Below are 115,343 nucleotides of genomic sequence, written 5' to 3'. Positions count from 1 at the left end.
AATTACAGAAACAGCGGCCAATGTAACCGTCATCACGCAAGAGCAAATCGAACAGGGTAACTTTAGCACAGTGCCAGATATTTTACGAAAAAATAATATAAATATCGAAGAAGACAGCTCCGGTTCTCAACCAATCAGGCGATTCGCGCGTTTTAGTTTTAGTCAATGGGCGCAGAATGAACTGGGATCAGATTGTGAAAAGCGGCAGTAAAGGCGTAAATTTAAACAATTTAAACGTTGAAAATATTGAGCGTATTGAAGTCGTACGCGGACCTTCCTCTTCTCTCTACGGCAGTGATGCAGCCGGGGGTGTAATCAATATCATCACACGCAAAGCTACCAAAGCTTCTACCTCTGTAAAGACCGAATTCGGCAGTTGGGGCACACAACGTTATAGCATCACAACAGGAGATAAAACGGATAATGGCTTCAGTTATTTTGTTACTGCTGGAAAAGAGAAACGTGGCAATTATCGTTATAAAGATGCCAAAACGAACAGCAACAGAACCTTTACCCAGACCAGTTATGACGAAAATTCTTTAACTATGCGACTTGATCAAGACTTAGATAACGATCGTTCAATTTCTTTTTATTTTGATCATAATGACCGTGACGGAGACTTTACTTTTGCAGCACCTGGCTATACGTCTTATTACCCAAATGGTCACACCAAGTCCAATAATGATAATATTGCATTGACTTACAATTACGGTAAAAATAATCTTGTGCAAATTTATCAAAATCATGCCTCAAACGATACCTATCGTGATGAAACGTCTAACTATTCCATCGACCGAAAAGAGCAAGGTTTTAACTGGCAGAACAGCTTTAAACTCAACGAACGTCATACCCTAACGACAGGAACAGATTATCGCAAAGATAAATTCGATTACCCTTCGCAAGGAATCCAAAAAACCTACAATTCTAAAGCAATTTTTATTGAGGATTTATGGAAATTATCAGATGACTGGAATATGACACTAGGCACTCGCTATGACAATCATAGTTTTATCGGCGGACACCAAACTTCACGTGTGACAGTCAACCATCAATTGGATCAAAAATCAAATGTTTATCTCTCTTGGGGGCAATTTATCAAAGCACCGTTAATTGAAGATTTATACAGCGACACCGAATTTATGATTGGTAATCCTAACCTAAAGCCAGAATCGGGAGATACCGTTACTTTAGGATTAAATACGACCTTAGGAAATGGAACAAAACTACAGACAAGCATTTTTAGCAGTCGTCTTGAAAATGCCATTGCTTATGATACGCAAGGTCCACGCACAAAATCACTCAATATCGATCAGCAAAAACGCAAAGGTGCCGGTCTTACTTTATCGCACCAGCTTTCACCTAAATGGAATGTTTCGGGAGGTTATTCCTATGTAAGCATTAAAAATAAAACTGCCGATTCCACCGACTATAGCAATGATAAAAATAATAACCAACCAAATTTCTATCATCTTGGCCTACAATATACACAAGATAAATTTAGTTCTGACATCACACTGCGTCATATCAGCGGACGCAACACACAAACCTTCTCCTCCTCAGCATATACAACATTAGATCTAAATTTAAATTATCAAATGACACCGGATAGTCGTTTATTTATGAAAGGGTATAACTTAACCAACGAAAGCTATGAAATAAGAAGTGGAGGCAAATTCAAAAATATTGGAGCCTATCCAATGCCTGGACGGAGCTTCTATGTCGGCTTAGAGCAAAAACTTTAATCTAAAGGCATCCATATCCTCTATTTAGACGAATACGATTCCATGAGAAAGCGTTGCTCTCTCATGGAATCTCTAAGGATCTCTACAATTTATTCTTTCTTGACAATAAATTCTTTTTTCTCTAGAATATGTACTGATATCAGTCAATTTCATAAATGAGGTGTTCATCATTTCTAGAATTTCAAAAGATCCTTTAATTCGGCAAGCAGAGCTTATGGATGCGGCACAAGGATTATTTCTTTCCATTGGTTATCTACAAACAACCGTACAAGATATCGTACGTAAAGTGAATGTAGCACAAGGAACCTTTTACTATTACTATAATTCAAAAGAATCTATTCTCGAAGCAATCACAATACGTCACATTAATAAAACGATTGAAAAAATGCAGTCTACAGAACTGATAAATGCAACTGCCTTAGATAAACTGACTTTATTTATAAATCTCTTTTACTACCTATGTCATAAAGATATCGTCGGACAAATCAGCGATGTATTGTACAAAGAAAAGCAAGGTATCCTGATCAATAAGCTCTGGAGGTTGACACTCACCGCGACTAGCCCAATCTTAATTTCTATTCTTGAACAATGCAATCAGGAAGGCGTTTCCAAGGTGACAAGAATGGAAGAAAGCCTAGCTTTTTTCAATGGAATCATGGCCGCCTTATTAGAATCCAGTTCACCCACGACTTACGGGCATGAAACAGATATACAAATTATAAAGAGCAAAGTACATATCGCAGAAAGATTATTTGAAAATTTATTTCAGCTGCCGGAAGGAAGCCTTCGGTTAAAGGCCTTCTGGTCCGAAGAAGAATAACTTATTTTTATTTAAATCACATATCAAACTAGGGGAGCCGCATTCTTTATGCGGCTCCCCTAGCATTTTTCTCCTGATCTTTTCTGGATACACTTTATAATACTTTTACCGAACTTATCGCGTTTCATGACGTTTATGCATAATAAACTATAAAATTACGCTATTTTTATTTAAAATGTATAATTCATTCCAACACGCCAGAAACGTCCTTCCAAGGTAAGATCATTAATTTCCTTGCCCAATATATTATCAACCCCAACATAGGTACTATAATGCTCATCCCATTTTTTATTCAATGTAAAATTCAACGTACCATAATTATAATCTTTTTCTTCATAGTGGTAATCACGCACCCAATTATACCAAAGCATACTGCTGATACCGCTACTTTGAACATCATCATAATGTACCTGGATAGAATAATTATGTTTGCCCCGATCCTCTAAAACTTCACCAGTTATTGAATTTTTTGCATCTAAATAAGTATATGAGGTCTTTACTGTAAATTTGTCCGAAAGATGCCGTCCTGCTTCTAGTTCAACCCCTTTAATTCTCGCTTTTTCAATATTAAAATACTTTGCTGTGGAAACAGTGCCAGTAGTTGAACTTTTCGTATCAATTAAATCATTAACATCATTATCAAAATATGTTAACTTACCAAAACTTGCTCCTTTCTCGCCTTCTAAACTGATATCAAAACTTGTTGATTTTTCTGGTTTTAAATCAGGATTTCCTATAACGATAACTGTTTTATTTGCTCGAGGATGACGCGTCATTTTCATATACAATTCACTTATGCTAGGTGCTTTAAAGCCTTTTCCATAATTTGTTTTCAATCGAAATTCATCTGTGAATCGATACGTTATTCCAAGTTTTGGACTAAGGCTATCTTCAAATTTATTACTCGTATCATAACGAAGGGAAGGAATGATCAGCAATTTATCATCCGGTTTCCATTCATCCTGAATATATGCTGCTTTATATGTGATCTCTTTCTCCGAGATTGATTTGCTAATTCCATGCTCAATGACAGTCGAAACATTTTTTCCATTATCCTCTAAACGAGTTCCACGATACTTCGTTGTTCGATATTCACCACCAAACGTCAATACATGATTGTCCATTACTTTCATCGTATTTTTTCCATCAATTGCCCAAGTTTTATAATTTGCTCTATCAAAATCTTTATAACTACCCGTTGTTAGCAAAGTATCATTATTTTTTTCTAATTCGTTATAATAGGTACGTAATTCATAATTTCCTAAAGTACTCTGCCCACGATAAGTAGCTCCATAAGAATCTCTTGTATTCGTATAATATTCTCGACTTTTACCAATATAATCTGCTTTTTGTAAATGCTCACCTAGACGTTCATAGTAAACATCCAAATTCTTTCCTTCAGCAATGTCATAAGTACCACTAAAATTATAAAACTGGCGTGGTCCATATAGATTTGATTCATCTTGCTTTTCGGCTTCGTTCAGGCGCCGTCTTTCTTTTGTATCAGTAAATGAAGCATCCATCGTCCATGCCCATTTTCCCTGTTTGCCCAAGTCAACATGATACGATGCATTTTGTTGATAGTTGCCTGTAGACATCCCAATCGTGGTCTGCGGCTTTTCGGACTTCCTCGTAATGATATTAATTACACCGCCCAAAGCTTCAGATCCATAAAGCGAACTGACCGGGCCTCGAATAATTTCAATTCGTTCTACATTATTAATGTTAATGCGATCAAGCTCGTATACATTCGTAGTAGAGCCGGCATCTTCTCCGGCCATCCTACGCCCATCAATTAAAATCAATGTTTGATCTGTGTTCATTCCTCGCAAGCTAACTTGATTGCCAGTCATACTAGCCTCGGAAAGATTTAGATTCAAAGCAAGTTTCAATGCCGCCGTTAACCTATCAGCGCCCATGTTTTCAATATCTTTGCGTGTAATGACTTCAGCGGCTGCTGGAGTTTCCCTAATCGTCTGCTCTGTCCGAGTCGCTGTCACCACCATTTCATCGAATTGAAAAATCTCCTCGGCCTGTGCTGGCATACTCAATGTCATCATAATTCCGCAGCTCATTAATACAATCTTTCCTGTTCTTTGATACTTCCGTCTTTTCAACTCATAATCTCCTCTCACCGTGTAATAAATTATTTAGGTCTATTAAAATTTACATGGGCTATTTCTATAAAAACTTTTATATCTCTTATCGAAATGTGTCTTAAATACTTTCACACCCTACAGTTTCTTCTGCTCACTCCAAGACCAGCCATTATGCAATACGGCGTTTAAACATTCTAATATTGACTGCGTCATATTTACATACCAGAACTGCCCTGCAATGGTTAATCGAATTAGATCCGCGCTTCGAACCAAAAGCCCCTGCTTTTCCCATAGGTTAAGCAACACATTAAGTTCAAAAATTCGAGCATCAAAGGTACTGGCAAGTTGTCCAATGTCTAAATAACCAAGCTTCAGCTGATATTTAACTTCATCATATAAATCCGCTGATGCATGTGCCTTCAGCATTGTTACAATCGGCTTTTCTCCGGCATCAATACGCTTAATATAACGCTTTACATCTCGATCCTGCATTAGTGCTATACCACTTATTCGCCCTCCGGCGCCTGCACCAAAAGGGAATCTGGTATGCCCCTGCCGTGCTGCTGAATTATATAGATTGCGCTCTCGATTACTTTTTGCCCAATGACAAACACTGATTTGATTCACAGGCCATTGCTGCAAGATCTGATGCGCCATTGCAAACATCTCTGCCTGTTCCCGAAGTACAGCTCCAGCGGGCAATCGCCCTGTTTCTATTGCTTTTTTTAGCATACTATTTTCGTAAACATTCAATTGATATAAATCCCAGCCATCTACTGCAGCAGCTTTCAATGTCATGACATCCTCAAGCCAAACATCTTTTGTCTGATATGGCAATCCATAAAGCAAATCAATAATAACGCTTGCTTGACTATACGCAGATAAAGCAGTCAAACGTTCTAAAACCGTCTCTCGATCATCAAGCCGACCAACCGCTCTCCGTACTTTTGTCTGAAAGGACTGCACCCCAAGAGATATCCGATTCACACCATTTTCAAACCAGCAATCCATTTTTTCTGAAACCAGATCACGAATTCTCCCCTCAAGTGTCAACTCATAATCATTCGCTAACGGTAAATAGGTATGAATCGCTCTCAGTAATCGCCCAATATTAAATGGCGATAAACAGCTTGGCGTCCCCCCACCAATAAATACAGCATGAATAGGCGCTGTAAAACAAGGGCTGCCTGCATACATCTGTAACTCAACAATCAAACGATCAATATAGGCAGTTTCAAGCTCTTCCTGACAAAAATTTTGAAAAAAACCGCAGTACAAGCATTTATGCCGACAAAAAGGAATATGGATATACGCTGAACGCTTCTCTCCTCTTCCCGTTTCTTTTAAAGCCGCTTGCCACATATCTGCCCATTTGGTCTCCTGCAAAGGCTGTCCCTTAAAATCGCTGTGCAACACTCGTTTACCAGAAAATGACTCCTGCAAGGGCTGCTCGGTTTCACAACCAACGACCAACGAATAGAGCTCTGGCCCCATCGATGCAAAAATTTCTTCTAATCCGCCGGTTGGTCGAATGTTCTCTGCAGCATTTAACTTTGTCATAAAACATCCTCATAGACTTTTTCACGAATCACTGAGAAAATTGCTTTCGCTTTTGTCAAATCCGCTTCATCTGGATGTTTAGCTGCTTCACGATGCCGAGCAATGCGTTCTGGAGTCATCGCATGCGGATGCCCCTGTGGCAGATCTTTAAACTTCTCCACTAGATTTCCATTCACTTTTCCTTGGCAAATAAAGTCGCCCATCAGTTGATTACTTGCATCTAACAATGCGCCTGCGTTTTGCATACTTTTTCGTGCATGTTCTGAATCCGGATATGCGCCTAACGTCGCAAAAAGTGCCACTTTCTTTTCCCGTAATTCCGTAATATACGCTTGCGCTTTTTTATCGGCTGTTCCCCGATCCACCCAAAATCCGACAGCAATCAAATCATACGCCTTTGCGTCCGGCTTTTCTTCCACCGGAAAAAGATCCGCTTCATCACCAAAAACTTCTTTTATTGCTTCTGCAACTTTTTTCGTATTTCCCGTTAAACTTGAATAAACAATAAGTGTCTTCATTGCACACTCTCCCTTTTCAATCTATTGTTAAATTACTGATCACTCATTGTAAGCAGCCAATTTTCTCACACTTAACCACAGCATCAAGCAAGTAAAGAACAATAAAATACCCGCTTTCATCGCAGCAGTTTCTCCCCACATCGGCAGACGCAATAAACTATTTACAAGACTAAGCGGCAGCATCGCAACAATTTCCCGTACCAAAGCAGGAAAATGCCCTTCTGGGAAAAACGAACCGCCAAAGAAAATCATCGGCGTCATAAAAAAATTATTAATTAGCGAGAGATCATCGGGGTCAACAATCCATAAACCAACGACCAACCCAAATGCGGCAAAAAAAAATGCGGATAAAATCACCCCACAAACTGCCACAGAACTCAATCCTGGAGCATCAAAGAACATCCAAGCTGTTCCATAAACCAGACCACCAAACAATAATCCCCGCGTTGTACCTGCTAACGCCAGCCCAAATGCTACCTGGGTAAGAGAAATCGGACTTACAAGTAAGGTCTGAAATGTTTTAAAATAAATACGCCCTACACTGGCTGAAAGAGAAGTTTGCTGAAACGAATTCAACATAACCGTTATCCCGAGAATTCCTTTTGCCAAAAACGGAATATATCCCCCGCTTACTTCCAGCCGAGCACCTAACCCCCAGCTAAAAGCAAACAAATAAATTACAGGAAACATCAATGACGAAAAAACACGACCGAGCTTCCCCATTTTTTTCTTCATCAAAATCATTTCTCGGCAGTACACAACAAGACAACCCATTACTGCACCCCTTTTCGAATCAATCGCAAAAAGGCTTTTTCCAAGGTAAACGTCGGATCATTTTTTCCTTCTGCCATATCTTTAATTTTTTCCGGTGTTCCCGTTAGTAAAAGCTTACCTGATTTTAAAAGCGCCAACCGATTACAAAGCTGTTCTGCCTCATCCATATAATGCGTTGTCATAAATATCGTTTTGCCTTTACTCGCTAAATCACGGATCATCTCCCAAATATCTTGACGAACATCTGGATCAAGGCCTACTGTCGGTTCATCTAAAAGCAATATTTGAGGTTCAGGTAATACGGCTCTGGCGATCAGCACCCGCCTTGCCATCCCACCAGACAGCGTATCCGTCTTTTTATCACACATATCTTCCAGATTAAATTCTGCCATGATTTGCTTTACTCTACACTTTACATCGGAAACACCAAAAAGCCAGGCATATAGTGTCAAGGCTTCCTGCACAGTCAATTCTCGTTCTAGATTATTTTCTTGCGGTACCCAGCCAATCTTCTGCTTAATCGCAGCCCTTTCTTTAACGCCATCTAAACCTAAAATATATAAACTTCCACTGTGAGGACGGCTCAGCCCGGCAATCATTTTCATTAACGTCGTTTTACCAGCGCCATTCGGACCTAATAAGCCAAATACCTCTCCAGCTTCCACTCTTAAGGACACATCATTTAAAACAGGCTTTCCCTGATAAAATTTTGAAACATGTTCTATCCTGAGCATTGCATCATGCTCCTTAACTGTTTTACTCGTCATATGGAAGGCAACCAACCACTTCACATCTCCTTGTGCAACACATCGTACTTTTAATTCTCTCTATGTAAATTGAGGAGCGTGTTGATTGTTAGCCAAATTTTTGTCGCATCCTGCTATCTTTTAACATACGCTATCTATCACTCCTTTATTTCCAAAGTTATGTTATACATCTTTTACCACTCTCAGCTTCATGCACGCACTCTATATAGCAAAATGCTTACATAATCTTTCTAAAATGAAACTATAATCTATAGATGTATACATTCTCTCCCCATCATTTTAATGAAAATGATTATCATTGTCAATTAAAATCCGACTCATTTCGACTAAATATGACTAATAATAACCAAACAAACAGTTATATTTTGTTTATTTTATCTATAAAAAAACCCCTATAGTGTGGATTTTTTATCCATACTATAGGGGTTTTTCTATTAAATAGCTTTCTCTTTATACATTAAAGCGGAAGTACGTAACATCGCCATCTTTCATGATATATTCTTTCCCTTCAAGTCGAACCTGTCCTTTTTCTTTGGCTGCATTTTGACTGCCAGCAGCGATTAACTCATCATAAGATACGATTTCAGCGCGGATAAAGCCACGTTCAATATCGCTATGAATCTTCCCACCTGCCGCTGGAGCCTTTGTTCCTTCTGTAATCGTCCATGCGCGAACTTCCTGAACACCAGCTGTCAAAAACGTTATTAACCCTAGCAATGTAAAAGACGCCTTAATCAATTTATCCAAGCCTGATTGCTCTAATCCTAACTCCGCTAAAAATTCTTTTGCATCCTCATCACTGAGCTCTGCAATTTCAGATTCTACTTTTGCAGAAACAACAATAACTTCAGCACCTTCTTGTTTTGCATATTCTTTAACTTTCTGCACATAATCATTTTCTGTTTCCGCAGTTGCTACTTCATCTTCCGCAACATTTGCAACGAAAAGAATCGGCTTTAGTGTAAGCAGATTCAGATCACGAATCAGCAATTGTTCATCCTCGTTCATCTCTACACGGCGAGCTGGAAGCGCTTCTCCCAGCGTATCCTTTATCTTCGTCAATAAATCCAATTCTACTTTCGCCTTTTTATCGCCGCTTTTCACCATTTTTTGTGTCCGTTCCATACGTTTTTCAACAGACTCTAAATCAGCTAAGCACAATTCTGTATTGATGATTTCAATATCGCGTAAAGGATCGATATTGCCCTCCACATGCGTAATATTTTCATCGGTAAAACAGCGAATAACCTGTGCAACAGCATCAACTTGACGAATGTGCGACAAAAATTTATTTCCTAGACCTTCTCCTTGTGCAGCACCTTTTACCAGTCCGGCAATATCGACAAAACGGATCGATGCAGGCACTACTTTTTTCGCTTGATTCATATCCCGCAATACGGCTAAACGAGGATCTGGTACATCGACAACACCAACATTCGGCTCAATTGTGCAAAATGGATAATTTGCAGCTTCCGCACCGGCTTTTGTAATAGCATTAAACAAGGTACTCTTTCCCACATTCGGCAATCCAACAATCCCTACTTCTAAATTACTCATAAATTACAATTCCACCTTATTATTTTATTTAATCAGACATCAAGTGTCCTTTTCATTGCTCTTTTAAGAAAAACCAAGTCTTTATCATTGTAGATTATCTAAGATTTAAATGCAATAGCCCGCATTATTTTACAACTGATATCAAGCCGTCCACTAAAAAAATCGGACACGCTATGCGGCGCATCCGATTTTTACAGCACATATTTCAGTACCTTCCAATCAATATGAATCACTTGAAAATTAATGTTTTATTTATATTGCATCTCAATTCCTGCTGCTTCTAACTGCGCGCAAACTTTTTGCACATCTGTTTTTGTCGCAGGCTTCACATCGATAAGTTTATATTCCATATCAAGTGCTTTCCATTTATACATCCCCATCGTATGATATCCTAGCAATTCTACCTTTACTTCGCCGCCGATTTTATGAATCAGCGCAGTCAATGCCTCTATTTCCTCTGGTTTATCATTGATGCCCGGAACAACAACATAACGGAGTGAAATCGGCTTACGCTTCGCAATATAAGCTAGATTTTCAAGTATTTTTTGATTATCTGCTGTGGTTAAATATCGATGCGTTTTTACGTCAACCGCTTTTAAAGAGAATAACACTTGATCGGTATTTTCCAAAACTTTGTCGATAAGAGACTGTTGATAGAAACCAGCAGTATCTATTGTGGTATGAATGTTGCTTTCATGACAAGCCGCAAATAAGGCGGCAACAAAATCCGCTTGTAAAAACGGCTCCCCGCCACTTACTGTAATACCGCCACCTGAAGATTCATAAAAATGACGATACTGCGAAAAATCTGTCATCACTTCTTCAATCGTAATCGTTTTATTGCCGCGCGCCCAGCTATCCGGATTATGGCAAAAAGCACAGCCTAAACTGCACCCAGCCAAAAATAAAACATACCGGATCCCCTTGCCGTCTACTGTTCCAAAAGTTTCTTTTGAATGATAGTAAGCACTTATCTCAGACTGCTTCATAAAATGTACGACGAATCACTTCTAATTGATGGGCCTTACTAAGTTTTACAAAGTTGACGGCATAGCCGGATACACGAATTGTAAGCTGCGGATAGTTTTCCGGTTCCTTCATTGCAGTTTCTAATAGCGCACGGTCAAACACATTAATATTAATATGGTGCCCTTTGCAAGCAGAATATCCATCTAATAATGCGACCAAATTGCGGCTTCGATCCTCAGACGTTTTGCCAAGAGCTGCCGGCACAATGGAAAATGTATACGAAATTCCATCGCGACAATCCTCATACGAGATATTTGTTACAGACTTCATCGCAGCCAATGCGCCTTGTTTATCACGCCCATGCATTGGATTTGCACCAGGTGCAAAAGCTTCACCAGCTTTACGCCCATCCGGTGTCGCACCCGTTTTCTTGCCATACATTACATTAGAAGTAATCGTAAGCACTGACAAAGTGTGTTCTGCCTCACGATACGTTGGATGCTTTCTAAGCTCACTGATAAATTCATGCGTAATTTCTTCTACCAGGCAATCTACCCGTGGATCATTGTTTCCATACATAGGGAATTCACCCGTAATTTCGAAATCTTTTGCAATACCATTTTCATCACGAATTGCCTTTACCTTCGCATAACGGATCGCACTCAATGAATCCACTGCCACAGAGAGACCGGCAACCCCAAACGCCATCAAACGCTTTACTTCACTATCATGCAATGCCATTTGTCCGGCTTCATATGCATGCTTATCATGCATAAAATGGATAAGATTCATCGTATTGACATAAAGACCAGCTAACCAAGCCAAAACTTTAGAATAATTTTTACGTACAACTTCATACTCTAAATATTCACCATCGACAATCGGCATTGCAGGTGCCAATTGCTGCGCCGTATTTTCATCCAATCCACCATTAATCGAAAGCAATAAAGATTTTGCAAGGTTTGCACGTGCCCCAAAGAACTGCATTTGTTTCCCCAACTGCATTGCCGATACACAGCAGGCAATTCCATAATCATCACCATATACCGGGCGCATTACTTCATCATTTTCATATTGGATTGCGCTTGTAGCAATCGATACCTGCGCACAGAAATTTTTAAATGTATGCGGTAATTTATCTGACCAAAGCACCGTTAAATTTGGTTCTGGTGCAGGTCCTAAATTATATAAAGAATGTAAAATCCGATAAGAATTTTTCGTCACCAACGAACGTCCATCCTCACCAATTCCGCCAATTGCTTCCGTCACCCAAAGCGGATCTCCAGCAAACAATTCATTATATTCCGGTGTTCTCAGCATACGTGCAAGGCGAAGCTTAATTACAAATTGATCCATCAATTCCTGTGCTCCGCTTTCCGTAAGTATTCCATTTTCAAGATCACGGGAAATGTAAATATCCAAGAAAGTCGAAACACGCCCGATTGACATTGCTGCACCGTTTTGATCTTTAATCGCTGCTAAATACCCAAAATACACCCATTGTACGGCTTCTTTTGCATCTTTAGCCGGAACACGAATATCAAAACCATATTCCTCAGCCATAGCAATCATGCTTTTCAAAGCTGCAATCTGTTTTGCAATTTCATCACGATGCTGCAGGACTTCTTCTGTCATTACATTACTAAACATTTCATTCAAATCTTTTTCTTTTTCCGTAATTAAATGCTTCACCCCGTAAAGAGCAATTCGACGATAATCGCCAATGATACGCCCCCGACCATAAGCATCAGGCAGCCCTGTAATAATCCCCAACTTACGCGCTTTGCGCATTTCCGGTGTATAGACGCTAAATACCGCACTATTATGTGTAGTCACTAGATCTGTGTAGACATCCTTAATCGCTGGATTTAATTTATATCCATATTCCTCACAAGCCTGCTCAGCCATACGGACACCACCATTGACAATAACACCACGTTTTAATGGCGCATCTGTTTGCAGACCAAAAATAACTTCATTTTCCTGATCAATATAACCAGCTTTATGAGATGTAATCGTTGAAACAATTTCTGTATCAACATCCAATACACCCTTTTTATTTTCTTCTTCCAATAGTTTTTTACATCTATCCCAAACCCTTTTAGTCTTATCCGTTGCAGCCGCTAAAAAAGTATCTTCACCTTCATACGGTTTATAGTTCACCTGTATAAAATCTCTCACATCTATATGCTCTTGCCATTTTCCTTTGTTAAAACCTTGCCAAACATTCATTTCATTTTCCTCGCTTTCATTTTAAAATACAATCTTAATATAGAAATTGCCTCTTCTTTATCTCTGGCAGAACTACGTTACTTAAATAAGGTTTGTATTACTTTATATTCTTAATGTGCTTATTATATTCGAGCCAGCAAGTATATGTCAAGGTAATATGATCAACTTTTAATACCTAGTACTAATTTACCTCCTTTTACCGTTTTGCTTCAGAAGATTTTAGTCCTATAAAAAATGACAAAAACCGCCTGAGCATAGAAAACCAATGCCCAGGCGGTCGACTTTTATACAATACAGTCCCTCGTGGTAAACCACTTGATCCGCCAGTTCTGTATCGCAAATATTTTGTTTTATGGGGCTATTATATTCGAAGACAACAGAATCTGTCAATACTATTTTCACCAATTGTTCGTACTTCAGGTTTCCTATGTTTTGCCTTAACCTTGCTGATTTTTCTTTTCGACAATTTCCCTTACGGCTTTTTCAAATTTAACTCTTGGTATCATAACAAAATGCCCACAGCCCTTGCACTTCATACCAAAATCAATACCAGTACGTGTAATTTCCCACAAATTACTTCCGCAAGGATGCGATTTTTTCATTTTCACAATATCGCCAATATCGTAACGAATCCTTTCCAAAATACACACCTACCTTATTTATAGCCTTTTTATATACGTTTTAATATAATTATAATTCTCTATTCTTTTACGCAATCCTGCCTCACTAAACCATGCTCTATTGCATACTATGGTGTAGTAAATAGAGAGAGGTGATTTTATGGCTACACCAATCTTAACCACCATTATTGCTGACGTGAATGCTTTAGTTCCAAATCTAGCCTCCCTCGCCAGTACTTTTCGCTTACTTGTTGGTTCAGCCGAAGAAATCAGCCGTATTCCTGGCGTACCTATTGAAGTATATGAACGATCTATCATCCGCTTTGATCGCTGTGGCTCTTTAATTGATATCCTTTTAGAATTGCTTTGCTGTAAAATCAAATTTATGTCCGAATTTTTAAGCACCACTTGTGCACCGATTGATCTCATTGCACTAGCACAAAATCCAGTCGATGACAGTACAATTGAAATCATTATTGAAATTGAAGTTCTACGTCGTATTTTAAAATGTTATTGTGAGGAAAACAGCTGTTTCTCCACCCCCGATTCATTCAACTTTGATTGCAGTTATCCATGTAATCCGCCAAAAACAAACAATCCAACCGATAAAACAGACTCCGAATAGTATAAAACAGATTGTTGTCTTTATACTATTTTAATAATCAAGCAAATTTAAGTTACATCAGTAACATTACCTCTTCAATAAATTCAACGATGCAAGAGAAAGGATTTAGATGGAACTTAACGAAATAAAGCAAACATGAAGTCAAATTATATTGTGAGGTCAAAGTACGATGAAACTTTCATTACTCCAAATAAATATTACTTTAGGTGATTTTGAAAAGAACAAAGCGTCCGTGCAAAAGGCCGTTGAGAAAGCCATGCAAGCAAAACCAGACATACTCGCGTTGTCTGAGATGTGGAACGTCGGCTTTTTCCCAAATCCAATCATAGAGTTTGCCGATCCCAATGGTCAACAAACGCGTAATTTTTTAAGTGCATTGGCAAAAAAGCATCAGGTAAACATCGTTGGCGGCTCTATTGCCAACCGCGTTGAGGAGACTCTGTATAATACGAATTATACTTTTAATCGACACGGTGAAGAAGTTTCTACCTATCATAAAATCCATCTTTTTTCTCCTTCTAAAGAAGATAAACGCTTCACTGCCGGGGACAAAATTCATATCTTTACGCTCGATCAAATAAAATGCGCAGTTATTATTTGTTATGATATACGTTTTTGTGAACTCGTCCGTATGGTTGCTTTAGAAGGGATTGATGTCTTATTTGTACCAGCCGCTTGGCCAGTAGATCGTCTTACGCATTGGCAAATTTTAAATCAGGCCCGCGCTATTGAAAATCAGATCTTTATTGCTGCTATCAATGGGTCCGGCTCATTTAAAAATTTTCATCTGGCTGGACATTCTATGATCATTGATCCATGGGGGAATATCCTTGCTGAAGCAGATGCAGCACCGTCCATCGTCACCGCAACGATAAATTTAGGTGCACTAAGGCAAATTCGCAGTACCATGCATGTGTTTAAAGACCGGAAACCCAACCTATATACATATTAAGATTATTCCCGGGAAATTTTCTGATGACTTACAGGAAAACTCCAAATGAGCATGTTGCACTAAAATATCAACATCCTCATTTGGAGTTTTTCATACGTTTTTTTCCACAATTATGATCTATTTTCGCCTCGTACAACCGGTGACTTAGACGAGTTCGGCATGATGATCAGAAGGTTCCGCATGAATAACAACATCACACATACCAAGTGCTTCCTTTAATTGATGTTCTAACTGATCACAAATATCATGTACTTTATCCAAATGCATATTTTTATCTAAAATAATATGCACATCTAACAACCGATAGGCGCCAGACCGACGCGTTCTTAATTGGTGGAACCCAATTACATCTTGATGGGCATTAAAAATATCCTCAATAATTTTTTCATCCTCTGGCGGCAAACTCATATCCGTCAACTCTTTAGCACTCGCGATTGTCATATCATAGCCAGTTTTAAAAATAATTCCAGCAACAACAATTGCAATCGCAGAATCAATCCATAACCACCCTGTTATTTTAATTGCAATTAAACCAACTAAAACACCGATCGACGTCCATATATCAGCCCGAAGATGCAAACCATCCGCCTCTAATGCCTGAGAATGTGTTTGCTTCGCAACTTTCATCAATCGCCCAGATACCAGATAATTTACAACAATTGAGACTAACATAATCACAATCCCATATTCTAAATACTCAGGTTCAGTCAAATGGCTTAATTTTCGCACCGACTCATATACAATCCATATTGCAGCAAACACAATTAGTAACGCTTCTACTGCACTAGATAAATTTTCAAATTTCCCATGTCCATATTCATGGTTTTCATCGGGTGGAATGACCGATGTTTTTACAGCATAAAAAGCAATGACTGATGCAATTAAATCAACCCCGGAATGTGCAGCCTCTGATACTAAACTGACTGCTCCCGTAACCAATCCAACAATTAATTTTATAATGACCAAAAGCGTGTTGGACATAATAGAAAGCCATGCCGTTCTCTGCTTTAAAATGTTATGTTTTTCTTCTACTCCCATGAATGCACCTCCACAAATTACCGCAAACTTACTCTCACGATCAAACATAGCGAATTCTTGCAATGCAAAGCAAGCCTCCCTATATATAATGAACTTCCGGCTCCAAAAGTACACACTTTATAATAAATTTTTATTATCATTACAAAAAAATACCCGCAGAACCATTTTGACGGTCCCACAGGTATAACACTGCTGCTTGATGCCCGGCCGCCTATAAACTAAGCGCCTGTTCCTTGCAAATATAGTATCATACACAAGCAAAGATTGTAAATACTTTTCAAGCAAACATATAAATTTTATTTATAATTGATAACGATAGTCATTTTATCCGATCTTTATGATACTCGTTACTTGATATCCATTTTCCGCTAACTTTTGTTTTAATACATCTACATCGTCAATCGGCGCACGCACGATCAAATCGTACTTGCCAGCTTCATTTGCCTTTTTCGCACTCACTAAACTGATGATATTAATTCCCATCTCAGCAAAGATACGAGTTACACCATGAATAACACCAATTGTATCTTCTCCGCTGATCGTAATACGCGTGGATGGCTCAGTAAGAACCATAATATCAACAAAAGCCTTAAAGATATCTGTTTCCGTAATAATTCCTACAAGTGTATTGGTACTGCTAATTACTGGCATACCGCCAATTTTTTGGTGATACATAATGAGGGCAGCTTCTTCAATCGTTGCATCAGCATGAATTGTAATCACTTTTTTTGTCATAATTTCTTTTACTGTCATTTTTGCCAATAAGGAGTTTACTTCATATTTTGATAAAGTCGTCGCAGGTGAAGGTGCAGCTTTCATCAAATCTCGGTCACTAAAAAAACCAACGACCTGACCTTCTTCAACAACAGGTAACCGACGAAACCCATGTTTTTTCATAATATCAGCCGCTTCGTCGACCTTATCATTTGGGGCAACTACAATTGGATTTTTTGTCATTCTATTCGCCACGAACACAATAGAACACTCCTCTCAACTTGTATCATTCTATATATAATTATATACCGCATTGTAAAAATTTGTACAGTTCAATCAGCCGCCCAAATAAGCTTTGCGCACTTCCTCACTCGCCGCCAGTTTTTTTGCATCACCGGACAATGTAATTCTTCCGGTCTCAAGCACATAGGCCTGATGGGCAATTGATAAGGCCATATTCGCATTTTGTTCCACTAATAAAACCGTTGTGCCGGTTCTATTGATCTCCTGTACAATCGAAAAAATTTCCTTCACAAGTAATGGTGCCAATCCCATGGAGGGTTCATCTAGCAATAATAATCGTGGACGACTCATCAGCGCACGTCCCATAGCAAGCATTTGCTGCTCACCACCACTAAGCGTACCTGCCAATTGTAATTTACGCTCAAGTAAACGAGGAAACCGGTCAAATACAGCATCCATATCTTTCTGAATGCCGTCTTTATCTTTTCTGATATAAGCTCCAAGTTCAAGATTTTCTAATACCGTCATATTCGCAAATACACGACGACCCTCTGGTACCTGTGAAATCCCTCGTTTTACAATTTCTTGTGCCGCCAATCCCGCTATATTTTTACCTTCAAAATCAATTTTTCCTGTTTTGGGTTTAAGCAGTCCAGAAATCGTACGCAATGTTGTACTTTTACCAGCACCATTCGCTCCAATTAACGTTACAATTTGACCTTCTGTTACATTGATACTAATATCTTTAATTGCATGAATTGCGCCATAGTATACGTTTATATTTTCAATATGAAGCATTATTCCACCTCTTCCCCAAGATAAGCTTTTATAACCTGCGGATTATTTTTAATCTCATTTGGAGTACCATGCGCAATAATACTACCGTATTCTAATACATAAATACGCTCACAGATCCCCATTACCAAGCTCATATCATGTTCGATTAAAAGAATTGTCAAACCAAACTCTTTACGTATCCAACTGATCATTTCCATCAAGTCTTGGGTTTCTTGCGGATTCATCCCTGCCGCTGGTTCATCTAACAACAATAACTTGGGTTTTGCAGCTAATGCTCGGGCAATCTCCAAACGACGTTGTTCACCATATGGTAGATTCTTTGCAATTTCATCTTTTTTATGTCCCAATTTAAATATTTCTAAAAACTCAATTGCCTTTTGTTCAATTTCTTCTTCTTCTTTGAAATATCGCCCAACACGAAAAACAGATTCTAGTAAGCTGTATTTTACATGCGAATGATACGCTATCTTTACATTGTCCAGCACACTAAGTTCAGAGAACAAGCGAATATTTTGAAATGTGCGCGCTATACCGCCTTGTGTAATTTGGAAAGGTTTAAGACCTACTACGCTCTTACCGGCAAATTCAATTACACCAGTCGTAGGTTGATAAACCCCAGTCAACAGGTTGAATGCTGTCGTCTTTCCTGCACCATTTGGGCCAATCAAACCAATAAGTTCGCCTTGCTCAATATGCATTTCGAAATTGGAAACTGCTTTTAACCCGCCAAATACCTTTGAAACTTTTTCGGCTTTAAGTAAATTCATTACTTGCTACCTCCCTTGAAGCGTTTAAAAACGCTGAGACTTGTTAATTCCACATTTCCAAATAACCCTTGTGGGCGATACAACATCAATAAAATCAATACGATGGAGTAAATAATCATGCGCCATTCCGGCCAGCTTGCCAATGCCGCGGAAACAAACGTCAAGATAACGGCTCCGGCTACGGATCCCGTAATAGATCCCAGTCCTCCCATAACAACCATAGTTAAATAATTAAAGGACATCATAAACGTAAACGATGCCGGATGGGCAATATAAAAGTAATGCGCAAATAAAGCACCTGCGACACCTGCAAATGCTGCCCCGATCGTAAATGCAATCACTTTATATTTCGTCGTATCAATTCCCATTGCCTCCGCTGCAATTTCATTTTCTCGAATCGAAATACAGGCACGCCCATGCGAGGAATTGACCAAGTTTTTAATAAAAAACAATGTAAACAGACAAACAAAGAACGCCCAAGCAAAATTTGTGTACCGTGGGATTCCCATGAATCCGGAAGCACCACCAACATAAGGAATATTCAAAATCGTAATACGAATAATTTCTCCAAGCCCAAGTGTTGCAATTGCCAAGTAATCTCCACTTAACCGCAAAGTCGGCAAACCAATGAGAAAACCAAGTAAACCGGCCCCTGCTGCGCCAACGATAATTGCCAAGATAAACGGTAGCTGGAACTTGACTGTAATGATTGCACTCATATATGCGCCAACCGCCATAAAACCTGCATGACCAAGCGAAAATTGCCCTGTATATCCATTGATTAAATTCAGGCTGGCTGCCATGATAATATTAATTGCAATTAATATTAAGTTTAACTCCCAAAAAGAACCAATCATATTCATTTGTAAAAGCGCCTCAATAATTGCATAAACAACAACACAGGCACCCAGTATTTTTATATCTTTTTTTGTTACTGCTCTCATTTCTATCACCTACACCTTCTCACGCGTATTCTTGCCGAATAAACCCGATGGTTTAAATAAAAGAATAATGATTAAAATAGCAAACGCCGCCGCATCACGAAATGTAGAAGAGATGAACCCGCTCACCAATGCCTCTATGACCCCGAGAATAACGCCACCAGCCATTGCGCCTGGGATGATTCCGATACCGCCCAGTACAGCCGCAACAAAGGCTTTTAAACCTGGCATAATCCCCATTAATGGATCAATTGAATTGTAATAGACACCAACAAGTACCCCCGCAGCGGCTGCAAGTGCAGAACCAATTCCAAACGTAGCAGAAATAATACGGTTTACATCAATCCCCATTAACTGTGCTGCTTCTGTATCAAAAGAAACAGCGCGCATTGCTTTGCCAATAATCGTCTTTTGAACTACATACGTTAAAATTACCATCAACAATACTGAAACAGCTAAAATAAGAATCTGTTGACTATTCACTACAAACGGACCGATATGATACGTTGTAGCTTCAAACACATTCGGGAAAGTTCTAGGTTGTGGTGTAAAAACCAGCATTCCGCCATACTCCAATAAGAGTGAAATACCGATTGCCGTGATTAAAACTGCAATTTTTGGTGCATGCCGAAGCGGACGATACGCCATTCGCTCTATCAGCATTCCCAATAAACCTGAAACTATCATAGATACAATAAGTGCTGGTACAAATGATAAGCCAAGAGTCGCTGTTGCAAAAAATCCAGCATACGCGCCGATCATATAAATGTCGCCATGAGCAAAGTTAATTAATTTGATAATGCCATAAACCATGGTATAACCGAGTGCAATCAAGGCATAAATACTGCCTAAAGAAACACCGTTAATTAACTGTTGAACGAACTGTTCCATAAATTCCATATTGTCTCCTCCATTCATATAATAACCGACATTTGACGAGGAACCCTTAAACTGAGATTTCCGTGCTTTGGCACAGACGCTTGTCAAAAATCAAGAAAAGACCCCTAGCCACACTATTGGCTAAAGGTCTTTTTCACCTCTGCATTCGCCACCCTAGTAGATAAACTCACCCTTGAGCAAAACCATTCTCATACTGACAGTTTAAACGTTCACGATTAAATTTGTTACTATCCTTATTATAATGTTACAAGTATACACTGTCAATAATACGTTTAACATATTCCGGGCGTTAACCCTATTTTCGCTATATTTATATTAAAATATACCGTATTTTGTATCCAATGCCGCTCCTTTTTGTCTACTATAAAAAAACACACTATAGATCTATACTATATTATCAGTACAACTATAGTGTGCTCGTATATCGTTTATGGATTTATTTTTTCCCTAAAAGTCTTCTGCCCATTTTTCATTTCAATTACAACTGCACTCTTAATCGCATCATGCGTTTCATTTAACGTAATAACGCCCGAAACAGCTGCAAAATCTTTCGTCTTAGCTAGCTCATCCTTAATCTTCACCGTATCCTCACTACCTGCACGCTTTATTGCTTCAATGATCATCATTGTCGCATCATAAGCAAGTGCGGCAAACGCATCCGGTGTTTGTTTATATTCTGCTTGATATGCCTCTACAAAAGTTTTGATCGCTGGACTATCATCATCAGGAGAATAATGATTCGCAAAGAACGTGTTGTTCAGCGCTTCTGCACCAGCAATTTCAGGAAGTTTCGCACTATCCCAGCCGTCACCGCCTAAGATAGCAGCTTGAATACCCATTTCACGTCCTTGTTTGATAATCATCCCAACTTCTTGATAATACCCAGGTACAAATACAATGTCAGGATTTGTAGCTTTAATTTTTGTTAACGTTGATTTAAAATCGGTATCCTTCGCCAAATACGCTTCTTCGGCTACAATTGTTCCGCCATTCTTTATGAATGTTTCCTTAAAAAACTGCCCTAAACCTTTCGCATAATCGCTGGAATTATCAATATATAAGGCTGCCGTTTTTCCTTGCAAAGATTTTGCAGCAAAATTTGCCATTACAGAGCCTTGAAATGGATCAATAAATGCTGCTCTAAACAGAAAATCACGCGTTTTGCCTGTATCGGGATCCACCGTCACTTTTGGATTAGATGCGGTTGGACTAATCGCTAGAACTTTGCCATCTGTATTTACCTGTGCTCCTGCAATCACACTGGAAGAAGCGATTGGCGCAATAACGCCGACAACTTTATCCTGTGAAATTAACTTCTGCATTGCATTTGCAGCTTCAGCAGCTTCGGATTTGTTATCTGCTACCACCAAACTGATTTTTTTACCAAGTACACCGCCTTTTTCATTCACTTCTTTGATTGCAAGCTTCGCACCATTTGTTGCCGATTGTCCAAATGTAGCATTTGTTCCTGTCATTTCCAAATTAGCACCGATTTTAATTGTATCAGAATTTGCATCCCCACACCCCGCAGCTGTAAGTGCAAAAAAACTCATTGCAGCTACTGCGCATACCATCTGTTTTCCTTTTTTAAAAATCATAATAACCTCCCTCAGCGATTTTGCCCATCCAAAGTCATGTTTAATAAATCTCCATCACTTCTTCAACAGTCCTTAGTCGAAACAAATTAAAAAGATGCTCTCTTTTGATTCATTCCCAATGCCTTTAATTGTAAAGTTACTCATTTTTATTGTCAATACTATAAATGTAATACATTATCCAATTTTGTTCTTTCTGAAAGTACATTAGATTATTCAACGAGTATTCATCCATGAATTTATATGCTTTGTTTCTTGTTTGTAAACTATTGTTCTTGCATGCAAATTAAAAATATAATTTATATTTTTAATGGCTAAAACAAATACAGGAGCAAAGCGTATTCTCGCTTCACTCCTGTATTTAAGGTCAAAACAGATTTTGTATAATAACCATCATTTTTCCGGATTAATTTTTTGCTTGAACATTTTTTGACCGTCTTTCATCTCAAGTACAACGGCCGATTTAATTGGATCATGATTTTTATCAATTGTAATAATCCCTGTTCCCACTTGCAAATCTTTTGTTTCTTCTAAGGCTTGGCGGATTTTCTCTGGATCATCTGAGCCTGCCCGTTTGATCGCATCAATCAGCATAATGCCAGCATCATAACCTAACGCTGCAAATACACTTGGTTCCTGATTATATTCGGCTTTATACGCTTCAATGAATTTTTTTACATTCTCATCACTATCTTGTACAGAATAGTGTGAGCTAAAGAATGTATTATTGAGTGGAGCTGTTCCAGCGATCTCCGTCAACTTTGCATCATCCCAGCCATCTGTGCCTAACAGAGGAATTGTAATACCAAGTTCACGTGCTTGCTTTACAATCTTTCCAACTTCTTCATAGTAAGCAGGAATAAATATAATTTCTGGATTTGCAGCTTTGATTTTTGTAAGTGTTGATTTAAAATCTTGATCTTTTTGTAAAAATGCTTCTTGAACTAGAACTTTTCCGCCATTTGCCTCGAATTGTTTAGTAAATACCTCTGCTAAACTCTTAGAGTAGTCAGAACTTGAATCTACATAAATGGCTGCTGTTTTAGCCTGTAAAGTCTTTGCCGCGAAGTTTGCCATAACTTCACCTTGTAACGGATCAATGAAACAACTGCGGAAAATAAATGGTTTCACTTGACCATTATCTACCGTAATTTTAGGATTGGTTCCAGTTGGAGCGATCACCGGTATCTTATTGTCCGTTGCAATTTGCGTTGTCGCTAACATATTAGAAGTTGTTGCCGGCCCAAGAATAACCTTAACCTTATCATTAGAGATTAGCTTTGTCGTTGCATTTGCCGCTTCAGATGCTTCAGACTTATTGTCTGCAACAATGAGATTTATTTTCTTGCCATTAATACCACCAGCATCGTTGACTTGTTTAATTGCTAATTTGATACCATTTAACGCTTGCGTACCATAATTGGCAACACCGCCGGTCAACTCAAAATTTGCACCAATTTTGATCTCATTACTATTTGCTGCATCATTACCGCCACAACCAGCAAATACTGCTCCCATCATCGTCATGCCTATAGCCATACTCGCTACAGTCATCACCTTTTTTTTCATATTCATTTTTATCCCTCCAGTTATTAACCAGTATACGAGTTACGTCCTCATTCATAAGCCATAAATGTATTATAGTTTACATTGTTTACATCGTCAATAACTTTTTATTTATTATGTGTTCTACACCTAGATACATTTGTTTTTTTATTTTATGTTTTCCTCTATTTATTTTACCCCATTTTCTCTTTATTAATAAAAAGAAAACATCGAATTTCATCTCATGCCTTTGACGAAATTCGATGTTTTCTTATCGCTTTTCTGAATAAAATTAATTTTTATTGTACGTTCTATACATATTGATTTTCTCCGAATTCGCGCTCATCGTCCATATTCCACATGGACAAACACCTGCACAGATACCACAACCGATACATTTCTCACTATTAGATTCATATTCAAATGTACCCTCTTCTGAATAAACTCTTGTAATTGCCTTCTCCGGGCAGGATTTTAGGCACATTTGACAATCACGACATGTACCGCAGCTAATACAGCGATTATGATCCTTATTTGCCGCTGGCAGATCACAACTATGGCATTTCGAAAAATAAGCTTTACTTATTTGCTTTGACGGAATCATTGTTTTCTCAGCCATCGATTCATACGGCAGATTACGCACATACAAATCCACTGCATGGGCAGCCTTCGTTCCGGCACCAATTGCATCAACAAGACGCCCTGGTTTTATTACATCACCTGCTGCAAACACCCCCTGCATGATGCTTTTATCCGCTTTCGCCACCAGCCATGCACGAAATTTTTCTATACCCTCCGGTAAATACTCGAGTTCGGGTGTTTCACCAACTGTAATAATTACCATATCTCCAGGGATAAGCTGCCCGTCGCTGGTGATAAGCCCGTCGTCAGTTACTTCTTTCGTCATAACAGGCCAAACTAATTTTCCGCCTAACGCTTTCACATGTGCAATCTCTTTAGCAAAAGCAGCAGGTTTTTGTACATCAATACAAGTTACTGTTTCAGCACCCATTTGATACGCTCCCAATGCTGCATCCATCCCTGAATTACCACAGCCAATTACAATAACATGTTTGCCGACTTTAGGATTTTGCCCTTTGTTGATCGCCTTTAAAAAATGCAAGCCCTTTACAATTTTTTCTTTTCCCGGCCATGGAAATACAGTTGGATTATGACCGCCGGTAGCTACAATCACCGCATCATAAGAAGCCTTTATCTGCACAAATTTCTCTGCAGTAACTTTATAGTTATTGATAAACTGAACGCCGATATCCTCTATGCGCTTTAATTCTTTCTGCAAAATTTCTTGTGGCAGACGAGAACGAGGAATTACTTGCTCCAACTTTCCACCCATTTTTGCATCTTCTTCATAAACCGTTACATCATGACCCCTTCTTGCCAACTGCCACGCTGCGTTAAGTCCTGCGACGCCCCCGCCAAGCACAGCGACTTTCTTACCTGTTTTAAAACTCGGCATTTCCACTGTCGTATCAACAGAATAAAGTCCTAACTTTCCGATCTGCGCAGATTCATCAATTGTTCCGCGCGTACAATCTTCCATACAAAGATTTGGACAAACACTGCCGCACACTGAGCCCGGAAACGGTGTATAGTCAAGGACTAGCTCATACGCTTCTTTAAATTTTCCTTCACGCAATAAATTGTACCGCCTTTGTGTCGGAATAGATGCGGGACAATTAAATTCACAAGGCGCTGCATATTTTGCATTTTCCCAAGCTGGGACACGCTGACGATAAAGTCCAGTCATAACCGTGCTGTTTACCACAAAATCATCCATACAAACATCACTGAAAATGCCGCCCTCGATCCATTCTTTCGTACGAAAATCTTTTATATTACTTGCAGCATTTGGCACCCGTTCTTCAAACGTAAGCGGTCTTAATTTATGCCAATCACTCCAATTTGTAAGCGCATCATAAAGTTCCGGTTTATCAATTGACTGCAAAAAATCGTCCATATTTCCCGCTAAATAAGCAATATCTTCCGCTTCAAGCGCAGTGATTTTAAGCTCCGTTGTAGAAAATCCTGCTGCTTTGCCTCGAAAATAAAGCACACCGCCTACCATTCCTACACAAGCCCGGTCTCCCAATACCGATTCAAACGCCTCACTGTCATATCCACAAACCACAGCCTTACCGCCACCCATAAATTCAAAGGAGAAACTGCCGACATTTTTTAGAATCCACATTTCAGGCGCATCATACAGCGGATCATGTTTCATTAATGAGCCTGAACGCGTTCCCGCACGGCCGCCAATGTAAATTTTCCCGGCTGCGGCACAATGCCCTGCTGTATCGCCGGCATCTCCCTTTACAACAATTTTACCACCGGCATTCAGCCATCCCACATCAGCAGAGGCTGACCCATCAACAATAATTTCTGTATTTTCAAGACACATAGAACCAACGCGCTGTCCAGCATTAGTTACACGGAAGGTTAATTTTTTTCCTTCTGGGTGCCATAATGGTCCACCAATATCATGTTGTCCAGAAGCCATGATATCAAACTCTGTTTCCCCATTGGCCAACGCTTCACTAATCGTCATAAGCAGATCTTGCGTTGACATTCGATTATGTCCTTCTAATGTATTAATCTTAAACACACAGCTTCCCTCCTAACATACATATTGTATTCCAAGTTTATCGGCAATTGCCTTATCTGTCGTCACTAGAGCATCAGAACGTCCTACCGGAAGCGAACTATTTCCAATTGGTGCCATCAATTTTCGCATTTCATTATCTAATGCCAATACATAGTCAACAATATTTTGCGCACCTCTATCAATATCCAACCGCTTTACTAAACGAGGATCCTGCGTGCAAATCCCCGTTGGACATTTTCCTGTAGAACAAGCATTACAACGCCCATTCTCATTCCCAACACAGCCAAGTAATTGTATTAAAATTTTTCCTACAAAAACACCATTTGCTCCTAAACAAATCATTTTAAATGCATCCGCTGCTGCATTTCCAGTTAAGCCAATACCGCCGCCCGCCCAAAGTGGAATCTGACCTTGCAAACCTTGCTTTACAGCTGCTAAATAACATTCACGTAATTTAGATACGACCGGATGTCCTGTATGATCCAAAGAAACTTCATTCGCAGCACCAGTTCCACCTTGAATACCATCAATAAAGAATCCGCCGCAAATTTTATATGGATCACGAAGCAAATTATTATATACGGATACCGAAGTGGCCGAGGCCGCGCATTTAATCGCTACAGGAACTCTAAAACCAAATGCGGCATTTAAAGATAAATGCATTTTTTGTACGGATTCCTCAATAGAATATAAACCTTGATGATTCGGCGGTGAGCTTAAAGTCGCTTTTGGGACACCGCGAATTGCCTGCACATGTTCCGCAACTTTTGCCGCTGGTAAAAGTCCGCCGTCACCAGGTTTTGCCCCTTGCCCGATTTTAATTAAAATACCAGCCGGATCTACTTTCATTCTTGGCATAGCCTTGATAATGCGATTCCAGCCGAAATGTCCCGAAGCAATTTGCAAAATCATATATTTTAATTTTTCTGATTCCAGTAATTTTACCGGCATCCCACCTTCACCGGAACTCATACGAATCGGCAAATGATGTTTTTCATTCAGATAGGCTGTCGCTAAAGAAACCGCTTCCCATGCTCTTGTTGATAAAGCCCCTATAGACATATCACTAAAAATCAACGGATATATCCAATTCACAGGTGGTGTTTTTTCAGTTAATCTTAATTCACCATTTTCTGATACCAATGGCAATTCACCAGGCAATAGTACTCTTCCGAATGGAGCCCGGATATCAAAAGTATGACGTTCCGAATCAAGCGCTGGATCTGTCATTTGCGATATTCTTCCAACAATAATATGGTCTAGCGTACGTTGTGCATTTAAGTTCGTACGTCCGCCGCGTTTTATCGGCCCATGATCGCGTGCCAGCAAATTTACACGATTATCAGGATTGCGAACCGGTTTTATTGCCCGATTAGGACAAACCTTTTCACACATCCCACAGCCAATACAGGCACTATCTATACTCGCCACTTGACGTATCACAGGGACCGCTTTATGCTCTTTCAAAGGTTCTGGCTGATGTGCAGTAGAAACAGTAATAGAACGTCGTGCCATACAAGCTTCAATTGCATTCTTCGTACAAGCTGCAATACAACTCCCGCACATCGTGCAGCGCTCGGCGTAATATTCTATTTTCCATTTCAAGTCATTTACACCAACATCCTGCGTTCTTACTGCTTCCATCTTTGCACCTCCAATTCATTATTAATCAAAACGACCTCACGTTCATTTGGATAAATGTCTTTTGCCATATCACGATTTGGTAAAATTGCATTTAAACCACAAACTTCAGATGCAATTGCAATTGTTGTATCATCTCCGCCAACAACAACCGGACGAAGTTTCTTCGAATCACAGCAGGTCATCATATCACCACTCGGCAATAATGCAATGATTGTATTCGGCCCGTTGATTTCTAAATGACCTAAAGATTGTCGAATGACACTCAGTACTTTCTTATCCTGCCGCTCCTCAGCTTCAGCAAATGTCAGTGGCGTAATCACATGCTTATAATATTGAATCGGCCATTTTAATTGGCGAAGTACATAATGCAATGTATAAATGAAATTCTGTGAATCCGACTCAAAACCAATATACCCACGATGCAAAGATTTCTGATATTCCATATTCTTTGTATAGAATGTATTTTCACCATTCGCACATAATGTATAGCCTTGAATAAAAAACGGATGTGCGGCGTAACGTACAATATCATAGTTTGTATTTTGACGACATTGCGTGATGATACTTTTGGCCATCAACATTCCACTGTCATCCCATAATCTAAAATAAGTGGCAATATCCCGTGGATCACCAATTTCTTTTAAGGTCAAAACATCTGGCCAGAAAGAATATACATACCCTTCTGCCTCTTCCTCTAATATACTGCGAAGCGCGAGCCGCGTATCCAGCATAAGTTCTTCACGCTCTGCTTGAGATTTATCATGATATTGTTCTGGATAATCATAGTTACGGAAAATATAGTAAGGCATCGCTTTTATATCTAACCCCGGTTGTTTATTGGGCTTTGGAATCCATTCTGCCAGTTGAACAAAGTTATGACTGTCCATATAATCTTCTACCAGCTGGGCGCCGCGTTGTGTACATGCCAAAGATAATAATGGTTTATCTTTATACTCAGTGAAAACTCCATACAAATCCTGCATAACCATAGCAAAACCAGAGTTATCATGGCCTTCTTGCTGCGGCAACATCAAATGCAAAGCTTTTGATGGATGAACCGGTACTTTACTCTTTATTGATCCAATCCTACACATATTCTCTCCCCCATATCAGATACACAAATTTAAAAATCAATCTATCTAAGCACTCTTAAATTTAAGAATACTCACATACTCATGATTTTTATGTTTTGTCTTCATTACATGCAATCTATTTCAATAAAAAAACCTTGCTCCAGCTACTTTTCTCCTCTTCACTGTCGCATGGCCAATTTATAAACCAAATTAATATAAAATCAATAAATAAACGCCATTATTTATTATTGAAATTAGATTGAACTGGACGATATTACAAGGCATATCGTTATACTCTTTCCATTACTAATATACATTTGTTCACTGTCAATATTATATGCATGTAATGTATATTCATTATAAAAACGAAACCTTATACTGTCAATATGCATATTTAAAATAAAGTTGCATAATAATGCTTATTATCGTTAATTTTCTGTAATATAAACGTTTTTTATTGTATAAATATTCACTAATTGTTTTATTATACACAGCAAGAATTATGTTAATAATGTTAAGTAACCCTTTTTAATGAGTATAATTCCTACCATTTACACATACACTAAAATTTATTTCGCAAAATTTTGTACTGCATTGTTTTGCGGTATACAAGGATACATTATATATTTTTATTTTTTAATTTTTTTTGCTTTTTACTTTGTATTATTCTTGTTTGCAATGTATAAATTATAAAAATATTATAAAAATTACGTTCCTAGATATTTTCTGTATAAAGAAGTAGTGTCTCCGGACATAATGATAATGTTCAAATAAATAACAGGAGTGCACTATGCTAACAAATATTTTTAAACCTAAAAAAGTAGAATCAAAATTTTCAGTTCATACCCCTACCATAATTTTCGACTTTGCAACCAAGATACAAACCCTTTTATATGAGGCACAGAAAACAAACCAAGATATCGTATTTGTCTGTATAGGTACAGACCGTTCTACAGGAGATGCGCTTGGCCCACTAACCGGCACGAAATTAAAGAGTTTACAAGTTGCTTCCCCTATATTTGGTACACTAGAAGAACCTGTCCATGCAACAAATCTGATTCATTATATGAATATCATCAATGAACAATATCAAAACCCCTTTATCATTGCAATTGATGCTTGTCTTGGTAAAATAGAAAACGTTGGCTATCTATCGCTTGGACTCGGCTCAGTAAAACCCGGCGCTGCTGTTAAAAAGGATTTACCTCCTGTGGGCGATGCTTACATAACTGGAATCGTAAATGTCAGTGGTTTCATGGAGCACTTAGTTTTGCAAAGTACACGCCTTAATTTGGTTATGACCATGGCCGATACAATCGCAAAATCAATCTCTTTCGCTTTACGTCATTCAACCTTACCTACGATGAATGCCTCTCTTTAAAAAGCAAAAAGAAAGTATAGTACAAAACTTCACTGTACTATACTTTCTTTTTAGATTGTATAAAATATTCTTTACAGAATATGAAACACGCTTTCAATTCTGTATTTTTTTATGAGAAATTATGACACTTAAATTCTTACTTTGCTTTTGCCAGCTTTTCCTCTTTCACTGCAACTTCAGAAGCTTCCATGTTACTGCTTCCTTTAAAAGCAGCCCCTTCAGCGATACTTAATACAGAAGCTCTTACATCACCAAATAAATTACCTGTAGCTGTAATTTCAAGCTTACTATTTACATGAATATTGCCCTTAACTGTTCCAGATATCAACACATTATTTGCTTTTATCGTTGCGGTAACATTCCCTTGTTCGCCAATCACGATATCACCAGTAGAACTAATTTCGCCATCTAATGCACCATCAATACGAACATTGCCCTCTCCACTAATCGTACCCTTAAATTTCGTGTTTTTTCCAATGATTGTTTCAATCTCATTCGTACTTAAACCACTTGTTTTTTTCTTGCTGCTAAACATCCTTGCACACGCGCCCTTCTACATTGATTCTAAAAATATTACAAATATCTATCTGGATTTACGGGTTTCCCATTCACAATAACTTCATAATGGACGTGTGGGCCTGTACTAAACCCAGTGCTTCCCATATAAGCAATAACCTGTCCTTTTTTTACAGCTGTACCTACACTGACAGCAAGCTGTGAATTATGCCCATAACGTGTAACAACTCCATTGCCATGATCTATATCAACCATATAGCCATAACCGCCGGAATTCCACCCGCTTTCCACGACCACGCCATCAGCTGTTGCAACAACAGGTGTACCCGTATCTGCCGCAATATCGACACCAGGATGGAAGTCACTGCCACCCCAGCGTAACCCATACCGAGAGCTAACTTCCCCATTTGCTGGCCATATAGACGGCGTAACAGCCAATTGCGCTTGTTGTGTGACAAGGTTAGCTTTCAATGCCTCTAAATTCGCTTTACGGACTTTTAACCGTTCTTCTAAAGAAGTTAACGTTTCGTTCAAATTATCAATATTGGGTTTTATTACCGGACCACCTTGCCCATCGTGTTCTAGTCGATTCACCCCAGAACGAGAAGTCTCCGTGTCTGTATTCGTTGCAGTTAACTGACGAAGTTCACTTTCAAGCTCATCTAATTTATCCATATCCTCTTGCAACGTAGCTGCTTTTTTAGCCAATTGCAGGATTTGTGTTTGCTGTATATTATTTACTTGTCTTAATTCGTCTAATTCAGCTTGATCTTGTTTGAGCAGACTGGCATTGTAAGTAGAATAACCAAAGGCACCAATAAATAGAACTGCACTTGCACAAATTACAGCCACACCATATTTGATTGCACGTATCGGTAATCGAATACTGCGTACATCTCCACCTTGGTGCGGAATAATTTTTAAGGTATATTCACGTTTATCTGGTTTTTGAGTTTTTTTATCCATCAAAATCCTCCAAACTATAAAATCGTATCAACCTTATTACTTTGCCATAAATATGAAAATTCCTGCTTTTTTTCCAAATTTATTTTTGCAGCGCCTGTTCAATTGCGCCTTTTTCTTCCTCTGTCAATAAATAGGTTGATTTTCCATCCAAAATCGGCTTGGCATAAGTGCGAGAATCTTCTCTTCCGAAAATACTGGAAAAAACTACTCCATTATTATAATGATCCAGCACAGCAACTGCATAACTTAAGTCACTGCCAATACCTTCAAACGCACTAAAACGAACAATTCCTACTTTTTGCACCGATTTTTTTGCCATCAAATCAATCCGTTTATTTTCCCTTTCCAAAGCATCGACTTGTTTTACTAAATCTCTTACCTCATCAATATGACCCATAAGGATTCTTTCAATATTGCTCCCATCCATACCGGACATTAATTTCTTGTAGCGCTTATTCATTCTAGATAATTTCATATTAATATTAATAAATACAATTAACGAAAAAAATAACAATATCGTCATTATTAAAATTACATAATGGATATTATTATTTATAAATATAGCTACCATTGATAAATCTATGCCTTGTCCCATTTTCACAAAACTCCTTAACTATCCCTTATAAAATTTTCCAAACGGCTAATATGACAGCAATCGGAATTGCCGGCAATAAATTCGCTACTCTGATTTTTTTAATTTCCAGCATGGCAAGACTAATTGCGATAATCAAAACCCCACCAACTGCGGTGATTTCATGAATCACGGCTTCGGTAATTAAGGTACTAAAAAAACTTGCTCCCACTGTGATTACCCCTTGATAAATTAACACCGATATAGCGGAAAATGCAACACCAATTCCCATTGCAGCAGTAAAAATAATCGCTACTACGCCGTCGATCATAGACTTTGCATAAAGTGTACTGGCATCACCATTTAGCCCTTCTTGTATGCTTCCAACGATCGCCATAGCACCAATGCAAAAGAGCAAAGTTGCCGTAACAAAGCCCTTCCCCACATCGCCATATCGATCGCCTAATTTGGTCGTCAGCCATATACCTACACGATTTAATGCTGCATCGATACCAATAAATTCACCGATGAAAGCACCAACAGCAATGCTAACAATGACAATCAATATATTTTCCGTCACCATTGCCATTTTAACGCCAATCATCATGACAGCTAAACCCAAACCATAAATAATCGTTTCCTTATAACTTTCTGGAATACCGCTCTTGAAAATCAATCCTAACCCTGATCCAATTATAATTGCTAAAAAATTAACAAATGCACCTCTCATTTTTTACTCCTAATATATTATTCATCTTTTATCAGCATTTGTAAATAAGGAAATGGACTTAATGCACGTGGCAAAATCCCATGGAGCTTTGCTATTAATACGCCGTAATTTACAATTGGCACATCATATGCCTCTGCAACCTGCATACGATGCAGCATAGCACGCCGATTAATCATGCAGCTTCCACAATGAATGATCAACTTATACGCTTTTAAATCTGCCGGAAAGCTATTCCCACTCACCCAATGAAAATCCAGATCTCCGCCCACATACTGCCTCAACCAACGCGGTATTTTAACGCGTCCAATATCATCAGACTGACATTGATGCGTACACGCCTCAGCAATTAAAACTTTATCTCCTCTTTTTAAGAAATCAATGGCCTTTGCTCCCTTTACGAGCGTCTCTAAATCGCCTTTGTGCCGGGCCATCAAAATTGAAAAAGAAGTGAGCATGATATCTTTTGGCGTATCTGCATCTGCTTTTAAAAATTCTTGTGAGTCTGTCACCACTAATTTAGGCTTTTCTTTTAAATTATCTAATACTGCCTTTAGTTCTCTCTCTTTGACGACCATAGCATGTCCATCATGATCTAACACGTCACGGATCGCCTGTACTTGCGGTAATATAAGTCTGCCTTTAGGTGCCGCTGTATCAATTGGCACTACCATAACAACACTATCACCGCCATTGATCAAATCTCCTAATAACGGTTGCCCCTCCCACTGGTCAGGAACATTTCTAATCACTTGTTTTCTTAATTCTTCGATGCCAGTAAAATTTATTGTACTAATTTTTATTACCGGAATTTCAAAACGTTTTCTTAATTGCTTTATTTCATCTTCAGAAATTTGTATCCGATCTTCTTTATTTAATACAAAAACCGTGGGAATTTTACGTCGTTTTAACTCTATAATTAAATCTTCTTCATAAGCAGAAAATGTTTCACATCCATCCATTACAACAATTGCAAGATCTGTTTTTGTAATAACTTCATGTGTTTTTTCAATTCTCATTTCTCCTAAAGTTCCCATATCATCAATTCCTGCTGTATCAATGATCATCACGGGTCCAATCGGTAACAACTCCATCGCTTTATATACAGGGTCTGTCGTCGTCCCGGCGACCGGAGATACCAATGCGGTGTCTTGTTTTGTTAAACAATTAATCAAACTAGACTTTCCTGCATTTCTACGACCAAATATTCCTATATGCAGTCGATTTCCTTTCGGTGTGTCTTGCATGCTTATGACTCCCTTTTCTTATCTTTATAAGGTTTCGTAAGTTGATATGGATCTAAAAATTCTTCTATCTGCTGTGTATTCATAAGATTATACTTTTTTAAAATAGTTTCGATGCTTACACCTGTTTTACTCATTTCTACTGCCAATTCGGTTGCCTTACGATAACCAACATACGGAACTAATGCCGTAATTAACGCAGGAGAGTGATATACAACATATCTCATCCGTTCCTCATTTGGCAAGATCCCCTGAATGCAACGTTTATCTAGCATAGTTACAGTTTTCGTCATCAATTCTATATTTTCTAATATATGATGTGCAATTAACGGTAAGAAAGCATTTAATTCAAGCTGCCCGTTTTGAGCCCCCAAAGAAATAGCTAAATCACCTGCCATTACATGAAAACAAGCTTGATTTGTGGCCTCAGCAATAACAGGATTTACTTTACCTGGCATGATAGAAGATCCAGCTTGACAAGAAGGCAATTCTATATCTCTAAATCCAGCAGATGGGCCAGATGATAAAAGCCGTAAATCATTGGCAATTTTATTTAGATTTACTGCCAAAGTTTTTACAAGCCCCGATATCTCTACGAAAGCATCTACATTCTGTGTAGCATCAATCATGTTTTCACTACGGCCAATATTTACTTTCGCTAAACTTCTTAGTTTTTCAACCACTGCAAATACATATTTTAGAGGTGCTGTGATACCTGTTCCGATTGCAGTACCGCCTAAATTGATCTGTTTTAGTCGTTCTTGACATTTATAAATACGCCAACGATCTCTGGCAATTGCTTGCGCATACGCACTAAACTCTTGTCCTAAAGTGATCGGAACTGCATCTTGTAATTGCGTACGTCCCATTTTAATCATCTGTGCAAATTCTTGTTCTTTTTTTTGTAAACTATCCTGTAGATTCTCACAAGCCTTACTCAATTCTTCTAAAGTCCAAAGACAAGCAATCTTTAGCCCTGAAGGGTAAACATCATTGGTAGACTGATGCAAGTTGACGTGTTCAATTGGATGTATATAATCATAACTTCCTTTATTTCGACCAGCCAATTCTAAGGCTCGATTCGCAATTACTTCATTTATATTCATATTTGTTGACGTTCCGGCTCCACCTTGCAATGCATCAACGATAATATACTGTTCCAAATCTCCTGCTGCCATTTCTTTGCTGGCCGCAATAATTGCAATTGCTTTTTCTTTTTCTAAATACCCTAAATCCATATTAACTTGTGCCGCACTTTCTTTAATAAGTGCAATCGCTCGAATTAAATTTTTATGTACACGTTTCCCGCTGATCGAAAAATTTTCAACCGCTCGCAATGTATGAATTCCATAATAACAATCTTCTGCTATACTTTTTTCACCTAATAAATCTTTTTCGACTCTCATAACATATTTCTCCAAAATGTTTCACGTGAAACATTAAACAGTAAATGCTTCATAGTTTTTGTTGCTTTTTAGCGATATAGGCTCTGATAATGCTTCAATAATTCTATCCAAATCATCCTGTGAATAAAAATCTATTTCAATTCTGCTTTTTTTCTTGCCCTGCTTTATTTTTACTTGTGTACCTAACATTAACTTTAATCGATCTTCTGCCTCAACAACAAAAAGTTCTCTTACATCAGGTGTAAGTATTGTCTCATTTTCATCTGCCTCATCAATGAGTTGTTGTTTTTCATGTAGGTAATTTGGATTTGCAGTCAATATTTTCACTAAATCTTCACTTGCCCGTGCAGATAAATCTTCAGCGATAATATATTCAGCTGCTTCAATTTGCAAATTTTCATCATCAAGTGTTATTAAAGGTTTTGCTTGTCCCATAGAAATTGTTTCACGTGAAACATAATCTTGAATCACTTTTGGTAAACTCAACATACGAATAAAATTTGCAATATGAGAGCGACTTCTACCAACCTTTTGTGCTAATTCTTCTTGTGTTAAACCAAATATAGTTAAGAGTTTTTCATATGCAGTGGCTTCTTCGATTGCGGTTAAGTCTTCTCTCTGTAAATTTTCTATAAGCGCAATTTCTGTCATTTCAGAATCACTATATTCTCGAACAATAGCCGGAATTACTTTTAACCCTGCTCGTTTTGATGCTCTTAATCTTCGTTCTCCAGCAATTAATTCATACCCTGTTAGCGTTCTGCGAACTAAAATTGGTTGCAATACACCATACTGCTTAATAGACTGCATTAATTCTTCTAAAGCTTCATCATCAAATTCTTTTCGTGGTTGGAATTTATTTGCCTCAATCTCACTGATGGCAAGTAAATTGACTTTTTCATTTGCATCCGTATCTTCTACCGTAGTATTTCTTATCAATGCATCTAAACCTCTACCCAATCCGCGAGCTTGCTTACTCATTATCAATCACCTCTTTCGCCAATTCAAAATACACTTCTGCGCCTTTCGATTTTGGATCATATAAAGTTACCGGCTGACCATGACTAGGCGCCTCACTCAGTCGGACATTTCTCGGAATGATTGTCTGATACACTTTCTGTCTAAAGTGATTTTTTACCTCTTCAACCACCTGTATTGATAAATTTGTACGTGCATCAAACATTGTAAGAACTACGCCTTCCAGCTCTAATATTGGGTTCAAATTTTTCTGAACCAAAGACACTGTATTCATTAATTGCGATAAACCTTCTAACGCATAAAATTCACATTGTATTGGCACTAAAACTGAATGTGCGGCATTCAATGCATTAATTGTCAATAATCCAAGCGACGGCGGGCAATCCATAACAACATAGTCATAATCATATTTTATTTTATCAATTGCACGTTTTAATTTAGTTTCTCTAGACATAACAGATACCAATTCTATTTCCGCTCCAGCTAATTGTATCGTCGCAGGTATTATATCTAAATTTTCAATATCTGTTTGCAAGATAGCCTCTGCTGGATCAACATTATCAACTAGAACATCATATACTGACCGCCTAATCTTTAACTTATCTATTCCATATCCGCTCGTCGAATTTCCTTGTGGATCAATGTCGATTAATAGCACTTTTTTTCCTAACTCAGCTAAACAAGCACTTAAGTTAACTGAAGTTGTAGTTTTACCCACTCCTCCTTTTTGGTTTGCAATTGCAATTACTTTTACCATGAAATTAACCTCTCTTTAAAACAATCTTTTTTCCTATTAAAATAACTCAATTCCACACCCTTCTTCATATTCCTGCTGTTTTCTTGTGATCAATCGATTAGATCAATTAAAAATTCAATATATATGTTCCGATTTTAAAAATATAGAATCAAAATATGCACAAATTAACAACTATAAAACTTAAAATTTACACTTTTTTATGTATTCGAGTTTTTTCTTGACTATTTGTGTTAAAATAATTATGATTACAATTTTAACTAGAATGAGGTGTTGATTTTGCCTATTTATAATGCCTCAATCACCACGATTGATAAAGGTGAAACAAAACGTTATGCTGGTCTAAGCAAGGTTAATTTTGATGAAAATTTAATTGATAAAGCATGTCTTGAAGCACAATTACTAGGAAATGCTAAAGGTATTTGGGAAATCTATGATTATAATAATAGGACGCATACCATTGAATCAGCTCAGCCAATTCAAATTCAAGGCAAAATTGTCCAGAGACATCTACAAAATGCTACAAAAGTCGCCGTATTAGCAGTCACAGTTGGTGAAGAAATCGAACAAGCAGTTACCAATCATTTTAAAAACAATGCTTATACGCATTCTGTTTTATTAGATGCTGCTGCAACTACAGCAGTAGAGATGGCAGCAGATGCAATGGAAAAAAGTATTAAACAAAATGCACGTGCTAAAGGTTATCAAACCGTTATGCGATTTAGTCCCGGCTATGGAGACTGGGATATCAAATTTCAACCCGAAATGCTGCATTTAACAAGTGCACATAGAATTGGAATTTCTTTAACCGACAGCATGATGCTGATCCCCCGTAAATCAGTAACTGCAATTATTGGCTTTGTCCCAAATAATGCAGATTGTACACTTACAGAAAAACACAGCTGCGAAAGTTGTAATAAACTAGATTGTCTAGCTCGAAAGGAGTCTTCTTCTTAAATGATTTATATTTTTGATGGTGCAATGGGCACCATGTTGCAAAATGCTGGGCTAAAACCAGGAGAATGTCCAGAATTATTAAACGTAGAACAACCGGAGCTTGTAACAAAAGTACATGCTGCATACATTGCACATGGTGCAGATATTATTGAAACAAATAGTTTTGGCGCAAATAGAATCAAGCTTTCACATTACGGTTTATCGGATCGTGTAACTGAACTTAACACAGCAGCCGTAATGGCTGCAAAAGCCGCTGCAAAGGGTAACGTCAAAATCGCCGGATCTGTGGGCTCTACAGGAAAATTTATTAAACCTCTAGGAGAATTATCTTTTGATGAGGTCTATGATGTTTTTGTTGAACAAATATCAGCCTTAGTTGATGCTGGCGCCGATATGATTTTAATTGAAACAATTATTGATATTCAAGAGATGCGCGCGGCTTTACTCGCTGCCAAATCTGTGACAAATAAACCTGTGATTTGTCAATTATCGTTTGATAACGATGGGCGCACTGTAACTGGAACAGATCCTAAAACGGCAGCAATTACACTGGAAGCAATGGGCGCTGATATCATTGGGGCAAATTGTTCGCTTGGCCCGGCGCAACTGCTTCCCATCGTAGAAATTTTTGCAGCAAATTGTGATTGCCCGATCAGTATTCAACCGAATGCAGGTATGCCGCATTTAGTCGAAGGCAAAACAGTTTTTCCGATGGAAGCTGAAGAAATGGGTACATGGGCACCAAAGCTAATTGCGGCAGGTGCAACCTATATCGGTGGTTGCTGCGGAACAACACCACAACATATTGCAGCAATCAAACGTGCTGTACAAGGTCTGTCTCCAGCAGTTCGTAAAAACCGCAAGCCAATGCTTACCTTAAGCAGCCGCAGTAAAACGGTATGCATAGATAAAAGCTTACCTACCGTTTTATTAGGCGAAAGAATCAACCCTACCGGTCGAAAAAAACTTGCTGCTGAAATTAAAGAAGGCATTTTTCTTTCCGTAAAAAAAGAAGCGCTTGAACAAGTACACGCTGGCGCTCATTTATTAGATGTAAACATGGGCGTTGCTGGCATAGACCAAGAAAAAGCCATGGAGAAAGCCATTACTGAAATAGCGCAATTAGTTGACGTTCCACTGGTCATTGATACAAGCGATGCCAAAGCATTAGAAGCCGGCTTAAAAGCCTACCCAGGCCGCGCCTTAATCAATTCAGTAAGCGCCGAACCCGATAGATTACGTGACTTCTTACCATTAGCAAAAAAATATGGCGCAGCAATTCTTTGCTTACCGATTTCAGCTTCTGGTGTGCCAAAAACTGCACCAGAACGTGTGGCAGTTATCCAAACCATTCTTGATCATGCACAATCAATCGGCCTTAAAGCAGGAGATTTTTTACTTGATGCCCTTGTTATGACAATCGCTGCCGATGACGAAGCCTGCATTCAAACATTAAATACATTGCAACTTTATCGTGAAAAATTTGGGTATCCATCCACAATGGGCCTTAGCAATATTTCTTTCGGTTTACCAAACCGACCTTGCATCAATAGTCACTTTTTCACGATGTGCTTAGCACACGGACTTGATGCACCAATTATGAATCCATATGACCAGACGATGCAGGATGCGCTTCTTGCCAGTTCTGCGCTATTAGGACACGATAAAAACGCGCATCACTATAGTAAAATTGCCGCAAAAATAACAGCCGCTCCACTAAAAACAGCTGAAACATTAAACACTGAAACAAATATATTGCTAAGAATGAAGCAGGCAGTTTTAAATGGTGAAAAAGAAGCAATTGCTCTCATGGTAGAAAAAGCAATTGCAGAAGGTCATTCATCTGCTGAAATTACAGATAAAAGTTTAACCGCTGCTATGAACGACCTTGGTATAGACTTCGGCTCAGGCAAAGTATTTCTACCGCAAGTTTTACTATCAGCTGAAACGATGCGCGAAGCCTTCTTAAAAATAAAAGAATTATTACCTACACAAAACTTACAAAATAAAGGTACCGTTGTCATTGCTACAGTAAAAGGTGATATCCATGATCTCGGTAAAAATATTGTCGGTGCTTTACTTGAAAATAATGGTTTTCATATCATTGATTTGGGTAAAGATGTAGATCTTGAAAAAATTGTAAAAACAGCAATTGAAAGTAACGCTGATATTATTGGATTATGTGCACTTATGACAACGACAATGCCACAAATTGACCTTGCGATTCAAGCATTAAAAGATGTCGGCAGCAAGGCCAAAATTATGGTTGGCGGAGCAGTTCTCACACAAGAATATGCAGACCAAGCCGGCGCTGATTGCTATGCACGTGATGGTGTTGTTGCTGTAAACCTAGCAAAAAAATTGGTTGAAAAATAAGATACATTCGCTTATTGTATCTTGTAAATTAAGCAAATAAAATAAACCAGTATAATATAACGCATGGCAGGATGCGAAATTATACTGGTTTATTTTTATATTAAAAAGCTTGAGATCTATTTCTAAATTATTTAGTTCATAACAGGCAATCGATTATCTTCTGATAATCGAAATTTCATCTCCAATATGGATGAACGCAATTTCTTTATCCTCCAGATATAAGCTGCCCTCCAAGTTTTCTGCTTCACAATTATTGTTGAATTTCAATGTTATATGCCCTAAATCACCCAAGTTCTTTTGTACTTGATCACCAACATACACAATTTTGTATTCTATACCTGCAAAAATCAAAATATCTCCTATTTGTACGGTATCAATTAATTGGTGTTCTTTATGTAATACACAGTATTCAGCGAGCTCATCTGGTGCATTTTCTTGAAAGAGAATCACCATTTTTTCAGCGATAAAGGCCTGTGCCAATGCTCCGAGTTTTACAACTTTTGTCTTAAAAATAACAGACATGCTCAAATACCTCCGGTAATTCTGTTTTTATCATAGAATGTGTATCCGTTAGAATACACATTCTACTAAATATATTTAGCAATTAACTTTCATACAAGCCAAAACTTGCAATCCATGCAAAAGCTACAGTAAGCGGACCCGTGATGAAGCGTGAATATAAAACCGACGGAACACCGACTTCAACAGTTTCAGTTTCCGCTTCAGCAAGGCCTAAACCAACGGGAATAAAATCGCAGGCGGCCTGGGCATTAATCGCAAAAAGTGCTGGTAGAGCAAGATGCGGTGGAATATTTCCCTTACCGATCTCGACACCGATTAGAACACCGATTACTTGGGCAATGACTGCGCCAGGTCCAAGAAATGGCGACAAGAATGGGAATGAACAAATCATAGACAATAGAATTAAGCCAATCGCCGAACTAGCAAGTGGTGCTAATATCTGTGCAATCACATCACCAATTCCTGTACTCAAGACAACACCAATTAACATAGATACAAATGCCATAAATGGAAGAATCGTTTTTATAATTGTATCTATTGTATCGCGACCCGCCTGATACAGGGTAGATGTAATTGCCCCCATCATTTTACCAATATTCGCCATGAGTCCACCTGTCGTCTGTTGCGTAATCTTTTTAGAAGTATCATATTTAGGTTGTTTTTTATTTTCTGGTTCCGCTTCGCCGGGCACAGTGCCATCACGAAATGCTAAATTACTTACTTTTACATCAGATACATAAATATCTGCTTTAATATGTTCAGCAAGCGGTCCACTTGGTCCAGTTGGATTTAAGTTAATCGTAGGAATTCTTTTTTGTGGATAGATGCCACAGCGTAAAGTTCCACCACAATCAATCACGACACATAAAATTTCATGATCAGGAGCCTTGGTTTTAAACCCATCTATTAAAGTACACCCTGTCATCTCAGCAATTTTTTCAGCAACAGGTGATATAATGCCGCCTGTAATATTCACAACTATATTTTTTTCGGCAGTTGGAGTCAAAAGCAATGGTCCACCAAAGCCCCCTTTACCTGCTGACACTTTAATTGATTGATATTGTTCCATTTTCTTTTCCTCCTCTCTATGCACTGATCCCATTATGAATTGTATTGACTTCTGTTTTTAGCGTAACACCTTGTTGTCTTTCAACATAACTCGTTGTAAAATCTGTTATCCAGCCTCTTAAAAAGTTGGTTGCAACACCAACTAAAAAATACCGTAGAGCTAAATCGACTGTAGGCAAGCCTAATTGCGTAATTCCGTTGGCTATGCCAAGAAAAACAAACAATTCACCAGGATTCACATGCGGAAATAAACCATTTAACGTATGACAGGAAAAGGAACCTGCTGCATAATAACTTGGTTTGTATTTTTCCGGCATAAATTTACCTAATGATAATGTCATCGGATTACAGAAAAAAAACGTGCCAACAACCGGTAAGATAAGGTATCTAGATATCGGGTTACCAGCACACATGTGCGCTAGTTTTTCAATTTTTTCCTGACCAACGAAACGAATAAGTGCATTCATTGCCACTAGTAAACAAATCAGTGTAGGTACAATCCCTGTTACCAAAGCAACAAACGTTTTACCACCTTCATTAAACATTCCTATAAACCCTTTCGCTAAGAAAACTAATGAATCCATAAGATAACCCCACTCTCTTTTTTATTTTTGATAAATCGACTTTTATTTTACAAATCTAAAAACGCTAAATAAATGCATCCACTTATGCCTAGCTGAGATCTAACAGATAAAAATTACAAAACAAATTATTTCTGAAATTTCTGAAATCAATCGCACGGAGAAAAGGCATAGTGTTAATGATCAACAATACGTTCTGTGTTTATTTGTGCCATTTGTTCTTTTTCAACAAATTCTTTATAATTCTGGACCGCATTTAGGACGGCTTTGGCTGTTTGCTTGTCTAACGATTGACAACAGGCTTCATTTATGGTTAATAAATTCATACGATCCAATGTATGAAAGGGCTTTATTCCCGCAAAAATAGTTGTTCCTTGCATTTTTTCACCCTTGATGATGTTACATTCTTTATCAATACAAAGTAATACAACTGCCCCTGCGACAAAACGTCCTTTTGCCCTTCCAATTGCAACCCTGCCTTCTGTTCTTAGTTCTTTAAAGCGGCGATTAAATTTATTAAATTGCCAAAGCCCTAAGATACATTGTAAAATCCACATCGATGCAGCAATCATAATCAACCACAACATTTTTTATCCTCCTGTAATCTCCGAAGCTTCTGTTATTTGATCCATCACCTAAGTAAGAGAAGTAAAAAATCACATTACTTGCCCCCCAGTAATATTTACGGACTGTCCTGTTAAGTATTCAGCTTTTTCTGATGCATAAAACGTAACTACATTCGCAACATCTTGGAATCTACATCCTCGTTTTAAAGGTACCTTATCGATATAAACTTGTTTTACCTGATCTTCAGGAACACCTAATTTAATTGCATATTGTGGAATTAAACTTTCAAACATATCTGAATCTAGGAGATTACCTAGCATCATTGAATTCACTCTAATATGATGATCAGCAAGATCGAGTGCCAAACTTTGGGTAAGACCAACAGCGCCAAATTTAGAAGCTGAATACCCGCTATTATGTTTACTGCCTACTCTTCCTGATTTAGAATTAATTACAATAATCGATCCAGCAATTTCTTTCTCAATCATCACTCTTGCTGCTTCTCTAGCACATAAAAAATAACCATTTAGATTAACGTCACAGATAAACTTAAAATCTTCCAGTGAAAAACCGGTAATTTTACTGCTCTTAGCAACGCCTGCATTATAAAGTAATAAATCGATTTTTCCATATTTCTCTACGACATTTTTAAACATTGCCGCAACTTCATTTTCTTTACAAGCATTTGCTGTAATAGAAATCGCCTTTCCGCCATCAGCTACAATATCAGCAGCTACTTTTTCAGCATTTTCTTTATTCAAATCACCAACAGCTACTGCATAGCCTTCTTTTGCTAAATGTTTGCTTAAAAAAGCACCTAAGCTTCTTCCTCCACCTACAACAAGTGCAACCTTTGACATTGTTTTGACCCCCATATAACTTTTATTCTAAAGATGTCTAAAACCATAGATATTTTTATCATAACGCGCAACGACTTTATCACTTATTTTTGAAAGGTTAATAATAATTTCGCTGTTTGCTCATCAGAAATCAATACATTGATTAATTTTCCCTTTAACGCCCCATAAATTGCCGGCACTTTTTCTGGTGAAGCAGCTATGCCGATAGAATACTTAACTTGCCTCAATTTTTTTAAATCAATCGCAATGATCTTATCGCTTAATCCCGTTGTCACAATCTGTCCATTTACATCATAAAATACCGAGCAAATTTCTCCGGCAACGCCCGCATCAGCCAATTCATCAATACTTTTCTTACCAAAAGCACCTGCCCACACAAGATTTGAAGATTGTACTGGCGCTCCAATCCCAACAATTGCTATATCTAATTTATCCCAGTAATTTGTTATCTTCACATAGTTATCATCTTGCATGATCGCCGCTCTGATCTCCGTCGTCTTTGTAATCGCGGGTGCATATAAATAATGATTTCGTGCCTTAAATGCATTGGCCACTTTATATGCAATGGTATTTACGTGAAATTCACTATCTATATTCTCTGGTCCGCCGACCAACGGTACCATATCAGCTTTGACTTCATTACATTTTTCTAAAGAAGCATTTTTTGCCAATGCTCCTATTGCAGTTCCCCAAGCAAATCCAACCACATCACCATCGTGAATCACGCGCTTTAGGAACGCAAGACCTGCTTTCCCCATATTATTTTTTACTTCATCTGCATCGTCTACAGAATCTACAATATAAACTTCTTTTAGCCCAAATTCCTTTTCTAGTTCAGATTCTAATCTTTCATAGGAATCATTCACGATCGAAATTTGCACAATGCCAGCTTCCATTGCCCGCTTTAAATATTTACTAACCGTTGTCCGATTGATCCCTAACTTGTCGGCAATATCACTTTGCTTCATATTTTCGATATAATACATGTTGGCTACTTTTATGAGTAAACGTTTTTCTACTGGTATCATTTTTTCACCTTCTCTTTTACAACTTTTAGTACAATTTCGCTATCGTCACATATGTGACGATGTATAACTTTTGTTCGTTATAAGATGATAATACTCTAACTTTTACCAAAAATCAATACAAAAAAAACCATATAGTTAATAAAATATTAAATATTTATATATGCATAAATATTTAATATAATACTTTCTGGTTTTTATTAAAATAATCTATATAAACTTCCACTAAAAAGAATACTGTGAGTTTGATTTTTATCAATCTCACAGCATTTATAAAGAATTAAAATTTTCACTTTACAAGCTCAATTATTTTTAAATAACAATTTTCTTCACGACTCGTCGGTACGACTGTTTTCCAATTTTTTTCTCGATAAGGAGTATCAGCAGAATAACTTGGTGATATTCCTCCTATAAACTCTATTGTATTGACCAGCTGCATTTGCTTTTCTTTTAGACGTACATAGTAATGTTTCATCGTATAGCTAACGGGATCTGTATAAACCCCATCTTCATTTCCCTCTATTTTCACCCAGACGTCAAGGATTTCTTCCTCTAAGTATGGATGTTTTATCTTTTTTTTGGTTGCATTATCAAGATAATACGTATACTCATCTTCATGATAAATCGGTATATACCGTTGGTCTTCTATCTTAATTTGTTGCTGTCCTTCATTTTCCACATTCAAATTTTTGCTTTCCTTCGCTTGACACAAAGTCCCAAAATAAATCGAGCTGATCAATACAAATCCAATTACTTTCATCCAATTCTTCATTTTTTACACCTGCCACTTCATGCTACAACACGAGGAACGCCGGGCTAAAAATATGGCACTCCTATCTTTTCGTGCGTCAATTTTTCCGAAAAACGATGTTCCCAAAGATGAAAAATAACCAACTTACGTTAACAAATCCATTTGTTTAAGCGTAACAAATTCAGGATTTTAGCAAGTTGGTCATTGTTTTAAGTAATTTGAAACTCCATTCCACTTATAAACGATTACAAAGGTTAAGTTGTCTATCATAATGCCAATTATTTTTTTCGTTTTGGAATGACCATTTTTACAGTAATGTAATCATCATCCTGTTCTTGATTTACTTTAACCTTTAATCCAGACTTTTTCATTTCTCCAACAACGTTATGAATTGTATTTAAAAAAATGCGTACATCTCTAATAATCCGTACAACATTCTGCTTTGGTACTTTTTGATCCTTTTCCCGGGAAATTTCGTCAATTATTTCTTGAATTAACATTTCGCTTTCGCGAACATTTAACCCTTTTTCCTTTATAATTGAAAGTGCTTCCAGCTGTTTTATTTCATCCGTCAACTTCAGCAATGCCCTGGCATGCCGCTCTGTCAAACTGCACTCGTATAATTGCTTTCTAATCGTATCACTTAACTTTAAAAGCCGTAATTTATTGGCAATTGTCGATTGACTTTTCCCCATACGTTTTGCCAATTCATCTTGCGTGAAACCAAAATTTACGAGCAATTGATGAAAGCCCTCTGCTTCTTCTAGAAAGTGCAGATCTTCACGCTGTAAATTTTCAATCATGGCAAGTTCTGCCATTTCTTTATCTGTAAGTTCTTTAATAATCGCCGGAACTTTCTCTAATCCAACCAATTTAGAAGCTCTCAGCCTACGTTCTCCAGCTACTAATTCATATTGCTGATTTTTTGCATTTCGAACCAACAACGGTTGAATTACACCAAATTCCTGAATAGAAGCAGCCAAATCTCTCAATGCTTCATCATTAAAAGTTTTCCTAGGTTGAAATGGATTGGGAACAATATCCCCTATGTTTAAATATTGGACATCATTTTTATTGACAATTTCTACGGGTATATCGTTCACTACGACGGGTTCCTCAGTCAATTTTTCAGTTTTTACAGGATTTTCAGCCGAAATTTCGGGTTTTTCAGACTTGAGTCCAAAGAATCTGGCGAAACTTTTCATTCATCCACCGCCTACCTACTTACATTATAGCAATATAATTCGTCATATTATAAACAAACTCCTCTAATTTTTGGTAAATTATAGAGGTTTTTTTTCTGGTATCCCAGCTTTTCTCGGATAAATTGTTGGTGTTTTTCTTATTTTTTTTATATAAATAACCGCTCTAACATCATTTAATTCAGGCAATTTTATTGGTATAACTTTTTCTATTTTTCCACCCAATATTTCTATTGATCGTTTCGCTTCATCGACTTCTGCAAGATATTGCGCGCCTTTAAGTGATACAAAATAGCCGCCTATCTTTACAAACGGCATGCAAAGTTCTGACAATATGTTTAGTCGGGCAACTGCACGTGATACTGCAACGTCATAACACTCGCGATATTGCTTCTCTCTGGCACCTTCTTCTGCCCGGCTATGAATCACATCAATATTTGTTAAATGCAGTGTATCAGCAACTGTAGAGAGGAACTTAACCCGTTTATTTAAAGAATCAAGTAAGGTTAGATGCATATGATCGCGAAATATTTTCAATGGCAGCCCAGGGAAGCCGGCGCCAGTCCCCACATCGATAACAGAACAGCCTGTAAAAAATATCTTTTCATCAAAACAGCTGAGTGAATCTATCATATGTTTAATCGCAACTTGTCGTTCTTCAGTAATCGCAGTTAAATTTATTTTCTGGTTCCACTCAATTAAAAGCTGATAATAAGTCGCATATGAATCTAACTGCTCCTGCGTTAATTCGATAGGATATGCACGCGCAATTTCTCTAAGATGATCTGCAAATGTCATGCTTTATTTTCCTTTCTACGGCTCTCTTGCTCTAAATATACAATTAGGATTGAGATATCCGCAGGCGACACTCCAGAAATTCGGCTGGCCTGCCCAATGGAACGAGGTTTTATTTCTGTAAGTTTTTGCCGTGCTTCACCTGGCAGGCTAGGCACCGTCTCATAATCAATGTCGGCAGGAATCATCTTCTGTTCCAATTTTTCATAACGTTCAACTTGTTCAACTTGCTTTTTTATATAACCTTCATAGCGTACAATAATTTCAACTTGTTTGCGTACTTCAGATGTTGTCTCCGGTAAATCAAATTGACTCCGAAGTAATTCATATTCCATTCCTGTACGTTTTAATAGATCATACAGCGTAGTTCCCGTTCTAATATCACTCGTATGAATTGCAGCAAGTTTTTCTTGTGTAGCCGGTGTCGGCGTAATCATTGTTTCGGTTAAAATTTTCAGGGTATTTTCAATACTTTCTTTTTTTTCTTTAAACCGGGTATAGCGATCTTCTGTTACCAAACCGACATCATACCCTTTTTGCGTTAAGCGTAAATCCGCATTGTCTTGTCTTAACAGAAGACGATACTCTGCGCGAGAAGTCATAATTCGATAAGGTTCATTTGTCCCTTTAGTCACTAAATCATCAATTAGCACACCAATATACGCATCAGATCTTGATAAAATAAAAGGCTCTTTTTCTTTTACGCTTAATGCTGCATTTATTCCGGCGATTAACCCTTGTGCAGCAGCTTCTTCATATCCAGAAGTTCCATTTGCTTGCCCAGCTGAGAATAACCCTTGTATGGATTTAAATTCAAGAGATGCTTTTAGTTGGACTGGATCTACACAATCATATTCTATCGCATAACCAGGACGCATGATTTTAACATTTTCTAATCCTGGAATCGTTCTTAAAAATTCATATTGCACATCAATTGGTAAACTAGTAGACATTCCTTGCACATACATTTCATTCGTATTCAATCCTTCAGGCTCAACAAATAATTGATGGGATGTTTTTTCTGCAAATCGAACGATTTTAGTTTCAATTGCCGGACAATACCTAGGGCCAGTCCCTTCAATTGCCCCTGAATACATGGGTGCTCGATGTAGATTTTTACGAATGATATCATGCGTTTGTTCATTTGTATACGTCAGCCAGCACGGCACTTGTTGTCGCGTTTTTATATCACTCATAAAAGAAAAATTATGCATTTCATCGTCGCCAGGCTGTATCATCATTTTTTCGTAATTCAGTGAACGTCCGTCTACTCTAGCCGGAGTTCCCGTCTTAAAGCGCATCAGTCTTATCCCTGCTTCACGAAGTGAATCTGATAATTTTTCTGCCGCTCGTTGCCCATTTGGACCACCGGAATAAGCATTTTCACCAATTACAATTTTTCCTTTTAAATACGTACCCGATGCTAAAATCGCACATTTACAATGATAAATCTCTCCCGTTTCAATCTCAACGCCTCTGATTTGACCATCTTCAATGATAATTTTTTCTATCAGCAGCTGTTTTACGTCAAGATTTTCTTGGTTCTCACAAGTTTCTTTCATTGTGAACTGATAAAGTTTTTTATCTGCTTGCGCACGCATCGCATGCACAGCAGGCCCCTTCCCCGTATTGAGCATTCTAAATTGGATACAAGTCTTATCACTATTAATACCCATTTCGCCGCCTAAAGCATCAATTTCGCAAACTAAATGCCCCTTCGCCGGACCACCAACCGAAGGATTGCATGGCATCATTGCAATATTATCCATATTTAAAGTTGCAAGCATTGTTTTACAGCCCATGCGAGCTGAAGCAAGTGCTGCTTCTACACCAGCGTGTCCAGCACCAATAACAATTACATCATATTCTTCAGCAACAAACAAAACAAACATCTCCCTATTTTCTAACTACATTCTATCGACCAGAATTTTAGCCTATTACTCTATTTTCCTATACAAAATTGGCTAAAAATTTGATCGATAATATCTTCACCAACTGTATCTCCCGTAATTTCACCAAGTGTTTCCCAGGCAGCCCGTAAATCAATCACAATAAAATCCGGTGACATTCCATGATCAATTGTTGTCAATACTTCTTGTAAATGCTGATCAGCCAGTCTTAATATTTCTGCCTGTCTAACATTATTTACAAATGCCCCTTCCCCTTGCTGCACTTGTCCACAATAAACCATATCAATGACTGCTTTCTCTAATTCATCTAAGCCAGTCCCAGATACAGTAGATATTTTTATAAGTTTATGATTTGGTAATTTATTCTTAATAGAATCCATATCTAAGGTCGCCTTAAGATCACTTTTATTTAATAATACAATTGCCTGACGATTTCCAATCATAGATAAAATTTCTTCATCTTCTGCAGATAAAGAACGAGCCATATCCAACAAAACTAAAATTAAATCTGCTCTCTTTATATAATCACGCGATTTTTCCACGCCAATTTTTTCAACAACATCTTCTGTTTCACGAATTCCTGCCGTATCAATAATTTTTAATGGAATTCCGCCAAAATTTGCATATTCTTCAATACTATCACGTGTCGTTCCCGGAACATCCGTTACGATAGCACGACTTTCACGTAGTATAGCATTCAATAAACTGGATTTACCAACATTTGGTTTGCCAATAATCGCTGTTTCTAGACCTTCCCGCAGAACCCGACCGGTTTTCGCTGTTGCAAGCAGTTTTTCAAGATCTTCTTTAAGATGAGAGACTTCATCCCGCACTTCATCTGTCGCAATTTCGTCAATATCATCCTCTGGAAAATCAATCGCTGCTTCTAAATGTGCAATCATTCTTAGAATTTCATAACGATACTCGCGAATTTTTTCGGAAAATTCACCTGAAAGATGTCCAACTGCCATCCTAAGTGATGCATCTGTTTTAGAGCGAATTACATCAATTACAGCCTGTGCTTGTGATAAGTCGAGGCGTCCATTTAAAAAGGCACGCTTTGTAAATTCTCCCGGTTCAGCAAGTCGTGCTCCTTCACGCAGTGTAAGACTAAGTACATTGCGGAGCGGAGTTGCACCACCATGACAATGTAGTTCAACAACATCTTCACAGGTGTAAGAATGTGGTCCATGCATTGTCAGCAGCAACGCTTCATCGATAACACAATCATTTTTTTTATCAACGATCTTTCCGTAGGTAACACGATGCGTAGAAATTTCCTCGACGTTTTGCTTATTTTTAGGAACAAAAATATTGTTTGCTATTTCAAATGCTTTATCACCACTTAGTCGAACAATCCCAATTCCACCTTCACCGACTGAAGTAGCAATTGCACTAATTGTTTGCGTATGCATCCGCATAATATGAAAAACCTCCAGCAATTTATAATATTCAAAAACCCAGTAATATTCATTACTGGGTTTTATTCTTTATCTCTTTACCGTTTTAATGTAATAACAACCTTACGATATGGTTCTTCTCCATCACTATACGTAAGAATCTTAGGATCTTCTTGCAATGCAGTATGAATAACTTTTCTTTCATGACGGCTCATCGGTTCTAAAACAATTTTATCACCGAAACGTTTTACCTTATCCGCCAGACGATTTGCTAAACGACATAAAGTTTCCTGACGTCTCTTTCTATAATTTTCAACGTCAAGAATAATTCTTACTTTAGCTTCACTCATATCTTGATTTGCTGCAAGATTTGTTAAGTATTGTAATGCATCCAATGTTTGTCCATGCTTACCAATTAAGATTCCCAGATCTTCACCCTGTAAGTCAAAAACATATCCATTTTCATTTTCAATTTTTTTTATCAAAACCGCGATCTTCATCGATTTAAAGAGATCTTCTAAAAATTGAATCGCAATTTCAACCGGAGGGAGTTTTTTTAAAGATACTTTAATTTTAGCAGGTTTAGATCCAATTAATCCCAAAAACCCTTTGCTAGGCATATCAATAACCTCATATGCAACACGATCTTCGCTTACATTGAATTCCATTAATGCCGCTGCTAGAGCTTCTTCAATAGTCTTACCAGTTTTTTCAACTACAGTAAGCATATTAAGCAGCCTCCCCTTTTAATTTATCATCGGAACGATACATCCACCACTGTTGTAGAATTTGCATAATATTGCTCACTACCCAGTATAATACCAATCCTGATGGAAAAGTTAAACTAATCCATCCAATAAACAATGGCATGAATATCATCATCATTTTCGTTTGTTGCGTCACTTCTACAGTTGTTTGTTTCTGTTGTATATACGTAGTCAATGCAGATACAACCGGTAAAATATAATATGGATCGGCCTGTGAAAGATTTGTTACCCAAAAAAAAGTTGGCGATCCTTCATAAACATAATCACGAATTGCGTAAAATATTCCAATCAAAATTGGCATTTGGGCGATAAGCGGTAAACATCCTGCCAGAGGATTGACACCGGCTTTGCTATATAAGGAAGCCATTTCTTTCTGTAATTCTGCGGGTTTATTTTTATATTTTTCTTGTAATTTTTTCATTTCAGGCTGCATTTCCTGCATAGCCTTCATTGATTTTACCTGTTTTACCGTTAATGGATAAAGAAGCATTTTGATTACGATTGTCATTAAGATAATCGCTACACCATAATTTGCATATCCGAGCGTATCACTTAAGTTATAAAAAATCGTTAAAAAACTTTGCAAATAACCGATAAAGGCGTTAAATAAATCCACTAAATTTTCACATCCTCGAACATATTTATCTCTATAAAACCATTTATATCTATTTCACAGGATCATAACCGCCTGGATGAAAGGGATGACACTTTAAAATGCGTTTTAGTGTCAAATAAAATCCACGGAACACCCCATATTTTTCGAAAGCAATTAATGCGTACTCCGAACAAGTTGGAACAAAGCGACAAGTAGGCGGTTTTAACGGTGATAAAAATATACGATAAAATTTTATCAATAAAATAAAAAATTTTTTCATTTAATCGCCGCCTATTCGTCAAAAATATGAGCTCTCGTGCATAAATCTCCAAAAGCTTTATCAACAACTTTGTAATTTACTCCAACCATTGGTTTTCGTCCAACTAAGAGTAAGCTCAAACCACGCTTCAATCGATGTTGATTGAGTCGATAAGTTTCACGAAGAAGTCTTTTTACTCGATTTCTAACTACAGCATTTCCCAGCCGTTTACCTGCTGCAAAGCCAACTTTTCTTTCCAGCTCGCAGTTTGATAAGACATAAAGAACCATCATACGATTCGAATAGGACTTACCGTATCGATAAACACCTTGAAATTGTTTGTTTTTACGCAGTATATTCTGCTTGGGTAATTTATACATCATTTGTTTAACCATCCTGCTATATGGAAAAAATAGGTCACCTGAGTGACCTACTAAGCAGACAATTTACTTCTGCCTTTAGCGCGTCTTCTTTTTAAAACAAGACGACCACCTCTGGTCTTCATGCGTTCACGGAAGCCATGCGTTCTTTTTCTCCATAGTGTATTTGGTTGAAAAGTACGTTTCATATTTACAACACCTCCTTGCCACAATACGAAAGCATTCTCGGTCAAAATAATCAATTTTAACTATAAAAATTATAGACTAGCAATGCCTTAGTGTCAAGATTTTTGCACACTTTGCTTTAGTATCCGTTCATAACTTTGTGGATATTTATTGTAATTTTATGCCGTTTTCTATAAAAACATGTTGATAACTTACACTCCTTTTGATAATATAAAGTTAGTTACTTATCCACAATTCACACAAATTTATTATGTTTTGTGAATAAAATGCAACCTTATTAACAGAATACATAGCTTATGCACAGTTTTATCCACATGAGCACGTAAACTGACAAATATAGATAATACAAATATTCGGCAAATTTTATTTTACCGATTTTGTATTTTTTTTCGTCTTTTTTTACTTTTCCCCCAAAAAGATATTCACAGTTGTGAATAAAACTGTGGATAATTTATAAAGATGTTAATAAATTATGTTTATATTTTCTTTTGAGAAAGGATTTTCTTCATGGATACAACACAATTACAAGCCACTTGGGAGCAAATTCTAAGCAAATTAGAATTGTCTTTATCAAAACTCACTTGTGACACCTGGCTAAAACCAGTTATACCTATTTCTTTAACAGATACGACGATTGAACTCGGCACGCCGAAAAAATTCATGAAAGAATGGATCGAATCTCGTTATATTCCTTTTATTGTAGATGCCGGTTACGAAGTTACCAACAAACATCTTACTGTCGTCATTACAAACCTAGATCTTGATAATGATATAAATACGTCTGTACCAGAAGCGCCAATTCCCCAAACTCGACCTGTAAATACTTCCAACACACAATCCATTCAAACTTCTTTAATTGACGAAGAAACTCCGCAAATCAATCAAAAATCAATGGATTTTAAAACACAGGCTCCATTAATTCTAGAAGATTCACTCTCTTTGAATCCTAAATACGTTTTTGAAACATTTGTCACTGGTAACTCCAATCGTTTTGCACACGCAGCAGCCCTTGCTGTAGCCGAATCACCGGCACAAGTCTACAATCCTTTTTTTATGTACGGCGGTGTTGGCCTAGGTAAAACGCATTTAATGCACGCAATCGGGCATCGTATTTTGAAAAATCATCCGAATCTTCGTGTTTTATATATTTCGAGTGAGAAATTCACCAATGAATTAATCAATTCAATTCGTGATGGGAATCCAGAAAGTTTCCGGCAAAAATATCGTAATATTGATGTTCTACTTGTGGATGATATTCAATTTCTATCTAAGAAAGAGCATACCCAAGAAGAATTTTTCCATACGTTTAATACATTACATGAAGCAAATAAACAGATTATTATTTCCAGCGATCGTCCTCCCCGTGAAATACAAACCCTTGAAGATCGTCTGCGATCCCGCTTTGAATGGGGATTGATCACAGATATTCAAGCACCGGATCTTGAAACACGTATTGCAATTTTACGAAAAAAGGCATTATTGGAAAATCTCAATGTTCCCAATGACGTTATGGTTTATATTGCCAGCCGAATTGACAACAATATTCGAGAGCTCGAAGGTGCTTTGATCCGTGTAATGGCATATGCTTCACTGACAAATCAAGTGGTAAATAATGAATTGGCCACAGAAGCATTGAAGGACGTCTTTCCAACAAGCAAAACAAAACAAATTACTTTAGAGCTGATACAAGAGATCGTATCTTCTTATTTTAAAATAAAAGTAGAAGAGCTTTTAGTCAAAAAAAGAACACGCAACCTTGCTTTTCCGCGCCAAATTGCAATGTATTTATGTCGCGAGCTTACAGATACCTCGCTGCCTCGAATTGGTGAAATGTTTGGCGGCCGTGATCATACCACAGTTATTCACGCACATGACAAAATCAGCCGTGAGCGTAATGAAGATATGAAACTAAATAATACAATCAAAGAACTTATTAAGAGAATTGAAAGTATGTAGTGTATAACTCTGTTTATAACTCGTCGAATTTACTGTAGATTTTTTGTGGGTAACTTTTTATGCAGATTTTTGTGTGAATATGTGGATAACTGTCAATCCTTTTATCTACATTTTATTAACACAGTCTGCTGTTGATAAATCAGCACTATATAAAGTTATCAACATATCTACAGCCCCTACGACTAATACGACTATTTTTTATATTATATAAGCAAAATAGTCATAATATACTCAAGGAGGACTTTTAATGAAATTTTCCTGTAAAAAAGAACAACTTGTACATGCTGTACAAATTGTTCAAAAAGCGGTATCAAGCAAACCGCAAATGCCCATATTATCAGGTATTTATTTGAATGCACTAGACAACACACTAGAATTACAAGCAACAGATTACGAATTAGGAATTAGTTGTAAAATAGATGCACAGATCAGTGAACCAGGTGCTATTGTTCTATCGGGTCGTTATTTTCAAGAAGTTGTCCGCAGATTACCTGGGGATATGGTAGAGATTGTAACAAATCGAGAAGATCATACGATCAAAATTACTTCTAATACGGCACAATTTAATTTATTGAGTTTGCCTGCATCAGAATTTCCTGTCTTGCACCCGCTGGAAGGAACAACCACTTTTAAAATTAGAGACAATGTATTAAGAGAATTAATCAAGAAAACAGTGTTTGCTTGTTCCCAAGATGAGGCAAGACCTGTTTTTACTGGTGGATTACTAGAAGTAAGTAATAGTGATGTACTTATGGTGGCTACAAATACGCATAGATTATCTGTGAAAAAAGAGTATTTAGATTCATTTAGCGGCGCAATAAAAATTATTATTCCGTCTAAAATATTGAATGAGTTAGCTCGCATTATGGTATCAGAAGTTCCGTCTGATGTTACTATCCATTGTACGCGTAATCAGATTAGTTTCATGATTGATAATGTTTACATAATATCGAGATTGATCGAAGGACAATTCCCGGATTATAAGCGCGTTATTCCTGAAAATTTTTCCACGGAAATTCTTTTGAATACGGATGATTTTTTATCTGCTGTAGAACGTGTTTCTTTAATTTCACGTGCAGGAGATTATAATGTAATTCGCTTATCCTTTAGTCAAGATTCTGTAGTTATTACTTCAAACAATCCTGATATTGGTAAAGCAGAAGAGTCTGTAAATGTTTCCTTGTCTGGGAATGAACTCGATATTGCGTTTAATGCGAAATACGTAACAGATATCCTCAAAAACATTGATAGTGAAAAGATTTATTTTTCATTAAATACCCCATTAAGTCCAGCTAGTATCAGACCTCTTGATGATGATACTTACAACTATATCATTACGCCAGTTCGAACCAGTTAAAATATGTTTATAGAGGTAACGAAATGGAAACAATAGAAATTAACAGTGAAGTAATTCAGCTCGATCAATTATTAAAATGGGCTGGAATTGTAGATTCAGGCGGACAAGTAAAAGGCATGATTGAAGAAAAAATCATAAAATTGAATGGTGTTTTCGTCACAGAAAGAAGAAAAAAAATATATCCTGGAGATACGATTGAGATTTTAGAATCTGGAATTTGGCAAGTGATAAAAAGTCAAGGTGAATAGGCGATGCGGGTAAAAAAAATTAGTTTACATAATTATAGAAATTACACTGCATTATCCTTGTCTTTTTCACAGAATTTAAATATTTTTATAGGACAAAATGCCCAGGGAAAAACAAATATTATTGAAGCAATCTATTTTGCAGCAATCGGACATTCGCACCGCAGCAGTGTTGAACATGATGTGATTCGGTGGGAACAAAATCAAGCTAGAATCGGTCTTGTTTTTGATCGAATGCTGATTGAAAATGAATTGGTATTTCATTTTTATGCGGATAAAAATAAAGAAGTTTTATATAATAGCCACCCAATTAAACAAAAAGATTTAATTGGCTTATTTAATGTCGTTCTTTTTTCTCCGGAGGATTTATCGTTAATTAAAGGTGCCCCGGCGGGGCGGAGGCGATTTTTAGATCTTGAAATTTCTCAAGCAAGCCCTATTTACTATAAACAATTAATAAAATATAACCGAATTATTGCCCAGCGAAACATGCTTCTAAAAAAGATCAAGGAAAGAAAGAGCAGCAAAGATTTATTGGAAAGCTGGGACGAACAATTTTCTGCAATTGCCGCAGAAGTTGTTTTAAAAAGAATCAATGCAATTAAGAAATTAAATATGCTTGCAAATTTAATGCATCGTAAAATTTCGAAAAATAAGGAAAATTTGGAAGTTGATTATAAAATTTCAGGACTTGAAGATGCGATAGTTCCGGAAAATTTAATTACATGGTATAATAGTAAATTAAGTGAATCTCGTGAATTAGATATCATACGTGGTAGTACGAGTATAGGACCGCATCGGGATGATATCATTTTAAAAGTAAATAATATAAACTTACGATCCTTTGGTTCGCAAGGACAACAACGTACAGGTGTATTAGCTCTTAAACTTGCTGAATTAGAATTTATTAAATCAGAAACGGGTGAATACCCTGTTTTGTTATTAGATGATGTTATGAGCGAACTCGATGCAAATCGGCGGGAGCAGCTATTATTATTTATCAGAGATAAAATTCAAACTTTTATTACAGCTACTGATCATACTTATTTTCCTAAAGAAATTGATGGAAAATACTATCGTGTTGAGGCTGGTAAAGTAGTGGAGTGATTTTTTTGGAGAAAATAAAAGAAATACTCCCCAAAATGGTTACTGGTTTAGGTATCCATAAAAAATATAAAGCACAAATGGCAATTTTTCACTGGGAAGAGATTGTCGGTAAAGATATTGCTGCGCAGTCTTCACCGATTCAAATTGAATATGATGTGTTATTGCTTTCTGTAAACAATTCTGTATGGTGTCATCATTTATCAATGATGAAGGCTGATATTATTTTTAAGGTAAATCAATTCATTGGTGAACCTTTTGTTAAAGATATTCGTTTTCGTACACAATATGATAAAAATAAAAAAACTGCATTGAATGAAGAAAATGAAGACATAAATATAGGGAAAGAAATTAGAAAGATTCAATTAGATAGAAATGAAATACAATGTGCTAAAAAAATTGCACAAAATGTGTCGGAAGATAAACTGCAGATGCGAATTCAGAGAATTTATCAAAAGCATTTGGCTTTTAATAAATTTAAAAAAGCAAAAGAATGGCATAAATGTGAAAAATGTGATACACTTTGCCCTAGAGAAAATAAATATTGCAATGCTTGTAAACTCGCAATAAAGAAGAAGCGGCATGAGGATATTCGGAAGATATTATTAGAAGTTCCTTGGGTGACTTATGCTGAAGTAAATAAATATGTACCCTGTACAGCAGATGAATATATTGATGCAAAAATTACGTTGCTTCGAGTTTTTGCAGGTCATTTGAACAAAGAAGATAATGATATGGACATCATGATGCTGACGATGTTATTTACTGGAGCAAAACATGATGAAGTCAATGATAAATTGATTGATCAGACAATTGCTAAATTTAGGAGGAAATATTAATGTTTCTACATTTAGGATCTGATATTGTAGTAGCACTTGATGATATTATATCGATTAATGATTATAAGAGCTTTCGATCCGTTGTAAATCGCGAATTTATAAAAAAAACGAAAACGAAAAATACGATTGTAGATATATCAGAAAATGATCCAAAATCCTTTGTAGTAACAAAATCAAAAGTCTATTTATCAGCCATTTCGTCATTAACATTGAAAAAGAGAGCTGATAATTTATTTTATAATGAAGATTAATTGCAGAGTTTCAGTAAGATCATTGGTTAGTAGATCAAGGAGGTTAATATGGAAAATAATGAAGAAACCACAACCGTAAATGGTGATTATGGTGCGGATCAGATCCAAATATTAGAGGGGTTAGAAGCTGTTCGTAAACGTCCTGGAATGTATATTGGTAGTACATCTAGTAAAGGTTTACATCATTTGGTATATGAAGTAGTTGATAATAGTATTGATGAAGCTTTAGCAGGATATTGCAGTCATATCGAAGTTACGATTCATCAAGATAATAGTATAACTGTTATCGATGATGGTCGCGGTATTCCAGTTGATATGCATGACAGTGGTAAACCAGCAATTGAAGTTGTACTTACAGTTCTACATGCCGGCGGTAAATTTGGCGGTGAAGGTTATAAAGTATCCGGTGGCTTACATGGTGTTGGTGTATCCGTTGTAAATGCTTTGAGTACATCTCTTGAGGTTGAGGTTAAAAGAGATGGAAAAATACATAAAATTGTTTTTGAGCGTGGTATAACAAAAAGCCCATTGCAAGTAATCGGTACGACGGAAGAAAATGGAACAAAAGTACATTTTAAACCAGATACTGAAATTTTTGAGGATATTGTATATAGTTTTGAGGTTTTAAAACATCGTCTTAGAGAATTGTCATTCTTGAATCAAGGAATTAAAATTACTTTGAGTGATGAACGTGATGAAAATAAGGAAGTCTTCCACTTTGAGGGCGGAATTCGATCTTTTGTTGAACATTTAAATAGTGCAAAGGAAACGATTCATCCAGAACCGATCTATTTTTCGGGGACAAAAGATACGACGGTTGTTGAGATTGCAATGCAATATAATACCAGCTATTCTGAAAATATTTATAGTTTTGTTAATAATATCAATACAGAAGAAGGCGGCACGCATCTTGCCGGTTTTAAGATTGCTTTGACGCGTGCTGCAAATGATTTTGCGCGTAAAGCAAACGTACTAAAAGCTTCTGAAGATAATTTAACTGGGGAAGATATTCGCGAAGGTTTAACCTGTGTAATTAGTTTGAAAATTCGTGAACCACAGTTTGAAGGTCAGACCAAAACAAAATTGGGGAATAGTGAAGTTCGTGGAATTGTAGATTCTATTGTCAGTGAAGGCTTAACAGAGTTTTTTGAAGAAAATCCAGCGATTACGAAGAAAATTCTTGAAAAATCATTGATGGCATCGCGCGCAAGAGAAGCAGCACGTAAAGCACGTGAATTGACACGTCGTAAAAATGCATTGGAAGTAAGTTCTTTACCAGGAAAACTTGCGGATTGCTCAATTAAGGATCCGATGCAGACTGAAATTTATCTTGTAGAAGGTGATTCTGCAGGGGGGTCTGCAAAACAAGGCCGCGATCGTCGTTTTCAGGCGATTTTGCCATTGCGCGGTAAAATTTTAAATGTAGAAAAGGCACGTTTAGATAGAATCTTAAATAATGATGAAATTAGAACGATGATCACTGCGTTTGGGAATGGAATCGCCGACGAATTTGATTTAGATAAGAGTCGTTACGGTAAAATTATCATCATGACAGATGCCGATGTTGATGGTGCACATATTAGAACTTTATTGCTTACCTTCTTCTATCGCTATATGAAACCTTTAATTGAGGCTGGTCGGATTTATATTGCACAGCCGCCTTTATATCTAGTGAAGAAGGGTCGTGAACATTGGTACATGTACAGTGATGAGGAAATGAATACCTTATTAAATCGTATCGGTCGTGATGGAATCAGTGTACAGCGCTATAAAGGTTTAGGTGAAATGAATCCTGAACAATTATGGGAGACTACGATGAATCCAGAAGGCAGAACGATCTTACAGGTTCATTTAGAAGATGCTGTAGAGGCAGATAGTATTTTCTCTGTTTTAATGGGAGATAAAGTTGAACCTAGACGAAACTTTATTGAAGAACATGCAAAACATGTACGGAATTTAGATATTTAATTTAGATTCTTTTACAATTACGATATATTTATTGCTATTTTATAGTGATTATGTAAATTATATTGACAAGCTATAGGTTTAATGGTACTATAAATGCAAGATAGACTAGTGAATCAATTCTAGTTTTATACAAGGGGAGTAGCTGTACGGTAGTATCGTCAATACGGGTTAAAACTCCGGTACTACTGGCAATGTATTTTGCAAGCCAGACCTTGTCTCAATCATTGTGAATGAGACAAGGTCTTTTTGTTCTTTAGGTTGAGAAAAGAGGCGATCAGAAATTTGGAATGGTTTATAGCTTTGGGGAGTATTTTATTATTAGATCTGATATTAAGTGGTGATAATGCGATTTTAATCGCGCTTGCCTGCAAAAATTTACCGCTGGAACAGCGTAAAAAGGCAATGTTTATTGGATGTTTTGGTGCAGTTTTTATTCGGGTTTGTTTGACTTTGTTTGCAACAAGTTTATTATCTATTGATTATTTGCAATTTTTAGGTGGTCTGACACTATTATATATTGCAATAAATCTATTGATCAATCATAGTGAAGATGAAAGTTTAGATCGTAAACCAGTCACTTTGATGGCTGCGATTAAAACAATTTTGATTGCCGATTTAATTATGAGTCTGGATAATATTTTATCCTTAGCTGGCGTTGCTCAAACGGTTGGAAGTGGAAAGTGGAGTCTGATTATTTGTGGTCTGTTAGCAAGCATTCCGCTTGTCTTATGGGGATCTCAGTTGTTCTTAACATTGATGAGTAAATTTTCTGCTATCGTTTATGTTGGCGCAGGAATTTTAGCTTTTACAGCAGGAAAATTGGTAGTCATGGATCAAGCCATTGGAAAGTATCTCATTCATTTTTCAGGTTATATTGAAGGTTTATTTGTAATACTAGTTTTAACGATTGGTTATATAAAAAATAAACCGTATCATCAAACAGATCATTAATTTGTATTTTATGAGGAGGATTTTTATGAATACGTTTAAAACAACCATACTGTTAGCCTTGCTTACAGGTGTGTTGGTTGCAGTTGGGGGCGCAGTTGGGGGCCAATCGGGTGCAACAATTATGTTGATTATATCATTTGGTATGAATTTCTTTAGCTATTGGTATAGTGATTCTATTGTGTTAAAAATGTATGATGCGCGTCCTGTAAGTGATACACAGGCACCAGATTTATATAATATGGTGAAAGGTCTCGCAGCGAATGCGGGATTGCCAATGCCGCGGGTATATATTATCGATACGGATGTACCAAATGCATTTGCCACAGGTCGTAATCCTGCAAATGGTGTTGTTGCTGTGACAACTGGAATTATGCGTACATTGCAGTATGAGGAATTACAAGGTGTTGTTGCGCACGAATTGGCGCATATTAAAAATCGTGATACTTTAATTAGTACCGTTGTTGCTTCTATTGCTGGTGTTATCTCATGGATTGGTTCTATGGCACAATGGGCTGCGATTTTTGGCAGCGGTCGTTCTGATGAAGATGATAACGGCGGTATTGCAGGTTTATTGTTTACGATTATTATTGCTCCGCTTACAGCGACTTTGATTCAAATGGGAATTTCAAGATCTCGTGAATACGAGGCAGATGAATCAGGCGGTAAGATTTGTGGAAACCCATTAGCACTTGCGAGCGCTTTACAGAAAATTGAACATTACGCAAAGCATGCGGTTATGCAACAGGCTACACCAGCTACATCGCATATGTTCATTATTAATCCATTAAGTGGTGCTACAAAATCAATGATGAGTTTGTTTAGTACACATCCAGAAACTGCAAAGCGTGTAGCTAAATTAGAAGAACAAGCGAAAAGGGCTTAAAAAAATCCCGAATATCAAAATTTGATATTCGGGATTTTCATTTATCTACGTGCTAATAAACCCATCAGAGCTAGAATTTGATTAATTGTAATGGTTATATTGCCGGTGTTTTTAACGACATGATTGGTAATTTTCCAAGTCTCCAATTCACCATTCGTTTCTGTGTATTCAAGCTGCTTTTTTATTTGATCATTGTCTTCGTTCTGATTGAGCATTCGTTCAACCATGGTTACGTAATCTACCATAATATAAATAGATTCTAAACGATCACCTAAAAGTTTTTTTAGTTGTTTATAACCATTCTGTTCTACCATTACAGTATTAATCTTGCTTGCTTGCATTTTGGTTAATAATTCACTTTTTGTGATTCCGTAATAATCACCTTGATAGGTTACTTTTTCAACTAGATCGAGTTTTAAAAATTCTTCTTTATTTACAAAATAATATTCACGTCCATTTTTTTCATTTGAACGAGGTTTTCTTGTTGTATGACTTACAATTGATGGAATCCCTTGAATTTTTAATTTTGCAATGATTGTAGTTTTACCAGCAGCGTGTGGTCCAATTATGGCATATATCTTATTCATAGCAAATACTCCAATGCTCGTAATTTTATCAATAGCTAATACATAAACTTTATAATAAATCCTTTATTTTCGCAACTAGTTTCAGTTCAAAATTGAAATAACTGGACTAATTTCTTACTAAATTCATAGATATAAATTATTTAAATAAAATTAATAGTTATATAATTATAATTTTAAGTTATAATTACATAAATGTCAAAAAATTATAAATAAGAATCACAAATTTTTTTTTTTTACATAGCATGGAAATAAAGTTATGAAGGTGATCAATTTGGCAGTACCAAGTGATGTTCGGGATATTTTAGATGTATTTGTTATCTTAAATTTAGCTAGTATTGCAAACAATCAGCAGATTGTTAATGTACCACTCGGATTAGATGATTTTATTAACTCAGAGGTAGTTAACAATGTGAATCGAATTAATATTTCTTCGGATCTGAGGCAGCTGTTAGAGAATTATGTATTAGTAAATCAAGTAATAGAAGGAGTTCCTTTACTTTAATCTATCATATAAAAAACAACAGCGAGAGTTTTTCCGTTAAACTCTCGCTGCTGCCGCCTCTATACCCTTTGCCATCTACTACAGATAACTGTAGTAGTTCCCCATAAAATAGGATACACCTTTTTTTATTTTTTTGCAAGAGTGTTGACATAAAAAATATATTTTATTTAGGATTTATCAAAATCCTAAATAAATTGTTGATGATAAAAAATTGCTTTACTATTTATGATTTTATACATAAAAAAACATCTTCTAATTTTAGAAGATGTTTATATTTTTTGTGGTCGGAGCAGCAGGATTCGAACCTGCGACCCCCTGGTCCCAAGCCAGGTGCTCTACCAAACTGAGCCATGCCCCGTTAACATATAATCGCGTTAACAAAATATATTATATAAAAGAGGTGAGGGTTTGTCAATAGATATTATAGATATAATATCTATTGACATAATGTTTTTTGTGGAAAAAATAAACAAAAAAGTATTTGTAAATACTCATTGCTAATGTATTATATTGTAAATTGATTCAGCTGTCAAGATGCTTTTCTGATACTTCAGGATAAAATATATATTGTTGTTTAAAACCTGCAGGCTAAACTATAAATAACCGAGAGAATGCCTTATATTGAATGGAATTGAAAGAGAAGTAAAATGTAGGAAGGTATCAGTATAGCAACGATTTTCATGTGTTTTCCAATTCATTTGATTTCTAAATTAAAATTTGCAGTTATTTAATTTAGAATAGAATACGTAAATAGATTTATTGTATTTACCAATCTATTGATTTGGAATATAATACTTATTGTTAACTTAATTAATATTGAAGGTTAACTTAATAGTTTGATTGTTAAGTTAAAATAAAATATTAGTTAACAATAGGCTGCTTTTCTATCACATTCGTAGGGATATCTAAAAGTATTGCGTATGTGAGAATTGGAATTGATCGTAGAAATTAAAACATTAAGTGTATAGGAGTTGAAGAAATGCGAGGTTTATTTGTAACGGGAACCGATACCGATGTAGGGAAAACGATCATTACGGGAGCAATTGCTGCGGCAATGAAGTCACGTGGTATTCATGTTGGGGTGTTTAAACCGTTAGCTTCTGGTGCTGTTGTCAATGCACGGGGAAAATTGATTTCAGAGGATGCGAGTTTTTTAATGAAGGCAGCAGGTATTGCAGAAAGTTTTCGTAGTCAAGTCAATGCTGTTTGCTTAAAACCAGCTTTAACACCTGCTGTTGCCGCATCAGAATCTGGGATTACAATTGATGTAGAACGTATAATCGCGGATGTAAAGAAATATGCGAAAAAATATGAAATTGTTTTAATTGAAGGTGTCGGTGGTATTACAGCACCGCTTTGGAAAGATTTTTTATTATCAGATATGATGAAGTCATTTGACTTACCTTCTGTGATTGTAAGCCAATCAAGGTTAGGAGCGATTAATCATACTGTGCTTACCTACACTTATGCAAAACAAAAAAATGTCAAAGTGAATGGCGTGATTTTAAATCGTTGGCAAGCAGAAAGTGCCGGCGTATTAGAAGAAAGTAATATTGACTATATTGAAAAGATGACAGGACTGCCTGTAATCGGGAGGTTTCCATTAGAAAACCAATTAGATGTTCGTGCAAATTGCACAGATGGTTTGGCGGAATTGGCAGAAAAATATATAGATATAAATAAGATTCTAGCGTTTATTGGAGGGAAAGCGAATGAACCGTATTGAGCGAAAGGATAAGCAATTTATTTGGCATCCATTTACACAAATGAAGGGATGGTTGGAAAATAATCAAACTGTCATCGCAGAAGCAAAAGGCATTGAATTAGTAGATGATCAAGGTAATACCTATTATGATGGTGTCTCTTCACTCTGGGTAAATATTCATGGGCATCGGCATCCGAAAATTGATCAGGCGATTATTGCACAATTGGGGAAGGTAGCACATAGTACAGCGCTTGGTTTAGCAAATGTGCCTGCAGCAGAATTTGCCGAGTTGCTTGTTGAGGTATCACCAGAGGGATTAAACAAAGTTTTTTATTCTGATGATGGTTCAACAGCGGTCGAAGTGGCAATTAAAATGGCATTTCAGTATTGGCAGCATAAAGGTAGACCGGAAAAAAGAAAATTTATCGCATTAAGCCAGGCTTATCATGGGGATACGATTGGTACTGTGAGCGTAGGTGGAATAGATTTATTTCATCGTGTATTTCAGCCGTTGTTGTTTGAACCATATCATGTTCCGTCACCATCTTGTTATCATTGTAAAATAACGCAAAATTGCGATTGTCATATGCAATGTATTGATGTATTGGAAAAGGTATTAAAAGAGCACCATCATGAAATTGCAGGTTTTGTTATTGAACCAATGGTACAGGCCGCTGCTGGAATGTTAATGGCTCCAGCAGGATATTTAAAGAAGGTACGAGAACTCACACAACAATATAATGTATTGTTGATTGCTGATGAAGTTGCAACAGGTTTTGGCAGGACGGGACGTATGTTTGCTTGTGCAAATGAAAATGTAAGCCCTGATTTGATGTGCATTTCAAAAGGAATTACTGGAGGTTATATGCCGCTGGCAGCGACCTTAACTACAGATGAAATTTATGATGCTTTTTTAGGAGATATGCAAGAGAAAAAAACTTTTTATCATGGACATTCTTATACAGCAAACCAATTGGCTTGTGCAGCGGGAATTGCCAGTTTACAGATCTTCAAAGAAGAGAGAGTTATAGAAAAATTGCAGAAAAAAATTCAGATGATTGCGGATGCACTGGTACGAATCGGTGCGTTGCAACATGTCGGCGAAGCAAGACAGCGTGGAATGATTGTTGGCATTGAGTTAATGGAACAGAAGGAAGATAAAATTCCATATGCGTGGGAAAAAAGCATGGGTGCGGTTGTTTGTATGAAGGCGCGGGAATATGGGTTATTTATCCGACCGGTTGGTGATGTTATCGTATTTATGCCGCCACTGTGTTCAACGGCAGAAGAGATAAACGAAATGCTTGCGATTATTTATACGTCGATTGATGAAGTTACCAATCAAGGAAAGTTTGTTGCGATTGGTGGAGGTGCACATTTTTAATGGCATGCAGATTGTAGAAAAATTATGTCGATAAAAAAACATCCAAACAGGAAGGAATTTCCTGTTTGGATGGATAATTATAAAAGTATTCACTTTATTAATTAATTTAATTAAGTGAGTGGAGTTTAAGATTTTTTAATGTGGAGGTGGTGTAAAAGAAAACTGCATACAAAAGGTTTTGTTCATTTTTTCAGACTGTAAAATTGGATAAGAGGGTGATGAAATGAAAGAAAGTCAATGTTCAACACTTAGGGCTGAGCAAGTATGGGAAGAGCTGCCGGAAGTTTTAAGCCATATTGTTGTGCCTGTTTTTCCAGAATGTGATTTTTTCGCAGAAGATTACGGTGCTGTAGGTGATGGAATAACCGATTGTACGGAGGCCTTTGCTAAAGCAATGTCTGCAATTCATGAAGCCGGCGGTGGACGGTTAGTATTAAAAGAGGGCGTATATTTGACAGGGGCAATACATTTTCAAAACAACGTAAATTTACATGTAATGAAAGGTGCAACATTAAAATTTAGCCAAAATTCAGAAAAATATTTACCTATGGTACTCACACGATTTGAAGGTGTAGAGTTATATAATTATTCACCATTGATTTATGCAAAGGACGCAATCAATTTGGCGATTACCGGTGAGGGTGTATTGGATGGAAATGCAGATAATACACATTGGTGGCCTTGGAAAGGGAAGAAAGAATTTGGCTGGAAAGAAGGAGAGCCAAATCAGCAAAAAGATCGCGATACGTTATTTTCTATGGCTGAACAAGGGATTGGTGTAGAAGATCGAAAATTTGGGCAAGGGCACTATCTTCGTCCAAATTTCATTCAATTCTATCAAAGTAAAAATATTTTAATTGAAGGTGTGACGGTAAAAAATTCACCAATGTGGCAAATTGCACCTGTTCTTAGTGAGAATATAACAGTAAGAAATGTAAAAATTATTGGTCATGGACCTAATACGGATGGCTTTGATCCAGAATCGTGTAAGTATGTCTTGATTGAAAAATGTTATTTTGATAATGGCGATGATTGTATTGCGATTAAATCGGGGCGGAACGCGGATGGACGGCGTATTGGAGTTCCTTGTTCTTATATTGTAATTCGCAATAATGAGATGAAAGATGGTCATGGCGGTATTACAATCGGCAGCGAGATATCGGGTGGTGTCCATCATGTTTATGCTGATGGTAATGTAATGGATAGTCCCAATTTGGATCGTGCTTTACGTTTTAAAACAAATTCGGTTCGTGGTGGCGTCATTGAATATATTTATTTTTGCAATACAACAATCAAAAGCATTGGAGAAGAAATTTTGATTGTAGATATGGATTATGAAGAAGGTGACGCGGGCGCGTTTACACCAGTTGTGCGTCATATTTTAGTGGATGGGTTGGAAAGTCATGGCGGCAAAACAGGATTCCTATTTAATGCTTATGACCGTACACCAATTACCGATGTTCAATTCATCAATTGTTCCTTATATAATGTTGGACAACCCTGCCTTTTGAAAAATGTCAAGGATTTAAAATTCGATCATGTGTTAATCAATGGAGAAATATCAAATTTGGTTTGAATCAATCAATACCAGTATGAAGATTTTTACCTTGAAAAACAAAATGCGTTGGTTTTAAAATTATTGGACAAATGCATCAAGCTAAAAAGAAAAGGGAGAGATGGATCATGAGACAATATGGTAAATGGATGGCTGACTCAGTGATTGAGAAAAAAATAAATTTAACAGAAAAATGGCGTTATGAATATGGATTGACTCTAGACGGGATTGCAAGAGTCTGGAAACAGACGGGAGATAAAAAGTATTTAGAGTTTATTGTGGAAATTATGGATCATTTCATTGATGAAAATGGAACGATTAAAGGATATAAGATCGATGAATATAATTTAGATCATTTAAATAATGGAAAAATTGTTTTAACTCTGTACCAAGAAACTAAAGCGGAAAAATATAAAAAAGCACTCTTGCAGCTCAGAAAACAAATTGATACACATCCTCGTACGAGTGAGGGAATCTTCTGGCATAAGAAGATCTATCCATATCAAGTTTGGTTGGACGGGTTGTATATGGGAGCGGCTTTTTACGCAGTTTATAGTAAAGCGTTTGGTGATGAAGATGCATTTGATGATATTGCTAAACAATTTATTCTGGCAGAAAAACATTTGAAGGATGAAAAAACCGGTTTATTATATCACGCATGGGATGAGTCTAAAGAACAATTTTGGGCGGATAAGCAGACTGGTTTATCGCCAAATTTCTGGGCGCGGGGTATGGGCTGGTTTGTCACGGCATTGGCGGATACACTGGATGTATTTCCGGAGGATCATAAAAATAGAAAAGAGCTGCTGGTTATTTTGAACCGTTGTGTAGAAGCTTTGATACAGGTACAGGATAAACAAAGCCATGTATGGTATCAAATTTTAGATGCAGGAAGAAAAGGGGGAAATTATCTCGAATCTTCAGCTTCATCTATGATTGTGTATACTTTACTAAAGGGAATTAGGAAAGGCTATCTGCCTCAATCGTTGCGAGAAAATGCCAGATTAGCATATCAAGGCTTGTTAGACGAATTTGTATTAGAAACGCGCGATGGTTATCTAAATTTGAATAAAGTTTGTTCGGTTGCTGGACTAGGAGGTTCAGACAGTAGAAGAGATGGTACTTTCGCTTATTATATGAGTGAATCTATTGTTTGTAATGAACCAAAAGGGCTAGGGCCATTTATTCTTGCTTCGGTAGAGCAGGAATTGGCTGAGTAATATCGGTGAAAATAAATTTGAGATAAAAACAAAAAACAAATGTAGGTCATGTATAAAGAAAGAGAGAGTTCACAGAAAACATGTGAACTCTCTCTTTCTTCATGTTTTTTAGTTTTCTTCGTCATTGCCAAAAAGAGAAGTAATACCGCCCAAAATGGCGCCCCCGGTAACCACTGTTTTTGCCGTATCTGCAAAGGATGATTCATCAGCTGAACCGCCGTGTGATGGAAGGGCTGCGTGAATTCTTCCGGCAAGGCGAGTAAATGGCAAGGATTGCAGCCAAACTTTTCCCGGGCCTCTCAGTGCGGCAATGAAAAAACCTTCACCGCCGAATATGGATGTTTTGATATTGCCTGCGCGTTCAATTTCAAAATGAATCGATGGTTCAAATGCAACAACGCATCCGGTATCTACGTGGAGCGTTTCACCTGTTTGTAGAATTTTTTCTACGACAGTACCGCCAGCATGAACAAAGGCGAGTCCATCTCCTTCGAGTTTTTGCATAATAAAGCCTTCACCGCCAAACAATCCGGTCAAGATTTTCTTTTGTAAATAAATGCTGACAGAGACTCCTTTAGCAGCGCATAAAAAACTATCTTTTTGACAGATGAGTGTCCCGCCCATTTCGCCTAAATTCATAGGAATTATGTTACCTGGATAGGGTGCAGCAAACGCAATTTTTGCTCTATTTTGGCCTTGATGTGTAAACACTGTAATAAATAGATTCTCGCCAGATAAAACGCGCTTGCCAGCACCGAGCAGCTTTTGAAAAAGACCGCCTTCTCTTTCGGAACCATCGCCAAAAATGGTATTCATTTTAATGGCACTGTCTTTATACATCATACCGCCTACTTCAGCAATTACACTTTCTTGAGGGTCAAGTTCGATTTCGACAAACTGCATTTCATTACCAATAATTTTGTAATCGATGATATCTGCATTTTTCATCCGCTTTCCTCCTGTACATCTTATATTTATTTTGTAGATTTTGTTTATATTTTTTGTTATTTACCTTTATATTATAAAATAAATATTTTCAGTACAAGTATGCAGCAGAAATTTTGATAACTTTTTTATTTGAAGTTTTTACAATGGGGAAGTATGTTACAATGTAATTTAGAATGATTGTAATAGATGTAAGGAGAAGAATCGTGGATGATATTAGTTTAGAAATCTTATTATTTGTTATGGCAGCAGGCTTTATTGCAGCTTTTATTGATTCGGTTGTTGGCGGCGGCGGGTTGATTTCGCTTCCGGCTTTGATGATGACGGGGATGCCAATGGTACAAGTGTTAGGTACGAATAAGGTGAGTGCATCGATGGGAGCGCTTAGCAGTGTATTGTCATTTATACGTTCGGGTAAAGTCGATTTTGCACTGATGAAATATTTATTTCCTTTAGGTTTTTTTGGGTCGGCTTGCGGTGTTTATGTTGTACGTTTGATACCGTCTGATTTTTTGAAGCCTATGGTTGTTGTGATGCTAATTTTGGTTACGATTTATAGTTTATTTCGCAAGGATTGGGGAAAGACTTCTACTTATACAGGCATGACAAACAAGAAACTAGCTTTAAGTGGGCTGGTGGCAGTGGGCATGGGATTTTATGATGGATTTTTCGGACCGGGTGCGGGATCGTTTATGTTATTTGGTTTTCTTTGTATTGGCTTTGAGTTTGTTGGAGCAGCGGCAAATGCACGGGCTTTAAATTTTGCGAGCAATATTGCGGCCGCGATTGCTTTTGCCTGTTTGGGCGTTGTGAATTATTACTATGCGATTCCGATGGGGATTGCGATGATTTGCGGTGCTTTATTGGGCACAAGGATGGCCTTAAAAAAGGGTGCAGGTTACGTCAAACCATTATTTATTTTCATGACAGTTATATTGATTGGAAAACAAATATGGGATGTTTTTAAATAGCTTACGGTAAAATTGATATCAAAAAGAAAGCTATGGTATACTAAAGCATAAGAATAATAAAAGTGAGGTTTTATTTGCATGAAAAAAGCGATTATTGAAATGGCACATGGCAATATTGTGATTGAATTATTTGAAAAAGAAGCGCCCGGTACGGTTGCCAATTTTGAGAAGTTAATCAAGGAAGGTTTTTATAACGGCTTAAAGTTTCATCGAGTGATTCCTGAATTCGTAGCACAAGGTGGTTGTCCAAAAGGGAATGGAACAGGCGGACCTGGTTATACCATCAAATGTGAAACAGAAGGAAATCCACATATCCATGATAAAGGTGCTTTGTCTATGGCACATCGTGGTAAAGATACAGGCGGCAGTCAATTCTTCCTCGTACTTGAAGCACAGCCTCATTTAGATGGTGTACATACTGTATTTGGTCAAGTTGTTGAAGGTCTTGATGTGATGGATAAGATTCAACAAGGTGATTTGATGCAGAATGTTACTGTTGTTGAGGATTAATTTTTATAAATTAAAGACAGATAGGCAGCGGGTCGGCGATAAGCACACATCTGCGTCGTTACAGCAAGGGGTTGTTTGTCGACGTACGGCAGTACGACTCCTTCACAACCCCTTGCTGTGCCTAGCATATGAGCACTTCTCACCAACCGGCAGCCTATCTTCGTACTAGTTTATAAGTGGTACGTATTTAAATAGCTTGTATTCACTATGTGAATACAAGCTATTTTCAGATCGCATTTTAATGCGGCAATTTTTCTTTTCGTCTCCGGCCTTTTCCGGAAAAATATGTTCCGAAGGATGAAAAATGAGTGGCTTACGTAAAAAAATCCGTTTGTTTGAGCGAAGCGAGTTAAGGATTTTAGTAAGCCGCTCATTTTTCAAGTATTTTGGAGGTTTATGGCCTAGACCTTTTGATACTTTTGGGGCGATGCCAAAAGCATATCTATGTATTTAGACATATGCTAAGAGTGCTATAAATAAAATCTTAATATAACATTCACCTATTTTTATAGAAAATATTTATATATTTTTGAAAACATTTCATGATATAATTGCGGAGAAAATCATTATAATAAAAGTGTAACCTTGTTAAGAAAGAAAAATATGGGGAGTTTATAGCTATGATTCAGGGGATGATTGATATTGGTTCAAATACCATTCGGCTGGCAGTTTATAAAGTTGAAGATGGCCGATTGGAGTTATTGTTTAAAAAGAAACATATGGTAGGACTTGCCGCTTATATCAAAAACAATTGGATGCAGCCAGAGGGAATTCAGAAGGCATGTGAGGTTTTAACAGAGTTTAAAGTACTATTGCATCATTTTCATATTACCAATGTTGTTGCATTTACGACCGCTGCATTACGTAATGTTGAAAATAGCAAGGAAGCTGTAGGAGAGATCATCGCTAAAACGGGCATTGATATTACTGTAATTTCTGGAGATGAAGAAGCTACACTAGATTTTATCGGTGCAACGTATAAAATGGAGATAAAAGAAGGTATCCTGATTGACATTGGGGGCGCAAGTACGGAACTGGTCGTTTACAAGGACAATACAATTCTTTACATGAGCAGTATGCAGATTGGTTCGTTGGCTATGCATACCAAGCATGTAAAAGGTTTGCTGCCAAGTGAAGCTGAAGCGGAAATTATCAGAGAAGATGTTCTTTATGCACTGGAAAAGGAAGTTGATATAAAAGATGGTGTGTATGAGGATGTTTGTGGAATTGGGGGGACTTTTAAAGGGGCGGGCAAATTGAATAATGAATTATTTCATTTGCCGAAAGAAAATTGTATGATTGATGCAAGTTGTATTGACGCAATGATTCGCAGATTTGAGTGTGATTCGGAGTCAATTTCTAATGCTTCTTTAGAAGTTTTACTAAAGGTTGTACCAGAACGAATTAAAACGATTATCCCAGGCTTGATTATTATAGATACATTAGTAAAAAAATTTAAGAGTAAAAGAATCACTGTAAGTGATTCTGGCGTGCGTGAAGGATATTTATATCATAAAGTTATCCATAAGTAAGTGGAGGATAAAAAACTTCCTTTCCTAATTTATTTTAGGAAAGGAAGTTTTTTTATAGACGGAAGAGTCCAAGTAAGATTAAAACACAGCCAGGTGCATAGGCAAGTTTTTGTTTGAATTTTGGAGAAACAATTTTTGCCGATAGATAGATACCACTCCAAACAATACTGCTCTGTATAATGCACATAATCAATGGCGTGGAAAAATGCAAGGGGTGGGTAAGACCTGCAGCGAATGTTGCGACCATATTATCGATGCCAAGTGCGAGGCCAAGTAAAAATGCTTCAAATTTATTAATGTGATTTGAGTGATCTATATCGGCACATTCTGGTTTTTTCATGATGCTAATGACGATCCGCCCTAATGCAAATGTAATTTTCATAGGTTTAGCAGTGGTCTCTCGCGTTTGTTTTTCTGTAGGATTGGTTAAGTATAATCGTAAAATGTTTGATAATCCGATGATAATAAGTAGTAAAGCACCAAAATATGTTGCAATAACAGGACTGACAAAATTGAGCAGTAGTGAAGAACCTTGCATTGCGAGTGCCGTACAAATTAATGTTACAAATCCGATGATTGAAAGTGCTGTAAAAGACACTTTGATATTTTTTAAGCCATAAGCAATACCGGCAAAAAATCCGTCAATACTTACTGCTATCCCAAGTAAAATCACATAAGATAGATCCATGTAATGACCTCCTGCGCATCTTTGTTTGCTTTAGTATATGGTTTAACAGGCAGATCGGTTACCATTTTAGTATTTAGGTAAGAATACAATAGAGAAATTGTGAATAAAATAGTAACTTTACTAAAATTTTTACATAAATCTCTTTCTGTGCTATAATTAGAAGTTAGTATATGGCAGTAGATTCAACGGCTGCAAGGATTTAATTTGCATTTAAAATTTATACATAAGAGCAAAGAAATAATATTATTTGAGGTGAGATTGTGGATTTTGGTTTAGGTAAAGTTTTGCCTGTACGCATTGAAGATGAAATGAAAAATTCTTATATCGATTACGCGATGAGCGTTATCGTAATGCGTGCTTTGCCAGATGTTCGTGATGGTTTGAAGCCGGTACATAGACGTATTTTATATGCTATGCACGAAGCTGGGATGTCGCCAAATAAAGCGTATAAAAAATCGGCACGTATTGTCGGGGAAGTACTAGGTAAGTATCATCCACATGGTGATAGCTCTGTTTATGAGGCTACCGTGCGGATGGCACAGAATTTTTCAACACGTTATTTATTAGTAGATGGTCATGGAAACTTTGGTTCAATTGATGGTGACTCAGCAGCAGCGATGCGTTATACGGAAGTTCGTATGTCACGTGTTGCCGAAGCGATGTTACAGGATATTGAAAAAGATACAGTTAATTTCGTACCAAACTATGATGAATCTTTAAAAGAACCGTCTGTACTACCTGCTAAATTACCGAATTTATTGGTGAATGGGTCTTCTGGTATTGCTGTTGGTATGGCGACGAATATTCCGCCGCATAATTTAGGTGAAGTCATTGATGGGGTATTGATGTTAATTGATAACTCTGAAGTAACAATTCCAGAATTGATGCTGGCGATTAAGGGGCCTGATTTCCCGACAGGTGGTTTAATCTTAGGACGAGAAGGGATTCATTCGGCTTATACGACTGGACGCGGTGTTGTAAAAATGCGGGCGCAAGCGCGTATTGAAACGATGTCTAATGGTAAACCGAGAATTATCGTAACAGAACTTCCTTATCAAGTGAATAAAGCACGCTTGGTAGAAAAAATTGCGGAATTGGTGCGCGATAAATCAATTGACGGCATTACGGATCTTCGCGATGAGAGTGACCGTAAAGGGATGCGCGTCGTGATCGAATTGCGTCGTGACACCAATCCGGATATTGTTTTAAATCAGCTCTATAAACATACACAGATGCAAGAGAGTTTTGGTATCATCATATTGGCTCTTGTTGATGGCAGACCGCGTGTGTTAAATTTACGCGAAGTTCTGTTCTATTACTTAGAGCATCAAAAAGATATTATTACGAGACGTACGAAATACGAACTTGCAAAAGCGAAAGCAAGAGCACATATTTTAGAAGGCTTAAAAATTGCTTTAGATCATATTGATGCAGTGATTACGACGATTCGTCAATCACAAACAGCTGATATTGCTCGCAATGCTTTAATGGATGGTTTTGATCTATCTGAGAAGCAGGCACAGGCAATTTTGGATTTACGTTTGCAGCGTTTAACAGGCTTAGAACGTGAAAAAATTGAAGATGAATATCAAGAAATATTAAAGACGATTGAATGGTTGGAATCTGTATTGGCTGATGAACAAAAAGTACTCAATATCATCAAAGATGAACTTACGGAAGTAAAACGTAAATTTGGTGATGGCAGACGTACTGTAATTACAACAGATGTATCTAAACTCGATATGGAAGATTTGATTGCCGAAGAAGATATCGTGATTACATTGACACACGGTAATTATATAAAACGTTTGCCAGTGGATACATATCGCAATCAAAAACGCGGTGGTCGTGGTGTTGCCGGTATGGGAACAAAAGAGGAAGATTTTGTTGAACATTTATTTGTAACGACAACGCATCATAATATTATGTTCTTTACGAGCCGAGGCCGCGTATATCGGTTGAAAGGGTATGAAATTGCTGAGGCAAGCCGTACGGCAAAGGGGACAGCAATTGTGAATTTGCTGCCGCTTGAAGCCAAAGAAAAAATTACCGCAGTCATTCCGATTAAGGAATTTGCAAGTGATAAATTTTTATTTATGGCGACGCAAAAAGGGATCGTTAAAAAGACAGAACTTATGGACTTTGATACAGCACGTAAGGGCGGCTTAATTGCGATATCTTTAGATGATGATGATGATTTAATTGGTGTAAAATTGACCAACGGTGAACAGCACATTATCATTGGTACACAAGGTGGTATGGCAATTACTTTCCCAGAAACTGATGTTCGTTCTATGGGCAGAACTGCACATGGAGTTCGCGGTATTCGGTTGAAGGAAGATGATTTAGTCGTTGGTATGGATACACTGAAACGTGATGCTGAGGTATTAAGTGTCACAGAAGAAGGGTTTGGTAAACGTACCTCAACGTCTGAATATCGTGCACAATCGCGTGGTGGTAAAGGTATCATCAACATGAAAGTAACGGAGAAAACAGGCAGAGTTGTTGGCATTAAGGTTGTAAAACCTGGACAAGAACTGATCTTGATTTCTACGGAGGGCATCGTGATTCGGATTGATATCGATGCAATTTCGGTAATTAGTCGTAACACACAGGGCGTGACCCTCATGAAAACAGCTGCGAATGACAAAGTCGCATCGCTTGCTGCGGTTGAGAGAAAAGCCGATAGTGATTGATCTTTTGGCTAGAGATAAAAAATGAATTAAAAAAGAAATCAGCGTAATGCTGGTTTCTTTTTTTTTACGGAATTAACAGAATCTTAACAAGAATTTCATCATATTTTAACACGCGTTTATCGAAAATGAACTATGATAAATTGTAGATACTGCATATTTTTGCATAGAAAAAGAAAATATAATAAATTTTTTGCAAAAAATATTCAAACAGATGGAGTGAGAAAAAGCATGGTACATGCAATTATTGATATTGGTTCGAATACGATCCGACTCGCAATTTATAAAATTGAAGATGAAAAATTAACGGTATTGTTAAATAAAAAGCATATTGCAGGTCTGGCGGCTCATATGAAAAAAGGTAAGATGACGCCAGACGGAATTAATAAAGCTTGTGCAGCATTAATGGATTTTAAATTTCTTTTAGAAAATTTTCATATTGAAAATGTATCTGCATTTGCAACAGCTGCATTGCGGAATGTTTCAAATAGTACGGAAGCCGTGGCCGAGATCGTAGAAAGGACAGGGCTTCCGATTGTTGTGCTTTCCGGCAGTGAAGAAGCGACACTTGACTTTATTGGTGCTACGCATGTAATGGATGCAGAAGATGGTTTGCTTGTGGATATTGGTGGTGCAAGTACAGAACTTGTTATTTATCAGAATTCCGAAATTGTTGATGCAATCAGTATACCGATTGGTTCATTGAATGCATATGGTCAATATGTAGATAGCTTACTGCCGGATAAGACAGAACGAAAAGCAATCAAAGAAGCAGTTTTAGCAGAACTTGAAGATTATATTGGTATCGAGTATAAAGCGCAGCCAATTATTTGCGGTGTTGGTGGTACCATTCGTGCTGCAAGCAAAATCAATAATTACCTTTTTAATTTACCGGCGGAAAATCAAGAAATCAAAGCGCCTAATGTCAAAAAAATGATTAAATTACTAGAAAATGATGAGGACGATGATTTTATTTCCAGCGAAACTTTAGATGTTTTATTAAAGACGGTACCTGATCGAATCGAAACTATTTTGCCTGGAATGATTATTTTACACACGATTACTAAATATTTTAAGGGTGAGCTGATTGTTGTCAGCAATTTTGGTGTTCGTGAAGGATATTTATATCATAATGTCTTGAAAAAAAATCAGGACGAAGAACTGCTGGATGTAGCTGTAAATTTAGATGAAAAGATTTGTGCAAAACAAGTAAGAGCAGCAAAATAGATGCAATCAGTAAGTTGAAAAATCAATTGGCAGCAGAGGTAAAATATCATGAGGATAAATAAGACATTTGATATCAGTTATACACAAAATCGCGAGTTATCTTGGCTGAAATTTAATGAACGGGTTTTGGAAGAAGCAAATGATGAACAAGTCCCTTTATATGAACGGTTAAAATTTGTTGCCATTTTCACTAGCAATCTCAATGAATTTTTTATGATTCGAGTAGGAAGTTTATTTGATTTATCGTTACTTAAAAAGGAAAATCGTGAAAATAAAAGCCTGATGACGCCGGAGGAGCAGCTAGAAAAAATATTTCATGTTGCGAAAAAATTGTATAAGAAGCGGGATGCGGTGTTTTCCTTAATTGAGGAAAGATTATGTTATGAAGGACTGCATCGCGTTACGATACGCGATTTGACGGTGCAGGAAGCCGTAGATATGGAAAAGTACTTTGAAAATTTTATTGCACCTTTATTATCGCCGCAGATTATTGATTTGCAGCATCCGTTTCCACATCTCGCGAATCAGGTGCTGCACATTGCAGTTTTGCTCAAACATAAGAAAAAAGTGCGTTTGGGAATGATTCCTGTCCCTAGTTCATTGCCTAAAATGATTTTTCTCCCGAGTGAGTCCATTCGTTATATTCTGTTAGAAGAAATTATATTAGCATATGTGAATAAAGTCTTTGACATGTATTCCATCATAGATAAATCCGTAATTTGTGTCACACGTAATGCGGATATTAACCCAGATGATGAAGACGTAGAAGATGGAGAAGATTATCTTCTTCATGTGAAAAGAACCTTAAAAAAACGTTTGCGGCTTGATCCAGTACGACTAGAAATGGAGACAAGCGGTGATTCGCTTATTGAAGATTATTTAAGTAAACGACTGAAAATTGATCGGAAACAAATTTATAAAACCAAGACACCGATTCGATTATCGTATGTGTTTTCTTTAGCAGAAAAGTTTGAGTATCAGCAAAAACAAAAAATACAATATGAAAAATTTCAGCCAGTATCAGTTTGTGATGTTGATAAAAATGAGCAGATGCTTGCACATGTATTAGAAAAAGATCTTTTACTTACCTATCCTTATCAGAAGTTTGATTTGTTTGCAAAATTGATCAAAGAGGCAGCATATGACGAAAAAGTTGTATCAATCAAAATTACCATTTATCGTATGGGCAGTAATAAGGCCAAGCTGATCAACTATTTAATTATGGCAGCGGAGCTGGGCAAAGAAGTTACTGTTTTAATGGAACTTAGGGCGCGTTTTGATGAACAAAATAACATCAATTGGGCGGAAAATTTAAGTGAAGCTGGCTGTAATATCATTTATGGTTTTGAAGGATATAAAGTTCATTCTAAGATATGTCTGATTACCAGACTGGATCGAGGCAAGGTGCAGTATATTACACAAATTGGTACAGGCAATTATAATGCGCAGACGGCAGCAATTTATACGGATTTGTCTTTGATTACAGCAAAACAGGACATTGGTAAAGATGCAGTTGCCTTTTTTAAAAACATGTGCATTGCAAATCTGCAGGGGATTTATAAAAATCTTCTCGTGGCACCGATCAATTTAAAGCAGCAAATTTTAGTTTTAATAAAAAAAGAAAAGTTAAAAGCAAAAGCGGGTAAAAGAAGTGGAATTATCCTTAAAATGAATTCTCTTACGGATCGCGAGATTATAGATGCATTGGTAGTTGCTGCGCAGGCAGGCGTAAAAGTCACCTTGATCATTCGTGGCATCTGCTGTTTGGTACCCAATGTGAAAGGAAAAACTGAAAATGTTACAGTTATTAGTATTGTAGGCAGATTTTTAGAACATTCGAGAATTTTTTGTTTCGGTGCAGAATCACAGATGAAAGTCTATATCTCTTCTGCTGACTTAATGACACGTAATACCGAAAAACGGGTAGAAATTGCTTGTCCCATTCTAGATACAGAAATTAAGAGAAAAATTTATGCTTCGATAAAAATTATGCTTGCAGATAATATCAAGGGAAGACAGCTGCAAAATGACGGAAATTATACAAAACGGTTGCTGCATGAGAATCCAATTGACAGTCAGGCATATTTTATGCAAGCCTTTTCTGAAATGGCAGATCAAGAGGCAGGTTACCATGTTAAAGAGAATTAAAAATAGATCACGCTAGAGGTTGATCCTCTGTCGTGATCTATTTTTATAGGTCGGAAATCATAAATTAAAGTCTAAAACCAGTAACAGCATTTTGTAAATCTTGTGCGAGTTTCGATAATGCCTGGCTAGATGATGCGATCTCTTCCATAGAAGCGAGTTGTTCTTCCGCGGCCGCAGAAACATTTTCTGACTCACTTGCTGATTTTTTTCCGAAGGTATCAATCTTTTTCACGGAATGGACAATCTGCTGACTATTTGCAGCAACTTGCTGCATTCCCGATGAAATATCTTGTACTTGTTCAGAGATATTTGTTACTAAATTGGAGATCTCTTTAAATGCTATACCCGCGAGATTTACAACATCAGCACCATTTTTTACTTCTCGTGTGCCGTCATCCATCGCAACTACGGCTTTATCCGTATCCTCTTGAATTTCACCGATTAATGCAGCAATTTTTTGTGCGGCTTCTTGGGATTGTTCTGCTAATTTGCGCACTTCTTCTGCTACGACGGCAAAGCCTCTGCCTTGTTCACCGGCTCTGGCAGCTTCAATTGCTGCATTTAGTGCCAGCAGATTTGTCTGTCCGGCGATATTAGAAATGGCATCAATGATTTGTCCGATTTCTTTGGAGCGTTCGCCTAATTTTGTGACAACTTGTGCAGATTTTTCTACGGTTGTTTTTATCTGATCCATTTGTGTGATTACCTTTTCCACGGCATGGTCACCATCTGTTGCTTTCTCTGTTGCTTGGGTAGATTGGGCGGCGGCTTGACTGGCATAATCGGCAATTTGTTGTATACTGATTGACATTTGCTCTATGACGGAGGTTGTATCATTGGTGGTACTTAATTGTTGATTTGCACCTTCTGCCACCTCGGTTATGGATGTTGCAATGTGATTTGCAGCTTGTGCGGATTGCTCGGAACTGGCAGTTAGTTCTTCTGATGAGGAAGCCAATTGTTCGGTAGCAACTAGAATCTTTCTTATTAAGTTTTGTAAATTCTGGGTCATTTGTTCAAAACTTTTGCCGAGACGCCCAATTTCATCATTTGTTGAGATATTTACTTCAATTTTTGATAAATCACCTGTCGCAATACGATTTGAGACAGTTTCTAAGTCTTTGATCGGTTTTGCTAATTTTTTACTGAAGATGATGATAAAGATGACAGCAATCGCTGTGAAGAACAATGACAGCCAAAGCATCGACTGAGTGAGTGTTGCAATATCATCCATAACTTCTGCCTCAGGCGCCGTAACGATCATCATCCAGCGCGCATTGCCATCTAGGTTTATCGGCGTGAAGACGGAAAGTACCTTATCGCCGTTGAGCGCAGTGTAAATGCCGTTTACAGCTTTGTTATCATCAGTAGCTTGTTTAAATAAACGAATCAGTTGATCATCAAGCTCTGTTTGTGAAGATTTTACTTCCGGATTGATTTTCTTTTCTGTTAAATTTAATTTGCCGATCGTTTCGGGTGTCTTGTCGTGCGCAATGATTAGACCGGATTGATCTGTAATATAGCCGTAACCTGTATTCTTAAATTTTAAATCTTTCAGCATAGTAGATAATTTTTCTAGTGATATTGTACCACCAACGATACCGACCATTTTTCCATTCGCGCTAACAGGTGTGGCGAGGATTACCGATAATTTTCCTGTGCTTTTTGAGACTAGAGGTTTAGAAATAAAAGATTTTTGTGTTTGTTTCACCATCGTAAAATAATCTCGGTCACTGTAACTGTAGGATTTGCCATCACCACTGATTCCAGAACCATCTAATGAAATCAGAAAAATTGCATCAAATTCAGCAAGTCGGTTTTTTTCTGCAATTAGGATCGCTTGCTGATCTGCTTTGTTTTCTCCTTGGATTTGTGGGATATTTGCGATATCTTCTAAATGCAGCATTTTTTCATGCATTTCTGCATAAATTTGAGCAGAAAATTTGTCCCCTATCGCTGTCGCAGTTTCATTTACACTATTCGTTAAATAATTTTTCGCCATATAATAGCTGATACCTGATAAAACGAGGAAACTTATAATGAATAAAGGAAGTAAGTTTACAAGAATTTTGGTTTGAATGTTCTTAAATTGCATGATATCCTCCAGTATTATGATATTAGTATCGTTAGGTATTTTTTATTTTTTGCTTTGCAAAAGCTAGGCCTTCTCCAAAAGCCAATAGTTTTTCTTGTTCAACTGTAGTAAGTTCTGGAAGTATTTTGGTAAAAATATTGAGAATTCTTTTTTCGTTTTCAGTTAAGTCCTTTCTCTCTGCTGCTAAATCAACGCTTTTTAATTCTAACATTTCGTCACTACCTTTCCTTCTAGTGCTTTTTATTTCTCCGTAAGATTATAATACTACTTAGTGTTTTTCTAAGCAATAGTTATCATGTAATAAATATTGCAGAGTGTGATTCGTTGTGATATTATTTGGTCGAAAGGTGGTGATAGGATGCAAATTGGCAGTAGAATAAAAGAGCTTAGAAAATCTCTGAATCTTACACAAGCTGAGTTTGGAGAGAAAATAGGATTGAAGGCTAGTGCAATCGGCTTATATGAAAGTAATAGCCGTAATATAACAGATAGAAATATTTCTTTTATATGTTCTTTTTTTCGTGTTAGTGAACGGTGGCTTCGAGCTGGAGAGGGCGAAATGTTTCTTAAAATGAATCGAAATGAGGCGCTTACAGCCTGGGCATCGGAGTTAATAAAAAGGAATGATCATGATTTTCCAAAACGGTTTGCGGTACTGCTTAGCAGTTTAAATGAACAAGAGTGGGAGTTACTAGAGAAAATTGCAATAAAATTAGCCAATGGTATAAAAAGTAAAAAGGACTAGAAGCATTTTAGTCCTTTTTATTTTTTATAGGGTTTGTTTTGGCAAAATGACTTATAATAAGAAAAAGTAGTTTTTAGGGAGTGAAAATCTTGCTTAGAATGTATCCTTATATAAAAAATTATAAAAAAGATATCATACTCGCACTCTTTTTTTTATTTATTGAAGTAGTAGCAGAAATGGCATTCCCTAAATTTATGGCAAAAGTGGTCGGCGAGGGCGTGAATTCCGGTGATATCGGTTATATCAGCCAAGTTGGTTTTACGATGATTGCTGTTGCTGTGTTGTCTTTGCTTAGCGGGATTGGTACTGTACGGTATTCAGCACGTACAGGTGTTGGTTTTGCCGCAGAATTGAGACGTGGGGTATTTGATAAAGTACAGACTTTTTCGTTTGCCAATATCGATGAATTTTCTGTTGGATCGTTAACAACTAGGTTAACAAATGATATTACGCAGCTGCAAAGTACAGTTGTAACAGGACTTCGAATTTTGGCTCGAGCACCATTTATGCTTATTTTTTCTTTAGTTATGTCTATTCAAATTAGTCCTAAACTTGCGATAATTTTGGCTGTGATTATGCCAATTCTAGTGATTTCCTTAGCATACATTATATATTTGGCTGTTCCGCTATTTAAAAAAATGCAAAAAAAATTAGATGGTTTGAATTCTAATATACAAGAAAATTTGACGAATATTCGCGTGGTAAAATCCTTTGTTCGTGAAACTTATGAGATAGAAAAGTTTAGGATGGCGAATCGTGATTTATTGGAAGCTTCTATTAAGGCTATGCACGTTGTCATTATCAATATGCCGTTAATGATGTTTATGATGAATGCTGCTATTGTTGCAGTTGTATATTTTGGCGGAAATATGGTCTTGCAGGGAGACCTGGATGTTGCCGAAATGACCGCCTTTATCAATTATATTTTTATTGTTCTAATGTCTTTGATGATGTTGTCTTTGATGTTTATTATGTTAGCGCGTGCGAGTGCATCTTATAAACGAATCTGTGAGATCTTTGATACAAAAGTCGATTTAGTTGATGAACAGGGTGCACAGGATATTGCAAATGTTTGCGGTGAAATTACATTTCAAGATGTAAATTTTCGTTACGCAGGGTCAGCGGAGGAAAATGTTTTAGAGAATATTTGTTTTACAGTCCGCCCGGGAGAAGTGATTGCAATAATCGGTAGTACCGGGGCGGGAAAAAGTTCTTTAATGCAGTTGATTCCAAGGTTATACGATGTTACAGCAGGAAAAATTCTGCTGGATGGGAAAGATATTCGGCAGTATACGATACCATCGCTGCGTAAGCAGATTGGCATGGTTTTGCAAAAGAATACGCTGTTTTCCGGTACGATTCGCGATAATTTAAAGTGGGGTTATGAAAATGCAAGTGAGATGGAAATTGTAGCAGCGGCTAAGGCTGCACAGGCACATGATTTTATTTTAGGCTTCGCCAATGGATATGATACGCTGTTAGAGCAGGGCGGCGCTAATTTATCTGGGGGACAGAAACAGCGGCTTTGTATTGCCAGAGCTATTCTGAAGAAACCTGCTATTTTGATTTTAGATGACAGTACGAGTGCGGTAGATACTGTAACCGAGAAAAAGATTAGGCAGGGGCTTACGAATTTATTACATCGTACAACGATGTTTATTATTGCGCAAAGAATTAGCGCGGTGCGTGATGTTGATAAAATTTTGGTTATGCGTGAAGGAAAAATTGTTGCCAGCGGCAGTCATCAAGAATTATTAGAAAAAAGTGTAGAATATCAAGAAATTTATGATTCACAAAATCAGCAGGCGGAGGAAGGTTTATGAATAAACAACAAAAATCAAAGCCGCCAAATGCCAATACCCCGATTGAAAATTTACAGGGGTCAAAGGAATGGAAAAAGGTTCTACATTTCTTGTGGCTCTACTTGGCACCAAAAAAGATTTTACTGATAACAGCGTTTCTTTTAGTTTTGGTCAATATTGCAACTACTCTAGGCGGGACAGCGTATTTAGAACCTTTAATTGATCAATTTCTGCAGCCACAGAATGTAGATACCAGCATAGAGGAACGGTTTATCGGTTTAGCACACGGTACAGTTATGTTGGCAGGCATTTATTTATTATCAGTCCTGGCTGCTTATGGGCAAAATAAAATTATGCTGCATATTGCGCAGAAGACAATTTATGAAATTCGTATGCGTTTATTTCAACATGTGCAGACATTGTCCATTCGCTATCATGATACGCATACCACCGGTGAGATGATGAGTCGTTTTAGTAATGATGTGGATACATTAAACGATGCGTTGCAAAATAGTATGCTCATGTTTTTTAGCAGTGTCATTACGATTATCAGCATTTTTTTCATGATGATATCGCGCAGTTCTATACTCACGTTGATTGCATTTCTAGTGATACCACTCACGCTTTTTTGTGTGAATCGGCTGACGAAAATCAGCGGCAAGTATTTTACTTTGCAGCAGAAAAACTTAGGCACACTCAACGGATATGTAGAGGAGATCATGAGTGGGCAAAAAGTTGTTAAAGTTTTTGGCTATGAAGATAAGGTCAAAAAAGATTTCATGGGATTCAATACAGCCTTATGTGAAACGGCAATGGCGGCACAGTCTTATGCCGGGATGATGATGCCGTTAGCACGCAATCTGAATAATGTTATTTATGCGGGAATTGTTATGATCGGTGGTATGCTGGTTGTTTTTGGACAGATGTCGCTAGGGGCATTGGTGGTGTTTTTACAATTTACATTAATGTTTGGCAGACCGATTAACGAGGCTTCCAATCAATATAATACGGTGGTTACTGCCTTGGCTGGTACAAAACGAATCGTTGAAATATTAGAAGAAAAAGTAGAAGCTGTGACTGATGAAAATCATGAATTTGTATTGAAGCGGGATACAACGGGCGGCTTAGTTTGGCGAAGAGCGCATGATAATGCATGTATTCCTGTATGTGGGAACGTAGTATTTGACGATGTTTCTTTCGGCTATAGCAAAGAAAAAGAAATTTTGACGAATATTTCATTGCAGGCAAAGGTCGGTCAGAAGGTTGCTTTTGTCGGTGCGACTGGTGCAGGCAAAACGACAATTTTAAATCTAATTACGCGCTTTTATGAGGTTGATCGAGGGATGATTACGATTGATGGAATTGATATTCGAGATATTGAGAAATCCAGTTTGCGAAGGGCAATTGCTGTAGTGTTACAAGATACGCATTTATTCACCGGAACGATTCGAGAAAATATACGATATGGAAGACAGAGTGCAGATGACAGTGAGGTCGAATCTGCAGCAAAACTAGTAAATGCACATTCTTTTATAAAAAAACTTGCAAAAGGTTATGATACGATGATTGAAGGCGATGGAGCAAATTTGAGTCAAGGGCAGAGGCAGTTATTAAATATTGCACGAGCAGCTCTGTCAAAAGCGCCGATGCTGATTTTGGATGAAGCAACAAGCTCTGTAGATACGAGGACAGAAATGTATATAGAGCAGGGGCTAAAACAGCTCATGCAGCAGTGTACGACGTTCATTGTTGCCCATCGCTTGTCTACCGTGCGCAATGCAGATCTGATTTTTGTCATGGAGCAGGGGAAAATTATTGAAAAAGGCAATCATCAAGATCTGCTGCAGTTCAGGGGACATTATTATAATATGTATACAGGGACCGTGGAGCTTGATTGAGGAGCAGTCATATTGCTAGTCTATCTCGCATATAGTAATGGTATCAAAGGGATGTGCGAGGGGATTGATCGTGCTGCATGATGATAAACTTTATTTAGAATATGATTTATCGCCAAGCTTAGAGGATTATCTTGAGGAAATTTATCGTTTTTCATTGAATCAGGCAAGTGTAAGAGTGTCTGATATCGGCAGAAAACTAAAAGTATCAGCACCTTCGGTTAGTAAAGCGATCCGAAAGCTGAAAAGCAAAGAATATATTATATATCGTAAATATGGCGATATATATTTGACGGATTGGGGCCGGATTGTTGGTCGTTTTTTGGTGGAACGAAATCGAATTCTGCAAGATTTTTTATATTTGATTGAAGCAGACTGCAACATAAGCGAAGAAGCAGAAGCGATGGAACATTATTTATCACGGACGACGATTTATTCTATCCAGTCTTTGGTGAGTTTTATGAAGGAAAATCCAGAGATTCATGTAAATTTCAAACAATTTATGAATGAAAAAGAATTTTGATTTTTGTGCTTATATCTTTATTTATAATCTAAATTTAAGTCTTTCAGTGTTTAAGCTGGAAGACCTTTTTGTTTAGTGAAAATGTTACATTTTTACTAATAAGAAAATATTGGCTTGCAATAAAAAAAATGGTAGACTTAAAATATAGAAAATATTCTGTAACTTACGCATATAAAAGATGATCGATTGGGAAATGTTCTTTACTATAAGGATATTCTTATAGTTGTGAGAGAGGAGAGTTTTTAATGACAGATATCATGGAGTATTCAATGAAAATATTTGAAGATAGTAAATACCATGATGATCATGGTACGGAATTTTGGTATGCAAGAGAGTTGCTAGTAATTTTAGAATATACGGAATGGAGAAATTTTGAAAAGGTCATTCATAAAGCAAAAATAGCTTGTAAAAATAGTGGCAACCTACTATCTAACCATTTTGTTGACGTCAACAAAATGGTTGAAATCGGTTCTGGTGTGCAGCGTGGAATTGAGGATGTTAAATTAACGCGCTATGCCTGTTATTTGATTGTTCAGAATGGTGATTCGCGTAAAAAGGTCGTAGCATTAGGACAAACCTATTTTGCGGTAAAGACAAGAGAACAGGAAGTACAAGAAGAATTTGAACGATTGAATGAAGAACAAAAACGTTTGGCAATACGGAATGAATTAAAAAATCATAATAAATCCTTAGCTGAAGCTGCTAAATACGCCGGAGTTCAAGAGGGAAAAGACTATGCTATTTTTCAAAACAGTGGTTATAAGGGGCTATATGGTGGGCTGGGTGCCAAAGAGATTCATGCGCATAAAGGTTTAAAAAAGAACCAAACCATCTTAGATCATATGGGAAGTACGGAGCTGGCTGCTAACCTATTTAGAGCTACACAAACTGATGAAAAATTGCGACGTGAAAAAATAAAAGGAAAAGAAAAAGCGAATCAGACGCATTTTTCTGTTGGGAAGAAAGTAAGACAAACAATCGCTGAACTAGGTGGAACTATGCCGGAAAATCTGCCGGTGGCAGAGAAAAGCGTAAAGAAAATTGAGGCAGAAAGACGGAAGCGGTTGGATGCCGGAGATGAGATGAGATAACAAAGAAGCAAAAAATGTACCCTGTAGGAACGGAGAAAGCATTTTCTCTATTCGTACAGGGTACATTTTTATTGTGTCATGTCGTTTAGCGATATGATTTATGATCAAGCAAATGGATTTTCAGTCGGATAAAGCATGGTTTTTGGTTGATTAAACGCAATGTCTTTGAGTCCGAGATACTGAAAAATGGAGAATAAGGCTTTGCCGTAATGGCCGAAAGCGACAGCGCCATGATGTGGATATTGTTTTTCGATCAATACATGACGGTAGAAACGCCCCATTTCAGGAATTGCAAATATGCCAATTCCGCCAAAGGAGCGGGTGGCTACAGGGAGAACTTCACCTTGGGCGATATAGGAATGTACTTGTCCGCTGGCTGTACTTTGAAGGCGGAAAAAAGTAATTTTTCCGGCGGCAATATCGCCTTCTAGTGTGCCTCGGGTGATATCAGGTGTGCCACCGTTTTCTAGTAATCGGTTTTGAATCAACTGGTATTTTACGGCGCCTTTCGCAAGCTTACAAAGTGGGGTATTGCCGCAGTGGAACCCCATGAAGGTGTCTTTTAAGTCATAATTGAAAGTACCCTTGATATTTTCTTCAAACAAATCTTTGGGAACAGAGTTATTGATATCAAGGAGTGTGACCGTGTCTTCGCTCACACACATACCGATATATTCACTCAGTGCTCCATAGATATCGACTTCACAGGCTACAGGTATTCCGCGCGCAACAAGCCGACTGTTGACATAACATGGCTCAAAGCCAAATTCTGATGGAAAAGCTGGCCAGCATTTATTTGCTAATGCAGTGTATTGACTGGCACCTTTATTTTTTTCGAGCCAATCGAGCAGTGTAAGCTCATATTGCGCCATACGCGGCAATAAATCTGGATACTGGTTGCCATCAGATCCTAGTTCTTTTGCCATTGAAGCGGCTACATCTTTAATTCTAGGATCATTGGCATGCGCACGATAGGAGACCAGTAGATCAAGCTCGGAATTTTCTTGAATTTCGATTCCAAGATCATAGAGTGGCTGAATTGGTGCATTGCAGGCAAAAAAGTCTTGCGGGCGCGGGCCGAATGTAATGATTTTGAGGCTGGATAGACCGATTAACGTACGAGCCACTGGTAAAAATTCATGTATCATTGCGGCAATTTCATCGGCTGTTCCTACCGGATATTCAGGAATAAAAGCTTTAATTTTACGAAGTCCAAGGTTATAAGAACAATTTAAAACGCCGCAATATGCGTCACCACGACCGTTGATTAGATCTTTGCCGGATTCTTCGGCTGCAGCCACGTACATAACCGGTCCGTTAAAATTTTTAGCAATCAGCGTTTCTGGAGTTTCTGGACCGAAATTACCAAGAAAGACAATCAATGCGTTACAGTCGGCATCTTTCACTTCTTGAACGGCTTTCAACATATCGTGCTCATTTTCTACGGTTGTTTGTGCTTCATAGATTGTACCATGCTCTTTGGTATAAGCTTCCACAATCGCTTTTCTCCTATTTTCGGACAAGGTAATAATAAAACAGTCACGGCTTACAGAAATGATACCAAAATTCACTTTCGGAATATTTGTCATAGTCATCATTTAGCTCTCCTTTGTGTAGCATAGTTTTAAATTTTATCCATTGATAGTATTGATTAAATTCATACTTTAACAAGCAATGCGTGAACTGTGCAACCGAGTCTGCATGCAGCCATCTTTATTTATGTATACCAAATTGATAAGTTGTCAAAGCATGCCAGGTCTCTCCTTTTTTGATAATAGGCTGCTCAAAGTTGGGATGTTCCAAAGCATTGGGAAAGTATTGTGTTTCAAGGCAAAAACCACATCTCTTATAGATACGAGAATGATTTTTCCCCTCGGGTGCGTCATCAAGATAATTTCCGCTATAGAATTGTAGTCCAGGTAATGTTGTCGAAGCTGTGAGTGTAATTCCGGTACTGTCAGCAAGAGCAAAAGCAGCTTTTTTTAATGTTCCGTCATAATCTTCAATGATCCAGTTATGATCATAACCACCGGCAAATTGTAGTTGTTCAAAGGCATCGTCGATATGCGCACCGATGGTTGTTGGTTGCCGAAGATCAAGCGGAGTCCCCTCGACGGAACAAATTTTTCCTGTTGGCAGAGATTCTTTGTCGGCATCGGTATAATAATTCGCAAATATCTGAATTTTTTGATTTAAAATTGTGCCACTGTCGTAACCCGCTAGGTTAAAATATGTATGGTTTGTAAGATTACAAACGGTATCCTCATCTGCATTTGCTTTGTAATCGATCGACAAGGTATTGTTATCGGTTAAAGAATAGTGTACTTCCACAGATAATGTGCCAGGATATCCTTCCTCACCGTCCGGACTGATATAACTTAGGGTAAGACCTTGGTTATTTTCTTTTGCAGACCATATTTTTTTATCAAAACCAATTTTACCGCCGTGCAGATGGTTGTTGCCATCATTGCAAGCCAGTTGATAGGTTTTACCGTTTAAAGAAAATTGACCCTTTTTTATACGATTGCCATGGCGTCCAATTAGAGCACCAATATATTTATCTTGTACTTCATAATTTTCTAATCTGTCATATCCTAAAACGACATCAATGCATTTACCCTCTCTATCCGGAACTTTAATTGATAAAATCGTGCCACCATAGGTTGAGATTGTAACTTGCATATTATTTTTATTTGTAAGGGTATAGAGTTCAACGGGTCTGCCCTCTTTGGTTGTTCCGAAGGTTTGCTTGCGAATTAGACTCATGTTACATTCCTCCATAGAATTTTTAGTTTTTAATTAATGTGCAGGAGCACAATAAGATGATTAAAGAATAGCATTGCTGTTTATTTCTGTCAAACAAAATTTAAAATTATGATTATGACGTAAAAAATAAATAAGTAATCATTATATAATAAAAATATTCTATAAAAATTTAATATGATAAGCGTATGGTTTATGATATCTAATGCTTGATTTGTTTTATATTTTTTACAGACCGAAATATATAACTGAAAAATTAGAAAAGTCTAATAAAACTGAAAATAAATGATTGACGAGTAGAAAATTCAGTGATATTCTTTAGTCATAAAATGTGCCTGAGCACACAAAAAGGAGAGGTAAGCGAGTGAGAAAGATAATATCATTCATTTTGGCGGGTGCTATGCTAGCAGCAACAGTTATGATGACTGGCTGCGGGGGAGCTCAATCAACTACTTCAAGTAACGATAAATCAATTAAAGTTGGTGTGTCGATGCCGACCAAATCATTACAGCGGTGGAATCAAGATGGATCCAATATGGAGGCTAAGCTAAAGGAAAAGGGTTATCAGGTAGATCTTCAATTCGCAGAAAATAAAGTGGAAACGCAAGTGGCACAAATTGAAAATATGATTACAAAAGGGGCAAAAGTGATTGTTGTGGGGGCGATTGATGGCAGCGCTTTATCGTCTGTTTTGGATGAAGCAAAAACAGCTGGTTGTGCAATCATAGCGTATGATCGATTAATTATGAATACTGATGCTGTCAATGCTTATGCAACGTTTGATAACTTTAGCGTCGGTAAAATTCAGGGACAATACATAGAAGAAAAATTGGGATTGAAAGAAGGCAAAGGCCCATATAACTTCGAAATTGCGACTGGCCCGCTAGATGATAATAATGTGGTATATTTCTTTGGCGGTGCGATGGAAGTATTGCAGCCATATATTGATAAGGGCCAGTTGATTGTTAAGTCAGGACAGCTGACTCGTGAACAATGTGCAACGCCGAATTGGGATGAGGCAAAAGCACAAGAACGTATGGACAATATTATTACGGCTAATTATACAACAAATAAAATTGATGCAGTTTTATGTTCGAATGATTCTACCTCATTAGGAGTGCAATCGGCGCTTAAATCAGCCGGATATGGATCTGCTGATAAACCAATGCCGATCGTAACGGGGCAGGATGCAAATATTGCAAATGTAAAAGCAATTGTTGCTGGACAGCAATCAATGTCAGTATTTAAAGATACGAGAGCCCTTGCAGATCAAGTGGTTAAAATGGTTGAAGCAATGGTAAATAAACAAGAGCCAGAAGTCAACGATACAACAACATATAATAATGGAAAAAAAGTTATACCATCTTATTTATGTAAGCCTCAATTTGTCGATAAATCAAACTATAAGTCACTATTAATTGATTCAGGCTATTATAAAGAATCGGATATACAATAAAACTTCTATCATGGATTTTGAACTGTTAAGAGATCGTGGTAGGGGAACTTGTACCACGATCTCTTACATATGTACATTTGCAGGCAGGAGGAGCTATGAAAATGGGCAGAGTCTTATTGGAGATGCGACAAATTACAAAGGAATTTCCTGGGGTAAAAGCTTTAAATAATGTACAGCTAAAGATTGAGGAAGAAACAATCCATGCACTTGTCGGAGAAAATGGTGCAGGAAAGTCAACTTTAATGAATGTTTTGAGTGGGGTATATCCGTATGGTACTTATACCGGAGAGATTATTTACGATGAAAAAGAATGTAAATTTCAAAATATAAGAGAAAGTGAAAAGGAAGGAATCGTAATTATTCATCAGGAATTGGCACTGATTCCTTATTTGTCCATCAAGGAAAATATTTTTCTAGGGAATGAAAGAGCAAAGCACGGCATTGTCAATTGGGGCAAATGTCGGTATGAAGCGATAAAACTTATGGAAACTGTCGGACTGCAAGAGGATCCGGATACGCCGATCAATCAGATTGGTGTTGGGAAACAGCAGCTCGTCGAGATTGCGAAGGCGTTGTCCAAAAATGTCAGGTTGTTGATTCTTGATGAACCAACAGCCGCTTTGAACGATGCGGAGAGTGAAAAACTTTTAGAACTATTACTCAGATTGCGTAAAGAGTGTAATATGTCAGCAATTATAATTTCACATAAATTAAATGAAGTGACGAAAGTCGCGGACAAAATTACAGTGATTCGTGATGGAATGACGATTGAAACCATTGATACGCATGTTGAAAAAATTACAGAAGATAGAATTATCCGCGGAATGGTCGGGCGGGATATAACGCATCGTTATCCAGAGAGGGAAAGCCGGTTAGGCGATATTTGTTTTGAAGTAAAAGATTGGACGGTTCATTCGCCAGAAATTACAGAAAAGCTTGCAGTCAATCATGTATGCTTTAATGTTAGAAAAGGTGAAGTTGTTGGGATAGCCGGACTTATGGGCTCTGGTAGAACAGAGCTCGCAATGAGTATTTTTGGACGGTCTTACGGCACGGATATTTCCGGGGTAATGATGAAAGACGGCAAAGAGATTCGGATAGAGAGTGTATCTGATGCAATTGAGAATGGTATAGCGTATGTTACTGAAGATAGAAAAAAGCAAGGTCTTATTTTAATCAATGATATTAGGGTGAATACGACTTTGCCGAGTTTAAAGAAGCTTTCAGCGTATGGGATCGTAAATGAAAATGAAGAAGTCAAAGTAGCGGAAGAATATTTGATGCGCTTGAAGATCAAGGCACCGGGCATTTATCAAAATACCGGGAATCTATCAGGCGGAAATCAGCAAAAAGTGATGCTCGCCAGATGGATTTATGCTGATCCGGATGTACTCATTCTTGACGAACCAACGAGAGGAATTGATGTTGGAGCAAAATATGAAATCTATTGTATTATCAATGATTTGGCAGCGCAGGGAAAATCGGTGATTGTTATATCCTCAGAGCTGCCAGAGGTATTAGGTATCAGTGATCGGATTTACGTAATGAATGAAGGACGTTTTGTAGGTGAACTTGCAAAAGCCGATGCATCTCAAGAAAGTATTATGAAATGCATTATGCAAAGTAATAACTAGGGGGAATTCTAAAATGTTGAGCAAAGAGACCGCTGGAATTCATCAGCAAACTACCGATACCAATTCTTCTAGTAGTGCCTTTAGGAAAAACATAATTCAAATTGCAATACGAAAATATGCGATGTTTATTGCCCTCATTGCGATTGCATTGTTATTTCAATGGCTTACACAAGGTATTTTGCTTGCACCGATGAATGTATCTAAGCTGATTATGCAAAACAGCTATATTTTAATTTTGGCGATCGGCATGCTGCCGTGCATTTTGACGGGTGATATTGATTTGTCTGTTGGCTCGGTGATTGCCGTGGTTGGTGCAATTGCCGGAACAATGCTGATTTCTATGAATATGTCGGTCGGACTTACGATTTTCGTTTGTTTGGCGGTGGGGCTTTTGATTGGAGCTTGGCAGGGTTTTTGGGTTGCATTTATTAAAGTACCATCTTTCATCGTAACTTTGGCGGGGATGCTTCTTTTTCGTGGCGCAACGATGATTATATTGGATGGAAATACATTGTCTCCCTTCCCCGAATCCTATCAATTTATCGCGCAAAAGTTTTTATCTGATATTCCATTGATTGGTGCGATTCCTTATAGTACGATACTCGTCGGCTTGATTGTTGCAGTCTGTTACGTAATATCGGAGGTGAATGCTCGTAAGCAAGACATACAATATAAAGTAAAAGTAAGCAGCAAAAAAATATTTATAACAAAAATAAGTCTCGTCTCGTTTATTTGTTTATATGCTGCGTATTGGTTGAGTGAATTTAAAGGAATGCCAATCATTTTGCTATTACTGGCAGCCTTAATTATTCTATATTCTTTTATCACACATCGGACTGTGATAGGGCGTCATATTTATGCATTGGGCGGCAATGAACGAGCAACACAGCTTTCTGGAATTAAAACGCAATGGATAAGATTTCTTGTGTTTGTCAATATGGGGTTGCTTGCGGCAATTGCCGGACTGATTTTTTCTGCGCGCTTGAATTGTGCAGGGCCAAGTGCCGGGAATGGGTTTGAGCTTGATGCGATTGCGGCTTGTTATATTGGCGGTGCATCAGCAACCGGCGGGATTGGAACGATTGTAGGGGCAATTGTTGGCGGATTGGTTATGGGTGTTTTGAATAATGGTATGTCTATTATGGGAATTGGAATCGACTGGCAGATGGGTATCAAAGGGCTTGTGCTTTTGATCGCAGTTGGTTTCGACATTTACAACCAAGCAAAGAAATGATAGGATGATATCAATTCGTGGAGAGGTTATGAAAAGTGATTTTTAGTATAGAGTAAGGATAAAGCAAAATGACAATAACAATTAAGAAAATAGCGGAAATATGTGGTGTTTCAAGAGGAACCGTTGATCGTGTTCTCAATGATCGTGGTAAGGTAAAGGTGCAAACGGAACAATTGGTCAAAAAAGTTGCCAATGAGCTTGGTTATAAGCCGAATCCAGCCGGTCGCGCGCTCTCTGCGAAACGTAAAAAACTTGTAGTCGGCGTTTTGCTTGTAGCGGATGGGAATCCATTTTTCGATGAGGTTATCCGTGGAATTCGTGTAGCAGAAAAGGAATATAGTGTTTACGGAATGAAAATTGAATTAAAAACGATGAAAGGTTATGATGTCGAAAAGCAATGCGGAATTATGGATGCAATGAAAAGTGAAATCAATGCGTTGATTTTAAATCCAATCAGTGATGAAAAGATAAAAGACAAGATTGACGAACTCGTAGAAGCTGGTATTTTTGTTGTTACAATAAATAATGATATAGAAAATAGTCGTCGTGCATGTTACGTCGGGAGCAACTACTTCAATGGCGGAGAAACTGCTTGCGGCATTATGGGGTTGCTGACACAGGGAAGGGCAGAAGTCGGTATTGTTACAGGTTCATTTAAAGCATTGGGCCATCAGCAGAGAGTAGAAGGTTTTAAACATGTGATGAAAAATAAATATCCGAATTTTCATATCGTTGATTATGTGGCGAATGATGATGACGATATCTTAGCATTTGAAGTAACAAAGGAAATGTTAGTGAAACATGCACAGATCAATGCAATTTTCATTGTCGCTGGCGGTGTTTATGGTGTTTGCAGAGCCGTATTGTCTTTGGGGCTGCAGAATAAATTAACGATTATTTCTTTCGACAGCGTAGAGACGACGGTAGAGATGCTGCAAAAGCAGATCATTCAAGCAACCATTTATCAGCACCCCTATACCCAAGGCTATAAATCGATGGATATCGTTTTTAATTACTTGGTGAATGGCTTGAAACCGAAAAAAACACAGCATATTCTAAAAAACGAAATTAAAATATTAGAAAATATCAATTGAAGATTTTTCATTTGATTAAAATTCATTTATTTTGATATGGAGTTGGTGAAACATGCGCTATTTAATCGGAATTGACATTGGTACTTCCGCGACGAAAACAGTTCTTTTTGATGCATCGTGTAATGTTATAGCATCGGCATCGCGAGAGTATCCGTTATATCAGCCTCAAAACGGTTGGGCAGAGCAAGATCCGACAGATTGGTATGAGGCTACGATTGGTACGATACAAGAAGTGTTACAGAAGGCAGGAGTACGTGGCGAGGATGTTATAAGTATTGGCCTTTCGGGGCAGATGCACGGCTTGGTCATGCTGGATGAACAGAACGAAGTCATTCGTCCGTCGATTATTTGGTGTGATCAGCGAACCGCGGTTGAATGCGCTGAAATTACAGAAACAGTTGGTGCAGATCGGCTGATAGAAATTACGGCAAATCCAGCATTGACAGGCTTTACGGCTGCTAAAATTTTATGGGTGCGCAAGCATGAGCCGGAGAATTACGCAAGATGCAGACATATTCTTTTGCCTAAAGATTATATTCGATTTAAATTAACCGGTGTATATGCAACTGAGGTTTCAGATGCAAGCGGGATGCAGTTGCTGGATATTCCAAAACGTCAATGGTCAGAGGAAGTGCTTGAAAAACTTGCTATCAATCCAGCTTTGCTGGCTAAAGTCTATGAATCACCGGAAATTACGGGTTCTATTACACCGGAAATTGCTAATAAAACTGGTCTTTCAGCTTCAACTGTTGTCGTTGGCGGGGCTGGCGATAATGCAGCAGCAGCGATTGGAACCGGTATTGTCAAAGACGGCCGTGCATTTACAACGATTGGTACGAGCGGGGTTGTATATGCACATAGCAGTCAAGTGAAAATTGATCCCAAAGGGCGGGTACATACGTTTTGCTGCGCAGTTCCAGGTTGTTGGCATGTGATGGGGGTTACACAGGCCGCAGGGCTGTCGCTTAAATGGTTCCGTGATAATTTTTGCGAGGCGTATAAGGAACAGGCTGCGCTGCAAAAAACAGATCCATATAATTTAATGAATAAAGCTGTAGAAAAAGTACCTGTGGGTAGTAATCGCCTATTGTACTTGCCGTATCTTATGGGAGAACGGACGCCACATCTAAATCCAGCATGCCGCGGCGTATTTTTTGGCCTTTCGGCAATGCATACCAAGGAAGATTTGATGCGTGCCGTGATGGAAGGCGTCACTTATTCGCTGAAAGATTGTAATGATATTCTTCTTGAAATGGGAATTGAGGTAAATGAAATGATGGCCTGCGGCGGCGGTGGAAAAAGTGCAGTTTGGCGGCAAATGTTAGCCGATATGTATGGCTGTGAAGTAAAAACTGTTGCTTCACAAGAAGGCCCGGCACTTGGTGCAGCGATTCTTGCCGGCGTAGGTGCAGGTATATTTTCCAGTGTAGAGGATGCTTGTGATCGTTTTGTTCATCCGCAGGCGTATTGCCAGCCAATTTCACAAAATCAGAAGTACTATAAAAAAGGGCACACGTTGTATCAGTCGATTTATCGCAGCTTAAAAGAGCAGTATACGGCATTGGCTGAATTATAAAAGAAACAATGAGATGATAACATTTCCGATCAAAAATCATACTTTTATCCGATTGCGTTATGTAGAGTGGATATGTAGCAACGTAAAAAAGAGAAAATAAATAAAATGCAGCAAACGTAAATTGTTTAGCTGCATTTTATTTTTTTGCTCATTTTTAAACAAGTCCTAAAGCTCTTGCAGTGAATGCGGTTGCAATGCAGACAATAATCCCAAGTATGGTTGGCAGTAGAAAAGCAACTGCTGTCCATTTTACACTGCCGCTTTCTTTATACGCAGAGAGCAGCGCTGTAGTACATGGCCAGTGGAGCAGGCAAAAGAGCATCGTGTTGACGGCCGTTAGCCAAGTCCAGCCATTGGCGAGTAAAATATCTTTGAGCTGTGATAGTGTCTCTACCTCTGTGAGCTGACCGGTTGCAAGATATGACATTAAGATAATTGGTACGACGATTTCATTGGCCGGTAATCCAAGAATAAAGGCCATTAAGATGACGCCGTCCAAACCAAGATAATAAGCAATCGGGTTTAATAGCTGGGAAAAGTGTTGTAATAAACTAGAATCACCGACCATCGTATTGGCAAGAATCCAAGTAATGGCTCCGGCAGGTGCAGCCATAATCACAGCGCGTTTTAAAACAAAGATTGTTCGATCAATTAATGAACGATAAAGAACTGCCGTAAATTTTGGCATGCGATAAGGTGGAAGCTCTAGTATATTCGTAGAGGGTTCACCTTTTAAAAGTGTGTGCGATAGTGCCCAGGCACTAAAGAAAGTAAGTAATATTCCGAGCAGAACAATCAATGTAATACTAAGAGAAGTAATCATTGTTGATAAATCCGGTGCAAAAATTCCGGCGACAAAGATTGTTGAAATAGCGATGAGTGTTGGAAAACGTCCGTTACACGGAACTAAATTGTTGGTTACAATTGCGATAAGTCGTTCACGAGGTGAATCGATGATACGACAGGAAACGATTCCCGCGGCATTACAACCAAATCCCATGCACATGGTAAGAATTTGTTTGCCGCAAGAGTGACATTTTTTAAATGCATGGTCTAAATTGAAGGCGACACGTGGTAAGTAGCCCAAGTCTTCTAATAAAGTAAAGAGAGGAAAGAAAATCGCCATTGGCGGCAGCATGACAGAAACTACCCAAGCAAGTGAACGATACATACCTGAGACAACAATTCCATGCAGCCAAGCAGGCGCACCTAGGTAGATAAACAATTCTGAGAGATCGTCTTGCATTCCCAGCAGTAGATCGGCAAGAAGTTGTGAGGGAATATTGGACCCTTCAATTGTGATCCAAAAAACGCAACTTAAAAGCAGCAGCATAACGGGATAACCAAACCAACGTGAAGTAAGTAAATCATCCAGACGATGTTCTAGAGATTTTTTTTCTGCTGCCTTTTTCTGCACCACTTGCTGGCTGATTTGTTCTGCATGTTGATAGAGTGTGGCGACGATTTCATCTTCGCTGGGGTCAGCTGAATCCATCTGAACTTTTCGGGGTGTGCTATTGATTTCATTATTGGCAACTTCAAACAAAGTGCGCTTTAAATCCTCCATACCTTCACCAGTTCGCGCTGTTGTTCCAACGACTGGTACACCAAGCTGTTCGCTCAGGCGATTGAGGTTTACATCAATACCTTTTCGTTTGGCTTCATCCAGCAGATTTACACAAACAACGACTTTGGATGTAATATTCATCACTTGCAGCGCTAGGTTAAGATTGCGTTCGAGTGAAGAGGCATCGACGACAATTAAGGTTGCATCGGGTTTTGCTTCACAAATAAAATCACGCGCAATTTCTTCTTCCATGCTGTGTGCCATAATCGAATAAGTTCCCGGCAAGTCAATGAGTAGAAATTCCTGTTCAAAATAATGGAAGGTACCTTGGGCATTATCTACTGTTTTACCGGGCCAATTGCCTGTGTGTTGTCGAAGTCCTGTTAATTCATTGAATATCGTACTTTTTCCTACATTGGGATTGCCGGCAAGCGCAATTATAAATTGCTGCGGTGTAGCTTGAATATGAAACCGTTCTTTTAAAAATGCAAGGTGTTGTATGCGATTTTCAAACATTTTCTTTCCTCCTATATCATTCATGAAGATAAACTTTTTTATAATTTCACTTTAATAAAGTCTGCATCTTCATTGCGGAGGGCAATTGTAGTGCCGCGCACATGATAGGCCACTGGATTTCCGGATGGGCTGCGGCGGACACACTTTACCAAGGTACCAGGCACCAGACCCAAATCTAGAACGCGTCTTTTTAATAGACCTGTAAGTTCTATCGTATTGACATGGCAGGTTTGCCCGATCTCAAGTTGTGTAAGAGAGGGTTTGCTCATATGATTTATTTCCATAAAATCAGCCTCCATAGCGAAAGTTAGTGCTGGGTACGGATGTTAACCGCAGCTAACTTTTTCTATTATTTGTGGTATTTTATGAAAGCGAAAGTTATTGTGTTACAAAAATATCGTGAGAATTTTTTTATTTTTAGATTTTAAAAAGACGATAAGAGCCAACTTATGCACTTTGTTATACACATTATCCACAAGATGTGTTATAAATTAATATAGAAGTAATTTTTACAAGAAAGTGAAATTTATAGTAAAAATTCGCGTGCAACATAATTTATTAAAATCATTCATTTGTAAAGCGGTTTTCAATGTGATTGGAGGGGTTTTGGATATGGTGAACAAAGAAATTGTACTTGTAATTGATGATAGTGCTTTAATTTGTAAGGTTGTTGAAGATATCCTGAAGACAGCCAGTTTGAATGTTGTAAAAGCAAAGCATGGTGAAGATGGTTTGAAGCTGGCTATTGATTTAGTTCCTAATTTAATTTTATTAGATCTTATTTTGCCAAAAATAAATGGTTTTGAGATCTGCAGGCGTTTAAAAAGTAATCCAATCACGATGCATATTCCTATTATGTTTATTACGGCGAAGCAAGACAGTGATGTTATCGTAAGATGCTTTGAATGCGGTGGGGTTGATTATATCGCGAAACCCTTCATCCCATCGGAATTAAAGGCACGGGTAAGGGTGCATTTAGAAAATCAGCGAGCTAAAAATGAGCTGACTATTATCATTAAAGAGATGACGAAAATGGTCAACCATGATTATTTAACGAAAATTTATAGTCGTCGTTACTTTATGTCAAAACTGAAAATGCAATTGGATACAAATGATGATGATATGGTGATCGCTTTAGGCGATATTGATGATTTTAAAAAAGTCAATGACACTTACGGGCATTCGATGGGGGATGAGGTTCTGCATTGTGTAGCGGAAATTATGAATGAAGCCTGTAGGGATAATGATATTGTAGCTCGATGGGGCGGTGAAGAATTTATTGTGTTCTTCCCGAAGGCTACAGTAGCAGAGGCTAAAATGTTTGTAGAAACGATTCGTGAAAAAATTTCACGGGAGAAATTCAAGTATGGAGAAAGATTTTTTGGTGTGACGATTACATTTGGCTTGGTTCAGATTTCACCAAAATTAACAATGGAAAAAAATATTTCCCTTGCGGATGCTGCCTTATACGAGGGGAAAGGGCGGGGCAAAAATTGTTCTATTATTTATGAGCAGACAACAAAAAAAGAAGCTATTTGTGAATAATAGCTTCCATTGTGTAGAAGAACTATGGACAGATAGGTAGTCGGCTATGGCACTAATATTTTATTTATAAAATTCTTAGTGTATCCCTAAACCCAAGGCTTTTCTTTTGGCATTGCCCCAAAATAAGATGCAACGCAAGCGGTAGCATCACCATGAACGAAAACAATGATGTATAATTAAAGTATGGCATAAGGTCGATTCTTTTTGAGTCAAGAACTCGACCCCAAAATTGATATGATTTCCTGCTTGCACCACATATTGTCCAGCCCCTTCGGGCGAAAGGACGTGTAGTAAAGTAATAACTTACAGGAAGTCACGCCATATTTTATCTACAAGGGGATGGTATTGTGGACATAACTTATGAGCGTTGTTGTGGGATTGATGTACACAAAAAGATGATAGTTGCCTGTCTAATCTGTGGTGGAAAGCAGCAACTTCGTCAGTTTGGTACAACGACAAAAGAACTGAGAGATTTATCAGCTTGGTTAGTTGACGCCGGTTGTCAAATGATTGCCATGGAAAGTACCGCTTCCTACTGGAAACCATTGTACAATATCTTTGAGCTTTCCGATCTCAATGCCATGGTAGTAAATGCCCAGCACATGAAAGCTTTGCCTGGTCGTAAGACCGACGTCAAAGATGCAGAATGGATTGCCGATCTTCTTCGACATGGGTTACTAAAAGCAAGCTATATTCCAGACCGTGAACAACGGGAACTACGGGAAATCTCTCGCTATCGCAAGAGCTTGATTGATGAGCGAAGCCGAGAGCTGAACCGATTGCAGAAAATGCTAGAAGGAGCCAATGTGAAACTATCCAGTGTAGTAAGTGCCATCAACGGCAAGAGTTCCAGGCGACTTTTGGAAAGCATTGTCCAAGATAAAAAGCTTGATGAAGACGAGATTTTAAGGCTGCTTCATCCTAGTATGCACGCTAAACTCAATGAAATCATGGCTTGCGTTGATGGAATTATTTCGCCCTTGCAACGCAGATTGCTTCGTAATGTCTTGGATCATATTGACGATATGACAAAACGTATCGAAGATATGGACAAACTAATCAAAGACTACTTGAACAAATATGAAGAAGCCATCGCAGCCATAGATGAAATACCGGGTGTTGGGAGAATCAGTGCAGAAACAATCTTAGCGGAAATCGGATTAAATATGAATCGGTTTCCAACCGAAAGACATATTAGTTCTTGGGCTGGTGTGGCGCCAGGTAACCATGAGAGTGCAGGGAAACGAAAGAGTGGAAAAACTACGCATGGAAATACAACATTAAAAGCTATGTTAGTACAATGTGCTAAGGCTGCGCAAAAGACGAAGGGAAGCTTTTTTTCAGCTCAATATCAACGGATTGCAGCGCGAAGAGGAAAAAGCAGAGCCGCCGTAGCTGTGGCTCATTCCATACTAATCGCTATTTACTACATACTAAAAGCAAAAGTTCCTTATCGAGAGTTAGGTTCGGAATATTACAATCAATTTAACCGAGAGAAGAAAATACAATCCTATTTGAAGAAATTAGCGGCTTTGGGTTGGGAGCGCCCCACCACAGCTACAACCTGATTGTCTATATACGATATTTTTTGTCCTGAATTATAGGGCTTGTCTTTGTGCGTCCTTTTTCTAGGATATAGAAGAGGTTTTCATAGTAAAGAAACAAAAAGTCTAGGCCACAAACCTCCAAAACACTTGAAAAAAGGCCAACTTACTAAAATCCTAAACTCGCTTCGCTCAAACAAACGGATTTCTTAACGTAAGTTGATCTTTTTTCATCCTTCGGAACGTATTTTTCCGGAAAGGCCAAGTACGAAAATTGGAGTACCGCATTTTAATGCGACGCGCCCTTAGTCTGCAATGGTGATAACATCACCGGTTATTCCGGGAGCACCGTCTATACTTCCTTGCGGCAAAGACTGTGGCGTTGCGGAGGCTTTTTGGGTATCTGTTATCGCCATATCTTTTATGGATTCAGTTTGCGCAGGAACGACTTCTCTTAATTCGGGCAGTTTGGCAATATTTTGATATTTTAGTTGGACATCTAGCGGTACATTCAATTTAATGGCTAATGTGTTCAAATCGCTTTTTATGGTTTTTAGGTTATTGGTAGCTTTTTCTAAACTTGCATTGGATAGTTTATTTGCCTCTGGATCAGAACGAAGCAGACTATTTTGCATCAGCATATAGGAGATCTCTAAATCGGAAAGAAAATTTGCATAATTTTTTAGGCTGGCTGCCAGTGCATTTTGATCTTCAGCACTTAAGTTCGTTGGCGGCTTCATTGCTGTAATTCGTTCTTGCGATTGCTCTAATCGGCGATTCAAATGATCAATGTTTGCCCAGGCGATACCTGGTGAGGGTGTATTGTTTTTTTGTATACCAGTCACCAAGGTTTTGTATTCGGCATGAATAGAGGAGTAGAGTTTTATTTCTTGATTTAAGTCTTGGATAAATTGAAGGAAGGCTACTTGGTCAGGACGATATTGATCAGCCCATACTTCTGTTTTGGCAAGATTGCCTTCGACGGCAGAGGTGCTGTCGGCTTGTTCGGCCTGTTTATCTAAAGATTGTTTATAGAGCACTGCCGTGAAAATAGAGGTGAATAGCAGAAAACTCATCAAAATTGTTATCAATATAGAAGGAAGAACGTTATACGGTTTGTGTTTCCATAAAAGGTATAAGCCGATAGGAAAAAATAAAATCAGCATACTCCAAATCAGCCAAGGTTTAGAAAAAAAACTTGGTTTCTTTTTTCTCGTCTTTTTGATCATGGGCAATCACCTTCCTCGTAAAATGGTACAATATTTAAATTTAGAAATAATTTTATAATTTTGTAGAATATAGTACTATTTTACATTAAAATAGACAATAAAGCTATATGATCAGGCGGTTTATCATGGGCAAATGGTCCTGTTATAGCAGGATTTATTCTAAAATATATGGAACATGAATATATTTACAGGCAAAGTGTATTTTCAAAATTAAGAGGTGATCGTGATGGTTTCAGAATGGGAATTATTATTAAGATTGGTACTGGCTTGCTTTTTGGGTGGTTTGATTGGCTATGAGAGACAATCAAGAAGGAAATCAGCAGGACTTCGTACAAATATATTGGTATGTTTAGGATCGTGTTTAATTATGGTATTGTCAGAGGAGATTTATCAGCAGGTTGAAGGTTTAACAAATGCTGATCCAGCGCGGCTGGCTGCACAAGTGGTAAGTGGAATTGGGTTTTTAGGTGCAGGCACGATTATGAAAGAGGGACTGACGGTAAGAGGCTTAACTACCGCTGCATGTCTCTGGGTTGTTGCTGGTGTTGGTTTAGCCGTAGGCGCTGGTTTTTATGCGGGTGCGCTGTTTACGTCGTTTTTAGTGTTTGCAACGTTAGGCACACTATCGAGACTCGATGATTGGGTAACGCATGAAAGAAATTTGGTCATTTCGATTGAATCCGATGATACGCCTGGCCAAATTGGTGAGATTGGGAAATGTTTAGAATCTCTTCATATTAAAACTAAGGGGTTACAGATAAAAGAAAATACCGAAGACACGGTTTGTATTGAAATTATTGCATTAAATAGCGATTGCACAAAGGCATCTATGATCGCTGAATGTTTAATGAAGCTTAAAGGCGTTCATGGTGTTGATATCGGATGATAGAACGAAATCTACCGATCAATACAGCGGGCGATCATTCTGTAGCGATCAGTGATTAAAAAATACCTGAACGATTTTGCGCTTTTATAAAAAAGATTGACTTTTTCGAAATTAAGATTTAAATTTAAGCTAATCATAGAAGATAAATTTGGGAAATATAGCAATGATGTTAAGAAAAAATGGAGCTAAAAGTAATTTTAAAAGTAAGGAGCGTATAAATGAATTCAAGTAAGAGTATAATGAAACTTCAAAATGGCAGTGATGTACGTGGTGTTGCTGTGGAAGGAATCACCGATGAACCGGTGAATTTGTTCCCAGAGACTGCAAATCGAATTGCGGGAGGCTTTGTTCTTTTTCTTGCACAAACATTAGGAAAAGATCCTGCTGATATTAAAATTGCGGTTGGTCATGATTCAAGAATCTCAGCATCTGAGCTAAAATGTGGTGTTTTAGAAGGAATTACGGCAAAAGGCAGCAAAGCTGTGGATTGCGGTTTGGCGTCGACACCGGCGATGTTTATGTCCATTGTTTTTGAGGAAACCAAGATGGATGGAGCAATTATGATTACGGCAAGTCATCTTCCCTATAATCGTAATGGTCTTAAATTTTTTACCAAACATGGAGGTCTGAATCGTGGCGATATTACTGCTGTACTTGAGAGTGCTGAGGGAATGCGTGCACAAAAAGGATGTCTTGCGGAAGTCGAAAAACTTGCGCTGATTGATATTTATGCCAAGTATCTGTGTGAAAAAATTTGCGCAGGTGTAAATGCGGCAGATTATATGCACCCTCTTAAAGGGATGCACATTGTGGTTGATGCTGGAAATGGCGGAGGCGGATTCTTTGCTTCAAAGGTATTGAAAGAGCTTGGTGCAGATATAACAGGAAGTGTTTTTTTAGAACCTGATGGCATGTTTCCAAATCATATTCCAAATCCAGAGGATAAGAAGGCTATGCAGGCAATCCAGGGTGCGGTACTTAACAGCAAGGCAGATTTAGGTCTTATCTTTGACACGGATGTTGACCGCATGAGCGCAGTATTATCAACAGGTGAAGAGATTAATCGGAATGCTCTGATTGCGATGATGGCAGCGATTCTTGCGCCAGATTATCCGGGAAGTACGATTGTGACAGATTCGGTTACATCAGATGAACTTAAAGTTTTTCTTGAGAAGGAACTAGGCTTGAAACATCATCGTTATATGAGAGGCTATAAAAATGTTATTAACGAATGTATTCGATTGAATGAAAATGGCACAGTGTCTCCATTGGCGATTGAAACTTCTGGGCATGGAGCACTCCATGAAAATTATTATCTTGATGATGGAGCATATTTAGCAGTCAAATTACTGATTGCAGCAGCAAGGCTAAAGGGTGATGGAAAACCACTTGGTGCGTTGGTAGAAAAATTGGGGCACCCGCAAGAAGCGCGCGAATATCGGTTGTATATGAAGGGGATAACTGATTTTCAGGCTTATGGAAAGCAGGTTTTGCAGGCGTTTGAAGAGCGGGCTTCAGCACGTAATATTCAGATTGCGACTCCGTCTTTTGAAGGTGTACGTCTTGTGTTTGAAGATGGCTGGGCTTTATTGCGGATGTCATTGCACGATCCTAATATGCCATTAAATATAGAAAGCCGTCATGCAGGTGGTTGTGATAAAATCTTGCACGAGGTTGGGGTATTGCTCACGGGATTTGATGGACTTGATATGAGTGTATTTAAAGATCAGAAGAAATAAAATAAAATCGGTGTTTATGATTGTAATTCATCATAAACACCGATTTTTTGTTTATTTCTCTATTATTTTTGGAGTGGTTTTTTCAAAAGTGCCAAAACGAGCATACCTACGATGGAACCGATGATCAAGGCCGCTAGATATCCAAATGGATTGCTGATGACCGGTACGACAAATAGGCCGCCATGGGGAGCACGTAATGCACAGTTAAACATCATGGATAGTGCGCCTGCTGTTGCTGAGCCAAGAATACATGCAGGAAGAACTCTAACTGGGTCAGCAGAGGCAAAAGGAATTGCACCCTCGGTAATAAAGGAGAGACCCATAATATAGTTTGTCACACCTGATTTTCTTTCACTTTCAGTAAAGCGATTTTTAAAGAAAGTTGTACAAAGTGCGATTGCAAGCGGTGGAACCATACCGCCGGCCATGACAGCCGCCATAATTTCGTATTGTCCATTGGCTAAAGAAGCGGTGCCAAATACGTAAGCCGCCTTGTTGATTGGGCCGCCCATATCGACAGCCATCATACCGCCGAGTAAGATGCCAAGAAAAATCTTACTGCTGGAACTTAATGAATTTAAACCATCTGACATCCAAGCATTAATTGCACCTACCGGTGGATTGATAATCAATAAAATAATAGCACCGATGAGAAGAACACCAAAGAATGGGTATAGTAGAACTGGTTTTAAACCTTCCAGAGATTGTGGCAGTCCGGAGAAAAGTTTTCTTAACCCTAGCACGATGTAGCCGGCAACAAATCCGGCGATCAATGCACCTAGAAAACCAGAACCGCCGCTATTAGCAAGCATCCCACCGACGAAGCCAACTGCCAGTGCCGGACGGTCTCCGATACTCATCGCGATGAATCCAGCGAGGACTGGGAGCATAAACCCAAAGGCAGTTCCGCCGATTTTCATGAGGAAGGCGGCTAATGGTGTATTGGAACCAAACTTTGATGGATCAATCGTGTAATCGTCAAATAAAAATGCAAGTGCGATCAAAATACCGCCGCCAATTACGAACGGAAGCATATGTGATACGCCATTCATTAAGTGTTTATAAATTTGACGACCGAAACTTTCATGTTCGTCGGTTAGCTGCGTAGCTTCTTTTGTATTACTGTAATAGACGGGAACCTTTGTTTTTGTGGCGCGTTCTAGCAACTCTTTTGCCTTATGGATACCATCGGCGACTCTTGTCTGAATGACTGGTTTACCGCTAAACCGTGCTAATTCAACATTTTTATCAGCAGCAATGATAATACAATCTGCATTTTTTATTTCTTCAGCAGTGAGGACATTTTTTGCGCCTCCGGAGCCATTGGTTTCTACTTTGATCGAAATACCCATTTCTTTTGCTGTTTGTTCAAGTTTTTCAGCTGCCATGAAAGTATGCGCAATACCTGTCGGACAAGCAGTAACAGCAAGAATTTGATATTGTCCTGGCTGAATATCCGGTGCTTTTTTTGCTTCCTCAGGAAATTTTTTTGCTTCTGTTTCGTCAATTTGTTTTAAAAATTCTTCTGCACTTGTTGCATGGAGTAAGCTATTTTTGAAATTGCTATCCATAAGGATTGTAGCTAAGCGGCTGAGTACTTCAACATGTAAGTCAGCAGAAGTATCCGGTGCCGCAATCAGGAAAAAGAGTTTTGCCGGCTGACCGTCTAATGATTCGTACTCGACACCGTCTTTTACAACCATTGCAGCAAGTCCGGCTGCTTTTACAGCACGGCTTTTGGCATGTGGAATTGCAATGCTTTCACCTATGCCGGTGGTACTGCTTGCTTCACGCGCAAGTACATCCTTTTTATAGGCTTCCTTGTCTGATAGGTTTCCGGTATCTGCCATAAGATCAACCAGCATATCAATCGCTTCTGATTTTGAGGTTACTTTTGCATCTAAAGCAATGCCGCTAGCTTTTAATAAATCGGTAATACGCATATATATATCCCCCTTATAATAAAGCATTAAAAAGTTTTTCAACTTCGGCTTTTGTTGCTAACTCTTCTGAAAAGGCACTTGCGCTGCCAGTTGCTATGCCCATTTTAAAAGCTTTTTGCAAATCGCCGCTGTCTAAATAGCCAGCTAAGAAGCCTGCCACCATTGAATCACCTGCGCCGACGGAATTGATCACTTTACCTTTAGGAGCTTGGCTTTTATAAACATCCTGCTTGTTTGTCAGGAGGATCGCTCCATCCCCGGCCATCGATATGAGTACATTTTGTGCGCCAAGATCTTGCAGCTTTTTAGCGTAAGTGATGATTTCTTCGTCGTTGTTTAGCGTTACGCCAAACATTTCACCCAATTCGTGATGATTGGGTTTGATTAAGAAAGGTTTGTATTTTAAAACATTTAATAATAAAGAGCAAGTCGCATCGACAATGATATGCACATCTTTTTTCATGAGTTTTGCCATGATTTTTTCGTAAATATCATTTGGGAGCGTACTTGGAATACTGCCGGCGAGTACCAATATATCGCCGGCGGATAAATGATCTAATTTCGTAAATAATGCTTGTAAGGCAATTGCATCGATAAAAGGACCTTGCCCGTTGATTTCACTTTCTGCTTCGGCTTTAATTTTTACATTGATGCGAGAAAGACCTTGATCGAGTTCAATAAAATCACTTTCACAACCAAGTTGCTGCAAACGTTTCTTTACTTCCTGACCGGTAAAACCAGCGATAAAACCAAGTGCTTTGCTAGTAAAACCAAGATTTTTTAATACGATAGAGACGTTAATTCCTTTGCCACCACAATAAATCATCTCTGTTTTTGTGCGATTGACTGCACCTGGTGTAAAAGTATCCAATTTTACGATGTAATCCAGAGATGGATTAAAAGTTACTGTATAAATCATAGCGAGTTCACCTCTATAATCGTTGTATAGTCATGAAATTTTTTATCAGCAGAGGCATTCGTGATAATTGTTGCACAAGAAATATTAGCAAATGTAATCGGTGAGATTTTGTTAAATTTTGAAGCGTCAGCAAGGATATAGGATTTTTTACATTTTGCTAATGCCTCGGCTTTTATCATACCTTCACTTGCATCGGGCGTACTAAAACCAGCGGTTGTGCTGATTCCGTTTACACCGAAAAAACCTTTGGTAAAATTATAGCGTTTTAAGTTGTCCATCGCTTGTGTACCGATGATAGCGGCAGTGGAACTTTTTATTTTTCCGCTGAGAATATAAGCATTGAGCCCTCTGGAAGATAATTTGCTGGCATGATAGATTCCATTCGTAACGTAAGTTGCATTTGTTTCCGTGATAAAATCAATCATCAACTCTGTTGTCGTGCCTGCATCCAGATAAACGAAATCATTTCGTTTAATTAGAGTCGCAGCATATTTTGCAATTTCCAGTTTGTCTTCTCGATGCAGATCTTTTTTTGTGGAAACATCTTCTTCACGGGTACTGTAATTATTGTCAATTGAGGTTGCTCCACCATAGACTTTATATAATTTCCCGTTATTATGGAGCACCGTTAAATCTCGACGAATCGTAGATTCGGAAGAATTGAGTAATTTTGTCAAATCAAGGACGGTTACTGCTTTCTTCTCTTCTAATATTTTCAATATTGTTGCATAGCGTTCTTCTGTTAAAATTGTATCCACGTCCTTTCATGATTAGAATATCACCACAAATAGCCAAAGTCAATCAAATAAATGCAATATATAGTCGAAAACAATCACAATGAATCAAAAATACAGTTTGTACCAACTTGGTTTTGTGTTAATTTTATCAATTTTATTCGCTGTTTATTTAAATAATTTTATGTTTTTCGTTAAAAATCTTTATTATACAAAGATTCATAACATAAAAATTAAAAAAATTTTTTCAAACAAATTTGCGGTATTTATGAAATTATGTTTATAATATATATAGGAAAGAAAAATAATTTATTCGTATAATTATACTGGGGGTTGTTAAAAACAATCGTAATAGATTGTTAATTATAGATAGGAGAGTGGCTGAATGGAAGAAATTAAAGAAGAGATTAAAGAAGATATTAAACCAGCGTTTGAACCTAGTAATCCAAAACCGAAGAAAAAGAAAACATGGGATTATATTAGAAAATATCTATTTATGTTTATTGGATCGATTATTACAGCGATTGGCTTAGAGATGTTTTTAGTTCCTAATAATATTATTGATGGCGGCGTTGTTGGGGTATCTATTATGGCGAGTTATTTAAGTGGTCAATCCATAGGTTTTTTCTTGGTGCTATTTAATTTGCCGTTTTTATATTTAGGATACAAACAAATTGGCAAGACTTTCGCAATTTCCTCGATTTTTGCGATTTGTTCTTTGGCTTTTTGGACAAACCAATTTCATCCGGTAGAGGTTGTTACACATGATTTATTTTTGGCAACGATCTTTGGCGGCATATTGGTTGGATTAGGTGTAGGCTTTATTATCCGGAATGGTGGCTCATTGGATGGTACAGAAATTGTAGCAATCATTTTGGATAGACGCAGTGGGTTCTCCGTTGGTGAAATCGTTATGTTCATCAATTTATTTATTCTAAGTATCGCTGGATTAGTGTTTTCTTGGGATAAAGCAATGTACTCTTTGGTGGCGTATTTTATCATTGCGAAAGTGATGGATACAGTAATTGACGGTATTGATGAATCAAAAGGTGTTACGATTGTAAGCAATGAGCCTGATGAAATTGCAGATGCACTGATGGCAAGATTGGGGCGTGGCGTAACGATTCTTCATGGAGAAGGTGCTTACTCCGGGGATGCAAAGAAAGTTCTATATTGTGTAATTACTCGATTGGAAGTAGAGAAATTGAAGGCAATTGTCACGGAAAAAGACGAGGCGGCTTTTGTGACGATTACCGAAGTTCACGATATTATGGGTGGACGATTTAAGAAGAAAGCGATTCACTAATGTGAATTATATAGAGATTCTAGGAGAAAACTGGAGACGAGCCATTTATGGCTCGCCTCCAGTTTTTATTTTTTCATTTCAAAAGTATCGATTAGAGTTCCATCTTGTTTAAGACTTGTAACTTTGAGGGAGTCTTCATTTATTTCTAAGGTCAAGTAATTTGGTTGATCCAAGGCGCTGTCAAATACCACCTCAAACGGTTTTTGCAAGGACTCTGCCCAGGCAATATTTCCGCTGCGCCCTGTGGAAATATAAATCGTGCCTTCTTTAGCAGGTTTTCCATCAAAGAGTGGAGAGGTTCTGCCATAAGAATGGATATGTGCTGTAAAGACCAAGTCAACCTTGTATTTATCAAAAATAGGGACAAATGCCTGACCTATTTCATTTAAGTTTTCGACGTCGGGATAACTAAATAGACTGCGATGCATTAAAATGATTTTCCAAGGTTTTGAAGTTGTTTGCAAGTTCTTATCCAACCATGCTTTCTGTTTGGTAATTAAATCTGGCTGAAATTGCAGCAATTCTTCCAGCTGACTGTCTAACACGACAAAATGGACATTGCCGTAATCAAAGGAATAAGCCTGTCCTTTTAAGTCATCAGGACCATTCATGGGCAGATTAAATAATTCAAGATATAAAAATGCAGGGGAATATGTGCCGCCAGGTAAATAATTTTCATGGTTACCGCTGATTGGTGCGACAGGGATCGTAGCAATCATATCACCGGCACCGTCAAACCAAGATTTCCATTGATCATAGTGAGAGCCGATGTCGACTAAATCGCCAAGATTCATGAAAAAAGCAGCATCCATATTTTTTGACCAAGCGGTTTGCGCGGTTTGTTTCCAAACTGTGTAATCAGAACTTTGTGAATCGCCAAAGATAATCGCTTTAAAAGTTGAAGGATCCATATCTTCGGTTGTAAACTGCTGCCAAGGAGACCAGTTGTTATCACTGCCCACACGATACGTATAGATGGTGCTGGGGGATAAATCTGTGAGTGTAACCGAGTGAATGGTCATGGCTTCAGCATTTGTCGTTAGTTTTTGTGAATTCGCCGGGAGGCTTAACGCATCGGTTTGATTGATTTCTTTGTATTCTATTTTTTGTATTACTTCTGAAGGCGTAGTTTGCCAAGCAATTGTGCGCATTGTTTTAGAATTTGTCGTTATCGTCTGCGTAATATAATGTGGAGTGGGGCTGTCCAATTGTTCTCCAAAGGTAAAATAGGTACCGCTTCCAAGTAATGCAATCAATAGAAATAGAAAGATTCGTGATTTTTTAGAAAGCATAAGTTCTCCTTTCATGATATGAAGAGTATGGCTCTTTATAGTATGAAAAGAAATATGCCAAATATACTGGATCATTCTAAATTCACGTCTGCATGCGATTTTGTCGAAAACGGCAGAAACTATCTTGCTTGTTTTCTTAAAAAGTCTTTAAATTCTAAATCGTATTGCGAAGAAGATATGCCATAGACCTTTGTAAATGCTTCCTCTGTGTTTCCTGTACTTTTTACCGTTTCGAGCCATGTATGCAAAGACGCAAATCCGTATTGTTCTACGAGGTGTAAAGCGGCAAGCTCTGAAAGTGTGTACACAGTATCAGCTCCATATTTATCGGTGGCAGAGATCCAATCTTGCTCTGATCGCAAATCTGACAAATAAGGTAAGGTCGTTTTTTTATGCAAACTGTTAAGCCAAGAATATTTATAATCTTCCATTGTATACAATCCTGCGGTTTCAACGATATGCGCGGCAACGACAGAAGCGCTGCCATTTACAAGCCAACTCATTGTGACCAGTACATCTGGTGAGACGAGCTGTGTTTGAAAGCGCTTGGTCATGATGGTAGAGGTCATAAATATTTTTTGATGACGATCTGGAAGTGCACTTGTATCGATGAGTGTGCTGCTGGTGTTTAAAAACCAAATACTATCTTGCAGGTCTTTTCCATTCGTTTCGGTATGCATACCAAATTCTTTCTTGAGTAAACGAAGATATTCATCTTTACTATTTGTGAGCAAAAGCCGTTGTGAAGTTCTTAAATCACTATGCCAGTTATTTTGGAAAAATTGGCGCGTTAGTTTTGTACTACGTTCAACGTCATTTATCGTTTCGGGTGCAACATCTGCTGAAGCAATCACTTCTATGGTCGCCGGTGCTGCCATTATATTGTGGAACCATGTTCGAAATTCTTTTAAAAATTGATCGAGTGGAATGCCAAAGGCTTGCTCGAAGGCTTTTTCATCATCTACGTCATTTAAAAGACGAAAATAGTCAGCAATTGATGTAAAGTTTTTATCGGGGTCTTGTTTTGACAGTAGATAGCAGACCATCAAATCAGATACTTGATAAGGATATTTTTCTTGTTCCATTAACGTCGTCCAAGAATCTAGGTCTATATGTGAAATTTCTGACACAGAG

Annotated in this window: 102 protein-coding genes, 1 tRNA gene and 1 riboswitch (2 of these 104 running past the window's edge); of the genes, 43 read left to right on the top strand and 60 right to left on the bottom strand. The window is 37.8% G+C overall.

What is annotated here, in order from left to right; all coding sequences use genetic code 11:
• The 3 genes from BN6559_RS19255 to BN6559_RS10150 form a co-directional block, all read left to right on the top strand.
• Positions 1 to 211 carry the 3' portion of a hypothetical protein gene (locus BN6559_RS19255; RefSeq protein WP_199883917.1) on the top strand. 158 nt of this gene lie to the left of the window's left edge, so the window shows 211 of its 369 coding nt (coding positions 159-369); its start codon lies off the left edge, out of view; it ends in the stop codon at positions 209 to 211.
• Positions 177 to 1,742 carry a TonB-dependent receptor plug domain-containing protein gene (locus tag BN6559_RS10155; protein ID WP_199883916.1) on the top strand — a complete coding sequence of 522 codons (1,566 nt, stop codon included), beginning with the start codon at positions 177 to 179 and terminating at the stop codon, positions 1,740 to 1,742. Before BN6559_RS19255 ends, BN6559_RS10155 begins: the two co-directional genes overlap by 35 nt.
• A gap of 214 nt (positions 1,743 to 1,956) precedes the next feature.
• Entirely contained in the window at positions 1,957 to 2,562 is a 606-nt protein-coding gene (locus tag BN6559_RS10150; RefSeq protein ID WP_199883915.1) for a TetR/AcrR family transcriptional regulator, read from the top strand.
• Between the two features lie 170 nt (positions 2,563 to 2,732).
• Here BN6559_RS10150 and BN6559_RS10145 read toward each other — a convergent pair whose 3' ends face one another.
• The 9 genes from BN6559_RS10145 to BN6559_RS10105 form a co-directional block, all read right to left on the bottom strand.
• Positions 2,733 to 4,679: a TonB-dependent receptor plug domain-containing protein gene (locus tag BN6559_RS10145; protein ID WP_110954601.1), complete on the bottom strand. Its 1,947-nt coding sequence runs from the start codon at positions 4,677 to 4,679 to the stop codon at positions 2,733 to 2,735.
• A gap of 117 nt (positions 4,680 to 4,796) precedes the next feature.
• Positions 4,797 to 6,221, bottom strand: coding sequence for a heme anaerobic degradation radical SAM methyltransferase ChuW/HutW (gene hutW / locus BN6559_RS10140; RefSeq protein WP_110954600.1), 1,425 nt, complete (start codon positions 6,219 to 6,221; stop codon positions 4,797 to 4,799).
• Positions 6,218 to 6,739 (bottom strand): flavodoxin family protein, encoded by a 522-nt coding sequence (locus BN6559_RS10135; protein WP_110954599.1) that lies wholly within the window; start codon positions 6,737 to 6,739, stop codon positions 6,218 to 6,220. The genes hutW and BN6559_RS10135 overlap by 4 nt, the downstream gene beginning before the upstream one ends.
• A gap of 39 nt (positions 6,740 to 6,778) precedes the next feature.
• Positions 6,779 to 7,513 carry an ABC transporter permease gene (locus tag BN6559_RS10130; RefSeq protein ID WP_110954598.1) on the bottom strand — a complete coding sequence of 245 codons (735 nt, stop codon included), beginning with the start codon at positions 7,511 to 7,513 and terminating at the stop codon, positions 6,779 to 6,781.
• On the bottom strand, positions 7,513 to 8,304 hold the full coding sequence (locus BN6559_RS10125) for an ABC transporter ATP-binding protein (protein WP_199883914.1): 792 nt from the start codon (positions 8,302 to 8,304) through the stop codon (positions 7,513 to 7,515). The genes BN6559_RS10130 and BN6559_RS10125 overlap by 1 nt, the downstream gene beginning before the upstream one ends.
• Positions 8,305 to 8,730: 426 nt before the next feature.
• Complete coding sequence (gene ychF / locus BN6559_RS10120) at positions 8,731 to 9,837, bottom strand: redox-regulated ATPase YchF (protein WP_110954597.1); 1,107 nt, start codon at positions 9,835 to 9,837, stop codon at positions 8,731 to 8,733.
• A gap of 248 nt (positions 9,838 to 10,085) precedes the next feature.
• Positions 10,086 to 10,826 carry a pyruvate formate-lyase-activating protein gene (gene pflA / locus BN6559_RS10115; protein WP_199883913.1) on the bottom strand — a complete coding sequence of 247 codons (741 nt, stop codon included), beginning with the start codon at positions 10,824 to 10,826 and terminating at the stop codon, positions 10,086 to 10,088.
• Positions 10,813 to 13,038: a formate C-acetyltransferase gene (gene pflB / locus BN6559_RS10110; protein ID WP_110954596.1), complete on the bottom strand. Its 2,226-nt coding sequence runs from the start codon at positions 13,036 to 13,038 to the stop codon at positions 10,813 to 10,815. The genes pflA and pflB overlap by 14 nt, the downstream gene beginning before the upstream one ends.
• 260 nt (positions 13,039 to 13,298) lie before the next feature.
• Positions 13,299 to 13,379, bottom strand: a riboswitch (ZMP/ZTP riboswitch).
• 96 nt (positions 13,380 to 13,475) lie between these two features.
• Positions 13,476 to 13,682 (bottom strand): DUF951 domain-containing protein, encoded by a 207-nt coding sequence (locus BN6559_RS10105; RefSeq protein WP_110956369.1) that lies wholly within the window; start codon positions 13,680 to 13,682, stop codon positions 13,476 to 13,478.
• Between the two features lie 136 nt (positions 13,683 to 13,818).
• Between BN6559_RS10105 and BN6559_RS10100 the strand changes: the two genes are divergently transcribed.
• Positions 13,819 to 14,283, top strand: coding sequence for a hypothetical protein (locus tag BN6559_RS10100; RefSeq protein ID WP_110954595.1), 465 nt, complete (start codon positions 13,819 to 13,821; stop codon positions 14,281 to 14,283).
• Positions 14,284 to 14,452: 169 nt separating this feature from the next.
• A complete protein-coding gene (locus tag BN6559_RS10095) occupies positions 14,453 to 15,235 on the top strand; it encodes a carbon-nitrogen family hydrolase (RefSeq protein ID WP_110954594.1) in 783 nt (260 codons plus the stop codon).
• A gap of 144 nt (positions 15,236 to 15,379) precedes the next feature.
• Here BN6559_RS10095 and BN6559_RS10090 read toward each other — a convergent pair whose 3' ends face one another.
• The 11 genes from BN6559_RS10090 to BN6559_RS10040 form a co-directional block, all read right to left on the bottom strand.
• Complete coding sequence (locus tag BN6559_RS10090; protein ID WP_110956368.1) at positions 15,380 to 16,273, bottom strand: cation diffusion facilitator family transporter; 894 nt, start codon at positions 16,271 to 16,273, stop codon at positions 15,380 to 15,382.
• A 324-nt stretch (positions 16,274 to 16,597) separates the two neighbouring features.
• On the bottom strand, positions 16,598 to 17,248 hold the full coding sequence (locus BN6559_RS10085) for a CBS domain-containing protein (RefSeq protein WP_110954593.1): 651 nt from the start codon (positions 17,246 to 17,248) through the stop codon (positions 16,598 to 16,600).
• Positions 17,249 to 17,323: 75 nt separating this feature from the next.
• Positions 17,324 to 18,028 (bottom strand): ABC transporter ATP-binding protein, encoded by a 705-nt coding sequence (locus tag BN6559_RS10080; protein WP_110954592.1) that lies wholly within the window; start codon positions 18,026 to 18,028, stop codon positions 17,324 to 17,326.
• Positions 18,028 to 18,795, bottom strand: coding sequence for an ABC transporter ATP-binding protein (locus tag BN6559_RS10075; protein ID WP_110954591.1), 768 nt, complete (start codon positions 18,793 to 18,795; stop codon positions 18,028 to 18,030). Before BN6559_RS10075 ends, BN6559_RS10080 begins: the two co-directional genes overlap by 1 nt.
• Positions 18,795 to 19,739 (bottom strand): branched-chain amino acid ABC transporter permease, encoded by a 945-nt coding sequence (locus BN6559_RS10070; protein WP_110956367.1) that lies wholly within the window; start codon positions 19,737 to 19,739, stop codon positions 18,795 to 18,797. Before BN6559_RS10070 ends, BN6559_RS10075 begins: the two co-directional genes overlap by 1 nt.
• 9 nt (positions 19,740 to 19,748) lie before the next feature.
• A complete protein-coding gene (locus BN6559_RS10065; protein WP_110954590.1) occupies positions 19,749 to 20,636 on the bottom strand; it encodes a branched-chain amino acid ABC transporter permease in 888 nt (295 codons plus the stop codon).
• Positions 20,637 to 21,064: 428 nt separating this feature from the next.
• Positions 21,065 to 22,234: an ABC transporter substrate-binding protein gene (locus tag BN6559_RS10060; protein ID WP_110954589.1), complete on the bottom strand. Its 1,170-nt coding sequence runs from the start codon at positions 22,232 to 22,234 to the stop codon at positions 21,065 to 21,067.
• 390 nt (positions 22,235 to 22,624) lie between these two features.
• A complete protein-coding gene (locus BN6559_RS10055; protein WP_110954588.1) occupies positions 22,625 to 23,806 on the bottom strand; it encodes an ABC transporter substrate-binding protein in 1,182 nt (393 codons plus the stop codon).
• Positions 23,807 to 24,068: 262 nt separating this feature from the next.
• Complete coding sequence (locus BN6559_RS10050; protein ID WP_110954587.1) at positions 24,069 to 26,399, bottom strand: FAD-dependent oxidoreductase; 2,331 nt, start codon at positions 26,397 to 26,399, stop codon at positions 24,069 to 24,071.
• Between the two features lie 12 nt (positions 26,400 to 26,411).
• Positions 26,412 to 28,043, bottom strand: a complete 1,632-nt coding sequence (locus BN6559_RS10045; RefSeq protein ID WP_110954586.1) for a glutamate synthase-related protein — start codon at positions 28,041 to 28,043, stop codon at positions 26,412 to 26,414.
• Positions 28,031 to 29,137 (bottom strand): class II glutamine amidotransferase domain-containing protein, encoded by a 1,107-nt coding sequence (locus BN6559_RS10040; RefSeq protein WP_110954585.1) that lies wholly within the window; start codon positions 29,135 to 29,137, stop codon positions 28,031 to 28,033. Before BN6559_RS10040 ends, BN6559_RS10045 begins: the two co-directional genes overlap by 13 nt.
• Before the next feature lie 769 nt (positions 29,138 to 29,906).
• Here BN6559_RS10040 and yyaC point away from each other — a divergent pair.
• Positions 29,907 to 30,497: a spore protease YyaC gene (gene yyaC, locus BN6559_RS10035; protein ID WP_110954584.1), complete on the top strand. Its 591-nt coding sequence runs from the start codon at positions 29,907 to 29,909 to the stop codon at positions 30,495 to 30,497.
• A 136-nt stretch (positions 30,498 to 30,633) separates the two neighbouring features.
• Here yyaC and BN6559_RS10030 read toward each other — a convergent pair whose 3' ends face one another.
• From BN6559_RS10030 to BN6559_RS09995, 8 genes are all read right to left on the bottom strand, one after another.
• Complete coding sequence (locus BN6559_RS10030; RefSeq protein ID WP_110954583.1) at positions 30,634 to 31,032, bottom strand: bactofilin family protein; 399 nt, start codon at positions 31,030 to 31,032, stop codon at positions 30,634 to 30,636.
• A 38-nt stretch (positions 31,033 to 31,070) separates the two neighbouring features.
• On the bottom strand, positions 31,071 to 31,979 hold the full coding sequence (locus tag BN6559_RS10025) for a M23 family metallopeptidase (RefSeq protein ID WP_110954582.1): 909 nt from the start codon (positions 31,977 to 31,979) through the stop codon (positions 31,071 to 31,073).
• 79 nt (positions 31,980 to 32,058) lie between these two features.
• Positions 32,059 to 32,574 carry a DUF4446 family protein gene (locus BN6559_RS10020; RefSeq protein WP_199883911.1) on the bottom strand — a complete coding sequence of 172 codons (516 nt, stop codon included), beginning with the start codon at positions 32,572 to 32,574 and terminating at the stop codon, positions 32,059 to 32,061.
• A 25-nt stretch (positions 32,575 to 32,599) separates the two neighbouring features.
• The gene (locus BN6559_RS10015; protein ID WP_110954581.1) at positions 32,600 to 33,280 is read right to left on the bottom strand and encodes a DUF554 domain-containing protein; all 681 of its coding nucleotides are present in this window, start codon (positions 33,278 to 33,280) and stop codon (positions 32,600 to 32,602) included.
• Positions 33,281 to 33,297: 17 nt separating this feature from the next.
• Entirely contained in the window at positions 33,298 to 34,524 is a 1,227-nt protein-coding gene (gene hydF / locus BN6559_RS10010; RefSeq protein ID WP_110954580.1) for a [FeFe] hydrogenase H-cluster maturation GTPase HydF, read from the bottom strand.
• 2 nt (positions 34,525 to 34,526) lie between these two features.
• Positions 34,527 to 35,927, bottom strand: coding sequence for an aspartate ammonia-lyase (locus BN6559_RS10005; protein ID WP_110954579.1), 1,401 nt, complete (start codon positions 35,925 to 35,927; stop codon positions 34,527 to 34,529).
• 33 nt (positions 35,928 to 35,960) lie between these two features.
• A complete protein-coding gene (locus tag BN6559_RS10000) occupies positions 35,961 to 36,908 on the bottom strand; it encodes a ParB/RepB/Spo0J family partition protein (RefSeq protein WP_110954578.1) in 948 nt (315 codons plus the stop codon).
• A complete protein-coding gene (locus BN6559_RS09995) occupies positions 36,901 to 37,662 on the bottom strand; it encodes a ParA family protein (RefSeq protein ID WP_110954577.1) in 762 nt (253 codons plus the stop codon). Before BN6559_RS09995 ends, BN6559_RS10000 begins: the two co-directional genes overlap by 8 nt.
• A 276-nt stretch (positions 37,663 to 37,938) precedes the next feature.
• Here BN6559_RS09995 and BN6559_RS09990 point away from each other — a divergent pair, with 276 nt between their 5' ends.
• Together BN6559_RS09990 and BN6559_RS09985 are read left to right on the top strand one after the other, a co-directional pair.
• Entirely contained in the window at positions 37,939 to 38,616 is a 678-nt protein-coding gene (locus BN6559_RS09990; RefSeq protein ID WP_110954576.1) for a vitamin B12 dependent-methionine synthase activation domain-containing protein, read from the top strand.
• Positions 38,617 to 40,992: a homocysteine S-methyltransferase family protein gene (locus BN6559_RS09985; protein WP_110954575.1), complete on the top strand. Its 2,376-nt coding sequence runs from the start codon at positions 38,617 to 38,619 to the stop codon at positions 40,990 to 40,992.
• A 153-nt stretch (positions 40,993 to 41,145) separates the two neighbouring features.
• Here BN6559_RS09985 and BN6559_RS09980 read toward each other — a convergent pair whose 3' ends face one another.
• From BN6559_RS09980 to rpmH, 16 genes are all read right to left on the bottom strand, one after another.
• Positions 41,146 to 41,514 (bottom strand): PTS glucitol/sorbitol transporter subunit IIA, encoded by a 369-nt coding sequence (locus BN6559_RS09980; RefSeq protein WP_110954574.1) that lies wholly within the window; start codon positions 41,512 to 41,514, stop codon positions 41,146 to 41,148.
• Positions 41,515 to 41,596: 82 nt separating this feature from the next.
• Positions 41,597 to 42,583 (bottom strand): PTS glucitol/sorbitol transporter subunit IIB, encoded by a 987-nt coding sequence (gene srlE, locus BN6559_RS09975; protein WP_110954573.1) that lies wholly within the window; start codon positions 42,581 to 42,583, stop codon positions 41,597 to 41,599.
• Between the two features lie 16 nt (positions 42,584 to 42,599).
• Positions 42,600 to 43,166, bottom strand: a complete 567-nt coding sequence (gene srlA, locus BN6559_RS09970) for a PTS glucitol/sorbitol transporter subunit IIC (protein WP_110954572.1) — start codon at positions 43,164 to 43,166, stop codon at positions 42,600 to 42,602.
• Positions 43,167 to 43,339: 173 nt separating this feature from the next.
• The gene (locus BN6559_RS09965) at positions 43,340 to 43,750 is read right to left on the bottom strand and encodes a transcriptional regulator GutM (protein ID WP_110954571.1); all 411 of its coding nucleotides are present in this window, start codon (positions 43,748 to 43,750) and stop codon (positions 43,340 to 43,342) included.
• 69 nt (positions 43,751 to 43,819) lie between these two features.
• Positions 43,820 to 44,590, bottom strand: a complete 771-nt coding sequence (gene srlD, locus BN6559_RS09960; protein ID WP_110954570.1) for a sorbitol-6-phosphate dehydrogenase — start codon at positions 44,588 to 44,590, stop codon at positions 43,820 to 43,822.
• Positions 44,591 to 44,673: 83 nt separating this feature from the next.
• Complete coding sequence (locus tag BN6559_RS09955) at positions 44,674 to 45,618, bottom strand: sugar-binding transcriptional regulator (RefSeq protein WP_110954569.1); 945 nt, start codon at positions 45,616 to 45,618, stop codon at positions 44,674 to 44,676.
• Positions 45,619 to 45,904: 286 nt separating this feature from the next.
• Positions 45,905 to 46,387 carry a hypothetical protein gene (locus tag BN6559_RS09950; RefSeq protein ID WP_110954568.1) on the bottom strand — a complete coding sequence of 161 codons (483 nt, stop codon included), beginning with the start codon at positions 46,385 to 46,387 and terminating at the stop codon, positions 45,905 to 45,907.
• 257 nt (positions 46,388 to 46,644) lie between these two features.
• Positions 46,645 to 47,571: a nucleoid occlusion protein gene (noc, locus tag BN6559_RS09945; RefSeq protein ID WP_110954567.1), complete on the bottom strand. Its 927-nt coding sequence runs from the start codon at positions 47,569 to 47,571 to the stop codon at positions 46,645 to 46,647.
• A 78-nt stretch (positions 47,572 to 47,649) separates the two neighbouring features.
• Positions 47,650 to 48,366 (bottom strand): 16S rRNA (guanine(527)-N(7))-methyltransferase RsmG, encoded by a 717-nt coding sequence (gene rsmG, locus BN6559_RS09940; protein ID WP_110954566.1) that lies wholly within the window; start codon positions 48,364 to 48,366, stop codon positions 47,650 to 47,652.
• Positions 48,363 to 50,246, bottom strand: coding sequence for a tRNA uridine-5-carboxymethylaminomethyl(34) synthesis enzyme MnmG (mnmG, locus tag BN6559_RS09935; RefSeq protein WP_110954565.1), 1,884 nt, complete (start codon positions 50,244 to 50,246; stop codon positions 48,363 to 48,365). Before mnmG ends, rsmG begins: the two co-directional genes overlap by 4 nt.
• Before the next feature lie 59 nt (positions 50,247 to 50,305).
• Positions 50,306 to 51,688, bottom strand: coding sequence for a tRNA uridine-5-carboxymethylaminomethyl(34) synthesis GTPase MnmE (mnmE, locus tag BN6559_RS09930; protein ID WP_110956365.1), 1,383 nt, complete (start codon positions 51,686 to 51,688; stop codon positions 50,306 to 50,308).
• 83 nt (positions 51,689 to 51,771) lie between these two features.
• Positions 51,772 to 52,401 (bottom strand): RNA-binding cell elongation regulator Jag/EloR, encoded by a 630-nt coding sequence (gene jag / locus BN6559_RS09925; protein ID WP_110954564.1) that lies wholly within the window; start codon positions 52,399 to 52,401, stop codon positions 51,772 to 51,774.
• Between the two features lies 1 nt (position 52,402).
• On the bottom strand, positions 52,403 to 53,056 hold the full coding sequence (locus tag BN6559_RS09920) for a YidC/Oxa1 family membrane protein insertase (protein WP_110954563.1): 654 nt from the start codon (positions 53,054 to 53,056) through the stop codon (positions 52,403 to 52,405).
• Between the two features lie 49 nt (positions 53,057 to 53,105).
• Positions 53,106 to 53,315 carry a membrane protein insertion efficiency factor YidD gene (gene yidD / locus BN6559_RS09915; RefSeq protein ID WP_110954562.1) on the bottom strand — a complete coding sequence of 70 codons (210 nt, stop codon included), beginning with the start codon at positions 53,313 to 53,315 and terminating at the stop codon, positions 53,106 to 53,108.
• A gap of 11 nt (positions 53,316 to 53,326) precedes the next feature.
• Complete coding sequence (gene rnpA / locus BN6559_RS09910; protein ID WP_110954561.1) at positions 53,327 to 53,677, bottom strand: ribonuclease P protein component; 351 nt, start codon at positions 53,675 to 53,677, stop codon at positions 53,327 to 53,329.
• Between the two features lie 50 nt (positions 53,678 to 53,727).
• Positions 53,728 to 53,862, bottom strand: coding sequence for a 50S ribosomal protein L34 (rpmH, locus tag BN6559_RS09905; protein ID WP_110954560.1), 135 nt, complete (start codon positions 53,860 to 53,862; stop codon positions 53,728 to 53,730).
• 505 nt (positions 53,863 to 54,367) lie between these two features.
• On the opposite strand from rpmH, the gene dnaA reads away from it, so the two are divergent.
• From dnaA to htpX, 9 genes are all read left to right on the top strand, one after another.
• Complete coding sequence (dnaA, locus tag BN6559_RS09900) at positions 54,368 to 55,816, top strand: chromosomal replication initiator protein DnaA (protein WP_110954559.1); 1,449 nt, start codon at positions 54,368 to 54,370, stop codon at positions 55,814 to 55,816.
• Between the two features lie 247 nt (positions 55,817 to 56,063).
• Positions 56,064 to 57,173 carry a DNA polymerase III subunit beta gene (gene dnaN / locus BN6559_RS09895; RefSeq protein ID WP_110954558.1) on the top strand — a complete coding sequence of 370 codons (1,110 nt, stop codon included), beginning with the start codon at positions 56,064 to 56,066 and terminating at the stop codon, positions 57,171 to 57,173.
• Between the two features lie 23 nt (positions 57,174 to 57,196).
• A complete protein-coding gene (locus tag BN6559_RS09890) occupies positions 57,197 to 57,421 on the top strand; it encodes an RNA-binding S4 domain-containing protein (RefSeq protein ID WP_110954557.1) in 225 nt (74 codons plus the stop codon).
• Between the two features lie 3 nt (positions 57,422 to 57,424).
• A complete protein-coding gene (gene recF, locus BN6559_RS09885; protein WP_110954556.1) occupies positions 57,425 to 58,525 on the top strand; it encodes a DNA replication/repair protein RecF in 1,101 nt (366 codons plus the stop codon).
• 5 nt (positions 58,526 to 58,530) lie between these two features.
• Entirely contained in the window at positions 58,531 to 59,361 is an 831-nt protein-coding gene (locus tag BN6559_RS09880) for a DUF721 domain-containing protein (protein WP_110954555.1), read from the top strand.
• Positions 59,361 to 59,612 carry an extracellular matrix regulator RemB gene (gene remB, locus BN6559_RS09875; RefSeq protein ID WP_110954554.1) on the top strand — a complete coding sequence of 84 codons (252 nt, stop codon included), beginning with the start codon at positions 59,361 to 59,363 and terminating at the stop codon, positions 59,610 to 59,612. The genes BN6559_RS09880 and remB overlap by 1 nt, the downstream gene beginning before the upstream one ends.
• Positions 59,613 to 59,660: 48 nt before the next feature.
• A complete protein-coding gene (gyrB, locus tag BN6559_RS09870) occupies positions 59,661 to 61,580 on the top strand; it encodes a DNA topoisomerase (ATP-hydrolyzing) subunit B (RefSeq protein WP_110954553.1) in 1,920 nt (639 codons plus the stop codon).
• Positions 61,581 to 61,862: 282 nt separating this feature from the next.
• Positions 61,863 to 62,531, top strand: a complete 669-nt coding sequence (locus BN6559_RS09865) for a TerC family protein (RefSeq protein WP_199883908.1) — start codon at positions 61,863 to 61,865, stop codon at positions 62,529 to 62,531.
• 25 nt (positions 62,532 to 62,556) lie between these two features.
• Positions 62,557 to 63,414 carry a zinc metalloprotease HtpX gene (htpX, locus tag BN6559_RS09860; protein ID WP_110954552.1) on the top strand — a complete coding sequence of 286 codons (858 nt, stop codon included), beginning with the start codon at positions 62,557 to 62,559 and terminating at the stop codon, positions 63,412 to 63,414.
• Positions 63,415 to 63,455: 41 nt separating this feature from the next.
• On the opposite strand, the gene BN6559_RS09855 is transcribed toward htpX, so the two are convergent.
• Positions 63,456 to 64,001 (bottom strand): guanylate kinase, encoded by a 546-nt coding sequence (locus tag BN6559_RS09855; RefSeq protein ID WP_110954551.1) that lies wholly within the window; start codon positions 63,999 to 64,001, stop codon positions 63,456 to 63,458.
• A gap of 256 nt (positions 64,002 to 64,257) precedes the next feature.
• On the opposite strand from BN6559_RS09855, the gene BN6559_RS09850 reads away from it, so the two are divergent.
• Complete coding sequence (locus BN6559_RS09850; protein ID WP_110954550.1) at positions 64,258 to 64,503, top strand: hypothetical protein; 246 nt, start codon at positions 64,258 to 64,260, stop codon at positions 64,501 to 64,503.
• 281 nt (positions 64,504 to 64,784) lie between these two features.
• Here BN6559_RS09850 and BN6559_RS09845 read toward each other — a convergent pair.
• Positions 64,785 to 64,861, bottom strand: a tRNA-Pro gene (locus tag BN6559_RS09845).
• A gap of 621 nt (positions 64,862 to 65,482) precedes the next feature.
• Here BN6559_RS09845 and bioD point away from each other — a divergent pair.
• The 4 genes from bioD (at position 65,483) to BN6559_RS09825 (ending at position 70,367) form a co-directional block, all read left to right on the top strand.
• On the top strand, positions 65,483 to 66,229 hold the full coding sequence (gene bioD, locus BN6559_RS09840) for a dethiobiotin synthase (protein ID WP_110954549.1): 747 nt from the start codon (positions 65,483 to 65,485) through the stop codon (positions 66,227 to 66,229).
• Positions 66,216 to 67,592 carry an adenosylmethionine--8-amino-7-oxononanoate transaminase gene (gene bioA / locus BN6559_RS09835; protein WP_110954548.1) on the top strand — a complete coding sequence of 459 codons (1,377 nt, stop codon included), beginning with the start codon at positions 66,216 to 66,218 and terminating at the stop codon, positions 67,590 to 67,592. Before bioD ends, bioA begins: the two co-directional genes overlap by 14 nt.
• Positions 67,593 to 67,815: 223 nt before the next feature.
• Positions 67,816 to 69,168, top strand: a complete 1,353-nt coding sequence (locus BN6559_RS09830; RefSeq protein WP_110954547.1) for a glycoside hydrolase family 28 protein — start codon at positions 67,816 to 67,818, stop codon at positions 69,166 to 69,168.
• A 107-nt stretch (positions 69,169 to 69,275) separates the two neighbouring features.
• On the top strand, positions 69,276 to 70,367 hold the full coding sequence (locus BN6559_RS09825) for a glycoside hydrolase family 88/105 protein (RefSeq protein ID WP_110954546.1): 1,092 nt from the start codon (positions 69,276 to 69,278) through the stop codon (positions 70,365 to 70,367).
• 108 nt (positions 70,368 to 70,475) lie between these two features.
• On the opposite strand, the gene BN6559_RS09820 is transcribed toward BN6559_RS09825, so the two are convergent.
• Positions 70,476 to 71,315 (bottom strand): TIGR00266 family protein, encoded by an 840-nt coding sequence (locus BN6559_RS09820; protein WP_110954545.1) that lies wholly within the window; start codon positions 71,313 to 71,315, stop codon positions 70,476 to 70,478.
• 203 nt (positions 71,316 to 71,518) lie between these two features.
• On the opposite strand from BN6559_RS09820, the gene BN6559_RS09815 reads away from it, so the two are divergent.
• The 3 genes from BN6559_RS09815 to BN6559_RS09805 all read left to right on the top strand — a co-directional run bounded on the left by BN6559_RS09815 (position 71,519) and on the right by BN6559_RS09805 (position 74,325).
• Positions 71,519 to 72,283: a sulfite exporter TauE/SafE family protein gene (locus BN6559_RS09815; RefSeq protein ID WP_110954544.1), complete on the top strand. Its 765-nt coding sequence runs from the start codon at positions 71,519 to 71,521 to the stop codon at positions 72,281 to 72,283.
• 78 nt (positions 72,284 to 72,361) lie between these two features.
• Entirely contained in the window at positions 72,362 to 72,793 is a 432-nt protein-coding gene (locus BN6559_RS09810; protein ID WP_110954543.1) for a peptidylprolyl isomerase, read from the top strand.
• Between the two features lie 620 nt (positions 72,794 to 73,413).
• A complete protein-coding gene (locus tag BN6559_RS09805) occupies positions 73,414 to 74,325 on the top strand; it encodes a Ppx/GppA phosphatase family protein (RefSeq protein ID WP_110954542.1) in 912 nt (303 codons plus the stop codon).
• A gap of 52 nt (positions 74,326 to 74,377) precedes the next feature.
• Here BN6559_RS09805 and ytaF read toward each other — a convergent pair whose 3' ends face one another.
• Positions 74,378 to 75,013, bottom strand: coding sequence for a sporulation membrane protein YtaF (gene ytaF / locus BN6559_RS09800; protein WP_110954541.1), 636 nt, complete (start codon positions 75,011 to 75,013; stop codon positions 74,378 to 74,380).
• Between the two features lie 260 nt (positions 75,014 to 75,273).
• Between ytaF and gyrA the strand changes: the two genes are divergently transcribed.
• From gyrA to ppk1, 3 genes are all read left to right on the top strand, one after another.
• On the top strand, positions 75,274 to 77,709 hold the full coding sequence (gene gyrA / locus BN6559_RS09795; RefSeq protein ID WP_110954540.1) for a DNA gyrase subunit A: 2,436 nt from the start codon (positions 75,274 to 75,276) through the stop codon (positions 77,707 to 77,709).
• A 228-nt stretch (positions 77,710 to 77,937) separates the two neighbouring features.
• Positions 77,938 to 78,933 carry a Ppx/GppA phosphatase family protein gene (locus BN6559_RS09790; RefSeq protein WP_110954539.1) on the top strand — a complete coding sequence of 332 codons (996 nt, stop codon included), beginning with the start codon at positions 77,938 to 77,940 and terminating at the stop codon, positions 78,931 to 78,933.
• Positions 78,934 to 78,981: 48 nt separating this feature from the next.
• Positions 78,982 to 81,081 carry a polyphosphate kinase 1 gene (ppk1, locus tag BN6559_RS09785; RefSeq protein WP_110954538.1) on the top strand — a complete coding sequence of 700 codons (2,100 nt, stop codon included), beginning with the start codon at positions 78,982 to 78,984 and terminating at the stop codon, positions 81,079 to 81,081.
• 64 nt (positions 81,082 to 81,145) lie between these two features.
• Here ppk1 and BN6559_RS09780 read toward each other — a convergent pair whose 3' ends face one another.
• On the bottom strand, positions 81,146 to 83,176 hold the full coding sequence (locus tag BN6559_RS09780) for a methyl-accepting chemotaxis protein (protein ID WP_110954537.1): 2,031 nt from the start codon (positions 83,174 to 83,176) through the stop codon (positions 81,146 to 81,148).
• 31 nt (positions 83,177 to 83,207) lie between these two features.
• On the bottom strand, positions 83,208 to 83,387 hold the full coding sequence (locus tag BN6559_RS09775; RefSeq protein ID WP_110954536.1) for a hypothetical protein: 180 nt from the start codon (positions 83,385 to 83,387) through the stop codon (positions 83,208 to 83,210).
• Between the two features lie 147 nt (positions 83,388 to 83,534).
• Between BN6559_RS09775 and BN6559_RS09770 the strand changes: the two genes are divergently transcribed.
• From BN6559_RS09770 to dinD, 5 genes are all read left to right on the top strand, one after another.
• On the top strand, positions 83,535 to 83,921 hold the full coding sequence (locus BN6559_RS09770; RefSeq protein ID WP_110954535.1) for a helix-turn-helix domain-containing protein: 387 nt from the start codon (positions 83,535 to 83,537) through the stop codon (positions 83,919 to 83,921).
• Positions 83,922 to 84,019: 98 nt separating this feature from the next.
• Positions 84,020 to 85,744: an ABC transporter ATP-binding protein gene (locus BN6559_RS09765; protein WP_110956363.1), complete on the top strand. Its 1,725-nt coding sequence runs from the start codon at positions 84,020 to 84,022 to the stop codon at positions 85,742 to 85,744.
• Positions 85,741 to 87,621 carry an ABC transporter ATP-binding protein gene (locus BN6559_RS09760; protein WP_110954534.1) on the top strand — a complete coding sequence of 627 codons (1,881 nt, stop codon included), beginning with the start codon at positions 85,741 to 85,743 and terminating at the stop codon, positions 87,619 to 87,621. The genes BN6559_RS09765 and BN6559_RS09760 overlap by 4 nt, the downstream gene beginning before the upstream one ends.
• A gap of 70 nt (positions 87,622 to 87,691) precedes the next feature.
• A complete protein-coding gene (locus tag BN6559_RS09755; protein ID WP_199883905.1) occupies positions 87,692 to 88,141 on the top strand; it encodes a metal-dependent transcriptional regulator in 450 nt (149 codons plus the stop codon).
• A 245-nt stretch (positions 88,142 to 88,386) separates the two neighbouring features.
• Positions 88,387 to 89,232 (top strand): DNA damage-inducible protein D, encoded by an 846-nt coding sequence (dinD, locus tag BN6559_RS09750; protein WP_110954532.1) that lies wholly within the window; start codon positions 88,387 to 88,389, stop codon positions 89,230 to 89,232.
• A 104-nt stretch (positions 89,233 to 89,336) separates the two neighbouring features.
• On the opposite strand, the gene BN6559_RS09745 is transcribed toward dinD, so the two are convergent.
• On the bottom strand, positions 89,337 to 90,827 hold the full coding sequence (locus tag BN6559_RS09745) for a fucose isomerase (protein ID WP_110954531.1): 1,491 nt from the start codon (positions 90,825 to 90,827) through the stop codon (positions 89,337 to 89,339).
• 118 nt (positions 90,828 to 90,945) lie between these two features.
• Positions 90,946 to 91,998, bottom strand: coding sequence for an aldose epimerase family protein (locus BN6559_RS09740; RefSeq protein WP_110954530.1), 1,053 nt, complete (start codon positions 91,996 to 91,998; stop codon positions 90,946 to 90,948).
• Positions 91,999 to 92,413: 415 nt separating this feature from the next.
• Between BN6559_RS09740 and chvE the strand changes: the two genes are divergently transcribed.
• The 5 genes from chvE to xylB all read left to right on the top strand — a co-directional run bounded on the left by chvE (position 92,414) and on the right by xylB (position 98,989).
• Entirely contained in the window at positions 92,414 to 93,451 is a 1,038-nt protein-coding gene (gene chvE, locus BN6559_RS09735; RefSeq protein ID WP_456060957.1) for a multiple monosaccharide ABC transporter substrate-binding protein, read from the top strand.
• A 101-nt stretch (positions 93,452 to 93,552) separates the two neighbouring features.
• The gene (mmsA, locus tag BN6559_RS09730; RefSeq protein ID WP_110956361.1) at positions 93,553 to 95,085 is read left to right on the top strand and encodes a multiple monosaccharide ABC transporter ATP-binding protein; all 1,533 of its coding nucleotides are present in this window, start codon (positions 93,553 to 93,555) and stop codon (positions 95,083 to 95,085) included.
• A 121-nt stretch (positions 95,086 to 95,206) separates the two neighbouring features.
• Positions 95,207 to 96,319, top strand: coding sequence for a multiple monosaccharide ABC transporter permease (mmsB, locus tag BN6559_RS09725; protein ID WP_110956360.1), 1,113 nt, complete (start codon positions 95,207 to 95,209; stop codon positions 96,317 to 96,319).
• 68 nt (positions 96,320 to 96,387) lie between these two features.
• Positions 96,388 to 97,413: a LacI family DNA-binding transcriptional regulator gene (locus tag BN6559_RS09720; RefSeq protein ID WP_110954529.1), complete on the top strand. Its 1,026-nt coding sequence runs from the start codon at positions 96,388 to 96,390 to the stop codon at positions 97,411 to 97,413.
• A 52-nt stretch (positions 97,414 to 97,465) separates the two neighbouring features.
• Positions 97,466 to 98,989 carry a xylulokinase gene (gene xylB / locus BN6559_RS09715; protein WP_110954528.1) on the top strand — a complete coding sequence of 508 codons (1,524 nt, stop codon included), beginning with the start codon at positions 97,466 to 97,468 and terminating at the stop codon, positions 98,987 to 98,989.
• Positions 98,990 to 99,143: 154 nt separating this feature from the next.
• On the opposite strand, the gene feoB is transcribed toward xylB, so the two are convergent.
• Positions 99,144 to 101,072, bottom strand: coding sequence for a ferrous iron transport protein B (feoB, locus tag BN6559_RS09710; protein WP_110954527.1), 1,929 nt, complete (start codon positions 101,070 to 101,072; stop codon positions 99,144 to 99,146).
• Between the two features lie 38 nt (positions 101,073 to 101,110).
• Positions 101,111 to 101,341 carry a FeoA family protein gene (locus BN6559_RS09705; RefSeq protein WP_199883902.1) on the bottom strand — a complete coding sequence of 77 codons (231 nt, stop codon included), beginning with the start codon at positions 101,339 to 101,341 and terminating at the stop codon, positions 101,111 to 101,113.
• 343 nt (positions 101,342 to 101,684) lie between these two features.
• Here BN6559_RS09705 and BN6559_RS09700 point away from each other — a divergent pair, with 343 nt between their 5' ends.
• The gene (locus BN6559_RS09700) at positions 101,685 to 102,617 is read left to right on the top strand and encodes a GGDEF domain-containing response regulator (protein ID WP_110954525.1); all 933 of its coding nucleotides are present in this window, start codon (positions 101,685 to 101,687) and stop codon (positions 102,615 to 102,617) included.
• A gap of 347 nt (positions 102,618 to 102,964) precedes the next feature.
• Positions 102,965 to 104,185 carry an IS110 family RNA-guided transposase gene (locus BN6559_RS09695; RefSeq protein ID WP_110953917.1) on the top strand — a complete coding sequence of 407 codons (1,221 nt, stop codon included), beginning with the start codon at positions 102,965 to 102,967 and terminating at the stop codon, positions 104,183 to 104,185.
• A 281-nt stretch (positions 104,186 to 104,466) separates the two neighbouring features.
• On the opposite strand, the gene BN6559_RS09690 is transcribed toward BN6559_RS09695, so the two are convergent.
• Positions 104,467 to 105,390, bottom strand: a complete 924-nt coding sequence (locus tag BN6559_RS09690; protein ID WP_110954524.1) for a MerC domain-containing protein — start codon at positions 105,388 to 105,390, stop codon at positions 104,467 to 104,469.
• Positions 105,391 to 105,616: 226 nt separating this feature from the next.
• Here BN6559_RS09690 and BN6559_RS09685 point away from each other — a divergent pair, with 226 nt between their 5' ends.
• Positions 105,617 to 106,276, top strand: a complete 660-nt coding sequence (locus tag BN6559_RS09685) for an MgtC/SapB family protein (protein WP_110954523.1) — start codon at positions 105,617 to 105,619, stop codon at positions 106,274 to 106,276.
• Between the two features lie 218 nt (positions 106,277 to 106,494).
• Positions 106,495 to 108,015 (top strand): phosphohexomutase domain-containing protein, encoded by a 1,521-nt coding sequence (locus tag BN6559_RS09680; protein WP_110954522.1) that lies wholly within the window; start codon positions 106,495 to 106,497, stop codon positions 108,013 to 108,015.
• Positions 108,016 to 108,077: 62 nt separating this feature from the next.
• Here BN6559_RS09680 and BN6559_RS09675 read toward each other — a convergent pair whose 3' ends face one another.
• From BN6559_RS09675 to BN6559_RS09665, 3 genes are read right to left on the bottom strand one after another with little or no spacing between them, the layout of a single operon-like run.
• A complete protein-coding gene (locus tag BN6559_RS09675) occupies positions 108,078 to 109,958 on the bottom strand; it encodes a PTS fructose transporter subunit IIABC (RefSeq protein WP_110954521.1) in 1,881 nt (626 codons plus the stop codon).
• 13 nt (positions 109,959 to 109,971) lie between these two features.
• Positions 109,972 to 110,877, bottom strand: a complete 906-nt coding sequence (gene pfkB / locus BN6559_RS09670) for a 1-phosphofructokinase (RefSeq protein ID WP_110954520.1) — start codon at positions 110,875 to 110,877, stop codon at positions 109,972 to 109,974.
• On the bottom strand, positions 110,874 to 111,635 hold the full coding sequence (locus BN6559_RS09665) for a DeoR/GlpR family DNA-binding transcription regulator (RefSeq protein ID WP_234407825.1): 762 nt from the start codon (positions 111,633 to 111,635) through the stop codon (positions 110,874 to 110,876). The genes pfkB and BN6559_RS09665 overlap by 4 nt, the downstream gene beginning before the upstream one ends.
• A 472-nt stretch (positions 111,636 to 112,107) precedes the next feature.
• Between BN6559_RS09665 and BN6559_RS09660 the strand changes: the two genes are divergently transcribed.
• Positions 112,108 to 112,917: a YitT family protein gene (locus tag BN6559_RS09660; protein WP_234407917.1), complete on the top strand. Its 810-nt coding sequence runs from the start codon at positions 112,108 to 112,110 to the stop codon at positions 112,915 to 112,917.
• Between the two features lie 65 nt (positions 112,918 to 112,982).
• On the opposite strand, the gene BN6559_RS09655 is transcribed toward BN6559_RS09660, so the two are convergent.
• Together BN6559_RS09655 and BN6559_RS09650 are read right to left on the bottom strand one after the other, a co-directional pair.
• Positions 112,983 to 114,209 (bottom strand): purple acid phosphatase family protein, encoded by a 1,227-nt coding sequence (locus tag BN6559_RS09655; protein WP_199883900.1) that lies wholly within the window; start codon positions 114,207 to 114,209, stop codon positions 112,983 to 112,985.
• A gap of 119 nt (positions 114,210 to 114,328) precedes the next feature.
• Positions 114,329 to 115,343: the 3' portion of a hypothetical protein gene (locus BN6559_RS09650; protein ID WP_110954517.1), read on the bottom strand. 590 nt of this gene lie beyond the right edge of the window; only the last 1,015 of its 1,605 coding nucleotides appear in the window; the start codon falls outside the window, past its right edge; its stop codon occupies positions 114,329 to 114,331.

The organism is Massilibacillus massiliensis, from assembly GCF_900086705.1.
Lineage (GTDB): Bacteria > Bacillota > Negativicutes > FLKF01 > FLKF01 > Massilibacillus > Massilibacillus massiliensis.
This window is presented reverse-complemented; position numbering and strand designations above follow the sequence as displayed.

Bases quoted from the DNA above. Each gene is read 5' to 3' on its own strand.
- BN6559_RS10155 (WP_199883916.1), top strand. From the start codon at position 177: ATGAACTGGGATCAGATTGTGAAAAGCGGCAGTAAAGGCGTAAATTTA.
- BN6559_RS10150 (WP_199883915.1), top strand. From the start codon at position 1,957: ATGGATGCGGCACAAGGATTATTTCTTTCCATTGGTTATCTACAAACA.
- hutW (WP_110954600.1), bottom strand. From the start codon at position 6,221: ATGACAAAGTTAAATGCTGCAGAGAACATTCGACCAACCGGCGGATTA.
- BN6559_RS10135 (WP_110954599.1), bottom strand. From the start codon at position 6,739: ATGAAGACACTTATTGTTTATTCAAGTTTAACGGGAAATACGAAAAAA.
- BN6559_RS10130 (WP_110954598.1), bottom strand. From the start codon at position 7,513: ATGGGTTGTCTTGTTGTGTACTGCCGAGAAATGATTTTGATGAAGAAA.
- ychF (WP_110954597.1), bottom strand. From the start codon at position 9,837: ATGAGTAATTTAGAAGTAGGGATTGTTGGATTGCCGAATGTGGGAAAG.
- pflA (WP_199883913.1), bottom strand. From the start codon at position 10,826: ATGAAGCAGTCTGAGATAAGTGCTTACTATCATTCAAAAGAAACTTTT.
- pflB (WP_110954596.1), bottom strand. From the start codon at position 13,038: ATGAATGTTTGGCAAGGTTTTAACAAAGGAAAATGGCAAGAGCATATA.
- BN6559_RS10100 (WP_110954595.1), top strand. From the start codon at position 13,819: ATGGCTACACCAATCTTAACCACCATTATTGCTGACGTGAATGCTTTA.
- BN6559_RS10095 (WP_110954594.1), top strand. From the start codon at position 14,453: ATGAAACTTTCATTACTCCAAATAAATATTACTTTAGGTGATTTTGAA.
- BN6559_RS10090 (WP_110956368.1), bottom strand. From the start codon at position 16,273: ATGGGAGTAGAAGAAAAACATAACATTTTAAAGCAGAGAACGGCATGG.
- BN6559_RS10080 (WP_110954592.1), bottom strand. From the start codon at position 18,028: ATGCTTCATATTGAAAATATAAACGTATACTATGGCGCAATTCATGCA.
- BN6559_RS10075 (WP_110954591.1), bottom strand. From the start codon at position 18,795: ATGAATTTACTTAAAGCCGAAAAAGTTTCAAAGGTATTTGGCGGGTTA.
- BN6559_RS10070 (WP_110956367.1), bottom strand. From the start codon at position 19,739: ATGAGAGCAGTAACAAAAAAAGATATAAAAATACTGGGTGCCTGTGTT.
- BN6559_RS10065 (WP_110954590.1), bottom strand. From the start codon at position 20,636: ATGGAATTTATGGAACAGTTCGTTCAACAGTTAATTAACGGTGTTTCT.
- BN6559_RS10060 (WP_110954589.1), bottom strand. From the start codon at position 22,234: ATGATTTTTAAAAAAGGAAAACAGATGGTATGCGCAGTAGCTGCAATG.
- BN6559_RS10055 (WP_110954588.1), bottom strand. From the start codon at position 23,806: ATGAATATGAAAAAAAAGGTGATGACTGTAGCGAGTATGGCTATAGGC.
- BN6559_RS10045 (WP_110954586.1), bottom strand. From the start codon at position 28,043: ATGGAAGCAGTAAGAACGCAGGATGTTGGTGTAAATGACTTGAAATGG.
- BN6559_RS10040 (WP_110954585.1), bottom strand. From the start codon at position 29,137: ATGTGTAGGATTGGATCAATAAAGAGTAAAGTACCGGTTCATCCATCA.
- yyaC (WP_110954584.1), top strand. From the start codon at position 29,907: ATGCTAACAAATATTTTTAAACCTAAAAAAGTAGAATCAAAATTTTCA.
- BN6559_RS10030 (WP_110954583.1), bottom strand. From the start codon at position 31,032: ATGTTTAGCAGCAAGAAAAAAACAAGTGGTTTAAGTACGAATGAGATT.
- BN6559_RS10025 (WP_110954582.1), bottom strand. From the start codon at position 31,979: ATGGATAAAAAAACTCAAAAACCAGATAAACGTGAATATACCTTAAAA.
- BN6559_RS10020 (WP_199883911.1), bottom strand. From the start codon at position 32,574: ATGGGACAAGGCATAGATTTATCAATGGTAGCTATATTTATAAATAAT.
- BN6559_RS10015 (WP_110954581.1), bottom strand. From the start codon at position 33,280: ATGAGAGGTGCATTTGTTAATTTTTTAGCAATTATAATTGGATCAGGG.
- hydF (WP_110954580.1), bottom strand. From the start codon at position 34,524: ATGCAAGACACACCGAAAGGAAATCGACTGCATATAGGAATATTTGGT.
- BN6559_RS10005 (WP_110954579.1), bottom strand. From the start codon at position 35,927: ATGAGAGTCGAAAAAGATTTATTAGGTGAAAAAAGTATAGCAGAAGAT.
- BN6559_RS10000 (WP_110954578.1), bottom strand. From the start codon at position 36,908: ATGAGTAAGCAAGCTCGCGGATTGGGTAGAGGTTTAGATGCATTGATA.
- BN6559_RS09995 (WP_110954577.1), bottom strand. From the start codon at position 37,662: ATGGTAAAAGTAATTGCAATTGCAAACCAAAAAGGAGGAGTGGGTAAA.
- BN6559_RS09985 (WP_110954575.1), top strand. From the start codon at position 38,617: ATGATTTATATTTTTGATGGTGCAATGGGCACCATGTTGCAAAATGCT.
- BN6559_RS09980 (WP_110954574.1), bottom strand. From the start codon at position 41,514: ATGTCTGTTATTTTTAAGACAAAAGTTGTAAAACTCGGAGCATTGGCA.
- srlE (WP_110954573.1), bottom strand. From the start codon at position 42,583: ATGGAACAATATCAATCAATTAAAGTGTCAGCAGGTAAAGGGGGCTTT.
- srlA (WP_110954572.1), bottom strand. From the start codon at position 43,166: ATGGATTCATTAGTTTTCTTAGCGAAAGGGTTTATAGGAATGTTTAAT.
- BN6559_RS09965 (WP_110954571.1), bottom strand. From the start codon at position 43,750: ATGTTGTGGTTGATTATGATTGCTGCATCGATGTGGATTTTACAATGT.
- srlD (WP_110954570.1), bottom strand. From the start codon at position 44,590: ATGTCAAAGGTTGCACTTGTTGTAGGTGGAGGAAGAAGCTTAGGTGCT.
- BN6559_RS09955 (WP_110954569.1), bottom strand. From the start codon at position 45,618: ATGATACCAGTAGAAAAACGTTTACTCATAAAAGTAGCCAACATGTAT.
- BN6559_RS09950 (WP_110954568.1), bottom strand. From the start codon at position 46,387: ATGAAGAATTGGATGAAAGTAATTGGATTTGTATTGATCAGCTCGATT.
- noc (WP_110954567.1), bottom strand. From the start codon at position 47,571: ATGAAAAGTTTCGCCAGATTCTTTGGACTCAAGTCTGAAAAACCCGAA.
- rsmG (WP_110954566.1), bottom strand. From the start codon at position 48,366: ATGACATTTGCAGATCATCTTAGAGAAATTGCGCGTGCATATCCTATC.
- mnmE (WP_110956365.1), bottom strand. From the start codon at position 51,688: ATGCATACGCAAACAATTAGTGCAATTGCTACTTCAGTCGGTGAAGGT.
- jag (WP_110954564.1), bottom strand. From the start codon at position 52,401: ATGCTTACTGTAGTTGAAAAAACTGGTAAGACTATTGAAGAAGCTCTA.
- yidD (WP_110954562.1), bottom strand. From the start codon at position 53,315: ATGAAAAAATTTTTTATTTTATTGATAAAATTTTATCGTATATTTTTA.
- rnpA (WP_110954561.1), bottom strand. From the start codon at position 53,677: ATGATGTATAAATTACCCAAGCAGAATATACTGCGTAAAAACAAACAA.
- rpmH (WP_110954560.1), bottom strand. From the start codon at position 53,862: ATGAAACGTACTTTTCAACCAAATACACTATGGAGAAAAAGAACGCAT.
- dnaA (WP_110954559.1), top strand. From the start codon at position 54,368: ATGGATACAACACAATTACAAGCCACTTGGGAGCAAATTCTAAGCAAA.
- dnaN (WP_110954558.1), top strand. From the start codon at position 56,064: ATGAAATTTTCCTGTAAAAAAGAACAACTTGTACATGCTGTACAAATT.
- BN6559_RS09890 (WP_110954557.1), top strand. From the start codon at position 57,197: ATGGAAACAATAGAAATTAACAGTGAAGTAATTCAGCTCGATCAATTA.
- recF (WP_110954556.1), top strand. From the start codon at position 57,425: ATGCGGGTAAAAAAAATTAGTTTACATAATTATAGAAATTACACTGCA.
- remB (WP_110954554.1), top strand. From the start codon at position 59,361: ATGTTTCTACATTTAGGATCTGATATTGTAGTAGCACTTGATGATATT.
- gyrB (WP_110954553.1), top strand. From the start codon at position 59,661: ATGGAAAATAATGAAGAAACCACAACCGTAAATGGTGATTATGGTGCG.
- htpX (WP_110954552.1), top strand. From the start codon at position 62,557: ATGAATACGTTTAAAACAACCATACTGTTAGCCTTGCTTACAGGTGTG.
- BN6559_RS09855 (WP_110954551.1), bottom strand. From the start codon at position 64,001: ATGAATAAGATATATGCCATAATTGGACCACACGCTGCTGGTAAAACT.
- BN6559_RS09850 (WP_110954550.1), top strand. From the start codon at position 64,258: ATGAAGGTGATCAATTTGGCAGTACCAAGTGATGTTCGGGATATTTTA.
- bioD (WP_110954549.1), top strand. From the start codon at position 65,483: ATGCGAGGTTTATTTGTAACGGGAACCGATACCGATGTAGGGAAAACG.
- bioA (WP_110954548.1), top strand. From the start codon at position 66,216: ATGAACCGTATTGAGCGAAAGGATAAGCAATTTATTTGGCATCCATTT.
- BN6559_RS09830 (WP_110954547.1), top strand. From the start codon at position 67,816: ATGAAAGAAAGTCAATGTTCAACACTTAGGGCTGAGCAAGTATGGGAA.
- BN6559_RS09825 (WP_110954546.1), top strand. From the start codon at position 69,276: ATGAGACAATATGGTAAATGGATGGCTGACTCAGTGATTGAGAAAAAA.
- BN6559_RS09820 (WP_110954545.1), bottom strand. From the start codon at position 71,315: ATGAAAAATGCAGATATCATCGATTACAAAATTATTGGTAATGAAATG.
- BN6559_RS09810 (WP_110954543.1), top strand. From the start codon at position 72,362: ATGAAAAAAGCGATTATTGAAATGGCACATGGCAATATTGTGATTGAA.
- BN6559_RS09805 (WP_110954542.1), top strand. From the start codon at position 73,414: ATGATTCAGGGGATGATTGATATTGGTTCAAATACCATTCGGCTGGCA.
- ytaF (WP_110954541.1), bottom strand. From the start codon at position 75,013: ATGGATCTATCTTATGTGATTTTACTTGGGATAGCAGTAAGTATTGAC.
- BN6559_RS09790 (WP_110954539.1), top strand. From the start codon at position 77,938: ATGGTACATGCAATTATTGATATTGGTTCGAATACGATCCGACTCGCA.
- ppk1 (WP_110954538.1), top strand. From the start codon at position 78,982: ATGAGGATAAATAAGACATTTGATATCAGTTATACACAAAATCGCGAG.
- BN6559_RS09780 (WP_110954537.1), bottom strand. From the start codon at position 83,176: ATGCAATTTAAGAACATTCAAACCAAAATTCTTGTAAACTTACTTCCT.
- BN6559_RS09775 (WP_110954536.1), bottom strand. From the start codon at position 83,387: ATGTTAGAATTAAAAAGCGTTGATTTAGCAGCAGAGAGAAAGGACTTA.
- BN6559_RS09770 (WP_110954535.1), top strand. From the start codon at position 83,535: ATGCAAATTGGCAGTAGAATAAAAGAGCTTAGAAAATCTCTGAATCTT.
- BN6559_RS09765 (WP_110956363.1), top strand. From the start codon at position 84,020: ATGTATCCTTATATAAAAAATTATAAAAAAGATATCATACTCGCACTC.
- BN6559_RS09760 (WP_110954534.1), top strand. From the start codon at position 85,741: ATGAATAAACAACAAAAATCAAAGCCGCCAAATGCCAATACCCCGATT.
- dinD (WP_110954532.1), top strand. From the start codon at position 88,387: ATGACAGATATCATGGAGTATTCAATGAAAATATTTGAAGATAGTAAA.
- BN6559_RS09745 (WP_110954531.1), bottom strand. From the start codon at position 90,827: ATGACTATGACAAATATTCCGAAAGTGAATTTTGGTATCATTTCTGTA.
- BN6559_RS09740 (WP_110954530.1), bottom strand. From the start codon at position 91,998: ATGAGTCTAATTCGCAAGCAAACCTTCGGAACAACCAAAGAGGGCAGA.
- chvE (WP_456060957.1), top strand. From the start codon at position 92,414: ATGATGACTGGCTGCGGGGGAGCTCAATCAACTACTTCAAGTAACGAT.
- mmsA (WP_110956361.1), top strand. From the start codon at position 93,553: ATGGGCAGAGTCTTATTGGAGATGCGACAAATTACAAAGGAATTTCCT.
- mmsB (WP_110956360.1), top strand. From the start codon at position 95,207: ATGTTTATTGCCCTCATTGCGATTGCATTGTTATTTCAATGGCTTACA.
- BN6559_RS09720 (WP_110954529.1), top strand. From the start codon at position 96,388: ATGACAATAACAATTAAGAAAATAGCGGAAATATGTGGTGTTTCAAGA.
- xylB (WP_110954528.1), top strand. From the start codon at position 97,466: ATGCGCTATTTAATCGGAATTGACATTGGTACTTCCGCGACGAAAACA.
- feoB (WP_110954527.1), bottom strand. From the start codon at position 101,072: ATGTTTGAAAATCGCATACAACACCTTGCATTTTTAAAAGAACGGTTT.
- BN6559_RS09705 (WP_199883902.1), bottom strand. From the start codon at position 101,341: ATGAGCAAACCCTCTCTTACACAACTTGAGATCGGGCAAACCTGCCAT.
- BN6559_RS09700 (WP_110954525.1), top strand. From the start codon at position 101,685: ATGGTGAACAAAGAAATTGTACTTGTAATTGATGATAGTGCTTTAATT.
- BN6559_RS09690 (WP_110954524.1), bottom strand. From the start codon at position 105,390: ATGATCAAAAAGACGAGAAAAAAGAAACCAAGTTTTTTTTCTAAACCT.
- BN6559_RS09685 (WP_110954523.1), top strand. From the start codon at position 105,617: ATGGTTTCAGAATGGGAATTATTATTAAGATTGGTACTGGCTTGCTTT.
- BN6559_RS09680 (WP_110954522.1), top strand. From the start codon at position 106,495: ATGAATTCAAGTAAGAGTATAATGAAACTTCAAAATGGCAGTGATGTA.
- BN6559_RS09675 (WP_110954521.1), bottom strand. From the start codon at position 109,958: ATGCGTATTACCGATTTATTAAAAGCTAGCGGCATTGCTTTAGATGCA.
- pfkB (WP_110954520.1), bottom strand. From the start codon at position 110,877: ATGATTTATACAGTAACTTTTAATCCATCTCTGGATTACATCGTAAAA.
- BN6559_RS09660 (WP_234407917.1), top strand. From the start codon at position 112,108: ATGTTTATTGGATCGATTATTACAGCGATTGGCTTAGAGATGTTTTTA.
- BN6559_RS09655 (WP_199883900.1), bottom strand. From the start codon at position 114,209: ATGCTTTCTAAAAAATCACGAATCTTTCTATTTCTATTGATTGCATTA.